Genomic DNA, 115343 nt, shown 5'->3' with positions numbered 1-115343 from the left:
TAGAAAAGTTTAAATCATTAATTATGATACCAGTTATTGGACCACCTAAAATAAATTTATTTTTTTTAGCATCAATATTAAACTGTTTAAGTATATGATCAATAGGAGTTCCTATTCTAGTTAAAATATTCTTTTGAAATGACAGATTTACGTCAGAAATAGTAACTATTCTTTCAGTTAAAGGCTCCCCATTCAATACTGCCCTTTTTATTGCAAAAATAGTAGCAACATTAAATATAATTATCCCTAAATCAATTGCATGTTTTCCTAAAGGCACTTCCTTATCAAATAATATCTTAATTAATTGTTTACTGCTACCAGATGGGTACCGAGTCGTTATTTTCCGTATTTCAAAATCAGAAAAATATTCTATAATATTTTTCATTTTTTCATATGATATAATTTTATCACTTTCTATAGCAATTAGAACATTTTTTATTTTTAAAATCCATTTAATAATTTGACATCCTTTTATAATGTCATCAGAAAAATTTTTTATTAAACAATCATCTGAGGTAATATACGGTTCACTTTCAGCTGCATTAACTACTAAAGTATGTACCATTTTACACTTTAATGCATATTTTAATTTTTTAGAAGATAAAAATCCTGATCCACCTAATCCAACAATACCAGAATCATAAATTAACTGAATCAATGTATTATAACTGAGTTCTTTATAATTACATGTTGAAACACGATGAATCCACTTGTCACTTCCATCTGATTTTATATTTATTATTCCGAAATATTTATTTGAAATAAAATTAAATTTTTTCTTCGAAATACTAGCAATAATTCCCGATGTAGGAGAATGAATAGGAGCTATATCGTTTGATCCTACTGCTAACATTTGACCTCGTAAGACCATTTCTCCTGGACTAACTATAATTTTTTTTTGCAATAAAATTTGTCCATCTACTAATACACAAAATTTTTTTGGAATAATTAAATGATTTAGTTGAGAAGAAGATTTATTGGTTTTCATAGAAATAAAATCTATTCCTCCATAAAAATCATTTATCTTATTTAATAAAAACATTTTTTTTATACGTATAAAAAATATCTTAAAAAAACAAATAAAATTATTAACATATTTGTAAAGAAGTTTATTAAAAAAATTAAAAATAATTATCATATGATATCTTCTTTTCTTTAATACAGTTAGTGGGACATAAAGATATACATAAATCACATCCAGTACACATCATAGGTAAAACCGTGTGCATAAAATTATATGATCCAACCACGGCATCTACAGGACACACTAACCTGCATTTAGAACAACCCACACAATTATCTTCATCAATTACTACGATATGAGGTAATTTATTTTCAAAAAAATTTAATTTTTTATATTCTGAGTCATCATAATTCAATAAGTTCGCTATATTTAATACCACTTCACTCCCACCAGGAATACATTTATCTATATTTTCATTATCATTTTCAATTGCACTAGCATAGGCATAACATCCAGGATATTCACATTGCGCACATTGTGTTTGAGGTAACAATTCATCAATTTTTTCTACAATAGAATCAGAATTTGATTTATATTTCTTTAGTACATAACTCATTAAAAATCCTAAAAAAATACTTAAAATACTAAAAAACGATATAGCATGTATTAAAAAAAATATCATATTTTTACAAATCCACTAAAACCCATAAAAGAGATAGATAATAAACTAGCAGTAATTAATGCAATCGGATTACCTTGAAAAGGAAGAGGAACATCTGCTGAAGACAAACGTTCTCTTATATTAGAAAATATTGTTAAAACTAAAAAAAATCCTATAGAAGAACTAAGTCCATATAAAAAAGATTCTAAAAAATTAAAATTCATTTTTATACTTAACAAAGGAACTGCTAAGACTGAACAATTACTAGTAATAAGAGGCAAATATATTCCTAATAACTTATATAAAATAGGACTACTTTTTTTAATTACTATTTCAGAAATTTGTACACTAAAAGAAATAATAAACATATAAGTCATGATTCTTAAACACGTTAAATCTAATGGAATCAAAATATAAAAGTTTATTATCCATGATAACACGGAAGAAAAAGTTATGACGAAAATAGTTGCATATCCTAAACCATATGCAGAATTACATTTTTTAGAAGTTCCAATAAAAGGGCATAATCCTAAAAATTGAATTAAAACCAAATTATTAACTAACAAATTACTTAAAAAAAATAAAAAATAATTCACAATCAATACCTATATTTTACATTCTATTATAATTTTTTATTAACATTTTCACTTTCAAAAATATAAAATAAAATAATATATTATTATAAATCTTTCAACATTATCTTTTCTATACTGTCCACAATAAGTTTAGTAAAATAATCTATTTCTAGATTAACTGTATCACCAACTTTTTTAGTTCCAATAGTAGTATTAGATATTGTTTCTGGTATTAAAAAAACACAAAACATGTTTTTTTTAATATTTCCAATTGTCAAACTAATACCATCAATGCATATAAATCCTTTATAAAAAATATATTTCATAAAATTATAATCATAAAACTGAATCCATAGTTCTCTATTATAGTCAGAAACTACAATTTGAAATATTTTAGCAATGGTTAATATATGTCCAGAAACTAAATGTCCTCCAATTTCTTCACCTAATCTGACAGATCTTTCAACATTTATACGTTGTCCTTCATTTAAACATCCTAAATTTGTAATTCTTAAAGTTTCTTGTACAATGTCTAAACTAATTTCGCTATTTTGTATAGTTTTGATAGTTAAACAACAACCATTGCACGCTAAAGAAGAACCCAAAGTCAATGTTTGTACATCAATACTATGTAGTTTTATAATCCAATGAAGAAAATTTTTATATCTTTTTATTAAAATTATCGTTGCAGTATCTTGAATAATTCCAGTAAACATAAAAATCCTAATATAAAATATTAAAAAAATTATTATAGAATAAAATATATTACCTCTTATCTAAAAATACTTTCATAAATTACTTAAAATAAATAATTTGTAATTAAACTTAATATTTTATTTTTTAATATCAATTAAATTTAAAAATTAAGAATAAAAATATGTTGTTTAAAAATATTTTTAGTATTACATTATACAATTTTTCAAAAATTATAAATTTTATGCTCAGAATCTATAAAAAATATGATTTTACACTATAAAAGGTTATAGATGAAAAAATATTTAAAAGAAATAAAAATATTATTAAAAGTTACTATTCCAATTATGTTAGCTCAAATGTCACAAATGAGTATGGGATTCATAAATAGTATTATGATAAAATCTCTAAACCACTCTGATATAGCTGCTATATCTATTGGAACATCAATTTGGTATCCAATAATTTTATTTGGACACGGACTATTACTATCGATTATTCCAATTATTTCATATATGAATGGATCAGGAAAAATAAAAGAAATTTCAGAGCAAATTAAAAATGCATATTGGTTAGCTACGTTTATTTCTATAATAATTATGACTATTTTGTGGAATGTTCATTACATCATAAACTTAATAAGTAATATTAACCCCATCATAGAAAAAAAAATCACTAATTACATTAAAGTGTTACTATGGAGTACTCCAGGATATTTATATTTCCAAGTAATACAAAATAAATTTGAAGGATTTATAAAACCTAAACCTGCCATGATTGTAGGAATACTAGGCCTGTTACTAAATATAATAATTAGTTATTTATTAATTTATAAGAAACTTTCTTTATTCAAATCCCATAATATCGGATGTGCTTTATCAATAATTATTGTATATTGGTTTATGTTTATCATGATGAAAATAATTACTAAAAATAATATATTAAAACAAAAAAATTTTGCTTTTAAAAATACACAATATCTTCCAAATATAGAAATTATAAAAAATCTGTTTAAAATAGGATATCCTATTGCTTTATCATTATTTTTTGAAGTTGCACTATTCACATTAATAACGTTACTGATTGCATCTTTAGATATTACACAAATCATTGCGCACCAAATTGTTTTGAATATTAGTTCATTTATTTTTATTATTCCTCTTTCAATAGGAACTGCAACTAGTATTCGGATAGGATTTTATTTAGGACGAAAAAATTTTAAAAAAATTTCTACTATTATAATATCAGCACAAATTTTAGGGTTTGTCCTATCTACAATAATATCAATTTCCATTATATTTTTTTGCAAAAATATAATAAATTTATACACTATAGAAAATAATATTATTAACTATACAAAAGAAATAATATTAATTTCTGCAGCATATCAAATCTTTGATTTCTTCCAAATAATAGGCAATGGTATTTTAAGGAGTTATAAAGATACACGTATGATTTTTATCATCACTTTCATATCCTATTGGATATTGGGTTTTCCTATAGGCTATATTTTAGCATTAACCAATATTATCACTCCAAAAATGGGAGCAATTGGATTTTGGATAGGTATATTTTTTGCATTAATATCATCATCTTTAATGACTTTATTTAGAATAATATCATTACATAAAAATCTAAAAAAGATATAAAATTAATTTTTCAAACATATATTTTTATTGCAAAATAAAATTTCTAATTATAATATATATGTCAAAGTATATTATTTTTCATTGTGTCCGTAACTCAGTCGGAAAGAGTACTACTATGACAAGGTAGAAGCCAGTGGTTCAATTCCACTCGGACACATAAATATTTCAAACTATAACTGAATTTTCAATATAATATTATAAAATGTAACTTTATTTTATTTATGATTACAAAAAATATAAAAAGAATGAAAAATTTTAATTTTTTATTGGCGTATAGTGGCGGAATAGATTCTACTTTTCTCTTTCATAAACTTTTAAAAATAAAAAAAAATAAACCTACATTTAATTTTCGTGCAATTCATATCAATCACCAACTTAATGAAAATTCAAATATATGGAGTAAACATTGTAAACAAACATGTAAAACATATAATATTCCTATAATAATTAAAAAAATTACGCTAAATACAAAAAAAACAGGACTAGAAGAAGCTGCTAGAATACAACGTTATAAAGCAATATACGATGAAGTATTACCTGAAGAAATTATTTTAACAGCACATAATCTCAATGATCAATGCGAAACATTTTTCTTATCTTTAAAACGAGGTAGCGGAATTTCTGGGTTAAGTGGAATATCCTATAAAAGTAAATTATTTAATAAAAATACTATTATGAGACCACTTTTAAATACTACTCGATTTGATATAGAATATTGGATGATAAAAAATAATATACCTTGGATAGAAGACACAAGCAATTATGATACATCTTATGATAGAAATTTCTTACGTCACACCATACTACCATTACTAACTAAAAGGTGGACAAACTTCACAAAAAAATGTGCAAAAAGTATACTCATACTAAAAAAAGAAAAAAAATTTTTAGATACAACTATAAATAAAATACTTAAACAAAACCTGATATCTAATTCTATTTTAAACATTAAAATATTTAAAATTATTCCATCAGAATTAAGACACATCTTGCTAAGAACATGGATTAAAAATAATAATTTTGTTATTCCTTCACATAAAGCTATAACAAATATCTATTATGAAATAATTTTATCAAAAAAAGATTCTAAAGCAAAAATAAAAATAAAAAATTATGAAATAAAAAGATATAAACACAATTTATATATATCAAATTCTATTCCTTGTATAAAACAACTAATTTTAATGTGGTACTATCCTTTTGAAAATTTAAAATTACCTAATAATTTAGGGTATATCATTCAAAATCAATATGGAACAATGCTTCCTTATCCAAAAAAAAGTGAATTAGTAAATATACGTTTTCAAATCTCAGGAAAATTCGTTACTAAAAAAAATAAAAAAAGAACATCAATTAAAAAAATATGGAAAGAAAATAATATTGCTCCATGGCATAGAAATAATATTCCTTTATTATTTTATAATAATACATTTATTAGTGCATTAGGAATATTCACTATTCATGATAAAAATTATATTCCTTCTAATAATATATGGTATCTGTCGTGGACTAGTAAAATAAGAAAAAATTAATATATAATATTAATAATTTTTAAAAACATTGAAAGAAATAATTTAAAATTAAGAATTTTCCATTTTTTTTGACAAAAATTTTGTTTGAACTTTTTTTATTCTTGTACAAAAAGTACTAAATACAGAAATTTTACGATTTAAAAGAGGATTACAAATATCATTCCAAATTAACTCAATTTTTAAAAAAGATTCAGCTTTTTTTGCTAAATTAGGAATTATTGGTTTAAGCCATGTCATTATTATTTTAAATAAATTTATTCCCGTAGTACATACATTGTGCAGATCTTTAAATTTTTTAATGTCTTTAATCATTACCCATGGTTTTTTTTTATCTATATAACTATTAGCCATATCTGAAAATTGCATAATTAAAGAAATAGCTAAACTAAAATCATTTCTTTCTAAAAAATATTCTATTCGTTCTGTTCCGCTTACAAATGTATTATATAAAATTATATTATCAATATCATTCGATAAGTAACAATTAAAATGATTAGATAAAAAACTTGCAATTCTTGATGCTAAATTAACTATGTTATTAACAATATCAGAATTAAACTTATTTAAAAAACTATCGCTATTTATTTCAATATCTTTGATTGTTTTTGAAATTTTAGTAGCATAATAATATCTTAAACTATCTGAATCTAAATTTTTTAACCAACGATTTGCAGTAATTACTAATCCTTTAGACTTAGAAATTTTCAATCCATTTATAGTTACATGCCCATGAACAAAAATCTTAGTAGGTTTACGAAAATTACTGCCTTCTAATATTGCTGGCCAAAACAAACTATGAAAATATATAATATCTTTACCTATAAAATGATATAACTCAGTATCTGAATTTTCTTTCCAAAATTCATTAAAAACTAAATCAATATTTTTTTTACACAAATTTTTAAACGTACTAATATATCCAATAGAAGCATCTAACCAAACATAAAAATATTTATTCAGAAATCCAGGAATATTGAATCCAAAATAAGGACCATCTCTTGAAATATCCCATTCTTTTAACCCAGTATTAAACCATTCCATTATTTTGTTAACTACAGATTTTTCCAAAATTCCAGAATGAATCCACGATTTTAAAAAAGAACTAAAATAAGGTAAATCAAAAAAAAAGTGCAATGAATCTTTTAATATAGGTTTCGTTCCAGATAAAACAGATATAGGATTAATTAAATCCAAAGAAGAATATGTACTTCCACATTTTTCACAATGATCACCATATTGTTCTATAGCTAAACAAAAAGGACAAGAACCTTTTACGAAACGATCTGGTAAAAATATATTTTTTGAAAAATCAAAAAGCTGGGATATAACCCTTTTTTTTATTAATCCTTTATTTCTTAAGCGATAATATATTTTTTTTAAAAAAAACAAATTTTCTTGACTATGTGTGGAGTAGTAATTATCATATTTTATATTAAATTTTGAAAAATCTTTAATATGTTCAGTTTTAACAGATGATATTAAATGTTCAGGTGTGATACCAAGTTGATTTGATTTTAACATAATTGGAGTGCCATGTGCATCATCTGCACAAATAAACCATACTTCATTGCCTTTCATTCGTTTAAAACGAACCCAAATATCCGCTTGAATATGTTCTAACATATGTCCAATATGAATTGGACCATTAGCATACGGAAATGCACAAGTTACTAAAATTTTTTTTTTATCATAATAATGATTATCTTAAGTTAATGTTTTATTAAATACATTTTAATTATATAACAAAATATGTTTAATATAAAAATATAAAAATTATTAAATTTTTACTAAAATATTATTTAGAAATTAAAAAATATTCATTAAAATATGTTTTTTAAACATATATTCATAAAATACATAAAACATATTAAAAAATTCAGAAAAAATCTTAAATTCTTATTTAATCTTTATATATTTTACTTAATGTTACTCCATTTTGATCAAAATATTTCGCATCTTTTCTGACATTATATGGTCTTAGTGATGGACTAGATAATATTTCAAAACTAATCGCTGCTATTAACATACCTGGACACAATGACAATATCATATTTCCAGAGTTAAAACATTCTAATACAATATTCCCACGCCAACCTGGATCTATACGATGTGAAGTAGCATGAACCATTAATCCAAGACGTGCTAAAGAAGAACGGCCATCAATCCATCCTACTAAATTATTTGGAATAATAACTTTCTCAAAAGTAACTGCTAATGCTAACGAACGAGGATATAAAAAAAACTTTTCATTTTTAGATACAATTTTCTTTTTATTCATAATTTTTTTCAAAATAAAAGAAATTTCACTCTTTGATTTACTGAAATCAACATATTTCTTTTTTTTTTACAAAAAGTATAAAATTGATTTCCTAAACGAATATCAACTGTCACTCCATTAATAAATTTTTTACATGGAGTAGGTATAATAATTAATTTTTTTTTCTTTATAAAATATTCAATGTCTCTATCACTTAATCTCATTTAACTCAACCTATAGAAATTTTAATTATACAATTTTAATAAAATGTTAAAAATAATAAATATTAAAATATACAAATAAATTATTTTAATACATTCAAATATATGTTTAATAATAATATAAATTTATACTGTTTATATTTAATATATAATATCAAAAAATTAATTTAAATTATTCAAAAATATTTAAAATACTTTATAAAAATATATAAAAAATAATTTAAAAAAACTACAACTCACTATCATCTTTTATCCAATTAGTATGAAAAAATTCAGAACTATCAATACGCTTATAAGTATGTGCTCCAAAATAATCTCGTTGAGCTTGAATTAAATTTGCAGGTAAAATAGATGATCTATAACAATCAAAATATGTAACTGCAGAAGATAATGCAGGTATTGGAATTCCACATTTAATTGCAATAGAAACAATATATCTAAGCGAATTTTGATAATCATTAGCAATATTTTTAAAATAAGAATTTAATAGTAAATTAACAATAAATTTGTCTTCTAAATATGCTCGATTAATATATTTTAAAAATTTTGCACGAATAATACATCCGGACTGAAATATTCTAGCTATTTCTGAACATTCTAAATTCCAATTATATCTCTTGGAAGCGCTATTTAATTGCGAAAATCCCTGAGAATAAGATATAATCTTTCCTAAATAGAGAGCTCTTCTAATATGTTCAATCAAATCAGATTTGTTATATTTTTTAAAATTACAAATCTTAGGTCCTAATAAAACTTTAGAAGCTAACAAACGTTGAGATTTTAACGATGAAAGATAACGGAAAAACACTGATTCAGTAATTAAAGTTAAAGGTTCATTCAAAGTTAATGCACTTTGAATCGACCACATTCCTGTCCCTTTATTGCAGGCCTCATCTAATATATAATCTAATATATAATTATTATTACTATCTTTTTTAATTAAAATATCTTTTGTAATTGATATCAAATAACTATTTAATTCACCTTGATTCCACTTTGAAAATATATTTGATAATTCTTCATTACTTATATTCAATAAATTTTTAATTAAAAAATAAGATTCTGCTATTAATTGCATATCGCCATATTCAATTCCATTGTGAACCATTTTAACGTAATGACCCGATCCGTCCAAACCAATGTAACTAACGCATGGTTTTCCTTCAAACTTAGCTGAAATTTTTTCTAATAAAGGAGAAATATAGTTATAAACTTGTTTATTTCCTCCTGGCATAATTGCTGGACCATGCAATGCACCATATTCGCCACCTGAAATACCTGCTCCTATTAAATGAAATCCATATTGTAATAATTCATAATTTCTACGAATAGTATCCTTATAAAAAGTATTTCCTCCATCAAAAATAATATCGCCTTTACTTAAATATTTTTTTAATGCAGCAATTATCGAATCAGTTGCAATGCCTGATTTAATCATTAAAAAAATGCATCGAGGCTTCTCAAGAGAAAGAACTAATTCCTTAATCGAAAAACAAGGAAATATATTTTTTTCGAAATTATTTAAAACAAAATCTTTAGTAACTTCAGAAGATCTATTAAATACCGAAACAGTATATCCATTTCTTGCAATATTCAAAGCTAAATTACGACCCATAATTGCCATTCCAAAAACACCTACCTGTTTTTTTTTCACCATTTTAAATCCCACACTGAATATATTAACATATATAAAGAAATGACAAATTATCGTATATAAAAAAATATATTTACATATTGACAAATTATATATTTTCCTTTACGTCACATCGATAATTTCTTCTTTTTTTTAAATTAATAATAATTGAACGAAAATCTAAATTACAATGATGTAACAATACTAATAAATGATAAATTAAATCAGTGGCTTCATTAACTAAATCTATCTTATTTTTTGTAATAGCTGCAATTACTGTTTCTGCTGCTTCCTCAGCTACTTTTTGAGATATTCTATTAATCCCCATATTGTGTAAACGAGAAGTATAAGAATCATTCGAAAAATTTAATCGTTTATTTTTTAATACGTTTTCTAAAGTATAAAAAAAAGTTAAATCTGGAATCGGAGACTTAAAACAACTCGTATTATTTAAATGACATGTATTTCCTTTAGGATATGCTAAAATTAACAACGCGTCTTGATCACAATCAAGAATTATATGTTTTACTTGCAAATAATTTCCAGACTTTTCTCCTTTTGTCCAAAGTCTCTGTTTTGTACGCGAATAAAAAGTAACATAAAAATTTTTTTTTGTTGTCAAAAAAGCCTCTTGATTCATAATTCCATGCATTAATACTTCACCAGAAATATTATGTTGTACTATAACAGGAACCATCCCATGAACTTTTTTCCAATTAATATCATAAAGATCTATATTTTTTAACATAATCTAATTTCTATACCTTTGCGAATTAAATAATCTTTCAATACTCTTATATTAATTTTATTTTCATGAAATACAGAAGCAGCTAATGCACCATCAACTTTAGATTTAGAAAATACATCATAAAAATGTTCTAATTTTCCTGCACCACCAGAAGCAATTAATGGAACAGAACATATATTTCTTATTATTTTAAGTTGTTGTAAATCATATCCGTTACACATTCCATCTTCATTCATAACGTTTAAAACAATTTCTCCTGCTCCTAATTCTTGAACTTCTTGAATCCAATCATAAGTACTCCATTTCGTTTGGACCGTTTTTTCTTGATCGCCAGTATATTGACACACTCTATAACAATTATTTCTTTCATTGAATAAAGAATCTACTCCAACAACTACGCACTGCTTCCCAAAATTTTTTGAAATCTGATATATTAAGTTAGGATCAGATAATGCTGGAGAATTAATAGAAATTTTATCTGCACCATAAGATAAAATATTTTCAACATCATAAATGTTTTTAATTCCTCCTGCTACACAAAAGGGGATATCTATAATTTCTGCTATTTTCATGATCCACTTTTTATCTACTGTCTTATTTTTTGGAGAAGCTTCGATATCATAAAATACTAATTCATCAGCTCCTTGCTCGGTATAATGTTTTGCTAATTTAATTATATCTCCTACAATTCTATGACTTTTAAATCGTACACCTTTTACTACGAATCCCGACATAACATCCAAACATGGAATTATCCGTTTTGCCAACATTTAATTGCCTCTGCTAAATCAATTTTTTTTTCTAACAAAGCACGACCTATAATGACGCTTTTTACTCCAGATTTTCTAAGTAATATAATATCATTTAAAGACCCAATTCCACCAGAAGCTTGAAAATAAATATCTTTAAAAGATTTCGAAAGATCTGCATATAAATCAATATTAGGACCTAAAAGTGTTCCATCACGCGATGTATCTGTACATAACACATGTTTTAAACCTGAACAAAAAAACTTATCTATCAATTCTTCTATACTTATCCCTGAAGTTTTTTTCCATGCATTAATTATTATTTCTCTAGTATTATCGATAATTCTTACATCTAAAGCTAATACAATACGCTCTCCACCATATTTTTTCAGCCAAAAGCGCACTTTCTCAGGAGCGTATACTGCTGAAGATCCAATTACTACTCTCTTTACACCTAAAGAAAATAAAATTTTTAAATCCTCGCTATTTCTGATTCCTCCTCCTACTTGTAAATTAACCTTAGAATAAGATAAAATATCTTTAATAACATTAATTTGTTTTTTTTTAGGATCTGAAGCGCCATCAAGATCTACTAGATGTATAAAATTCGCTCCTTTCAAATGATGATTTGAAAAAATATCATATATTTTATCTTTATAAGTAGTTTTACGATGGTATTTTCCTTGATACAATCTCACAATAGTTCCATTAATTATATCTATAGATGGTATAATCAACTTTTAATCTCCAAAAAATTTTTTAATAATTGTAAGCCTATTTTCCCAGATTTTTCAGGATGAAATTGTACACCAAAAAAATTATTTTTTTGTATAGAAGCACTAAAATAAGTATTATATAATGTTTGCGTTGTAGTATATTTATTTAAAAAAAATGCATAACTATGCAAAAAATAAAATTTAGAATTATTCGGAATATCTTCAAACAATATATTTTTTTTACATATTTCTACATTATTCCAACCATTATGAGGAATTGGAAAACAATCAGAACTTAAAAGACGTACAGAAGAGTTAAAGATACCTAACATATTTATACCGTTTGATTCTTCACTAAAATTAGCTAATAATTGCATTCCTAAACAAATTCCTAATAATGGTTTTTGAAATGTTTTAATACAATCTAATAAATCTAATTTTTTTAATGTTTTCATTACCGAAAAAGCTGTTCCTACACCAGGTAATACTAATTTATCAGAACGTAATATTGCTTGTTTTGAAGTACTAATCACTGGGTTATATCCTAATCTTCTAATAGCATATCTTATAGAAGATAAATTAGAACATCCAGTATTAACTATAACAATATACATTATAATAATCCTTTAGAACTAGGAAGTTCCTTTCCGTTAATATGAATAGCTTGTCTTAATGTTCTTCCGAATGCTTTAAATAAACTCTCAGCACGATGATGATCATTATCTCCCGTACTTTTTAAATGTAAAGTAACTTTCATAGAAAAAACTAAAGATCTAAAAAAATGTTCTATCATTTCTGTACTAATATCTCCTACATATTGAAATTTAAAACAAGATTCAAATTTTAAAAAAGGACGACCAGAAATATCTAATAAACAATATCCAATACTTTCATCCATCGGTAAAACAAATCCAAATCTATTAAGTCCTTTTTTTTGACCTAATGCTTGATTTAATGCTTTTCCTAAAACAATTCCTACATCTTCAATAGTATGATGATCATCTACATTAATATCACCTTCAGATACTATTCTGACTGTAATATTGCTATGAATAGCAATCTGTTCTAACATATGATTAAAAAAACTCAACTTAGTATCAATTAAATTACTTCCTTTTTGATCTAACCATACTTCTATTTCAATTTTTGTTTCTTTTGTTTTCCGTATAATGTGTGCATATCTATTTTTTTTCATCAATTGAATTTTTATTGTATCCCACGTACATCCATTTTTCCCATAATGTAATCCTGTAAGCCCTATATTTTTTGCAAATACCATATCCGAATCACGATCACCAATAACATAGCTTTTACTTTTATTTAACTTATTACTATGTAACCAATTTTTTACTAATCCTGTTTTAGGTTTTCGACAATGACAATTATGCTTTTCTTCATGCGGACAAATTAAAATATCTTCAAATACTATGCCTTGAGAAAAAAAAACATTTATCATAAAATTATGAGGAACAAAAAAATTAGAAAAAGGAAATTTTTTAGAACCCAATCCATCTTGATTAGTAATCATAATAAAAATATAACCAAACTTTTTAAGTTCAAATAAAGATGAAATAACATGTTTTTCAAAAACTAACTTATTCATATTATCTACTTGAAAATTAATCACAGGTTCGGAAATTAAAGTTCCATCACGATCAATAAACAAAACTTTTTTATTTTTCATATTATTTCTTTACCTAACATTCAAATCATTAAATTTTTTAATAACACGAATAACTTCTAGACATTCTTTTTGAGTTCCTATAGATATTCTTAAACAATTTTTTAAATTGAATTTATCATTTTGGTCTCTAACAACAATTCCTGAATTTAATAATATTTCAAATATATTTTTAGAATTATAAAAACGAATTAAAACATAATTAGTAACACTATTAAATACATGATCTATACAATTTTTCATAGAACTTAATTTATTTATAAACCAAGACCGATTTGAATTTAAACAGATAACTTTTTTTTTCATTTCATTAACATGCTTTTCATTCAAAAAATGGATAGCTATATTTGTTGCAGGAATAGAAATAGGATAAGGATTTATAACTTTTAATAAAAAATGTATAATACCAGAATTAGCTATCGTAAAACCACATCTTAATCCAGCTAAAGAAAATGATTTCGACAAAGTCCTAAGTATTACTAAATTAGGATATATTTTAATTAAACTTATTAAACTATCTACTAAAGAAAATTCAATATATGCTTCATCAACTACTACTAGCGCCTTTCCTATAGTTTTTCTTAACAAAACAATAATATCTTCAACATTAATCAAATTTCCAGTAGGATTATTAGGGCGGCATATATAAATTAACTTAAAATTTCCAATACATGTTATTAAATTATCCATATCTAATTGCCAAGAAAAATTTAATAATGGAATTGGATAACTTTCAACACCAACTATTTTTGCACTAATATTATACATATCATAGGTAGGAGGACAAAAAATAATTTTATCAAATCTGGGCTCACAAAATGTCTTTATTAATAATTCAATAGATTCATCTGCACCACGCGTTATCAATACATTTTTTTTACTCACTCCTGCATACGAAGAATAGTATGATAACAACTTTTTTGGTTGGCACTCTGGATAACGATTTAAAGATATATTACCTAATTGAAAATCACTAGACATTGGAAACTCATTTGCATTAAGCCATATATTACCTTTTCCTCCAATTCTTCTAGCAGATTGATAAGGTATTAATTCTAATATATTTTTACGAACTAAATTTTCAATATTCATAATTATAATTTATCCAAAGATAACCTAATCTTAACTGAATTTCTATGAGCATCTAATTTTTCTACTGTAGACAAAGATATAACAGTGGAAGAAATATCTTGTAATCCTTGCTTATTTAACTTCTGTATGGAGATTCTCTTTTGAAAATCTATTAAACTAAGACCAGAACAAACATTAGAACTACCATAAGTAGGTAAAACGTGATTCGTTCCAGTTGCATAATCTCCTACAGCTACAGGAGACCAACTACCTAAAAATATAGAACCAGCATTTATAATATATTTTAAAAAATTTTGTGAATTTTTACATTGAATCATTAAATGTTCAGGAGCATATAAATTAGATACTTCAAAGCACTGATGTAAATCTTTTGTTATAATAATTTTACTATTTTTTAATGCTTTCACAATAATTTCATATCTTGATAAAGATTTGATTTGTTTTCTAATTGCATTCAATACTTTTTGAGCTAATTCTTCATTATAAGTGACTAATAAGACTTGGGAAAAATTATCATGTTCTGCTTGAGATAATAAATCAGACGCAATAAAATCACAATTAGCTTGATCATCTGCAATAATTAATACTTCAGATGGACCAGCTAACATGTCAATACTTACATTATAAAACATTTTACTAATTTGATTTTTAGCTTCTGTAACATATGCATTACCTGGACCAAATATTTTATCAACCTTTGATATAGTTTCAGTGCCACAACCTAAAGCTGCAATTGCCTGAGCTCCACCAATTTGAAATATTTCTTGAATACCGCAAAGTTTACTCACATATAATATTTCATTTGTAATAAAAGGAGGAGAACAAAGTACTATTCTTTTACATCCAGAAATACTAGCTGGTATTGCTAACATTAATACTGTAGAAACAAGAGGAGCAGAACCACCCGGAACATATAATCCTACTGACTCAATCGGACGTATTATATGTTGGCAAATAATATTTTTATTAATTTTTAAATTAATATTTTTTATATTTTGTAAAATATGAAACTTCTTAATATTTTTAAAAGCTACTTTTATAGCCTTTTTTACTTTTTTTGAAATATATAATTCAGAATTAATTATATTTTTTTTGCTAACTTTAATTTTATTTAAATTTATCTTGTCAAAAATATTTGTATAATTATACAGTGCTTGATCTCCTAAATTCTGTACATCAAAAATAATCTTTTGGACCTGGTCTTTTATGAAATTATGATTATTTAATACAGGTCGAGATAATATTTTTTTTTTATCTTCAACATCATAATTATTCCAATTAAAAATTTCTAAATCATTCCACATTCAATTACTCCATCATTTTTTCAATTGGAAGTACTAAAATAGAACTAGCTCCCAATAGTTTTAATTTTTCCATAGTTTCCCAAAATAAGGTTTCACTACTAACCATATGCATAGCTACTCGAGTATCATCTCCAGCCAATTTTAGTATAGTAGGACGTTCAGCACCATGTAATAAATTAACAACCTCTTTTAACTTTCCTATAGGCGCATGTAACATAATATATTTTGATTCTCGAGCTTTAATAACACCTTGAATACGAGTCATTAAAGTATTAATTACTTTTTGTTTTTCCAAAGAAATATTTCCTGTTTTACAAATTAAACAAGCTTTAGAACGAAATATAACCTGTACTTCGCGTAATCCATTTGCTTCCAATGTAGCTCCAGTAGATACTAAATCACAAATAGCATCAGATAATCCTGCACGAGGAGCAACTTCTACTGATCCATTTAACATACATGATCTAAATGTAAGATTATTTTCGTCAAAATATTTTTTTAATAAATGTGGATAAGACGTTGCTATTCTTGAATTATTTAAACAAGAAATATCTATATATTTTCTATTAATAGGTATAGCTAAAGATAATCTACAAGTTCCAAAATCTAAACGTCTTAATTTTATATAATCGATACTATCTAATCTTAATTTTCGACTTAATACCTCTTCTTCTAAAACATTTTCTCCAACAATTCCTATATCTACAACACCATCCATAACTAACCCAGGAATATCATCATCACGTACACACATAACATCTATTGGCATATTTTCAGAAAAAGCAATTAATTTTTGTTTATATAGATTTATCTTAATACCACAACGAGCTAGCAAATCTTTAGAATCATTACTTAATCTTCCAGTTTTTTGCATTACTATACGCAATCGATGATTATGAATCATATTTAATCCTTGCATGAATTTATAATATAATTTTATATTTTAAATATATAAATTTATTCCTATAATTCATTTTAAAATTTTCTAAAAATTATTTTAAATATAATTTATATATATTCCAAAAAAAAATAAAAAACCTTCTTAAAACAACTGATTTTAAATATTTATCGTTTAAAAATTTAAAATATAAAAACACTGATTACTTTGAAATTTTAATTCTAAAAATATTTTTTATAAAATATAAAATTATTAAGATTATATATTTTTAAATATGTGATAAATATAAAACATTGTACATTACTCAATATTACAATAATAATATTTACAAAATAAATTCAAAAAGATAACTATAATATATAGTCTCAAAACTAATTTTTAAACACAACATTTTTAAGATATATAATTAAAAAACAAACTATTAATTTTATAACATTAAAAGTATAATCTTATTTCTACAATTGTTGAATTCTGAACATAATGCACACATATTTCAAACATATCTATATTGAATAAAATTAAATACAAGAAAAACATACACATTCTTGAGATATGTTTTATAATTTTGTTAAATTATATTAAACAGTTGTATTATTTTATATTTAAATAATAATTTTAAAATTATATCTAAGTAAAATACAGTATTTTTTTGCAATATTAATTTATATTAATATCAATTAAAATAAGAATGGCTGCACTATTACCGAACGTTTTGGGTGCTTTGTGAAAAGCAATTATACTAGGATGTTTAGATAACCATAACGGAATTTGCTTCTTTAAAATGTTTTTTCCATGTCCATGAATTACATTAGCACAAAAAAATTTTTCTTTATAACAAATATAAATCAGTTCTCCTAGTTTTCTTTTAGCTTGATTTTGCGTTAAACCATGTAAATCTAAAACAATTTCTGGAACATATACTCCCAACCTAAGTTTATTTAGCTCATCAAAATAACTATTACTTCTTATGTAATAAATAGGATCTGTATTCAATAAAATTGTTGATTTGTTACAAGAAAAATAATGACAATGAGCGTCTTGCTCACAAATATTTTTTTTTAAAATTACATTTTTCTTTATCTTATAACGTCGTGAATGAAATAGAGTATCTTGTCTAATTTTTTTCACTCCATGTATACTTTTATAAAATAAAGATAAATCTTTAGGACATAATAAATTATCTTTACTCATTTTTATTAGTTACCATTACATATTAATATTTTAATATTAATTTTGATCATTTTACAAAAAAATTAGTAAATAAAATTAAAAAATTACTTTCGCAAAATTTTTAACAATTAAAACCATCTTTGAAAGATATGACATTATTTCAAACTCTTAAAAATATTACATTATTTCAAATATAATTTATACTATTTATTAAATATAAAAATACAATTTTAAACATAAAATATTTATAACTATACTTAATTATATTAAAAATAAAATCTCTCTTAAAATTGATATATTTCCTATAAACGTTTAAACTAAAATTGAAAAATTATAATAATTCAAAATTCATTTAAATAAAAACTATTAAATTATATCTCAAAAGACAAAGAGGAAACGCGAAATGGCTGGAAATACCATAGGAAAACTTTTCCGAGTAACAACATTTGGAGAATCTCATGGAATATCAATAGGATGCATAATTGATGGAATGCCTCCGGGAATGACAATTTCAGAACTTGATATCCAAAAAGAACTAAATAGAAGACGTCCAGGACAATCAAAATATACAACGCAAAGATCTGAACCAGATCGTATTATAATATTATCTGGAGTTTTTAAAGGCATGACAACAGGAACGAGTATTGGTTTGATAATACACAATGTTGATCAAAGACCACATGATTACAAAGACATACAACATTTATTCCGTCCTGGTCATGCTGATTATACGTATCAAAAAAAATATGGAATTAGAGATCCTCGGGGGGGAGGCAGATCATCTGCTCGTGAAACAGCTATGCGAGTTGCTGCTGGTGCTATAGCAAAAAAATATCTATTTACATATTACGGAATTCAAATTAGAGGATACTTAGAACAAATAGGAAATATTATTTGTGATTTAAAATCATGGGATGAAGTCGAAAAAAATCCATTTTTTTGTCCAGATACTACAAAAATTGAAAAAATAGATCAACTAATAAGAAATCTCAAAAAAGAAGGAGATTCTATTGGAGCAAAAGTTACAATCATATCTGAAAAAGTTCCATTAGGATTAGGAGAACCTGTTTTTGATCGATTAGATGCTGAATTAGCTCACGGATTAATGAGCATTAATGCTGTAAAAGGTGTTGAAATTGGAGAAGGATTTTCAGTTATTAATAAGAAAGGAAGCCAACATCGCGACGAAATGAATAAAAATGGATTTTTAAGCAATAATTCTGGAGGTATATTAGGGGGGATTAGCAATGGGCAAAATATTATAACAAAAATAGCTTTAAAACCAACATCGAGCATAAAAAAAATAGGACAAACTATCGATGAAAATAGAAAAGAAAATAAAATTACTATAAAAGGACGTCACGACCCTTGCGTAGGATTAAGATCCATTCCAATAGCAGAATCAATGGTAGCTATAACAATTATGGATCATATATTACGATATCGCGCACAATGCAAAACAATATGAAAATATAAATGTGATTTTATTTAAAAATTTTTACAAAAATTTTTAAAAAATATCTGTAAATTCATATAAAAATAACTATTTAATATATTTTAATTTAAGTTAACTTTATAAAAAATTATTGTATAATTTGAAAAATTAATTATAACTGAAACATAAAAATTTTTAAATATATATAAAATATATTATTGTTACTATGAAAACAAAAAAATTTTTCTTCTTAAATCATAAAATTCATATATATATTCAAAATTATGCTTTTATATTTGAAAAAATTTTTTCATAAAACATTAAGATAAAAAATAACTATTTTATAAAAATTATTAATGAAATACTAATGAATAAACCTTATAAAATAAAAACAATCATCTATCACAAAAGATAGAAAATACATGATACGATGTTTCTAAATTTAATTTTATAATAACAAGAATAGCTACTTTAAAATAACTAAATTATTTCATTTTAAAATACTAAATTTGTATAAAAATAATAAAAAAAGAATTTACAAGAGAAATTAAAAATGTTTAAAGGAAGTATTGTTGCACTTATAACACCAATGGACAAAAAAGGCAATATTTGTCAAGAAAGTTTACAAAAATTAATAAATTATCACATTGAAAGTGGAACAAGAGCAATTGTATCTGTTGGAACAACCGGAGAATCAGCAACTTTAAGTCAAGAAGAACATATTGAAGTCATCATACTGACATTAAAAATATCTAAAAATCGAATTCCAATCATAGCTGGAACGGGTTCAAATTCAACATCAGAAGCTATTTCATTAACCAAAAAATTTGAGTCATCTGGAATATCTGCTTGTTTAACTGTTACTCCTTATTATAATCGTCCTACACAAATCGGATTATATGAACACTTTAAAGCGATTTCAAATAACACAAATTTGCCTCAAATTTTATATAATGTTCCTAAACGAACCGGCTGCGACTTAATTCCAAAAACAGTAGCTAAATTATCAGAATTACATAATATAATAGGCATTAAAGAAGCTACTGGGGACTTGTCAAGAGTACAAAAAATAAAAAATTTAGTAAGTAATGATTTTTTACTAATTAGTGGTGACGACTCTACAGCGTTAGATTTCATGCAATTAGGAGGACAGGGAGTTATATCAGTTACTGCTAACATAGCAGCAAAAGAAATGGCTAAACTTTGTAACTTTGCTCTCAAAAATGATTTTGCATCAGCTCGATTGTTAAACAATCGTTTAATGTCATTACATCTTGATTTATTTAAAGATCCTAATCCTATTCCTATAAAATGGTTAGCAAAAAAAATTGGATTGATTAAAACAAGTACACTACGCTTACCACTAACTTCTATTTCTAAAAAAACACGTTTAATTCTTGAAAAATCTTTAAACTATTTAACTACTTTTAAAACAAAATAATCTCATTTACTTGAACAATATTAATAAATTAAAACAAATGTAAAAATATTTAATAATAGAGTATACAAAAAATTCAAAAATATAAATTTAAACATTATAATAAAATGGATAAGCAATAAAAACGTTTTAAAAATTTCTAACATATCAATAAAAATACACATTAAATTTTGCACTAATTTTAATTTAAAAACAGGGTGTTAAAATATTTGATACTCTGTTGCTTTAAATTTAACCAAAATATTTAACATTTGATTACATACATTTATACATTAAAATTACAAAAGTAATTTTTCAATTATTTTTTCATATATCATACTTAATAATTGTAAATCTAAAATTTTAACATTTTCATTTAATTGATGTATAGTTTTATTAATTAAACCTAGTTCTAATATTTGGGGACTAATCTTGCTAATAAAACGCCCATCAGATGTGCCCCCAGTAGTCAATAGTTTTGGAACAATTCCGCATGCATTTTTAATAATATTTTCTACCGTATTAATTAAAAATCCAGATTTAGTAAGAAAAGGTTCTGCGTTCAATTTCCATTGTATACTATGTTTCAAATCAAAGTGTTTTAGCAATTTTTGTACTTCTTGTTTAATATCATTAATAGTAATGATGTTTCCAAAACGCAAATTAAATTTAACTAATAATTTGTTGGGTATCATATTATCGCTATGAGAACCAGATTGAATTTCATAAATTTGTAAACTTGTTGGAGGAAAAAATTCGTTTCCACAATCCCAATTAATAGATAAAAGATTTGACAAAAACTGCAAAACACTATGAATTGGATTATTTGCTAATTCAGGATATGCAATATGTCCTTGAATTCCATAAATATATAAAAACGCTGTTAAAGATCCACGTCGCCCATGCTTAATAACATCTCCTAAATGTTTCACACTAGATGGCTCTCCTATTAAGCAATAATCAATTTTTTCTTTTTTCAAAATCAAATTTTCAATTATTTTTTTAGTTCCACATGTAGCTTTAGATTCTTCATCAGAAGTTATCAAAAAAGCTAATCGACCAGAATGATTAGGATGTTTCTGAACAAACTTTTCAGCAGCAACAATCATTGCTGCTAATGCTCCTTTCATATCAGCTACACCTCGACCAAACAAAAATCCTTTATATATAGTGGGAACAAAAGGAGGAAATTTCCAATTTTTTCTATCTCCAACAGGTACAACATCAGTATGTCCAGAAAAAGCTAAAGTAATACCTTTTCCTCTATATGCCCAAATATTACATGTATCATTGAAATCCATATTTTCTACAGAAAATCCTATATTAATGAGTCGTTTTGATATTATCTTTTGACATCCCAAATCTAATGGACTTATTGAGGGAATAGAAACAAGCTTTTTTGTTAAATTTGTGATACAACAAATCACATAAACTCCTTATAAAAATAATTATTATACCTACTATTTTGACGATTTTATACAATATAAATTACATTATTTTATAAAAAAATTTTTTAATGAACTAAAGAATTAAAACATTAAAAAAAAGAAATTATTTATACCTTCTTCAAAAATTATAAATACTTTTAAAAAAATTACAATTTTATCCATTCAGCCAATTTATTATTCTTTTTACAATAACGTTAACACCAAATCCAAAATCTTCCAGTAATTCGCTATATGGAGCTGATTTTCCAAAAGAATCAATTCCAATTGCCAATCCATTTAATCCTATATACTTATACCAATAATCAGTTATTCCAGCTTCTATAGAAATACGTTTAGTAACAAATGCAGGTAATACCGATTCTTTATAATTTTTATCCTGTAAATCAAATATATTAGTTGATGGCATAGAAACTATTCTAATACGATATCCTTTTTGTATTAATATAGAATATACTGAGGTAGCAATATTAATTTCAGATCCAGTAGCAATAATTATTGCATCAACATTATCACTACAATTATAATTTTCTAAAATATATCCACCTCGAAAAATATTATTAACTTCAGTTTTTTTTCTAGACACTTGCAATAAATTTTGACGAGATAAAATTAATGCTGTAGGACCAGACTTATTTTCTAATGCTGATTTCCAAGCCATTGCAGTTTCTACTTGATCACATGGTCTCCATACAATTACATTAGGAATTAAACGTAAAGTAGATATTTGCTCTATAGGTTGATGTGTAGGACCGTCCTCTCCTAATCCTATAGAATCATGAGTATAAATAAAAATATGTTGAGTCTTCATCAACGCAGCCATGCGTATAGCATTTTTTGCATAATCAGAAAAGACTAAAAATGTAGAAGTATAAGGAATAAATCCCCCGTGATGGAACAATCCATTTGCGATAGCAGTCATCCCAAATTCACGTACTCCATAATGAATATAATTACCAAAAGAATATTTTTTTATAGATTGTGAACCAGACCACATACTAAGATTACTCGGTGATAAATCAGCAGAACCACCTATCATTTCAGGTAATAACTTGCAAAAAAATTCTAAAGAACCTTGAGAAGCTACTCTAGTAGCTATATTTTTAATATTACAACATAATTTATCAATAAATTTTTTACAATTTTTATTCCACATATCTGGTAAAACACGTCGAATACGCCGAGTGTATTCACATGCTAATTCAGGATATTTTTCTTTATATCTTATGAACATATCGTTCCAATTATCTTCTAATATTTTCCCTTGAGAAATAAAATTCCAATTTTCATAAATATGTTTAGGTATAAAAAACGAAGGAAAATTCCACTTCAAATTTTTCCTCGTCAAATTGACTTCTGATTCTCCTAAAGGAGCTCCATGTAACTCTGATGTTCCTGATTTATTAGGTGAACCAAAACCTATAATGGTTTTACAAATAATTAAAGAAGGTCGATCTTTAACTAAAATAGACTCTTTTATTGCATCAGAAATAGCTTGAGAATTATGTCCATCTATTTCGGAAACAACATGCCAATTATAAGATTTAAAACGTTTTTCTGTATCATCCGAAAACCAATCAACAACTTTTCCATCAATTGAAATGCGATTATTATCATAAAATACAATTAATTTTCCTAATTTTAAAGTTCCAGCTAAAGAACATACTTCATGCGAAATTCCTTCCATTAAGCATCCATCTCCAATAAATACCCAAGTATAATGATCTATTATATTGAAACTTGGTTTATTAAAAATTGAACTTAAAGTACGTTCAGCTATTGCTATTCCTACTGCATTTGCTAGACCTTGTCCTAAAGGTCCAGTAGTGACTTCTATTCCTGGTGTATGTCCAAGTTCGGGATGTCCAGGAGTTTTGGAATTTAATTGTCTAAAATTTTTTAATTCTTCAATCGATACATTATATCCAGTAAGATGCAATAAACTATATAACAACATAGATCCATGGCCATTAGATAAAATAAAACGATCCCTATTATCCCATAATGGATTACATGGATTATGTTTTAAAAAATCTCTCCATAAAACTTCAGCAATATCTGCCATACCCATAGGCATTCCTGGATGTCCAGATTGTGCTTTCTGCACTGCATCAATACTTAAAAATCTAATAGCATTAGATAACTCTCTTCTTGAATACATAATTATTCCTTAATTTACTATTAAAATTAATGAACATCTAAATATGTTACATAGCATTTTTATAAAATAAAAAACTTATAAGATTTTATTTACATTTTATCATGTATCATTTTTTCTAATTTACGTTGATCTTTTCCAAACTGACGTATTCCTTCAGACAATTTTTCTACTGCCATAGGTTCTTCGTTATGCAACCAATAAAAATCACTTTTAGATAATGGTTCAACAGGATCTTTTATAATATCAGAATTATATAATTTTCTAGAAACATATCCTTTATTAATTTTTAATTCTTTTAGTAAAACCGGAGAAATAGTTAAATAATCGCAACCAGAAAGTTCTAAAATTTGCTGAATATTTCTGAAACTAGCCCCCATAATAATGGTTTTATATCCATGTGTCTTGTAATAACGATATATTTTTTTAACTGAAATTACTCCAGGATCTAAGTTAGCTACATATTTTTGTATTAATGATTTAGATTTATACCAATCATAAATTCTACCAACAAAAGGAGAAATTAAAAAAACTTTTGCTTCAGCACAAGCTCTTGCCTGGGCAAAAGAAAATAACAAAGTTAAATTACAATTAATATCAAACGTTTTCAATTCTTTTGCAGCTTGAATACATTCCCACGTAGAAGCTAGCTTAATTAATATTCTGGATCTACTAATTCCTTCTTCTTCATACATAGAAATAATTTTTTTAGATCTTTCAATACATAGATCAGTATTAAATGACAAATGAGCATCAACTTCAGTAGAAACTCTTCCAGAAATAATTTTTAAAATTTTTGTACCTAATATAACAGAAACTTTGTCTACTGCATTAAGCAATTGACATGCATATGTCCCTCCTATTTTTTTTGCATAAGTAATAGCATCATCAATAATATTTTCATACAAAGGAGAGATAATTGCTTTCAAAATAAGCGAAGGATTTGTAGTAGTATCTTCAGGAAAATAGTCTTTTATTGATTCTATATCTCCACTATCTACCACAATCTTACTATACTTTTTTAACGATTCTAACTGATTCAAATTTTCATATTCCTATAACGATTTTTCATAATTATTTTATGTATATGAATACCACATAATCTAAGATATTTATTAAATACAACATTTAATATACATCTAAATATACATAAATAAAATTTAACGAAAAATAAAATTAAAATTAATATATTCCACATATTTCAATTATAATCAACATCCAAACATTAATAATTAATACTGCTATTCAAATATTATTTAATTAATATGAAATGTAAAAATTATTTCCTAAAATTAAGATACATTCGTACTAAAAGTTCAAACTCCTCTTTTTTAAGAATAAAACTAGTTCATTTATTTAAAATAAAAATATTTAAAAATCTATAACAAATATAATATATATATAATGTATATTTTATACCGTATAATTGTATAAAATTATAAACAAATATAAAAATTTTTTAAGAATTATTGCTCTGATATTATGTGTTAATAATATTTTCTTATAATTAAAGATACATTTGTACCACCAAATCCAAAACTATTTGACATAATAACAGAAATGTCTTTCTTTATAATATTAGTTAAGATATTACAATTTTTAGCTTGAGGATCTAATTTTAAAATATTAATACTAGGTACTAAAAATTTATTTTCTAGCATTAAAATACTATAAATTATCTCTTGCACTCCTGATGCACCTAACGAATGTCCAGTAATGGATTTAGTAGATGAAATAATTGGAATACGAGACTTATGAAAAACATCCTTAATAGCATTCAATTCAATTATATCACCTAATTTAGTAGATGTACCATGCGCATTTAAATAGTCAATAGATTCTTTATCTATACCTTTCATAGCTAAATTCATACACCGCACTGCTCCATTTCCTGATGGTACAACAATGTTAAAACCATCAGAAGAAGTTCCATATCCAATAATTTCTGCATATATATAAGCAGAACGAGATAATGCAAAATTTAGTTCTTCTACAACGATTATACCTGCACCACCTGAAATGACAAAACCATCGCGATATATATCAAAAACTCTAGATGCAATAATCGGATTATAATTATACTTAGTAGATAATACTCCCATAGCATCAAATGTACATGCTAACTCTATACTAATTTCTTCTCCTCCACCAGCAAATATTACATCTTGTTTTCCTAATTGTATTAATTCTATTGCATTTCCTATACAATGAGCTGAACTAGAACATGCTGAACTAATAGAATAATTTATTCCATATATTTTAAAAGCAGTAGCTAAGCAAGCAGATATATTAGAAGCCATAGATTTTACTACCACATATGGACTAATAGACTTTAATTTTTTATTTTTTTCATAATTCATGCCATTTAATTGACATTTCGGGGAACCTGAACTAGATCCAGCAATAACACCTACTCTAGGATTTTTTTTATATATTTTAGGAGATAACTTAGAATCTCTAATAGCTTCTTCCATGGACAAATACGAATATATAGACGCATCACTCATAAATCGTGCAATCTTACGATTTACGCATTGTGAAATATCTAATTTTATATTTCCATATACATTGCTACGCATACCATGTTTTTGCATTTCTTCTGAAAAAGAAATGCCTGATACAGTATGTAATAAGGAATTTAATACTTCCAACTTATTATTTCCAATACTAGAAATTATACCTAATCCAGTAATAACAACTCGCTTCATTATACTCTTTATTATTCCTTATATTGAAATAAAATTATTTTCTTCTACCTTGTAACAATTATAAAATTCAACATATAAAAATTGCATGATATAATTTTAAAAAAATTACATTTCTATGAAATTCATATATATCAAAATACATTAATTTAAATCATAAAATAAAAAACTAAAATTATAAATAAAAATAATATGTAAAAATTTTAAAATATATACAAAAAAACTACTATAAATTTAAAAAAATAAAAGTTATGTGAATTATCAAAAAATTTATTGTATAATTATATTGTTAAAAAAGTCTAAAAAGTTATAAAAAATATTTTTATATAAGTTAACTGGATAGTCGCTGCTATAATTTCATGAATAATAGAAGAGGAAAGTCCGGGCTCCATAGGGCATATAGGTGCCAGATAACGTCTGGGAAGCGCAAGCTTACGACTAGTGCAACAGAAAAAATACCACCTTTTTATGTTTGAATCAATAAAAAGGAAAGGGTGAAATGGTGAAGTAAGAGCTCACCGCATACTCAGAAATTAGTATGGCTAGGCAAACTCCACCTGGAGCAAGGCCAAATAGGAGTATTTTTTGCCCTAATATACAAATACTCGGGTAGGCTGCTCGAAATGATAAGTGATTATCATTCTAGATAAATGACTATCAAATACAGAACCCGGCTTATAGGTATACTTTATAATTAAAATATTTTCTAACACTATTAGACTTTTAACTTTTTAAAAATTATCAAAAATTTTATAATTATTACATGTTAACAATTTCTAAAGACCTGATATTTGAATAGAAGGCAATAAAATTGATCCTGAGAGTATTTTATGTCTTTTATCAATATCATTTCCTATAGATACAATATTCCTAAAAATATCCTTTAAATTACCAGAAATTGTAATCTCACTTACAGGATATTGAATAGTTCCTCGTTCTATCCAAAATCCAACTGCACCACATGAATAATCTCCAGTAATTAAATTTAATCCATTTCCTAATAGTTCTGTTATTAAAACTCCTTTATACATAGACATTAATAATTCGTTTAAGTTCATATCTGAAATTCCTAACATTAACCAATTATGAACCCCTCCTGCATTAGAAGTACTCACTAAATTCATTTTTTTAGCTGAATAATTATTTAAAATCCATGTTTTCAAAATACCATTCTTGACTATTGTTTTTTGAAATGTACGCACGCCTTCTGAATCAAAACACCTTGAACCTAATCCTTTTTTTATATGAGGATGTTCTTCTATACTCAACCAGCTAGGAAAAACCTGTTTTTCTAAACTATTCAATAAAAATGTGGACTTATTGTAAACATTAAAACCATTAATAGCTTTTGAAAAATATGAAAAAAATTCTGAAGCTAGTTCTGAAGAAAAAATAATAGGACTATTCATAGACGACAATTTTTGAGAATGTAATCGAGATAAAGCTCTATTAGAGCTTTCTATTCCTACAATATTGGGCACTACTAAATCATTAATATCTCTTGAAATTGTATAAAACATATCCCTTTGCATATCTTTATTTTCTTTTGCAATCATACAATTAGAAAAATAATACGAAGTAGTCTTGTAACTTTCTAACATTCCAGAACTGTTTCCAAAACATATCATATTCATGCAACTTTTAAAATTAAATCCTTCTGTATTAATAATCCTTTTATCTATCTTAAAAGCTTCTTGTTCAGCCACTAACATTAAATCAACAATATAATTAATATCCCATTTCCAATGATAATATAAATTAAGATCTTTTAAATTTCCTATTGCTAGTAATTCAAGATTAGGAAGACCAACACATAAATCTACAGATGCATAATTAATAGCATCTATAGAAAAATTAATAATTTTGTTAATTGCTTGTATACTAAAGTTTTTAGAAGATACAGTGCTTTTTCTATTTTTTTTATAAATTGTAATTGTTATCAGATTATCTTTGTTAAATTCAACATGATCAATGATTTTATTTCTTATTCCGAGATTAATTCCTGAATTATGATATGCCAACACTTCAGCTTCAGCTGAATGACTTTTAACAATATTCAGTATATATTCAATGATACTTTTAATTTTTTTTTCCTGCAAAAAAAAATTATGTTGTATTTTCATATTTTTCTAATTAATGTATGTAATTATTTACTATAATACACTTAAAAAAATTAAAATAAAACTTTTCTAAATATTCTAAATTAAAATAAAATTTTTAATAAAATATAATAGGAATAACAGTGAACATAAAAAAAGTATCTTCCGGAAAAAACGTTCCATATGATATCAATGTAATTATCGAAATTTCATCACATTCTAATCCAGTAAAATATGAAATAAATAAAGATTTAGGAGTTTTATTTGTAGATAGGTTTATTCCAACTCCTATGTTTTATCCTTGTAACTATGGATTTATTAATGATACTTTATCCTCTGATAAAGATCCTATAGACGTATTAGTGCATTCTCCTTTTCCTATAATTCCTAATGCAGTAATACCATGTAGACCAATAGGAATTTTAAAAATGCTAGACGAATGTGGAACAGATAATAAAATTATTGCCATTCCTAATGTAAATATTTGCCCAGAATATTCTTATATAAAAAACATAAACGAATTTCCTGATATATTAAAAAAACAAATTGTACATTTTTTTAAACATTACAAAGATCTAGAAAAAAATAAATGGGTAAAAATCATTAATTGGGGAGATAAAAATGAAGCATATAAGGAAATTTTATCTGCTTTAAAAAAAAAATAAAAAATATTTCTCTGCAAATAAAATAGAATATAAATATTTCACATTATAAAATTCATTTCTATTATTATTATATTTCTTAAAATCTTTAAAAAAATTAAAAAATATATATTATCAAATTTTTATATATCTTAATAATATAGGATATCTTTTTGAAAATAGATATCCTTATTAATTCTATAATAAAATATATACCAAATCAGTATTATAAATTGTATACAGAAAATTTTAAAAACCAAAAATTTTTCTATTTTAAAGAAAAAACATTAAGATATAAAAATTTTAACTTAAACATCAATTTTAAAAAACTTTCCATTTTAACAATACTGCTAAATATAAAATTATTATGATTAACGGTTAATTTCAAACTATTAAAATATATTTTTTTCACATAAAATAAATTTTTTATATAAATATTGGAAATTGATAAATTTCCATGTAATTGAAAATTTTCCATAATTCCTTTAAATACTAGATTTCCATTTAAAACTCCAAAAAAATTTTGCATATCTGTGCTGTAAAAATTTAATAATTTTATTGAAAAACTTTTTAAAATAATATTTCCATTAATAAAAAACTTTCGTTCAACTTTATTAAAATTCATAACCCCTTTAAATATTTGATTAGTTTTAAAACACATATTTTCTTGAAAATTCCATTTTAATGTTAATGTTTTGCAATTAAATACATAATTTAACTGGAACGTAGCTGCACATGAAAATAATTTATTCGAAAAAAATAAATTTTTCCAATTCTTAAATATATTTTTAAAGTTTTTATTATTATTATTTAAAATATTATCAACTATACTTTGAATAAAATATGTTATAGATCTCTTAGATTTATAATTTGTACTAAAAAATAGTTCTTTTATGTAATTTATTGTTTTTTTACTTTTAAAAATTACAAATATATTATTAAAATGAAAATAATATAACGGAGTCAAAAAATTAACTTTATTTATTACTTTAATCTGATTTGTTATAAAAATGTTCGATTTTCCAGAAAGATTTATATCAAGACAATAATTATTTTTTAGGACATCTAAAATTAAATTATATCCATGTTTATTATTACTTAATTTTAATAGAAATGAAGAAATGTTAATATTAAAGACAAAAAGATTTTGTATAAATAACTGAGTTTCAAAAAAATCATAAATTCCATGTTTCAAAATTACTAATAATTTAAAATTAGACATTTTGAAACCATTCCAAATTAAATCTTTCCCTATAAAATGCATTGAAAATTCATATTTTTTTTTAAAATATAAAATATCAACATTTCCATAAATACGTTCAAAAAAACTAAATAATGAATTATTTAATAATCTCAATTTAACAACGATATTAATAGGCGTTTCTTCTCTAATACAATTATTTATAATTTTAGAGTTTTTTTTAAAAGAAAAATAATTAAAAAAAGAAATGGTCCATTTTTTTAATATTTGAAATAAAGAAAAATGTAACTTAGAATTAATTACCTTTATAGGGTTATGTTTAAAAAATACTATTATATCTAATATCAAGTGATTATTTTTTTTTAATTTTAAAAATTCTTCCATTATTTTTTTTATTACAAATTGTATATAAAAAATATTAGAATTTTTATACGAAACCATTGGAAAAGAAAACTTTTTTCTGTGCAATAAATTCAATAAATTTTTAAATATTATTTCTTCTTCAAACAAATTACATCGTATATTTTTTATATATAATGTTGAATTATTTCTTACTCCTGAAAAATATAATTGTATAGGAAAAAAATAATTTATATTAACCATTCCATGGATAAAAAAATTAAAATTAGATAAATTTCCTACTATCTTAGATTTTATTTCTTTAAATAAAATATATTTTTTTTTGTTTATAACTAAGTCTAAACACGGAATAACAAGTTCCGTATGTAAAAAAGAATTAAATTTTTCTAATTCTAATTTTATATAAATTTTTGTATTTAAATAACCAAAAAAATTAAAATTCATCTTTAATTGGTTTAATAAAAATCCATTAATAGAAATTATCAAACTTTCTCTATTACAATTTTTTTCTAAGTTAGAACAATAAATTAAAAAACGAGTTAAAAAATTTTTATTAAAATTTAAAGTTCCGAATATAATAAATTTTATTCTATAAATTGAAAAATATAATTCTTTTACAACTACTTCATTATCAGAAATTTTAAAATTAACAAAAAAATTAGATAAATAAAAATTATGTTTTCCAAAAAAATAAATATTTTTACTATGCAGATATTGCAAATCAATATTTATAGGAATATTGACTCTCCATATTTCTAAATGCTTTAAAATATCTTCAAAATATATATTTGGAATTATATCTTTTTTTAAATTCAATGCTTCTACTTTGTTTTTATAAACTTTTATAATTTCTTTTTGTTTGATAAAAATATTATTAACTTGGCTATATAAACATTTTAATTCTTTTCCCGTCCATATATATACTCCTGAAAAATGATCTATAAAAAATAGCATTTTTTTCGTAGAAAAAGAAAAATTATCAAATTTTATATCTTTTAAAATAATAGGAAATTTCAAAAAATATATCAATCGTACATTTAAGTATAAAAGCTTATCTTTCAATATTGTAAAAAAAGTATTTTTAATATATAAATCACATCCTGTAAATAAAATTTTGTCTATAAAAATACCACGATTTCTTAATAAATTAAAACTTGCTTTTACATGTATCTCTTTAATAAAAAAACTCTTATCATGCGAAAAATATTTAATATCTTGAAATATACAATTATTAAATTCTCCTATTATTTTTCTTATTTTTAATTCTGGTATATAATAATGAATGAAATGATACATTACGTTTAATCCAAAATTACTATTCATTAAAAAAAATATACTCAAGCAAGAAAATGTAAATAATATAATTGTAATTATAAAAAATTTTTTTAAAAACTTCACAAAAATAAATCCTGTTAATAAAATTTTATTTAAAATTTTAAAAAATTTAACTTACAAATATAAAATTAAATTGAAATTTAATTTATACACAGTAACATCCTGTATTATATCATTTTAAAAAGTTTAAGATTTTATTATTTAAAAAAATAGGTAATTTAAATTATGTCAAAAATTTGCAAAATAACTAGAAAAAAACCAATGATTGGAAATCGTCGATCTCATGCTATGAACGCTACTAAAAGACGTTTCTTCCCAAATTTACAGCGACACAGATTTTGGGATATACAAAATAACAGATTTATATCATTAAAAATATCTGCTAAAGGAATACGATATATAGATAAACTAGGAAGTGATATAATTTTTAAAAAAAAATTATTACCTAAAAACAAGAGTACTTAAAAATGGCTAAAACAACTCGAAATAAAATAAAATTAACGTCTTCATCAGGAAGCAAACATTACTATACTACAACAAAAAATAAAAAGAATACAACTAAAAAATTAAAACTCAAAAAATACGACCCTATCGTTCGAAAACATACATGGTATCATGAAGAAAAATTAAAATAACTTTTAATTGAATATAATATACCTGAAATTATTTTAAAATAAAAAATGCTAAACTATATTAAAAATTTATTCTAAAATATAGATTAGTATTTTACATTATTAAAAAATATATAGTATTATCAAACTAAAAAACTAAATTATAGATTAACTAAAAAATAAATATATTTATATTTCTCTAAATTATAATATATAATTACATATATAAAATAAAAAGAAATAATATTTTATATATGTAATATATATTACACAAAAATTCAAACCTACTACACAAAAATTTATAAAAATTCCCGCGAAAAAGAAGATATTGAAAAAACTAAACGATTAAATATATTATGATAAATAGATGGAAAAATAGGAATAAACAAATAAAAAATATACATTCCTACCAATAAAGTTAAAGAAAATCCAACTGAAAAAATAGAAATTTGAGAAGCAATTCTATTTAAAATACCCATAGAAATATTTAACATAAGTTGAATCATAATAATCGGTAATACTAACATCAACCCATCAATAAAAATGAATTTTGAAGCTATCAAAATTTTAAAAAATGAAGTTGAATCTAATTCAATAATGTTAATAGGAATTTTTAAAAAAAAGTCAAATAATATAGATATCATCCAAAGATGACCGTTAAATTCTAAAAATAGTAGAAAAAAAAACACATGCAGAAAACGAGATAAAACAGATATGTTAGAACGAGTATTCCAATCTAAAACAGATGAAAAAGATAAACCCATTTGAAAACTTATAAGTTCTCCAGATACTTTTACAGTAGAAAACATTAACTGCATAATAAATCCCAGAGAAATTCCTATTAATATTTGCTCAATCAAAACTATGAATCCATCTATAGATAATAAATTGATACTTACCTCAGGAATAAGAAACATAAAAAACCAACTAATAACAAATGCAAAAAATAATTTTACTTTTTTTGGGATAGAACTATCACTAAATAATGGAGCAACAATAAAAAAAGAGAGAACTCTCATACCTAAAAATAAAAAATTATAAAAAGAAAATATTACATCGTTAACATTAAAAATTTTCATTAATTAATTTGTTATAAAAGATAAATTATTAAACAAAGATCGAGTATAATCTATAATTAAATTAAGCATCCATGGACCAAAAATTATAATAGATAATAAGACTGTAATAATCTTAGGTATAAATGATAATGTTTGCTCATTTATTTGAGTAGCAGCTTGCAAAATACTTATAATTAAACCACTACACAATGCAGAAAGCAATAAAGGTGAAGCTAACATTAAAGCTACTTTCATGGCTTCGTGGAAAAGAGTCATTACAGATTCAACTGTCATAAATTTCCTTAATAAAAATAAATCTTAAAATAATACAATATAAATAATTAATTTTTTATGATTATGAGAATATTAAATTTATTTAATGAAAAAAACTTTGAGTTAAAGAAGTAATTAATAATTGCCACCCATCAACTAATACAAATAACATTAATTTAAAAGGAAGAGATATTGTTGAAGGAGGTACCATCATCATTCCTAAAGCCATTAATACACTCGCAACTACTAAATCAATTATTAAAAACGGTATAAAAATAGTAAATCCAATCTGAAAAGCTGTTTTTAACTCACTAATAACAAAGGATGGTAATAAAATACGAATTGGCACTTCTTCTTTTCTAGAAAAACTAGAAATGTTAGCTAATTTAGAAAAAAAATCTAAATCACTTTCACGTGTTTGTTTAATCATAAACTCATGAAGAGGTTTTATTCCTTTTGAAATCGCTGCATTAATATCCATTTTGTCTTCACTAAATGGTAAATATGCATCTTTGTAAATTTTATCAAATACTGGAGCCATAATAAAAAAAGTTAAAAAAAGAGACAAACCTAATAAAATTTGATTAGGAGGAGAATATGGAGTGCCTAAAGCATTACGCAATAAACTAAATACAATTATAATTCTAGAAAAACTAGTCATCATTAATAAAACTGGGGTAATAAATGTTAATGATGTTAGAAAAATTAACATTTGTAATGAAAGAGACCAATGTCCTTGAACATCTTGCAACGAATGCATTGAAAAATTAGTAATATTTGCATTCACTATAGGAGAAAACAATAATAAAAATAAAAATATTATTCGAAAAATCATTTTTTATCCTAAAACGTGTAACGAATTTTTATTGTACTATTAATATTAAAAATTTTTATTAACATTTCATATTTTTTTTGAAGGAAAAATATATAAAAGAGAAATATTATTTGATGTAACACCTATTACCAATCTAATATCATCTAATTTCACAATAATAACACTTTCATGTGATCCAATCCTAATCTTTTCTAAAATTTTTACAGAAGAATTATTAATAATTTTTTTTTCAACACTAATTTTTTTCAATAACCAAAAAAAAACCAATAAAACTAAAATTACTTTCAAAAAAGGCATTCCAAGTTTTGAAAATGCCGTTTCTATAAAAGTAGATTGAAATACATTTTCCATAGATAACTTCTCATAATTTTTTTAATATGTTATTTAAAAATATCTAAATATTTCGAACCATCAACAATACTAACTATTCTGATTCCATATTTTTCATCTACAATAACAAGTTCCCCTTTTGCAATTATACATTTATTTACCAATATATTTAAGGGTTCTCCCGAATATTTATCTAAAGTTAATATAGAACCTGTATTCAAATCAAGAAGATCCTTAATTTTCAGTTCTATCTTACCCAATTCAATTGTTATATCTATTGGAATATCAATAACAAAATTTAAATTTTTTGACTTTTGTACAGATGGATCCAAATTGGAATTATCATCATTATTTTCAAAATTTTTTTTTACTTGAATTTTTTTTTCGACATTAGTATTATTATTTTCATAATTTTCAAGTGTATTATTTTTATCATTCATCAATATATTCCTAAAAATGTCGCAAATTAAAAAATTTTTCTAAAAAAAAACATAATTTTTATTATGCATTTTATATTTTCCAATTAATATAGGTATATCATGAGAATATGCAAAAGCATTTTCTGGAGTTTTTATAGATATAATATCACCAACTTTTAATGAAAAAATATCAGACAATAAAACAGAGACACTAACTAACCTAATATCTAAACTTATTTTTATATTATATATCATTTTTAATGACATCTTAACTATATTTTTTTTTTCTATAAAAGTATTCTTATCACTATGATTTATCAATTTATTTTTGAATGTTTTAATCCAAGAAAATGGAAAAATTATATTTAAAAAACCTAGTGTATTACCACATTGTATCTGAAAAACAGTAAATAAAAAAATATTTCCTGCAGAAATAATACTTTTAAGACTATTTCTTTTTTTTAAACGAACGTTAAAAAATTCTACGTCCACATTAAACTCATTTTTCCAAGATAAACTATATGCCTTTTTAATTATATTTAAAATTTTTTTTATAATGTTTTTTTCACATTTTGTTAATTTATAAACATTTTTATTCTTGAAATATTGAGATGAAGATTTCCCCCCAAATAAAACATTTATAATTGATGATATTACCTTATCAGAAAATCCAACTATTCCTACTTCTAATGATGAAACAATATTATAAACACCTACTAACTTTGAATCTGTGAAATAATCCGTACAATTGTCATATTTTTCTAATCGAATACTATGTAAATTAATGTCAAATTCAATATTCATAACATCTAAAAGATCTATACAAACTTTATTTGAAAAAAAATTAAAAATCTTTCTCAAAGATTCATTTATTTGATACAACGTATAGTAATCTAATTCAAAATCATAAGAACAAATTTTTGGATGTTTATTGACATTATATTCTAAATTATTTTTCTTAATTTGAAAAAAATTTTTATTTTTCATTAAAATACCTTAAAAATTAATACAAATATAAAAATATCAAAATAATAAAAAATCTAATCCATTGAATTAAACACTAATAAAAAAAACTTTTATATCAAGATCATACAAAACTCATTACATAAATAACTTTAAAACATATTTTATTTATTAAATATAAATATCAACGATTTCTTTTTTTTTTACAGAAAAATATAATCCTGATAAAAATGATGTATGAAAATTTTTCTCGTCTTTGTTATAAATAATAAAATTTTTATCATTTATAACTTTATTATAAAAATTATAACTATTTTTTAAGAAAGAAGTTTTTTTAAATTTTAAAGTCCGAATAGCAACATTTTCAAATCTAAGTCCATTTTTCAAAATAGTATTTTTAAAATTAGAAATATCAGATTTAAATATTTTCCTCAAAACTTTATCGTTAGAAATTAAATCTAATTTAATTAATTTATTACTTCTTATTTTTAATCGTATAAGTAATGATCCAAAATATTGTGGATTGAAAAACAATTCTATAATATTTTTACTCTTTAAAAAATATACTAATAACTGTTTATGAATAACTTTCATCCAATTGTCTTGAACTATATTTATATCTTGATTATAAATCGCAGAATAATTCATATTTTTTTTAAAATTTTTATATTTGGTACATAAAAAAAAATATATTTTTTGTATACTATTTAAAAAAAAATTGAAGTTTTCATTATAACATATTTTTTTTTTAAAAAAATTACCAAAAATTTTTAAAGATTTTAAATCTAGTGTAAATTGAAATAAATCGTTTTTAAAATTCAAAAAATTAGAAATAATATTCTTAAAATTGATTATTTTTATAGTTCTATTTATAACTGATTTACATAATTCTTTAGAAATAAAACTAAAACTATAACATTTTTTAAATATATTTAAAATTATCTTTTGATTTTTTTTAACATATCTATAAAAAAAATAACACATAAATTTATTTAAACAACTAAAAACATCTACATCAGAAAAAAAATTTTCTTTTTGAATAAATGATAGAATTTTTAAGGAAAAAGAAGAATCATTCCTGATGATATTAGAATTATATAAAAAATAACTATCATACTTAAAATTATTTATTTTTTTCGAAATTTTATAAGTATATAAAATAGGATCTAAAAATTTATTAATTTTGTTTGTATTTTTATATATATTCTTCGAAATACTAACTTTATTAAAAAAAATATTTTTTTTAAAAAATTTTTTAAAAATATTATTTTTTTTTTGAATCTAATTTAAAAAGAGAGTTTTTATTCTCACATAATAAATTAGTATTTGATATATTTATAATGTTCGACATGATATTAATGAATTACCTTTTTTAAAAAAAGATCTTTGAACATATTCATCTAGCTGTATTTGTTCCTCTAATTGAGTTATTTGAAAATTATAATTAGATAATTTTGCAGATATTATACTCCACATTTTTAACCTACACTGATGCCTTTTCCATAAATTAAAATATATATCATATTGTTTATCATATTCTCGTATAGTTTTTTTTTGTTTTTCAATATCATTTGTTAATGAGTGAATAAAATAATCATAATTTCTTAATTCAAATCCAAAAATACCACAATGCATTTCAGAATGTAATTTAAAAAGATATTCTTTTTTATATTTTGATAACAAATTTATTTGCTCTTGAATTTTATTTTTATTCAAAATAATATTTGCTAAAATAAGTAAAAATTGTTGATTTTTTTTTTATCAATATTTTCTAGTAAATTAATAGATTTTTTATTTTTGAACATGTACTCAATACCTTTATTTAATTTAAAATTGAATATAAATCTCTTATAGACTCAAAAAAAGTGCTCTTTTCATGCATACCTTGTTGTAAAAATTTTTCTATTTTTGGTAATAAAGAAATTGCTATATCTAACTCAGGATTAGTACCTGTAACATATGCACCTAAATTTATTAAATCACGATTACGTTGGTAACATGAAAGTATTTTTTTTAAATAACGAGCTTTGGAATCATGTACCGAATCAACTATAGTAGACATAACTCGACTGATTGACATCTCAATATTAATAGCAGGATAGTGACCAGATTCAGCATATTCTCTTGACAATACAATATGTCCATCTAATATAGATCGCGCTGAATCTGCAACAGGATCATATTTCTCTTCTTCTTCTGTTAAAACTGTATAAAAAGCTGTAATAGAACCATTTTTATTTTTCCCATTTCCTGCTCTTTCTATTAAAGAAAATATTTTTGAGAATACAGAAGGAGGATAACCTTTAGAAGCAGGCAATTCCCCTATAGATAATGCTATTTCTCGATGAGCCATTGCATAACGTGTTAAAGAATCCATTATTAACAATACATGATAGCCTTCATCTCGAAAATATTCAGAAATACGAACTGCATAACTCGCTCCCTTAACTTGCAATAGAGGAGAAAACTCAGCAGAAGAAGCAATTATTACTGACTTTTCACGTGCTTCTTTAGTAAGAATCGTTTCAATAAATTCTTTTACTTCTCTACCACGTTCTCCTATTAAACCTAATACGACGATATCAGCTTTAGTATATTTCGTCATCATACCTAATAATACACTTTTTCCTACTCCTGAACCAGAAAAAAGTCCAATTCTTTGTCCTCTACCAATAGTTAATAATGCATTAATAGCACGAATTCCAGTATCTAAAACATCTACAATAGGAGTTCTCTGTAAAGGATTAATGAAAGAATATGATAACGTTTGTTTATATTTTTTATTAATTTTTTTTAATCCATCTAATGGCCTTCCTAAGCTATCTAAAACCCTTCCTAAAAGCCCTGTACATATTGGCAATTCATTAACTATATAATTTATACCATCTACTAATTTTGGCCTAACCTTAGAACCTAAAATTACATTATCTATACTTTTTAATGGCATTAAAAATATTATATTATTTTTAAATCCAATTACTTCAGCTTCTATTTCATTAATATCATTTTTATTTGTATTAATTTCTATAAAACAAATAGATCCTATAGATAATTGCAAACCACTAACTTCTAAAATAGATCCGTTAAATCCCACTAAACAACCATACTTAATTATACTAGGAAGATATTCTATTTTTTTTTCATAACTTAATACTTTTTTTAGCCATTTATTTACTTGTAAATTCATTATTCTTCCTCTTTTAATACTAATCTACATAGTTCAGTCCAACGTCCTTCGATGGTTGAATCTAATATAGTATCTTCTGAACGCACTATACAACCCCCTCTAGATATTTTTTTATCATAAAAAATCGTCCATCCATACTTAGAAAAAATTTTTTTAAAATGTTTTTCAATTATTTCGGTATTATCAGGATGGATAAATAATGTAGGTTTATTAAAGATAATTTTATCATCTTTAAGTATTTCTTTTATTTTTTTTAATAAATTTTGATCATCGTTATACGCAGTATTTTCTGTTATTTTTTTTGCAATATTCATCACTAAAAATACTAAACGAGAAGAAATAATTTTATCTAATTCTTCTAATTCATGTTTAAAACTTGATAAAAAATCATTCATTTTCATTAATAAAAAATTATTTTTCTTATTGAATTCTAATAATGCCTTTTCAAAGCCTGCTGCAAAACCCTCCATTTCTCCTTTTTTAAAACCATAATCATAACTACGTATATTATTTTTAAAATTATTTTCTTCATTGCGAGTAGAAATACAATCATTTTTTTCATTTTTTTTTTAACATTATTTTTTTTATGTATTTCTTCAGGATACCATCTAGTCCAGATAGGTTTGATTGTACGTTGATACATAAACATTCCTTATATATTTATTTCAAAAAATCTTTTATTATATTTAATAAATTATTTTGCGCTTTTTTTATATCATCAATAGATATAGAATTTTCTTTAGTGAAAAAATTTTTTAAACATTCAGAATCTGTTTGAGACATATTCTTAAAAAATTTTTTTCTTAACAACTCACTCGAAGAATGCATAGCTATTGATAATTCATGAAGAGTAGTTTTTTTAATTAAATATTTAATGCAGTCGTCATCAAAATTAGAAATATTCTCAAATAAATAAAGTTTCGATTTAATAATATCCGCTAATTTTTTATTAGATTTTTCAATTCCGTTTATAATATGTTGTTCTTTATCATAAGTCATCAATTTTAATAAATTTATCACTACAGAAACACCATCGTGGTGGTATGTAGATTTTTGATAATTTTTTAATATATAATTAATAACTTCAATTAATTCTTGTTCCCCTGATTTTGTTAAACCAGAAAATTGAGATATTCTAAAAATAATATCTAAACTTAACAATTCCTCTAAATAAGATAATATAGCTGCCGATTGATTTTTATTTAAATATATTAATATTGCTGAAATAATTTGAGGATGTTCATGCTTTAATAATGTAGCAATATTTTTAGGATCAATCATATTTAATTTTTGAATTCCACGAGAAATATTTTCTTTATTTTCAATTTCATTGAATAAATTTATTGAATTTTTTTCTCCTAGTACTTTTTTTGATAAAGAAATTACATAGTTTTTATTTACTATAGTAGTAGAATTTTCTAAAGAAAAATTTTTCTTAAATTCTAATAATACTTGATCAACAATAACACGAGGAATTTTCCCCAAATTAAACATACATTTAATAAGAGATTGCACTTCTGATATGGATAATTCATTTAATATTTTTGTGGCTTCATTTATACCAAGAGTAATTAACAAAATAGCACTTTTTTCTATTCCATTTAAGATTATCATTTTTTATCTCCACTCATCCATTTTCGAATTATCATTGCTATAGTGTGTGGATCTTTTATAGAAAAATTACTAAATCCTGCATCAGTTGGTACTTTTTCAGAATTTTCTGTCTTAGAACTAAACTCTTTATTTTTATTATCACGAGGTATATTTTTAATATGGATATTATCTAAATTATTATTTTTTAATTTTTTTCTAAAAAAAACTACTTTACAAATTAAAAAACATATTATTACTAAAACAAATATGAATCCATATTGAAATAGTTTATTAAATAATAAAGGACTGTCCCAAAAAGAAGAACTCTCGCTAAAATACATAGGGGGTTTTATAAATAAAGAATTTACTATAGAAATTGAATCTCCACGTTCCAAAGAAAAACCAATAACTGCTCGAATTAAATTCTCAATCTTGCTAATTTGATAAGGATTTAAAGATATTAATTCCCCATCTTTATCTCGAATATAGTTTATTACTACAGCAGCAGATAGCCTTTCTATATTTCCCATTTGCAAATTCTTATGTACAAAAGTACGGTCTAATTCATAGTTAATAATATAATCTTGATTAACACTTGATTTTGGTAATATTGACGAATGATTGACATCTTTATCAGATACATCTGTAGAATTCACATGATTAGAATCAGATAATAATTTGTCAGACAAAACTTTTAATTTTTTTGGAAATGAACTAGAAGAAATAGAATTTTCTGTATATTTTTCATTCAATTCCGTATTATTAGTACCTTGATGAGATCGAATAGACTTACTGTCATTAGTATAATTTGGTTTATATTTCTCTTCTGTACTTTCTTGTTTATCAAAATTAATTTTAGCTGTCACTTGCGCATGCACATTATTTAATCCAACTAATGGAATTAAAATATTTTCAATTCTTTGTTTATAACGTTCTTCAATTAAATCACAATATTTTAATTGTAAATTATCAATATTATTATTTAATGAATTTTGACTATTTAATAAGTTTCCTGTCTGATCAATAATTGTGACATTTTCAATGGATAATCCAGATACACTACTAGATACCATATGTAAAATAGCATTTATTTGGTTAAAATTAATATCTGAATCTTTTTTAACGCCTAAAATTATAGAAGCTGACGGAAATTTTTTATCTTGAACAAATAGCGATGGTTTAGGAAAAGCTATATGTACTCTAGCTGTTTTAATATTATTTAGTTGTTGAATGCTTCTTGCTAATTCTCCTTCTAATGCTCTTTGATAATTTATCTGTTCGTTAAATTGACTAATTCCAAATTTTTCTTGATCCAATAGTTCAAAACCAATATTGCTGCTTTTAGGTAAACCTTGCTCAGATAAATTTACTTGAACTTTTTCTAATTGCCTCTCTGGAACCATTAAAGAACTATGATTATCATCAAATTTAAAAGGAATATGCATATGTGTTAATTGAGATAAAATTAATCTCTCATCTTCCTTAGATAAATTATTATAAAGAACACGATAATGAGAGGATCTAAAAAAAAATACATAAAGCAATATTAACAATGATATTAAAAATATTGTAATAAAAATACGCAAGTTAAATGGAAAATAAGATAAAAAATAACCCCTTTTATTTTTATCTTGTGCATTCAAATTATGTTTAGAACCAACGTTCATGAACTATTCCTTTGAAAAATCTATTAATAATTTTTAAATATATATCTAGAGATCATACTTATGATATAAAAATAATTATCAATAATATTATTTTACAATAAATTTAAAAAAAATATTTTAAAATATTTTATCCTATTAAAACTTATGTTAATATTTATTACATTCATATTACATTTATTAGAAAAAAATATGCTTATTGACACTATGGAAGACAGTATTAAATTAATGACCACCCTTGGTTCTTTAATGAATATAAGTAACTCTGAAGATAAAAATCTACCTGAGAGTTTTTTAGATTATGTAAAAAATACATTCAATATTTTAAGTTCGGATCAAAAAAAAATAGAAAACGAATCTAAAAATCTTGAAAAAAACGAAAACAAACCGTTAGATTTACATGACCTTTTAATTAAACTTCAAAAAAACTTAATTTCTACAGAAACAATCCTTCAAGTTCGAAACAAATTAATGTCAGGTTATCAAGAAATGATGAATTTGCAAATTTAATCTATCATTTATATTAATAACGATATTATATATATTAAATGTTTAAGTTTGAACATTTAATATATTAGATTTTTTGCAATTTTGTTTTTAAAAAAAATAATATATTATCATTATTTAGTAAAAAGACTAAAAATTAACATCTAAAATATACTTTAAACACTGAATATTTAAAAAACTTTGCAATCTGCATAAATTTTATTTTATTAATTATAAAAATTTGATCTTAAAATAATTAACTATTAAATGGTTTAACAATAATTAAAATGTTTAAAAATTTTAAGTTATATTAACAACAATATAAAAATATTACTTCTCTGTTAAAAAAAAAAATTAAAAATAACTGCAATAACAATCTCTTTTTTATGGAGTTAAGCGGAATCGAACCGCTAACCGTTTGCATGCCATGCAAAAGCTCTCCCAATTGAGCTATAACCCCTTTTATTTTAAACTACAATACAATATCAAGATAAAATAAAATTTTATAAGTGAAATATAAACATTTGTACGATGCAATTCTCCTAATAAAATTTAAAAACCATCAATATTTATAAATTACATTTTTTAATGTCAACTTTTTTGATATATAATAATGCATCTTTAATTCTCAATAAAGACCTTTTTTTACCCACCCCATATATAACAATATGAATACTAGGAGAAACAATATCTCCTGTAATAGCTACACGAACAGGCATTGACAATTCTTTGAAACTTATATTCAACTCATTTATTAACATTCGAATCATAATTAATACATTTTTTAAACTCCATATTTGAATATTCATGATTTCATTATATACACGTTCCAAAATAGTAGAAGTAGATTTAATTAAATATTTTTCAAAAGCTTCCATATTACAAGTAATATCATTACTATAAAAATAACGAGAAAAATAAACCATATCCCTTAAAGTATTATATCGAGAACCTACTAAATCTATAAGTTCATCTAAGTTAGGTCCTTCCAAATAATCAATTCCTTGTTTTTTAAACTGATATTTAAGATGCTGTTTAATAAGACATTTAGGTAAATTTCTTATATAAAATCGATTTAACCACAATAATTTACTGATATCAAAACGACTTGGAGATGGATTAACTTTATTTAATATAAATAATTTTTTCATATCATTAATACTAAAAATTTCTTGATTTCCATGTGCCCATCCTAATCGCACTATATAATTAAGTAATGCATCTGGTAAATAACCTTGAAATTTATATTCTGATACGCTGACTACATTCTCTCTTTTAGACAATTTTTTCCCTTTTGTATCTAATATCATTGAAACATGTGCATACGACGGAATTTTAGATTGCAATGCATTAAACAAATTAATCTGACGAGGTGTATTGTTAATATGATCTTCTCCTCTAATTACATGCGTAATCTTCATATCACGATCATCTATTACTGCACAGAAATTATACGTAGGAATACCACTAGTTCTCTGAATAATTACATCGTCTAATTCATTATTGTTAAACGATATTTTCCCTCTAATTTCATCACAAAAAGATACTATTCCATTTAATGGATTACAAAATCGTACTACATATTCTGCATTATTTTTATGTTCATGTATAAAATTTCTACATTTTCTATCATATTTTGGTTTTTCACCATTTAATAACTGATTTTTTCTTAAAATATTTAATCTATCGTTTGTACAATAACATTTATATGCTAGTCCTGATTCAATCATAGAAATAATAATACTTTTATAATACTCAATTTTTTCGCTTTGAAAATAAGGGCCTGCATCCCAATCTAATCCTAACCATTTTAAATTTTTTACTATTTCTGATATTGCAACTTTTGTAGAACGTTTAAAGTCTGTATCTTCAATACGTAAAATAAATTTTCCATTTTTACTTCTAGCAAATAACCATGAATATAAAGCTGTACGTAAACTTCCAATATGCAAATATCCAGTAGGACTAGGAGCAAATCTTGTTATAACTAACATACTTTACCTTTAAAAATATTTAAACATTTCATTTAACATTAAATTATAAAAAATAAATAGTCAATTTTACTAAAAAAAGATTGACTCTAAATTTCTATTCTTTACAATATAATATATAAGGGTGATTAGCTCAGTTGGTAGAGCTCCTCCTTTACACGGAGGTTGTCGGCGGTTCGATTCCGTCATCACCCAAAAAAACTCTATAAAAAGGGGTCGTTAGCTCAGTTGGTAGAGCAGTTGACTTTTAATCAATTGGTCGCAGGTTCAAATCCTGCACGACCCATTTTACAGAAATTGTTTAATTATTTCTTTAAAATCTTGTTCTAAAATAACCTTTATATTTAACTCATTAGATCTAATAAATTTCACTCCTGGATTATTCCCAATTATAATATAATCAGTCTTCTTAGAAACATGTGACATAACATATCCGCCTAACTTTTTTATTATATTTTGAGCTGCAATACGAGCAAACGTCTTCAAAGCACCACTAAAAACAACCTTCTTGTGAAAAAATGGATTTGTATTAATTATTAAAGAATTAGAACTTTTATGATTTGAAAATATATTTAAATTTTTTGATAAATTTAACATCATATTTCTACTATTACTATCATTAATAAACTGAAATATATTTTTTGCTGCTATAAAACCAATTCCTTTTAACGAAATAATATCATTAAATGTTGCCTTAATTAAATCAGTAACTGATAAAAAATGATTAGAAAGAATTTTTGATTTTGTCAAACCAATCTCATTAATTCCAAGAGCGCACAAAAATCTCGAAAAACTAATATTTTTAGAACTATTAATAGAATTAATAATGTTATATGAATTTTTCTTTCCAATATCGCATAAAATCATTGATAATTTAGATTCAAGATTAAAAAAATCAGAAAAATTTTTTACATAGTTTTTGTCAACTAATTTGCTAATTGTTTTCAAACCCAATCCAGAAATGTTTAATCCTTCTTTAGAACAGAAATAATATAGAGTTTTTTTAAGTTGTTCTTTACATGCTAAACCTTTTATACAATATACTTTAACAAGTTTCTCGTCTATTTTTAACTTAGATTTACAAGATGGACACAAACGTGGTAAAAATATTTCTTTTTTTTGTCCAAATCGATACTCTTTAACAACGCATGTTATTTTAGGAATTACATCTCCAGAACGCTTAATTTTTACAAAATCTTCTAAACAAATATCTAACTTTTTAATTTCACTAAAATTATATAAAGAAACTCTCCTTATAATTACATTAGATATACAAACAGGATTTACTATAGCTACAGGAGTAATTACTCCTGTTCTACCAATTTGATATTCTATTTTTAATATTTTAGATATTTTTTCTTTATCCAAAAATTTAAGCGCAACTGCCCAATGTGGAACTCTATGTGTATAACCTAATTTATTTTGTAAATAGATAGAATTTACTTTTATAACTATTCCATCAATGTCAAAATTTAAAAATTTTCGTATATTTTCAATGTGATGATAAAATTTTAAAATATCATGACTAGAGTTCAATAAAATATTATATCCACTAATTGGCAATCCCCAATTGTGCACCTGTTTCAATCTATCATAATGATTTAAAATTCTTGTATATTTAGGATAATAACCAAATCCATAACAACAAAACATCAAATTTTTCATAAAAAAATTTTTAATATTTTTTTGACGTAATAATCCAGAAGAAGCATTTCTAATATTAGAAAACTGTTTCATGCACTTTCTAATCGCTTCATTGTTCATCTTTGCAAAATCACTTTTTAACATAAAAATTTCACCTCGAATTTCTATTTTTTTTGGTATTTTTTCCCCCACTAATTTTTTAGGAATAGAACGAATTATACGAACATTACTAGTCACATCTTCTCCTATATTTCCATTTCCTCTAGTTATTGCTTTGATTAATATGCCTCGTCTATATATTAAATTTAACGCTAATCCATCAATTTTTAACTCACAGCAAAAAAGAATAGTTTTTTTTTTAAATTATTTTTCAGTTTTTTTTCAAAACTTAAATAATCGCGAATTGAAAATACATGATTTAACGAAAACATAGGAGTAATATGTTTATGTTTTTTTAAATTAGATAAATACAATGAACCTATAGTAGAAGTAGGAGAATTTTTGATAACTAAAATATGTTTATATTTATTTTCTAAATAACGTAATTTTTTTATTAAAAAATCGTATCTATGATCAGAAATTTTTTGTGAATTAAAAGAATAATATAAATACTCATAATAACGAATTTTTTCCTGTAATTTTAATATATAATTTTTTATAAATTCCATAAAAACCTATTAAAATAATAAACATTTAAAAAAATTTAAAATATTTTTTTAACTTCAACATTTATATTTTTAAATTATCATTAAAAAATTAATAATGTTTGTAAAAATACAATTGTTTTTAAAAAATTTTAAACATACGTATAGAACAATGTTATTGTCAATAAAAAATTTTACTTTCTAAAGATAACAGTGTACTACTACATAAATAAAAATTAATGAAATATTTAAAATACTTAAAAATTTCTAAAAATACTAAATAAATTAGCTAAGATTAAAAAAAAAAAAAAAAAAAAAAAAAAAAAAAAAAAAAAAAAAAAAAAAAAAAAAAAAAAAAAAAAAAAAAAAAAAAAAAAAGAATACAAAAAGCCAACATCTATTATTTTGTTTGAACCACAACCTAAAGAATTTTTTTATCCTCATAATCCTCCTGTTCGGCTTACGAAATTTCGAGAAAAAATAAAATATTTATCTCGATGGAATATTGATACAATCAAAAGCTCCTATTTAAATATTAAATGCAATATTACATAATTATATATAAATATATTTAAGTTATATATAAATATATTTAAGTTATATATAAATATATTTAAGTTATATATAAATATATTTAAGTTATATATAAATATATTTAAGTTATATATAAATATATTTAAGTTATATATAAATATATTTAAGTTATATATAAATATATTTAAGTTAAATAAAAATTAATGAAATATTTAAAATACTTAAAAATTTCTAAAAATACTAAATAAATTAAATAAAATTAAAAAAAAAAAAAAAAAAAAAAAAAAAAAAAAAAAAAAAAAAAAAGATAAAAACATAATAAATACATTTACAATTAAATTAAAAAAATAAAAATATTTACGTGATAAAAAAATCAATTCTCATACTCAATTTAAAATAAAAAATAATTAAAAATTTTTAAAATATTTAATAAAAATTTATTTTTTAAAAATCAATTTTAAAAAATATTTTTCCTGAAATTTTTAAAATTTATAATTTTTTCAAAATTATATAAAAATTATTATTATCTAAAATATATGTAATCTAATACAGCTTTAATATAACAATTTTTACACAAAAATTTATACAATAAACAGCTTTAAACTAATATAATTAATACTTAATGACAAATTAAAATAAAAAAATTATCATAAACTAAATAATATATTACACTAATATATTTAATATAACTAAAAAAACAAAAATATTTAAAATATCATATACTAATTTTATGTAAGAAATAAAATTAGGGGGAAAGAATGTTCCAAAAAGAAATTGTAATCACTAATCCTCATGGACTACATACACGTCCAGCTGCACTTTTAGTCAAAGAAGCAAAAAAATTTATTTCAGAAATCCAGATTATTTCCAATGGAAAATCTGTAAATGCAAAGAGTTTATTTAAATTACAAACATTAGGTTTGACAAAAAATAGTGTAATTATAATTTCAGCAAATGGTATAGATGAAAAAATAGCGGTCGAAAATTTAGAAAAATTTATAAAAACACTCAAGTAAAAAATTTGCGTCTTAAAAATATTAAATATTATTCAAAGTATAATGTTGCCGGAAGTGTAATGATAACTTCCGGATAATATATACTAATTAATATAATATTACCTGAGACCAATAAATAACTATTATAAAAATATAACATATTGTTATATTAAGGGTAATATTATGATTTCAGGAATTTTAGCATCCCAGGGAATTGCTTTTGGGAACGCATTGCTACTAATAGAAGAGAAAATTTTTATTAATAAAAATACAATAAAATATAATCAAATAAACAAAGAAATTAAAAAGTTCATACAAGGTAAATACAAAACAATAAATCAACTACAAATTATAAAAGAACAAGTTGAAAAAACCTTCAAAAACGATAAAAAAGACATTTTTGAAGGACATATCATGCTCATTGAAGATGAAGATCTTAACGAAAACATATTATCATTAATAAAAAATAAAAAACTGTCAGCAGAATATGCGACTCAAATTATAATAAAAAAACAAATTAAAACAATAGAACAATTAGATGATGAATATTTAAGAAATAGAGCAATAGATATAAAAGATATCGGGAATAGATTAATAAAAAATATACTTAATTTAAACATCATCGATTTAAATCATATTCAAAACCCTGTCATTTTAATTGCTAAAGATTTAACACCTTCTGAAACTGCCCAAATAAAACTAAAAAAAATATTAGGATTTATTACAGATTTAGGAGGAAAAAACTCGCATACATCCATAATAGCTCGATCTTTAGAAATACCAGCAATTGTTGGAACTGGAAACATTACAAAAAAAGTAAAAAACAATGATTTTTTAATATTAGATGGAATTAATAATGCTATATTTATTAATCCAAAATTATCTAAAATACAAGAGATAAAAAAAATACAAAAAAAATATGAATCAAAAAAAAATAGCTTAAAAAAACTAAAATATCTACATGCAATTACTATTGACGGACATAGGATAGAAATCGGGGCAAATATAGGAACAATTAATGATATTTCTAGTGCAAAAAAAAATGGAGCAGAGTGCATTGGACTATATCGAACAGAATTTCTGTTTATGAATAGAAATTCTTTTCCTACTGAAGAAGAACAATTTAATGCATATAAAATAGTTGCAAAAAAAATGCATAAAAAATCCGTCATTATAAGAACTATGGATATAGGCGGAGATAAAAATTTATCATATATGAATGTTCCCAAAGAAGACAATCCATTTTTAGGATGGCGAGCTATACGTATATCAATGGACAAAAAAGAAATTTTACATGCTCAACTAACTGCAATATTAAGAGCGTCTGTTTTTGGGAAATTAAAAATTATGTTTCCTATGATTATTTCTGTAGAAGAAGTACAAGATTTGAAAGAAGAACTCAAAAAACTAAAATTTGTCCTTAAAAATAAAAAAATACCATTCGATTCTAATATAGAAATAGGAGTCATGATAGAAACACCAGCATCTGCAGTAATCTCGCAACATTTGGCAAAAGAAGTTGATTTTTTTAGCATAGGAAGTAATGATTTAACACAATACACATTAGCTGTTGATAGAGGAAATGACTTAATTTCGAACTTATATAATCCTATGAGTCCACCAGTATTAAATTTAATTCAACAAGTAATCCATTCTTCACATGACACTGGAAAATGGACAAGTATGTGTGGAGAATTAGCTGGAGACGAAAAAGCTACCGCATTATTGCTTGGAATGGGATTAGATAAATTTAGCATGAGTGCTCCAATAATTCCAAAAATAAAAAACATAATTCGAAAAACGAATTTCGTAGACGCTGAAAATTTAGCAAAACATGTTTTGTCTCAATCAACATCAAAAGAAATAACAAATATTATCAACGAACATTTTATAGATAGTTAATAAAAAATTATTCACAGGAAGAAATATGAATTTATTTTCTAATCTCTTTGGCAATAAACATACTATTCATAAAAAAAAAATAAATATTTTTGCTCCATTATCTGGAAACATAGTAAATCTTAAAGAAGTTCCTGATGTCGTATTTTCAAAAAAAATAGTAGGAGATGGAATTGCTATTTTTCCAACAAGCAATATTATACTATCTCCTATTAATGGAATAATCGGAAAAATATTTAAAACATTACATGCGTTTTCAATAAAATCAGATGAAAATAATGCAGAACTTTTTGTACATTTTGGAATAGATACAGTAAAATTAAAAGGTATTGGATTTAAAAAATTAGCTGAAGAAAATCAAATTGTAAAAATAGGAGATCCTATTATTAGCGTAAATTTGTCTCTTTTAAAAAAAACAGCTAAATCTATATTAACACCTGTAGTTATATCAAACATAGAATTGTTTAAAAAAATGGACAAAAAGTCAGGTCAAATTATTGCAGGTGAAACTATAATTTTTTCTATAGAAAAATAAAATTCATAGGTAAGACGGTATATATTTTCCGTTTTACCTATTTTTAATTAAACTTATAAATCTTAATAAAAATTTTATAAATAAAATAATATGAACGAATATATACCTATTACTTATCACATATTTATTACAATTATTTTAGGAGTTATTGGAGGAATAACTGAATTTTTTCCTATCTCATCAACTTGTCATATAATTATTCTTTCTAAATTTTTTAAATTTGAAATCAATGAGATAAAAATTTTAAATTCATTTATACAATTTGGAACATCTCTATCAATATTGTTATATTTTAAAAATACATTTTCTAAATTGTTTTATTCATGTTTTATAAAAAAACGTAAATTTACTTACAAAAACAACTTGTCCTATAGTCATATACTAATTAGCACTATTCCTATAATATTCATGGAAATATTTGTAAGTAAATACATAAAATTTCCATTTAATTCAAAAAACATAACGTTTCCTATTATATTAGGTTCTATATTACTAACATTATCTGAAATATTTAAAAAAAAAACAAAATATAAAAGTAAAAATATAAGTCTATTACAATCGTTTATTATAGGATGTTTTCAATGTTTAGCTTTATGGCCAGGATTTTCTAGATCTTGTTCTACAATTTCGATAGGAATTTTAATAGGAATAAATCAAGGTAAATCTACATATTTTTCTTACATCATATCTGTTCCAATTTTTTTTGGAGCGATGATTTTAGACATATGTAAAAATATTGAAATTATATCATTACATACTATCCCTCTTCTTTTTATAAGTTTTCTCTCTTCTTTTATCACATCAAGTATTTTTATGCAAAAATACTTTAAAATAATCAGCGTTTGCTCATTTATACCATTTATCATTTATCGATTATTACTCTCCTTTATTATTTATCTTTGCATTTATTAATTTTAAATGATTCAATTTTTTTTTCCATTTGTTAATTGCAATTATTCTTAAACGCACTAATTCATTTCGTATTTCAATTCCTGTAAATCCTAAGTATAAAATTGATTTAATAGAAACTTGATTAGCAATATTAAAAGCACTTTGTAAAAAATTACCTTGATACGAATTTTTAATGTTTATATTCTGAGAACTAGATATATATAAATCAATTAAAATAGATAACTTTTGAACTCTAACTGGTTTTCTCCATGCATCTATTTTATTAAAAAATGTAATAATATCTTTTGCAGATCTAAAATGAATGAAATTTAAAAATTTAAAAAAACTAGAAAAAATAACAGATAGGTCTTTTATATAAGAAGGAATACATAAACGTTTGCATAATATCTTTACAAATTTATTTGAAATTTCATCATATATTTCAAATAAAAAACAACGAACATTTTTCGATTGAAATTGACAAATCATATTACATAAATAAGCAAATTTAATATCTATATCTTTATTTAAATTAGAAATTTTTGCAATTTCAAAAAAAAAATTAAATTTAATAAAAAAATTTTTATGATACCTATGAATTTTATAAAATTCATACTGACACACTATATTTATTTCGGGATACACTAAGGATAAAGCATTACAATAATATAACACTTGAAAATATACATGAGGATTACACGTGTTTAGTGCTTTTTTTGTTTCTTTCCAAATTCTATCATGAGTTAAACATAATAATTCTTTATTTTTTACCATATTGATCATTAATTTCATTGTTTCTTGAGCAATCTGAAAACCGAAATGATTAAATTCTGAAGAAAAACGTGCTATTCTAAAAATTCTCAGAGGATCTTCACAAAATGCAAGAGAAATATGTCGGAAAATTCTATTTTGTAAATCTTTTAATCCACAAAAAAAATCAATATAATTTCCATCCTTATCTTGAGCTATAGCATTTATTGTCAAATCTCTTCTTATTAAATCTTCTTGTAAAGTAGTCTTTCTGCAATAAAAAGTAGTAAATCCTGTATAACCTGTTCCCATTTTTCTATCAATCCTAGCTAATGAATACTCTTCTTTACTATATGGATGCAAAAATACGGGAAAATCTTTTCCCACTTGTTTAAAATTCATATTTAATAACATTTTCGGAGTAGCTCCAGTAATAACCCAATCTCTATCTTTAATTGGAATATGTAATAATTTATCTCGAACAGCACCTCCTACTAAATATATTTTCATACATAATCTCTCTCTATAAATTGATAAAAACTTTTTTAAAAAACTACTAATAAAAATATTTAAAAATTTTATTTTCAATAAAAATAATAATATATTAAAATATAAGATTAAATAAAGTTTAATTATATTTTTATCTAAAATATTGAATTCACAATAAATATCATTTCTATAAAAAGGTTAAAATGAAAAAACATAATTCTTTATTTTCCACTATTCCAAAAATCCGTGTTAAAACAGCAATAAATTCACTAAAATTAGGAAATGGAGCAATAGTTTTAGATGGAATAAATCGAGAAAATGAAGGAGATATAATTTTTCCAGCAGAAATAATAACTGTTAGACAAATGGCATTGACAATTCGATACGGAAGTGGAATTGTATGCCTTTGCATCACTGAGTCTAAACGTAAACAATTAGAATTACCGTTCATGGTAAAAAATAATACAAGTAAATTTGGAACTAATTTTACTATAACGATAGAAGCTGCTCAAGGAGTATCCACTGGAGTATCTGCTAAAGATCGAATAACAACTATTCGAACAGCTATAAAAGACAATGCAAAACCACAAGATTTAAATAGACCTGGACATATATTTCCGCTACAAGCGCACAAAAATGGAATTTTTGGACGATCTGGTCATACAGAAGCAACCATAGAACTAGTCACATTAGCTGGATTTAAACCGGTTGGAACATTATGCGAATTAACAAATAAAGACGGATCCATGTCAAAATTATCTGAAATCATAAAATTTTCTAAAATACATAAAATTCCAATTTTAACTATTCAAGATTTAAAAGAATATATCAAATTTTATAAATAAAAAATATATAAACACATATCTTTTAATTTAAAATAAAGATTAATTATTTAATGTGTTTTAATATATACCTATAATTTTGTATTAATGTCTAAAATTAAATCGATTTTAAATCACTAATAGACCATTTGGGATATACAAAAATTTCTAAATTAAAATTGCTAAATTTTTTAAATCGCAACATACCTACATATGCAATCATTGCTCCATTATCGGTACATAATTCTGCTCTAGGATAAAATACTTCTCCTCTAATATCATTAATCATATTATTCATTTGTTTTCTCAATTCTGTATTGACACTAACACCTCCAGAAACTACTAAAGTAGAATAATTCAATTCTTTTAAAGCTTTTTTACTTTTTGTAACTAAAACGTCTATAACTGAATTTTCAAATTCTTTAGCAATATTTGCACGAGTTTGCAAACTATTTCCTTCCGATTTTATAACATTAGAAACAAAAGTTTTTAAACCAGAAAAACTAAAATTTAAATTGTTTTGATTTATCATTGGACGTGGAAAATTAAAATAACCAGATATTCCCGATTTTGCTAAATTAGATAAATTAGGCCCTCCTGGATAATCTAGTCCTAATAATTTAGCTACTTTGTCAAATGCTTCGCCTACAGCATCATCTAGTGTTTCTCCTAATAATTCATATTTTCCAATATTCCATGCATTAATTAATTGTGTATGTCCTCCAGATACCAATAATCCTAAAAATGGAAATTTTGGTTTTTTTATTTCCAACATAGGAGTTAATAAGTGACCTTCCATATGATTCACTTGAATGGTAGGAATATTTAAAGAAAAAGCTAATGCAGTAGATAAAGATGCTCCTACTAATAAAGAACCAACTAATCCAGGTCCAGCTGTATAAGCAATACCATCTATAGAATGTTTATCAATATAGCAATTTTGTAAAATATCTTTAATTAAAAGTGATAACATTTCAAGATGTTTTCTAGAAGCTAATTCAGGGACTATACCTCCATAAAAATTATGAAGATAAGATTGATTATATAATTTATTTATAATAATACCTTGAACATCATCATATACTGCAATTCCAGTATCATCACAAGAAGTTTCAATTCCCAATATTCGCATATATTTAAAAACTCGTATTTTTATTAATTAACAGTTTAACTATTTCATATCATTTAATTAAAAATTACTATTATTTTTTTAAAAAAAATACGAATATTAACTAACAAATTATCCTAATTATTTTAAATAAAAAATAACTTCTCATTTTTATATACATAAAATGTTCAATATAATGTTAATATCTTGTAATAAATTTCAATTTATACATAATTTTTAAAATTTTAAATCAAAAAAGGAAAATATATAATTATGCCTATAATTAAAATACGAGAAAATGAACCTTTCGACGTAGCTTTAAGAAGATTTAAAAGGTCCTGTGAAAAAGCCGGAATTCTATCGGAAATCAGAAGAAGAGAATTTTATGAAAAACCAACTACCGAAAGAAAAAGAGCAAAAGCATCTGCAATAAAACGTTTAGCAAAAAAATTATCTCGAGAAAATTTAAAAAAAATTCGAATGTATTAATATTAAAATTTAAAAAATATACATTAATTAATTGATCGTACCTTATTAAAGTACGGTCAAAACCGACATTAAAAAACACATGAAAGGAATAATTCCTAAACATTTTATTAATGAATTATTACATCAAACTAACATTATCGATGTAATAAAAGAAAGAATATCACTTAAAAGAAGTGGAAAAAATTATAATGCGCTTTGTCCATTTCATAAAGAAAATACACCATCTTTCACTATAAATCGCGAAAAACAATTTTATTATTGCTTTGGATGTCACGTACACGGAAATACAATCGATTTCTTAATGAATTATGATAAATTAACTTTTATAGAAAGTATTGAAGAATTAGCAAATATTAATGGATTAAAAATCCCATATACAAAAGAATATCCTACTCAAATATTTAATTATGAACAACGTAACAACTTATACCTTATAATAGAAAAAATATCGTATATTTATCACAATAATATATTTCAAGAAAAATATGCATATGAATACTTAGTAAATCGTGGTATTCACATATCAATGATTCAATATTTTAGAATTGGATTTTCTACTAAAAACTTAAAAAATATAGAAAAAACAATAAAAATTAATAATTTTAAATTAAAAGAACTAATAGAAACTGGAATATTACTAATTAATAAAAACGGATATAAATACGACCGATTACAAGAAAGAATAATTTTTCCTATTAGAAATAAAAATGGAAAAGTAATCGGTTTCGGAGGAAGATCAATAAAAAAAAATAATCCAAAATATATTAATTCTCCTGAAACACAAATATTTCAAAAAAGTCGAAATATATACGGATTATTTGAAGTACTTAAACAAAATCCAAAACCAAAAAAACTACTAGTTGTTGAAGGATATTTAGACGTTATAACATTATTTCAATTCAAGATCAATTATTCTATTGCTTTACTAGGAACATTTATTACAAGTTATCAAATACAGCTATTATTTCGAGTTACAAACACTATTATATATTGTTATGATGGAGATATTGCTGGAAAAAAAGCGGCTTGGAGAACTCTGAAAATAACCTTACCTTATATAAATGACGGTAAAAATATTAAATTCATTTTTTTACCTCATGGAGAAGATCCAGATACAATTATTAGAAAAGAAGGAAAAGAAAAATTTAAAAAACGTATAAAAAATGCTACAAATCTATCAAAATTTCTATTTAAAAAATTATTTAAAAATATAGACCTAAGTTCAGTAAATGAACGATTTTATTTATGTTCTAAAACAGTTCCTTTTATTAATCAAATTCCAGGAAAAATTACTCGCATACATTTACTTTATAAATTAGGAACTCAAATAGGAATTCCAGATATAAACGTTTTAAAAAAACTAAATACCGAAAAAATATACAATGAAAATTGTATGAAAAAAAATGAATATACGAGCACAGAAAAAATAACTATACGTATTTTAATTGGACTGTTACTTCAAAATCCACAACTAGTAAATATCATACCATCTACGAAATTTTTAAGAAACTTTCAATCAATAGGATTGTTTATATTTTTAGATTTAATAAAAAAATGTATTGCATTTCCTAATTCTAATACTGGTCAAATTTTAGAAACATATAGAAATACAAAAATTTTTGATAAATTAAATCAATTAGCTACATGGAATCATATGATCGCAGAAAATCAAATACCTAAAGTTTTTTCAGATTCACTAAAAAACCTCTATAATAGAACATTAGAAAATAAAAAAAACAAATTAATTATAAAAGAAAGACAAATGGGATTAAAAAAAGATGAAAAAAACGAACTATGGTTAATTAGTAAAAAATTAACAAAACGCAGTTTACCAAAAATAAATAGCTTAAAATAACTAAATTATAATTAAAAATACACAATATATTTTCAAATAATTTGAAAATATTTATCTCCCAAACTGTTTTCGATATAATTAAAATGTATTAATTATATCCAAAAATATGGACATTATTTTATGGAGCATAATCCTAAATCACAACTTAAACTACTAGTTACTCATGGAAAAGAACAAGGATACTTAACTTATACCGAAGTGCATGATCATTTACCAAATGATATTATTAATTCAGATCAAATAGAAGATATCATTCAAATGATTAATGACATGGGTATTCAAGTAGTAGAAGAAGCACCAAATTCCGATGATCTTATACTACAGGAAATAAGACATACAGATGCAGATGAAGATGCAGTCGAAGCTGCTGCGCAAGTATTATCGAACGTAAATTCTGAATTAGGTCGAACTACTGATCCAGTAAGAATGTACATGCGCGAAATGGGGACAGTTGATTTATTAACAAGAGAAGGTGAAATTGATATAGCTAAAAGAATAGAAGAAGGAATTAATCAAGTCCAATCTTCCGTAGCAGAATATCCTAAATCAATAACTTACCTATTAAAACAATACCATAAAGTAGAATTAGGAGAGCTTAAACTAACAGATCTGATCAATGGATTTATAGATCCTAATCTAGAAGAATTTTTTTCGCCTATTTCCCATAATATTGGATCAGAATTTATGGAAGAAGGAGTTATTCATAATAATGATGATGATAATTTAGATGAAACTAATGAAAATGATCATCAAATTGATCCAGAATTAGCTCGAGAAAAATTTATTGCATTAAAAAACCAGTATATCACTACCAATAATACGATAAAAAATAAAAATAGAAATCATAAAGATTCGTTAGTTGAAATTCACAATTTATCGGAAATATTTAAACAGTTTAGATTAGTTCCGAAACAATTTAACTGTCTCGTAAAAAATATGCAACATATGATGAAACGTATTCGAATACAAGAAAAAAATGCAACTGCATTACGTTTAAAATATTGTCTAATTCCTAAAAAAATTTTTAAAATTTTTTTCATAAAAAAAATAACCAAAAAAAAATGGAAAAAACTTTCAAAATATGAAGAAAAACCATGGTTTGGAGAATTAAATAAAGTTAAAGAAAAACTTGGCACTATTACAAAAGAACTAGTTAATATTGAAAAAAGTACAGGATTAACTATAAAACAAATAAAAGATATTAATAAAAAAATGTCAATAGGGGAAAAAAAAGCTCAAAAAGCAAAAAAAGAAATGGTTGAAGCAAATTTAAGATTAGTTATTTCAATCGCAAAAAAATATACAAACAGAGGATTACAATTCTTGGACTTAATTCAAGAAGGAAATATAGGACTAATGAAAGCTGTAGATAAATTTGAATATAGAAGAGGATATAAATTTTCAACATATGCAACCTGGTGGATAAGACAAGCTATTACTCGTTCTATTGCAGATCAAGCAAGAACTATTAGAATACCAGTACATATGATAGAAACTATTAACAAACTAAACAGAATTTCAAGACAAATACTACAAAAAATAGGTCGAGAACCAACACCTGAAGAATTATCAGAACGCATGTTAATTCCAGAAGAAAAAATACGAAAAATATTAAAGATAGCGAAAGAACCAATATCTATGGAAACTCCTATCGGAGAAGATGATGACTCTCATTTAGGAGATTTCATAGAAGACACTACATTAGAATTACCTTTAGACTCGGCTACTTCAGAAAATTTACGATCTGCTACACATAATGTTTTAGCAGGGCTAACTGCTCGAGAAGCTAAAGTTCTTCGGATGAGATTTGGAATAGATATGAATACAGATCATACATTAGAAGAAGTTGGAAAACAATTTGATGTTACTCGAGAAAGAATACGTCAAATAGAAGCTAAAGCTTTGCGAAAATTACGGCATCCTAGTCGATCAGAAATACTACGTAGTTTCTTAGATGATTAAATATTAAAATTATTCTAAAACGTCAAATTAAAGCTTCCTATAAAAAAGGAAGCTTTAATTTATTTAATACAAAATTTTTGAAATTAGTATCATGAAGGCATTAATATTTATAAATAAATTCAGAAAATCTATATAAATAAATTAATTTTTAAACACAAAAATATTTTTTAATAAAAAAATAAATTTGAAATTTATTAAACATAATTGCTTAAAAACATTATAAAATCAACTAAAATTTTAAAATTTATACCATATATTATTTAGAAATATCATCAATATAAACAGATTTTAATATTATAGAACCTGGACTAATACTGACATTCGATCCTATTTCAATATTTCCTAATATTATTGCTCCTGTTCCTATTGTAACGCCTTTATTAATTTTTGGACAAAAAATATTCTTTGTTTGTTTCGTATATGTAAATGTAAATGATTTCTTTTTAGAACAATCGTTTTTTATGAAAGTTGTTCTTCCAATAACAATTCCACAAGCATGATCTAAATTAATTCCATATCCAATCTCAGAAGCAGGATGAATGTCTATAGAAAATTCATATGATATGCAATTTTGAAAATATATAGCTAATTCTATTCTGTTCTTCTTCCACAGAAAATTACTAATACGATATAATTGTAATGCATGAAATTCTTTCGAATATAAAAATAGAATTACGTAGCATTCTATCGATACATCACTGTTATACATTTTTTGCATATCTTTTATTGCAAAAAAAACAATTTCAAAATTAGAACTGTATATTCTATGTATAATATCTCTTAGAGACATAGAAGAAATAATTGTGTTTCCTACCTTACTTGATAAAACATAACTTAATGCTTCACTAAAATTTTTATGATTCAATACATGAGAATGATAAAATCCTGATAATAAAGTATCTCTTTCAGAAAGAATTTGAACTTCAGATAAAATCTGATTCCATATTAACTCTACTTCTTCAAACAAAAAATTTCTCCGAATTAAAAAATAAATATTATTTAAAATATTTTATGTATAATTAGTTATTCAAAAATTTTATAATATTATAAAACTAATCATCTTATAAAATAAAAAACAATTAATATGTAAATTACATCAGATTATATATAATCTTTTAATAATCTTAAAATATGTTCTTTATTATCAAAGAAATTCTATAAAAATTAAATTTTAAACACAAAAGTATCCATTTATTTGAATAATTTATAAAATTATTTAATTACTAAAAAAAATATATTGTTTTTATATTTTATCTTACATGTAAATAAAAAACTTTTTTTAGTACAAATAATTTTTAAATTCTTAAATAATACATGATTTTTATATAAACATAAAAGTATATAAATTTAAATTCGCTATACAATTTTCAAAAAATCGTTATCATAAATTATGATATAAATATAAATAATATTTCAAAAAACTTAAAAATTTTTGCAAATAGTTATTAAAAATTTCTCATTATAAATATTAATTAAAAATTCGATTCGTATTATAAAAATTTATATTTTAATTTCTAAAAAAATATTAAGATTTTATATTTAATTCTTTTTTTATCTCTTTAAGAAATTTTCCAGTTTGTTCAGGAGAAACTCCTCCTTTTACATTTCTTTTTTTTAAAATTTCTTCTAATTTTAAGTTTTTATATATGTCGTTTTCAATACATTTGCAATGTTTTTTTAATGTATCTAAAGTTAATTTTTCTAATGGAACATTTCTTTTCATTGCTTCTAATACTATTTTTCCAACTATATAATGTGCATCTCGAAATGGTATGCCTTTTTTAACTAAATAATCAGCTAATTCAGTAGAATTAGAATAATTTTGACTAGCTGCTTTTAAACAAATAGAATAATTAACTGTTAAATTTTCTAAAATCAAAATAGACATTAAAATACAATTACTCCAAGTTTCTAATGAATCAAATAATCCTTCTTTGTCTTCTTGCATATCTTTGTTATATGCTAAAGGTAAACCTTTTAAAATTACTAGAATATTTACTAAAAATCCTATTACCCTTCCAGATTTAGATCTAATAATTTCTAATGCATCAGGATTCTTTTTTTGAGGCATAAGAGATGAACCTGATGTAATTGTATCAGATAGTATTATGAATCTAGATTCAGAAGAATTAAAAAATATCATATCTTCAGAAAATCTAGATAAGTGAATCATACCTATAGATGCAACTGAAGCTAATTCTATAACATAATCTCGATCTGATACACTATCTAAGCTATTTTTAGTAGCTGATATAAAACCCATATCTCTAGCTAATTTATCTCGATCAATATTCCATGCAGTACCAGAAAGAGCACCACAACCTAATGGACTAAAATTTAATCGCTTTAATAAATCTCGTAAACGATCTTCATCTCTATTTAACATTTCTACATAAGCTAGACACCAAAAAGAAAATGTAATAGGTTGAGCTCTTTGTAAATGCGTATATCCAGGCATAATAACATTATTGTTTTCTTCAGACACTTTAATAAGAGCTATCTTAAATTTTTTAATTTGACTTAACAAAATTTTAACTTTGTGTATGCACCATAATTTTAAATCGGTAGTTACTTGATCATTTCTACTGCGCCCGGTATGTAATTTTTTTCCAATAACTCCTACCCGTTTGATCAATTCTTTTTCTACCCAACTATGCACATCTTCTGAATTACTTTTTAGTAAAGAAGTGGGATTTTTTTTAACTACATTCCATAAAGCGTTTAAAGCACATTCAATTTTTTTCTGTTCTTCTATTGTTAATACATTAACACTTAGCAACGCCTTTGACCAAGATATAGAAGAAAAAATATCTTGCTCTACTAGTTTATAATCAATATTTAAAGACGAATTAAATTTTTTAAAAAAAGAATCACCTTCATGTAAAAATCGTCCCCCCCACAACATTTTATATTTTCCCCATTAATTGATTACATTATCATGTTACTTCAAACATAAAATTTTATCTAAACACTTGTTTAAATTAATTAGAATTTTTATTAATTGCTCTAATTCTCGAAGGTAAAGAAAAAAGTTTTATAAAACCATATGCATCGGATTGACAATATACATCATCTAAACCAAACGTAGCATAATCTTTAGTGTATAAAGAATTAGGTGAACATTTTTGAAGAGAAGTCACTTGTCCTTTATACAATTCTAAAATTACTTCTCCATTTAATTCTGAAGATAACACATCAGCAGACGCTTGAATAGATTTACGAATAGGACTAAACCAGTTTCCATTATAAATTACATATGACATTTCTAATCCAAGTATTTGCCTCCATTTAAAACTATCTCTATCTAATACTAACTGTTCAATCGCACGTAATGCATTAAATATAATTGTTCCTCCTGGAGTTTCATAACAACCTCGAGATTTCATACCTACTAAACGATTTTCAATTATATCCACACGGCCAATTCCATGTCTCGAGCCTATAATATTTAATTTTTGCAAACATTGAAAAGGTGTTAAAAAATTTTCATTAACTTTTATTACACAACCATTTTTTATGGTTAAAGACACTACTTCAGGTTTATTCGGAGCCTTTTTAGGATCGATAGTCCATACCCAACAATTTTTTATACATCGATTCCATGGATCTTCAAGGATTCCACCTTCAGTTGAAATATGCCATGCATTTTCATCTCTACTATAAATTTTTTCAACAGTGGCTGTTGTTTTTACATTTTTTTTACTTAAATATAATAATAACTCTTCACGTGAACGTAAATTCCATTCTCTCCAAGGAACAATAACTTTCAATTGAGGTGCTAATGCAGCATATGTCGTTTCAAAACGGACTTGATCATTTCCTTTTCCAGTAGCACCATGACATAAACCATCTGCTCCTAATTGTAATGCAATTTCTACCTGTTTTTTAGCTATAATAGGACGAGCTAACGCTGTTCCTAACAAATAATTTCCTTCATATAATGCACCTGTTTTTAATGTAGGATAAACATAATTTTTTACAAACTCTTCTTTCAAATCAACAACAATACACTGAGATGCTCCAGATTGTAACGCTTTTTTTTCAATTTCATATAAATCATTTTTTGATTGTCCAACATCAGCAACATATGCAATTATCTCCGATCCATAATTATCTTTAATCCATGGAATAATGGCCGATGTATCCAAGCCACCTGAATAAGCTAATACAACTTTTTTTATGTTTTTTCTATTACTCATGAAAGTCCTTAAAATTTATATATTACAATTTAAAATTATTATACAAGTTTATAAAAATTTATTTTTATATTTCTGTAAATGTTAAATTACATTTTCTCAAATATTTTATATAATTCGTTTCATTAAAATACAAATTATTTTCTATTTTTACGTTTTCTAGTGTTTTAAAAAAAACAAAAATATTTTAAATGAATGAATTTAAAATAAAATTATTTCCTAAAAATGCAATCAAATAAATATCATTTCTTCATTAATGGAAAATTAAAATGAAAATTTCAAATTATACAATTCATTAATATTAATTTTAAAAAACTACTTACCAATATTAAACTTATTTTTGTTTAATTCCTAAAACATGACAAATAGAAATTACCATATCTGATCTATTTAAAGTATAAAAATGAAAATCTCGAATTCCTTCTTTATAAAGTACCTTTACAATATCTATAGCTATACTCGTTCCAATAATTTCGCTTTTTTTAAAATTACCTTCTAATCCATCAAACATATGATGAATCCAAATTGGAATTTTTACATTACTCATTTTAGAAAATCGACATAATTGTTCAAAATTAAAAATAGGAAAAATACCAGGAATAATATTTATTGTAATACCATTACGCATACATAAATCTCTAAATTTTAAAAAATGAGTCACACTAAAAAAAAACTGAGTAATAGCACGATTAGCACCAGCATCAATTTTTTTTTTCAAATTAATTATATCCATTTGCATATTAGAAGATTCAGGATGTATCTCTGGATAAGCAGCAACTGAAATATCAAAATTAGCAATACGTTTTAATAATTTTATTAAATCCACAGCATACATTGTAGATTTTTCTTGAAAGTTTTTAATATCTCCTCGTAAAGCTAAAATATGACGAAAACCATTGTTCCAATATTTGTTAGCAATTTCTATTAATTTTTCTTTAGTTATATTAGAGCAAGTAAGATGTGGAACAACTTCAACATCAATTTGATTTTTTAATTCATTTGAAATATCATATGTATTATTTCTTGTCCCAAAAAAAGCACCACATGTTACCGAAAAAAAAGAGGGATTTAAACACTTTAACTTTTGAACTGTTTTTAAAAGATTTTTTCGTGATATTTGATCTTTAGGAGGAAATAATTCAAATGAAATATTAATTTTTTCGCGAACATTGACTAAATATTCATTTAATATTTCATGATAATGAATATCAAAAACATGCATATTATAATTCCTATAAAAAATAAAAAATAAAAATTAGAAATCCATATAATTCGAATTAACAAATTATAAAATAATTATTATTTGTTAGTAAATTACTAATCTCTTAATACAAAAACCTTTAAAACATATTTTATATCATATAAAACTGATAATATTTTATACAATATCACATAATAAAGCACAAAAAAAATGATACATGCAAACCAATCATTAAAAAAATTTCATACATTTAAAATTAATACATATGCTAAAAAAATAATCATAATTAAAAACATACATACTTTAATTAAAACTTGGAATATGTGTCAAAAAAAACACTCTTTTATATTTTTAGGTGAAGGAAGTAATACATTATTTTCTAAATATTATAATGGAATCGTTGCAATTAATAAAATTTCAGGAATTACAATTTCAGAAAATGATAAAAATTGGCTGATAAATGCAAAAGGAGGAGTAAAATGGCATGATTTAGTTGTACATACATTAAAATTAGGAATTTATGGATTAGAAAATTTAGCTTTTATTCCCGGAACAGTAGGTGCAGCTCCCATTCAAAATATAGGAGCATATGGAGTAGAATTTAAAGATGTATGCGAATATGTAGAAATTTTTTCTTTAATAAACTTTAATAAGATTAAAATACAGGCTAAACATTGTATGTTTAAATATAGAAATAGTATTTTTAAAAAAATATATTGTTATAACCATATAATTTTATCTGTTGGAATTAAACTGAAAAAAATTTGGATTCCGAATACAAATCATTTATTATTTCAAAAATCACGTAATAAACATATAACTGCTTTAAAAATTTTTAATTACATAAAAAAAATTAGGAGAGAAAAACTACCTAATTTAAAAAAAATAGGAAATGCTGGAAGTTTCTTCAAAAATCCTATAATTAAAAAAAAATATATTGAAAAATTATTTTATAAATACAAAAATATACCTTATTATCCTGAAAAAAATAATTTTGTAAAACTATCAGCGGGATGGCTAATTGAAAAATGTAAATTGAAAGGATATTCAGTAGGAGGAGCGCAAGTATATAAAAAACAAGCTCTAATATTGATTAACAGACATAATTCCACAGCGCGAGATATATTAACTTTAGCGGAAATAATACAAAAAAAAGTGAAAGAAAAATTCAATATTTTTCTTGAAAAAGAAATTAATATCATCGGAAAAAACAATGTTTTATAATAAAAACAAGGAAAACTTATATAAAATGAATTAAAAAAATAATAAATATATAATTCATAATACTAAAATACTACTTAAATTTTATAAATTTAACATAATTTATTTCATGTTCAAAATTTTTGTTTATAATGAGATTAGCATATTGTTTTGTAAAAAAAATGTTTTCCTTTAAATTTTTATAATTAATCTTATACCATACTCTAATAGCATAATTTATTGCATCATTTAAAGACATTTTAAAATAAAAATTAAAAAAAGAACGTGGATAAAACTTAGAAATTTTTCTTAAACGTAAAAACCGATTTAGATACCATTCTATCAAAAATTCATCCTTTGCATCCATGTAAATTGAAAAGTTAAAAAAATCTGAAAAATAAAAAGAACCATCTTTTTGTGTTATGTAAAAATAAGGATTTAAAATATGTAAACCTTCTATAATGAAAATATCAGATTTTTGTACAATTTTATTACAACTTGGAACAATATTCTGAAAAAAATGAGAATAAACAGGAATATTTATGTTTTGGATACCAAATGTAATATCTAAAAAAAATTTTTTTAATCTATAAATATCATATGTTTTAGGAAATCCTTTTTGTTCCATCAATCCTAAATTGTTTAAAATTTCATTAGAATATAAAAAACTATCTGTTGTAATTATAGAAATATTTTTATTAGTAAAATATTTTTTTAATCCTTTTTGTAATATACGAGACATAGTACTTTTTCCAACAGATACACTTCCGGTTATTCCTAAAATATAAGGTTTTGTATTCTTATTCTCACTTGAGTATGAATTAACTAAATCATTATACAAAATATCTTTAACTAAATATTTTAAAATATTTTCAATGTTTTTATCTAACTCTACAGTCTTCATAAAAAATAACATTTCATTTGAAATACTTTTAAAATACTAGTTTAAAACTATAAAAACAATAATTTTTATAAAAATCATTTAAAAAATCATTTTTATAAACATATAAAAATTTTGAAAATTTTTCTTAAAAAAATAATAGTGGATTAGTATAAAATTTTTATTGCATAAAATTAAATCTATACGTAATATATTAGTGATAAATGCCGGCTTAGCTCAATAGGTAGAGCAACTGACTTGTAATCAGTAGGTAACCAGTTCGATTCCGGTAGCCGGCAAAAAATAAATATTGAAATATAAAAATTTGGTGGGATTCCCGAGTGGTTAAAGGGAGCAGACTGTAAATCTGCCGTCATAGACTTCGAAGGTTCGAATCCTTCTCCCACCAAAAATTCGTTTTTCAATTTTAATTTAAAAATTATTTCTTAATATGCGAACATCGTATAATGGATATTACCTCAGCCTTCCAAGCTGATGATGCGGGTTCGATTCCCGCTGCTCGCTAAAAAAATCGCTGATATAGCTCAGTATGATAGAGCACACCCTTGGTAAGGGTGAGGCCCCCAGTTTGAATCTGGGTATCAGCAAATAAATAACTATTAATTTTTAAAATTTTTTAAAAAATAATAAATCCTTAACATTTAAAACTCACATTAAATTATCTTTTTCATAAAAAATTAAAAAGCTTAAATACCACTTCGATTAATAAATTTAAATTATTTTAAACATTCATATATTTTATATACATGATTTCATTAGAAAATATTAATTCTATATAATTTATGTAAATTAATAATATTTAAATAATTTTGTTAAATCATAACTTTTATCACATACCACATATACTAAATTACATTGAAATACATTAATTTATACTAAAATAAAAAATTTTCATCTAATAATTTTATATTTTTATTCAATAAAAAAACTATGTTTTATAATAAAATTATACAATATACCTTTATAATCAATTTACATCATAGGATAATAAATGATAAAAAAAACAAAAATTTACAATAAAATCAAAATTTTAAATATAATAAAATGGATCAGTATAGGAATACTAATAACATTGATATTTTTAAATAATTACTATGATTTCAATTTATCTTTTACTTTGCATACCATCATAACAATATTTTTAATTAGTTCAATTAGTGTACTAATGTTTTCAATAAAAAAATGGAAAAAAATAACTTTATTAATACAAGAAACTAAAAAAGAAACTAAAAAAATAACTTGGCCTAGTTTTAAAGAAACACTTCACATAACTATTATTGTAATAATTGCAACTTTTTTAATTTCTTTAATTTTATGGGGATTAGATAATTTTTTAATCCGACTAGTATCATTTTTAATTAGTTTAAGGATATAATATGTATAAAAATCCTAAGAAACGGTGGTACGTATTGCAAGCATTTTCTGGCTTTGAAAGTCGTGTTATGCAATCAATACAAGAACATATAAAGCTAAATAACATGGAAAAATTGTTTGGAGACGTCATGGTTCCAACTGAAGAAGTTGTAGAAATTAAAGCAGGACAACAAAAAAAAAGTGAGTATAAATTTTTTCCAGGATACGTATTAATTCAAATGATAATGAATGACTCAAGTTGGCATTTAATTCGAAGCATACCACGTGTATTAGGATTTATAGGAGGTACTTCTGATAAACCTTCTCCAATAAGTGACAAAGAGGTAAACATTATAATTAATCGACTTAAACAAATTGGAAATAAACCTCGACCTAAAACATTATTTGAACCGGGAGAAATGGTTAGAGTAAATGATGGACCTTTTTTAGATTTTAATGGAATAGTAGAACAAGTAGATTATGAAAAAAATCGATTAAAAGTATCAGTTTCTATATTTGGAAGATCAACTCCCGTAGAATTAGATTTTGGACAAGTTAAAAAAAATTAAATAGTACTTTTTAATAATTTTAAAATACAACATAAAAATATACATACTTTGAAAACAAGGGAAAATATGGCAAAAAAAATACAATCTTATATAAAATTACAAGTTTCCGCAGGAATGGCTAATCCTAGTCCTCCGGTAGGGCCAGCTTTAGGACAAAAAGGTGTAAATATTATGGAATTTTGTAAATTATTTAATGTGAAAACTAATAATTTAGAAAAAGGATTACCTATTCCTACTATAATAACTGTATATTCAGATAAAACATTTTCTTTTATTACTAAAACACCTCCTGCTTCTATTTTACTAAAAAAAATGGTAGGAATTAAATCTGGCTCTTCTAAACCTAATACTGAAAAAGTCGGAGAAATAACTTATCAACAAATAAAAGAAATTGCAAAAATAAAAGAAACTGATATGACTGGATCCAATATTGAAAATATGACTAAATCTATTATAGGAACTGCTCATTCTATAGGTTTAACCATAAAAGGAAAATAAATGAAAAAAATTACTAAAAAAATGCAATTTATGCATACTTTAGTTAAAAATAAAAAAAATTTTGACATTGAAGAAGGCATTGAATTACTAAAAAAAATGGCTATTTCTAAATTTAATGAAAGTATAGATGTATCTATTAATTTAAGTATTAATCCTAAAAAATCTGATCAAAATATCCGGGGAAGTACTGTATTACCTCATGGTATAGGAAAAATTATAAAAGTAGCAGTTTTTACTCAAGAAAAAAACTTTGAAATCGCCAAAAAATGTGGCGCAGAATACGTAGGTCTTCATGATTTAATCGAAAAAATACAAAAAAACAATATTGATTTTAATATTGCAATTGCCTCTGTTGATGTCATGCATTTTGTAAATAAATTAGGTCCAGTACTAGGACCTCGTGGTTTAATGCCTAATACAAAATTAGGAACAGTAACTAATGATATTAAAACTGCAATTAAAAATGCAAAAATCGGTCAAATAAATTATAAAAATGATAAAAATGGAATCATACATACATCAATAGGAAAAATTAACTTTTTAAATAAAAACATACAAGAAAATTTACACGTTTTATTAAAATCTTTAAAAAGATTGAAACCGAAAACTTTAAAAGGATCATATATTAAAAAAATTACTCTTTCAACAACAATGAGTTTAGGTATAAATATTAATTTCAATAACTTAAACTATGTAGTGATTTAATTTTACTTTACTCTATAAAAAAAATTCTTTATACTGAAAGATTCATTTCATAAATTAACATCTAAATTTAACACTTTCAGTGTAAATAATATTTAAATAATGCTTGCTTGCTATCTAAACTTTAAAATATATAATTTTAATTATTCTATTATCATTTAAATAAAAAGAATTAAAATATGTAAAAATTATACGAATGAAATTATTAGTTTTTATTTTTAATAAAATCATGTCTATAGTTTTTATTAAATTTAGGAGCACTTAAATTAATGGTATTGAACTTTCAGAAAAAAAAAGAAATTGTTAAAAAAATTAACAACATAACTAAACAAGCATTATCCATAGTTATTGCTGATTCAAGAAATGTGAAAGTCAATACAATAACTGAATTACGAAAATTAGCTCGAAAAATAGGTATAAAATTAGGGGTTTTTAAAAACAATTTAATAAAATTAGGTATTAAAGATACTAAATTCGAAAACTTAAAAAAACTATTAGTTGGACCAGTACTAATAGGCTACTCTATAGACCATCCAAGAAGTGCAGCAAAATTATTTAAAGAATTTTCCATTAAAAATAATGATTTTAAAATTATTGGAGCTGTATTTGAAGATAAAATATTGTCTGCATCTAATATTAATATATTATCAGATATACCAACATATGACGAAACAATATATCGATTAATGATACTTCTTAAAGAAGCAGCTGTAGGGAAATTAATGCGTGCACTTTTATCTATAAAAAAAATAAAAAGCGAAATATAATTTGTATCTTGTAAATAATACTTAAAATTATTTTTTTAGATATTATAAAGGACAAATATTATGTCTATAACAAAAGAACAAATTTTAGAAGCTATATCAGAAATGTCAGTTATAAATGTTGTTGAGTTGATTTCTGATATGGAAAAAAAATTTGGAATATCAGCGGAAACGTCTATAAATTCTGTATCTCAATCTATTGTAGAACCAATTGAAGAAAAGACAGAATTTGATGTAATATTAAAATCTATCGGTACCAACAAAGTATCAGTTATAAAGGCAGTAAGAAGTGCTACTGGATTAGGACTAAAAGAAGCAAAAGATCTAGTTGAATCAGCTCCTACTGTAATCAAAGAACATATTACTAAAACAGAAGCTGAATCTCTGAAAAAAATATTAGACGAAACCGGTGCCGAAGTAGAAATTAAGTAAAAATTTATACTATTAATTGAAATTATATATTTTAGCAGCTGGTGATTATAAGTCACCAGCCTTTTCTATGTAATTATTTTAAATTATCATCTTTAATATTTATAATAAATAAATTTTTAGTCATACAATTATTTTATTATTCTTTATTTTATAAAAAAATATGTAATTCTCAATGTCACAAAAATAAAAAATTACTAAAATTATTTTTAATAATACGATAAATAATACTCAAATTGACTGACTAATCGAGGAACCCTATGGTTTACTCTTATACTGAAAGAAAACGAATTCGAAAAAATTTTGGAAAACGCAAAAAAGTGCTTGATGTACCATACCTTCTTTCCATCCAACTTGACTCATTTCAAAAATTTATAAAAAAAGACTTAAATACTTTATATGGATTAGAAGCGGCATTTAAATCAATATTTCCTATTTTAAGTTATAACAAAAATGCCGAATTACAATATATCGAATATTTTTTAGGAAATTCCACTTTTGATGTAAAAGAATGCCAAATTAGAGGATCTACTTATTCTGCTCCATTACGTGTAAAACTACGGCTTATAATTTATGAACGTGAAACATTAGAAAGAACTATAAAAACAATAAAAGAACAAGAAGTATATATGGGAGAAATTCCATTAATGACAAAAAATGGAACATTTATCATAAATGGAACTGAAAGAGTAGTAGTATCTCAATTACATCGTAGTCCAGGAGTATTTTTTGATAGTGATAAAGGGAAAACTCATTCGTCTGGAAAAGTACTATATAATGCTCGCATTATTCCATATCGAGGATCATGGCTAGATTTTGAATTTGATCCAAAAGATAATTTATTTATTCGTATTGATAGACGACGTAAATTACCTGTAAGTATTATTTTAAAAGCATTAAATTTAAATATAGAAGAAATTTTAGACATATTTTTTAAAAAAAATACATTTAAAATATTTCAAAAAAAAATAATAATGGAACTAATTCCAGAAAGATTACGTGGAGAAACAGCAACATTTGATATTGTTTGTAATAAAGAAATATATGTAAAAAAAGGGCAACGTATTACTGCTCGACACATTAATGTATTAAAAAAAAATAAAATTAGTTCTATAGAAGTACCAATAGAATATTTAATAGGAAAAGTATCAGCAAAAAATTATTATAATAAAAAAACCAAAGAAATTATTTTATTAGCTAATACTGAATTAAATATAGAAGTAATTAAAAAACTGAAATTAAACGGTTATTCTGAAATTCAAACAATATTTACAAATGATTTAGATCATGGTCCATATATTTCAGAAACGTTAAAAATTGACTCTACTTTTGATCGTTCCAGTGCCTTAATTGAAATTTATCGAATGATGCGTCCTGGAGAACCTCCAACACGAGATGCGACGGAAAATTTGTTTGAAAATTTATTCTTTTCGGAAGAAAAATATGATCTCTCTTCGGTCGGTCGCATGAAATTTAATCGTTCTTTATCAAGAACATATATACAAGGGAAAAATACACTAAGTAAAATAGATATAATTGATGTAATAAAAAAATTAATTGATATCAGAAATGGCAAAGGAAATATTGATGACATCGATCATTTAGGAAATAGAAGAATAAGATCGGTAGGAGAAATGGCAGAAAATCAATTTAGAATAGGATTAATACGAGTTGAAAGAGCTGTAAAAGAAAGATTATCTCTAAGTGACTTAGATACACTTGTTCCTCAAGATATGATTAATGCTAAGCCAATTTCTGCAGCAATAAAAGAATTTTTTGGATCTAGTCAATTATCTCAATTTATGGATCAAAATAATCCGTTATCAGAAATAACGCATAAGCGGCGTATTTCTGCATTAGGTTTAGGAGGATTAACTAGAGAACGAGCTGGATTTGAAGTGAGAGATGTTCATCCAACACATTATGGACGAGTTTGTCCAATTGAAACACCAGAAGGTCCTAATATTGGTTTAATTAATTCTTTATCTGTATATGCTAGAACTAATATATATGGTTTTTTAGAAACACCTTATCAAAAAGTTAAAGACGGTAAAATCACTCATGAAATAGAATATCTTTCGGCTATAGAAGAAGGAAATTTCATCATTGCACAAGCTAATACAAATTTAGATAAAAATAGAAATTTTATCGACGAATTAGTAACTTGTAGATATAAGGGAGAATCTAGTTTATTTCATCCTAGCCAGGTTAATTATATGGACGTTTCTACACAACAAATCGTTTCTGTAGGTGCTTCATTAATTCCATTTTTAGAACATGACGATGCTAATAGAGCTTTGATGGGTGCTAATATGCAACGACAGGCTGTTCCAACATTAATATCAGAAAAACCATTAGTTGGAACTGGGATGGAACGAACTGTAGCTGTAGATTCTGGCGTAACTGAAATAGCTAAAAGAAGTGGAACTGTTCAATACATAGATGCATCAAGAATTATTATTAAAATAAACAAAGAAGAAATGATTCCTGGAGAAGCAGGAATCGATATTTACAACTTAACAAAATATACTAGATCTAATCAAAATACGTGCATTAATCAAATACCTTGTGTATCTCTAGGAGAAAAAATTGAAAAAGGAAATGTGATAGCAGATGGACCATCTACTGATTTAGGTGAATTAGCATTAGGACAAAATATGCGTGTAGCATTCATGCCTTGGAATGGATATAATTTTGAAGACTCTATTTTAATATCAGAAAAAGTAGTTCGAGAAGATAGATTTACTACAATTCATATTCAAGAATTAGCTTGTATTTCACGAGATACAAAACTAGGGCCTGAAGAAATTACATCAGATATACCTAATGTAGGAGAATATGCATTATCTAAATTAGACGAATCAGGAATCGTTTATATTGGTGCTGAAGTAAAAGGAGGAGATATTTTAGTAGGGAAAGTAACTCCAAAAGGTGAAACGCAATTAACTCCAGAAGAAAAATTATTAAGAGCTATATTTGGAGAAAAAGCTTCAGATGTAAAGGATTCATCGTTAAGAGTACCTAATGGAGTATCTGGAACAGTAATTGATATACAAGTATTCACAAGAGATGGAGTTAAAAAAGATAAACGAGCACTAAAAATAGAAGATACACAATTACAACAAGCAAAAAAAGATCTTACAGAAGAATTTAAAATATTCGAATATAGTTTATTTAATCAAATTCAATCTATTTTATTATGTTCTGATATTAAATTAGAAAATTTAAATAAATTACCTAAAAAAGAATGGTTAAATATTCCTGTAAATGATAAAAAAAACAAAAAAAAATTAATACAATTGTCTCGTCAATATAACGATCTTAAAAAAGAATTCGAAAAAAAATTGGAAATTAAACATAAAAAAATTACTCAAGGCGATGACTTAACACCTGGTATTTTAAAAATTGTAAAAGTTTATTTAGCAGTAAAAAGACATATACAACCTGGAGATAAAATGGCTGGTCGTCATGGAAATAAAGGAGTAATTTCAAAAATTAATCCTATAGAAGATATGCCTTATGATCAAAATGGTGTTCCTATAGATATTGTTTTGAATCCTTTAGGTGTTCCATCTAGAATGAACATAGGACAAATTTTAGAAACTCATTTAGGACTAGCATCAAAAGGAATTGGGGATAAAATTAATAAAATGCTGAAATATAAAAAATCTATTAAATCTATTCGGAATTTTATTCAAGCAGCTTTTAACTTAGGAGAAAAAGTTACACAAAAAGTAGATTTAAATACATTTTCGGATGATGAAATTTTATGTTTAGCAAAAAATTTTAAAGATGGCATGCCAATTGCAACACCTGTTTTTGATGGAGCTCAAGAAAAAGAAATAAAAGAACTATTAAAATTAGCAAATCTTCCTACTTCTGGACAAATAACATTATTTGATGGAAGAACTGGAGAAAAATTTGAAAGACCTGTTACTGTTGGATATATGTATATGTTAAAACTTAATCATCTTGTAGATGATAAAATGCATGCGAGATCTACTGGATCTTATAGTTTAGTTACTCAACAGCCATTAGGTGGAAAAGCTCAATTTGGAGGACAAAGATTCGGAGAAATGGAGGTTTGGGCTCTAGAAGCTTATGGAGCTGCTTACACTTTACAAGAAATGCTAACAGTAAAATCAGATGATGTTAACGGAAGAACGAAAATGTATAAAAATATAGTAGATGGAAATTATAAAATGGAACCAGGAATGCCTGAATCTTTTAATGTATTATTAAAAGAAATTAGATCATTAGGTATTAATATTGAATTAGAAAATAATTAGAAAGATTAATACTTATTTTCAAAACTTCTTATTAACTAAATTTGATTATTTCAAACGTTCACTTCTACAGGAACTGATTCGTGAAAGATTTACTAAAAATTTTAAAATCACAAATTAAAACTGATGAATTTGATGCAATAAAAATTGCTCTTGCTTCTCCAGATATGATTCGATCTTGGTCATTTGGAGAAGTTAAAAAACCCGAAACTATAAATTATCGAACATTTAAACCAGAAAGAAATGGATTATTTTGTGCTCGTATTTTTGGACCAGTAAAAGATTATGAATGTTTATGCGGAAAATATAAAAGATTAAAACATCGTGGAGTAATTTGTGAAAAATGTGGAGTAGAAGTAACACAAAGTAAAGTTCGTCGAGAACGTATGGGACATATTGAATTAGCCTCACCTATAGCACATATTTGGTTTTTGAAATCACTTCCATCAAGAATTGGATTATTGTTAGATATGCCATTACGAGATATTGAACGAGTTTTATATTTTGAATCTTACGTTGTTGTTGAAAAAGGAATAACTAATCTTGAAAAACGTCAAATTTTAACTGAAGAACAGTATTTAAATGCATTAGAAGAATTTGGAGATGAATTCAATGCACAAATGGGGGCAGAAGCAATACAATCATTATTAAATAATATGAATTTAAATCAAGAATGTAATATTCTAAAAAAAGAACTACATAATAGTAATTCTGAAACAAAACGAAAAAAATTAACAAAACGTATTAAATTATTAGAATCATTCTTACAATCACATAATAAACCTGAATGGATGATTTTAACTGTATTACCGATTTTACCTCCAGATCTTAGACCCCTTGTACCTTTAGATGGTGGACGATTCGCTACATCAGATTTAAACGATCTGTACCGTCGAGTTATCAATAGAAATAATCGTTTAAAGCGATTATTAGAATTATCAGCACCTGATATTATAGTAAGAAATGAAAAACGAATGTTACAAGAAGCTGTAGATGCATTATTAGATAATGGAAGAAGAGGACGAGCTATAACGGGCTCTAATAAACGTCCACTTAAATCGCTATCTGATATGATTAAAGGAAAGCAAGGACGATTTAGACAAAATTTATTAGGAAAAAGAGTAGATTACTCGGGAAGATCAGTAATTACTGTCGGACCATATTTACATTTGCATCAATGTGGATTACCTAAAAAAATGGCTTTAGAATTATTTAAACCATTTATTTATGGAAAACTAGAAATAAAGGGATTAGCAAGTACTATTAAAGCAGCAAAAAAAATGGTAGAACGAGAAGAACCTGTTGTATGGGATATTTTAGATGAAGTAATTCGTGAACATCCAGTATTATTAAATAGAGCGCCTACTTTACATCGATTAGGAATTCAAGCTTTTGAACCGGTTTTAGTTGAAGGAAAAGCAATACAATTACATCCATTAGTATGTGCTGCATATAATGCAGATTTTGATGGAGATCAAATGGCTGTACATGTTCCTTTGACTTTAGAAGCACAATTAGAAGCACGTTCATTAATGATGTCTACAAATAATATTTTATCACCTGCTAATGGTGAACCAATTATTGTACCCTCTCAAGATGTTGTCTTAGGACTGTATTACATGACTCGAAAACGAATTAATGTAAAAGGAGAGGGAATGATACTTAATAATTCTAAAGAAGCTGAAAAAGTTTATCGATTAGGATTAGCGAAACTACATGCGAAAGTAAAAGTAAAAATTGTAGAATACAAATTAATGAATGATGGAAAATTTTTAAGAAAAAAAAAGATAATATCTACTACTATTGGTAGAGCTATACTATGGATGATTGTACCAAAAGGATTACCTTTTTCTATAGTTAATCAAACATTGGGGAAAAAGTCTATTTCTACAATGCTTAATATGTGCTACAGAATATTAGGAATAAAACAAACAGTACGTTTTGCTGATCAAATTATGTATACAGGATTTACTTATGCCGCACGATCTGGAGCATCTGTAGGAATTGATGATATGGTTATTCCAAAAAAGAAAGAAAACATCATTACAGAAGCAGAGATCGAAGTAGCAGAAATACAAGATCAATTTCAATCAGGATTTGTTACTGCAGGAGAAAGATATAACAAAGTTATTGATATTTGGGCTGAAGCTAATGAAAGAGTTGCGAAAGCTATGATGAATAATTTATCAACAGAATATGTTTCTGATAACACTGGAAAATTGATAAAACAAACTTCATTTAATAATATTTTTATGATGGCAGATTCAGGTGCAAGAGGATCTGCTGCTCAAATCCGACAATTAGCGGGAATGCGAGGATTAATGGCAAAACCTGATGGATCTATTATTGAAACTCCAATTACAGCCAATTTTAGAGAAGGACTAAATGTATTGCAATATTTTATTTCTACTCATGGTGCGCGAAAAGGATTAGCTGACACTGCGTTAAAAACTGCTAATTCTGGATATTTAACTCGTCGATTAGTTGATGTTGCTCAAGATTTAGTAGTTACAGAAGACAATTGTAATACAAAAGAAGGGATTATTATGACTGCAGTTATAGAAGGGGGTGAAATTAAAGAACCATTAAGAGAAAAAGTTTTGGGTCGTGTAACAGTAGAAAATATTTTCAAACCTTTGTCTTCTAATATATTAATATTTAAAAATACTCTTTTGAATGAAAAGTGGTGTGATCTTTTAGAAAAAAATTCTATAGATAGTATCAAAGTAAGATCAGTAGTAAATTGTGAAACTAACTTTGGCGTATGTGCATATTGTTACGGAAGGGATTTAGCTAGAGGAAATATAGTGAAAAAAGGAGAAGCTATTGGAGTTATTGCTGCTCAATCTATCGGAGAACCAGGAACACAACTTACAATGAGAACTTTTCATATTGGAGGGGCAGCTTCTCGAGCGGCAACTGAATCAAATATACAAATAAAAACTTTTGGAACTATAAAACTCGAAAATGCAAAATCTATAATTAATTCTGAAGGAAAAATTATAATTACTTCACGTAATGTTGAATTAAAGGTTATAGATGACGTAAACGTGACAAAAGAAAGTTATAAAGTTCCTTATGGAGCTATAATAGCGAAAAAAAACGGAGAACAAGTACAATCAGGTGAAATAATAGCAAAATGGGATCCTCATACAATTCCGATAATTTCCGAAGTTCATGGATATGTAAAATTTGTTGACATGATAGATGGTCAAAGTATTACAAGGCAAACTGATGAACTTACTGGTTTAACATCTATAGTTATACTTGATACATCAGAAAGAACAATTGTTGGAAAAGATTTACGACCATCATTGAAAATAGTTGATTCTACTAATAACCACGTTTTAATACCTGGAACTGAAATGCCTGCACAATATTTTTTACCTAGTAAAACTATAGTGCAAATTGATAATAATGTACAAATAAAATCAGGAGATACTTTAGCTAGAATTCCTCAAGAATCTGGAGGAACCAAGGATATTACAGGAGGATTACCTAGAGTAGCTGATTTATTTGAAGCGCGTCGACCAAAAGAACTAGCTATTTTAGCTGAAATAAGTGGATTTATTTCTTTTGGAAAAGATACTAAAGGAAAAAGAAGATTAATTATTACACCATATGATGGAGGAAATCCTTATGAAGAAATGATTCCAAAATGGAGACAATTGAATGTATTTGAAGGAGAAAGAATTGAAAAAGGAGATATTATATCCGATGGGCCAGAATCTCCTCACGATATTTTGAGATTAAGAGGCATTCAAGCGGTAACTAAATATATTGTTAATGAAGTTCAAGAAGTATATCGTCTTCAAGGAGTTAAAATTAATGATAAACATATCGAAGTTATAATAAGACAAATGTTACGCAAAGCAACTATTATTCAATCTGGACATTCAGAATTTCTAAATGGAGAGCAAGTAGAATACTCACGAGTAAAAGTAGCTAATAAAATGCTTAGTGGTGAAAATAAAAAGTTAGCAACATTTTCTAGAGATTTATTAGGTATTACTAAAGCATCCCTTGCAACAGAATCGTTTATATCTGCTGCTTCTTTTCAGGAAACAACAAGAGTATTAACTGAATCTTCAGTAGCTGGAAAAAGAGATGAACTAAGAGGTTTAAAAGAAAATGTGATCGTAGGACGTTTAATTCCAGCAGGAACAGGATATTCTTATCATAAAAAACGGATAAATCGACGTCAAAAAGAAAATACAAATTTTAATTTATCATCTTCTATTAGCGCAGAAGAAGCATCAGCCAATTTATCAGAATTGTTAAATTCTACTCTATAAATGAAATAAAAAATAAACATTTACTTTTATGTAGATGTTTGTTTTTTATGTATTTTTAAAAAGAATTATATAAAATATTAAGTTTTATTCGATATCGCTTAGTTTAAATACTATAAAATAATTAATAATATTTTAAAAAAATATAAATTATTTTCTATATAATACAATATATTTGAATTTTTTACAAAAATTATTTTTAATATTTTATTTTACAACTTTATAAATAATAACAAATAATTAAATAATTTTTTAGAAATATAATTTATACATTTAAATATATTTTATATATGAAGTATTATATTTACAGTACTATTTTAGTGCATTTCCCAAAAATTGAGATTTCATGTGTAACAATTACTTTTAAAATAAAATTATGAAAAAAAATATAATTATAAAAAATGCGTTGATTAGTGTTTCTGATAAAACCAAAATTATAGAATTTTCCAAAAAACTTGTAAAAAAAAATATTAATTTATTTACTACTTCGGGAACTCAAAAGATATTAAAAAATGCAGGAATTAAATCTACAAATATTTCTGAATATACTAACTGTCCTGAAATGATGTCCGGAAGAATTAAAACATTGCATCATAAAATATATGCTGGAGTTTTAGCTCGATTTCCTAGTGATCAAGATATTATGAATTACTACAAAATAATTAAAATGGATTTAGTTATAGTAAATTTTTATCCGTTTTTAGAAGTATTAAGAAATAAAAATTCAAAATTTGAAGATATAATTGAATCTATTGATATTGGAGGTCCAGCTATTGTACGTGCTGCCGCAAAAAATTATCTTTATACTGCAGTAATTACACAAATTAATGATTATGATCATATTATTAAGGAAATGAACATTAAAAATGAAATTTCATATGAAACACGATTAAAATTAGCGAATATTGCATTCAAAAATATTTTTTTATATGATTATGATATATCTAAATTTTTTTCTAATTCAAAAAACAAAGAAAAAAATCATATTTCAAGTTCTTTTCCAAAATATTTAAACCTGACACTTAAAAAAAAACAAAATTTGTCTTATGGAGAAAATATGCATCAAAAAGCAGGATTATATGTCGATTTATCAGATAAAAATTATAATATTAATCAAATTCAAGGAAAATGTTTATCTTATAATAATTTATCTGATTTTGATATTGCTGTATCATGTGTTCAAGAATTTGAACAACCTGCTTGTGTGATAGTTAAACATGGCAATCCTTGTGGTGTAGCTATTTCAAGAAATTGCTATTATGCTTATTTATCTGCTTATAAAGCGGATTCTATTTCAGCTTTTGGGGGTGTAATTGCTTTTAATAAAATTATTACAAAAAAAATAGCAGAAATTATAATAAATCAACAATTTTCAGAATTAATTACAGCTCCAAAAATTACGAATTCATCTTTAAAAATATTTTCTAAAAAGAATAATATACGAATACTCAAATATCCTGAAAATTATATTACTAAAAATAAATTAAATATAAAATCAATTAATAATTATTTTTTGATCCAAACAAATTGTATAAATGATATAAATCAACAAGAATGGAAAATAGTAAGCAAAAAGTTACCTACTATAAGAGAAATACAAGATGCTTTATTTGCATTAAAAATTGTAAAATATTTAAAATCTAACGCTATAATATACGTTAAAAATTTAAAAGTAATTAGTATTGGCGCAGGACAACCCAATCGGATAGATGCTATAAAAATTGCAATAACAAAAGCTCATGAAAATAAAATATGTTTAAAAAAATCTGTTTTGGCATCAGATGCATTTTTTCCATTTAAGGATAGTATCGAAATTATCTCGAAACAGAATACTTCTTGTATTATTCAACCTGGGGGATCTATTCGAGATACAGAAATAATTGAAGAAGCGAACAAACATAATATTTCTATGATTTTTACAAAAACAAGATATTTCAAACATTAAAAGTTTAATTTTTAATACAATATAGATTATATCATTCAACACTTAATTTGATAATATTATCTTTTAATGAGTAAATTGATGATTTATAGAAATAAAAATGTTTTCCCAAAAAATTTAAAACATTATTTGAATATATAAAAATGTATATAAAATAGTACTTAAATAAATTTCAATATTTATTTATTGTTATAAAAAATTAAATATTCTTTAAAACTGTTTTTTTAAAATGAAAATATATAACATTATTTTCATTAATATTGTTTGATATATACACATATAACTTATTTATTGTAATATATATATATATAAATATATTTTAAAAAAATTAGAAAAATATTACTTAAAATTGTTAATAAATAATATATAATTCTTTATATTAAAAAAATAAAAAATATTAATCATTAAACGTTTATATTATAATAAATTTTTTATTTTTATTGTATATAAATTTAAAAATATAATTAGAATTACATTAAATTTTAATTTTATTTTTATTTATGGTAAAAGCAGCAAAAATTATCAGAAAGCAATACAAGTAATGAATAATATGATTAAAAAGCGATGTTAAAACATCGCTTTTTAATCATATTATTCATTACTTGTATTGCTTTCTGATAATTTTTGCTGCTTTTACCATATTTTTTAAAGAAACTTTTGTAACTTCCCAATCTCTAGTTTTTAAACCACAATCTGGATTAACCCATAATCTTTTAATAGGAATATAGTTAATAGCTTTTTTTAACAATTTAATCATCCATTCAACACTAGGCGCAGAAGGTGAATGAACATCGTATATACCAGGTCCAATTTCATTAGGATATTTAAAGTTTTTAAAAAATTCTAACAATTCCATATCAGACCGAGATGTTTCGATAGTAATAACATCTACATCCAATAAAACAATCGCATCCATAATATCATTAAATTCACAATAACACATATGAGTATGAATTTGTGTTTCATCTTTAACACCTGAGTACGTTAATCGAAACATTTCAATAGCCCACGATAAATACTGGTTCCATAAACTATGACGTAACGGAAGTCCTTCTCTCAAAGCTGGTTCATCAATTTGAATAATATTTATTCCTTCATTTTCTAATTCCAAAACTTCATCACGTAAAGCTAAAGCAATTTGTTTAGCTATATTTTCTTTAGACAAATCTTCTCTTAAAAAAGACCAACATAAAATAGTTATAGGTCCAGTTAACATACCTTTCACAGGTTTTTTCGTTAAAGATTGTGCGTATTTAATCCATTCTATAGTAATAGACCTGGAACGTTTAACATCACCTAGAATAATAGGTGGTTTTACACATCTTGACCCATAACTTTGAACCCATCCATTTTTTGTAAATACAAAACCACTTAAATGTTCACCAAAATACTCCACCATATCATTTCTTTCAAATTCACCATGTACTAAAACATCGATTCCCAAATCTTCCTGAAGAGAAATTGCTGAATTTATATGGTTATAAATTTCATTTTTGTATTCTTCATAACTTAAATTACCTTTTTTAAAATTAAAACGAAGTTCTCTAAGTTCTTTCGTTTGTGGAAAAGAACCTATCGTAGTTATAGGTAAAACAGGTAAATTTAATTTTATTTTTTGTTTCTTAGCCCTAATAGGATACGAACTTTTTCTCGTATTTTCATTTAACAATTTTGCATCAAGTTTTTGTTGAATATTAAAAGTATTTTCTAAATTTAAATTAAATCGAGAACGAATAGGATCACTCCAAAGATTTATTGCAGATTGTTCACCCAAATTTAAAGCATTTTTTAATAAATTTAATTCTTTACACTTTTGTATAGCAAAAGAAAATAAATCTTTTACCTTTTCATCTAAAAAATATTCATTCTTGATACTGAGAGGGGAATGTAATAAAGAACAAGAAGAAGCGATCCAAACTTTATTTCTGAACTTTAAAAGTTCTAATAATTTTGAAAACCAATGGGATAAATTTGTACGCCAAACATTTCTTCCATTAATAATTCCTAAGGAAATTAACCAGTCTTCAGGAATTTGTGAATTTAATAGAGATAAATTACATTTTCCAGAAACTAAATCTAAATGTAAACCTTGCACGGGCAACTTGCAAATTATATCTAAATTATGATTTATACTTCCAAAATAAGTAGTCAATAATATTTTTCTATATCCTGTTAAACTTTCATAAACAAAATGAAAAGACCTTTTCCATGCTTCTGGCAACTCTAATACTAAAATAGGTTCATCTATTTGTACCCATGTAATATTTTTCTTTTTTAATTCGATTAAAAGATTTTGATAAACTGGAATTATTTTCTTTAATAAATTCAATTTATCAAAATATAACCCTTTAATTTTTCCCAACCATAAATAAGTTAATGGACCTAAAATAACAGGTTTAACTTTATTACTCATTAACAATGCTTCTTCAATTTCTTCTAATAACTGCAACCAAGACAAATTAAAATTTGAATCACATGTAAATTCAGGCACAATATAATGATAATTAGTATCAAACCACTTTGTCATATCCGAAGCAGGTATTAATTTATTTTCAAAAGAACGTCCTCGTGCAATATAAAATAAAGTATCTAACGTAATATTTTCATTTTTATAATTATGTCTTTTTGGTATATTTCCTAATAACATTGTCGTATCTAAAACATGATCATACCAAGAAAAATCACCTACAGTAATAAAATCAATATCTTCTTTTATTTGCTCTTTCCAATTTTTTTTTCTTAGATCTTTTCCAACTGATAGCAACTGATCTTGAGAAATTTCTCCAGACCAATAACTTTCTTGTGCAAATTTCAATTCGCGATTTATACCAATTCTAGGAAAACCTAATATATGACTAAGAACTTTCATACACTCAACTCCATATAAAAAATCAATAAACTATCTCTACATAAAACATCTAAAAAATTTAAAATATATTTCTAGAAGTTATAAAAAATACATAAAAAATAAAATATTTTTTAATTAATTTTGAAAATTTTAGTTAAGTATTTCGCTACTCCATCTTCTAAATTACTACCAATAACTTCCATGTTAAAAAGAGATCGCTTAAGAAAAAAATCACCATTTTTCATGATACATCCTTTTCCTGATAATTCTAACATATCTTGATCATTCATTGAATCACCAAAAGATAAACAATTATCAAGAGATAATCCTAAAATATTCAATAAGATCTTTAAAGCATTCCCCTTAGAAACTTTATTAGACATTACTTCAATACAGTATAAACTCGAAAAATTAACATTTACTATTTTTTTAAATTTATTTAAAATGTAATCTTTTAAAGAAAAAAGAAATTTAGTATTTTTACAAATAAATAATAACTTACTAATATTTTTGCATATTACATTTTTAATATGGAATAATGTATATTGTAATCCTAGAGATGAATAATAATTTAAATCTTTATAAAAAATATTGTTAACATACCAATGTGTATGTGAATGTAATTGAATAAATACATTACTTTTACATAAATATAAATTTACTAATCGTAATACTATACTTTCATCTAAATCACAACTATATATTAATTTACCATATGGATCATGAATTCTAGCTCCATTAGAAGTAATTAAAAACGCTGGAATTTTTAAAACGTTTTTAATATTATTAGCTTCAATATAATGTCTTCCTGTAGCTATTACAAAGTAAATACCTTTTTTAGATAACATTCTAATAACATTTTTTGTATATTTACTAAGGCTATTATTCGGAAACAAAAGAGTTCCATCAAGATCAATTGAAATAATATCATAATACATAGAAACCTTCATGTATACTAATCTAATATAAATAATACTTCAAAATATAAAAATGCATTCAATTTACGTCGTTAAAACAATTAAAAAACTACAATTATTTTTATTTATTCAAACAAAAAATGCTTAAATATATCCTAGAATTAAATAAAAATAAGATAAAGTTAAGGATAAAGATATATGTTAGAAAAAAATATACATGTTATTATTCTCGCTGCTGGAAAAGGTACAAGGATGCATTCTAATTATCCAAAAGTTCTTCATATACTAGGGGACAAACCTATCTTACAACATGTTGTAGATTTAGCAAAATCTATTCATTCCAAGAACATTTATTTAATTTATGGTTCTCAGTATAAACTATTTAAATCTATTATTATCGATCCCAATTTAATATGGATACAACAAAAAAAAATACTTGGAACTGGAAATGCTATACACCAACTTACCAGCATTATGCAAGATGATGAGAATTACCTTGTTTTATATGGAGATATGCCTTTAATATCAAAAAAATCTATAAATAAATTAATATTATCTAAAAAGAAATCATCAATTAGTTTATTAACAACTCAATTAGAAAATTCTAACGATTTTGGAAAAATAATTAGAAAAAATGGAAAAATTACACAAATAATAGAATTTCATGATGCAACTAAAGAGCAATTAAAAATAAGTGAAATTAATTCTGGAATTTTTATTACTACTGGAAAAAATTTAAAAAATTGGACAAAAAAGATAAAAAATAAAAATAAAAAAAGAGAATATTATATTACTGATATTATTCAAATTGCTTATAAAAATAAAAATATAATAAATTCTGTTAGTGCTATTCACAAAGACGAAATAAAAGGAATAAATAATAAACTTCAATTATCAATAGCTGAAAAAATATATCAACAAAAAAAAATCAAAAATTTATTATTATCAGGAGTTACACTTCATAATCCAGAAAATTTTAATATTCGTGGTACTTTAAAAGCAGGAAAAAATATAGAAATTGATACTGGAGTAATCTTAGAAGGTAAAGTTATATTAGGAAAATTTGTTAAAATTGGACCTGGATGCATTATAAAAAATAGCACAATTGGAAATAATTGCTATATTAAAGCATACACAATTATTGAAGAAACAATTATAAAAAATAATTGTGTTATTGGCCCTTTTTCTCATTTAAGAAATGGGACAATATTAAACAGTTATACTCAAATAGGAAATTTTGTCGAAATAAAGGAAACTTTAATTGATTGTAAATCAAAAGCAAAACATCTAAGTTATTTAGGAAATTCTAAAATTGGAAAACAAGTAAATATAGGAGCAGGAACTATTTTTTGTAACTATGATGGGAAAAAGAAATCTAAAACTATTATTGAAGACAACGTATTTATTGGTTCACATTGCCAATTAATTGCTCCTATTAAAATTTCAAAAAATACTATTATTGCAGCCGGTACTACAGTTATAAAAAATGTTGATGAACCGAGTTTAGTTTATAACAAAAAAAAAGAAATACATAAAAAATACAACTCTTAAAAAAATATAAATTTTTACTATAGGATATAAAATGTGTGGAATTATTGCTGCTATTGCAAAAAGAAACATTGTTCAAATATTGAAAGAAGGTTTAATTCAACTAGAATATCGAGGATACGACTCTTCAGGATTAGCAATAATTGATAAAAATAATAAAATTCTACGTTTTCGTGCTCAAGGAAAAGTAAAAAACTTAATAAAAATCATTGAAAAAATAAACTTAAATGGGAATATAGGTATGGCGCATACTAGATGGGCTACACATGGAAAAGCAGTAGTATCTAATGCACATCCTCACATATCTAAAAATATATCTATTGTACATAATGGAATAATTGAAAATTATAAAGAAATTAAAAAATATTTAGAAAAAAAAGGATATTGTTTTTCTTCTAATACTGATACAGAAGTTATTGCTCATTTAATTCATTTAACACAAATTGAAAATAAGAAAGAAAAATCTTTAAAAACTATTCAACGTGTTGTTAAACAACTAAAAGGAAATTATAGCATAGTAATAATGGATACAAAAAATCCACACAAACTAATAGCTGTACGATCAGGTAATCCATTATTAATCGGAATAGGAAATAAAGAAAATTATATTGCTTCTGATCAATTAGCATTATCAAAAGTTACAAATCGTTTCATATACTTACGCGAAGGAGACATTGCAATATTAAAAAATTATAATGTTACTATTTTCAATGCGGAAGGAAAAATTAAAACCCAAAAAATTACACATTTAAAATCTAAAAATAATACTATCAGCAAAGGAATATTTAAACATTATATGGAAAAAGAAATATATGAACAACCTATATCTATACAAAATACTCTTTTAAATAGATTAACGAAAAATAAAAAAATTTATTTTTCAGAACTCAATTCTAAAGCTGAAAAAATATTATTTAAAACAGAACATATTCATATTATAGCATGTGGAACATCCTATTATGCAGGATTAGTTTCAAAATATTGGTTTGAATCGTTATCTATGATATCATGCGATGTAGAAATTGCTTCGGAATTTTGTTACAGAAAATTTGTAGTACGAAAAAATAGTTTATTATTAATATTATCACAATCTGGAGAAACTGCAGATAACTTAACTGCCTTAAGAATTTCAAAAAACTTCAAATATTTAGGATCATTAGCAATATGTAATTCAAATAGTTCATCGTTAGTATATGAATCTGATTTTTCGTTACTTACTCATGCTGGAATCGAAATAGGTGTAGCATCTACCAAATCATTTACTTCTCAACTAACTGTATTATTGATGTTAGCTACTAAATTTATTAGCTTAAAAAGAAATGATGTTGAATTAGAACAAAAAATAGTAAATATTCTTAATATACTTCCAAAAAAAATAGAAGAAGTACTAAAACATAAACATATAATCCGAACTCTAGCTAAAAAAATATTTACTAAAAAAAATATTATTTTTCTAGGAAAAGGTGAATTATATCCTATTGCAATGGAAGGAGCGTTAAAAATGAAAGAAATTTCTTATATTCATGCAGAAGGATATCCTATAGGAGAATTAAAGCATGGTCCTCTAGCTTTGATAGACTCTAATCTTCCAATTATAATAATTGCTCCAAACAGTCATCTTTTAGAAAAAATAAAATTAAATATAGAAGAAATTCATGTTAGAAAAGGTTTAACTTATATTTTTTCTGATCCATATACTAAATTTAATACAGATAAAAATATCATTCGATTTCCTTATATAGAAAATTTAGTTGCACCTATTTTTTATTCAATCCCTCTACAACTTTTAGCATATTATACTGCTTTAATAAAAGGAAAAAATATAGATCAACCAAGAAATTTAGCAAAATCAGTCACAGTAGAATAAAAAATAAATTCTGGAAAATTAACTTTATATATATTTAATATATATTTTATAAAAATTACAAAAATATCATTTTTCTATAGCAATGCGTAATTTTTTCATAGCTCTTTTTTCTAATTGCCGAACTCGTTCCGCAGATATTCCATAATTATTTGCAATTTCTTGCAAAGTAATTTTATTTCTATCATTTAACCATCGTACAGTAATAATATAACGACTTCTTTCGTCTAATCTCAAAAGAGCATTATTTAGTTTATTTGAAGTATATACATCCCAATTTTTTTCTTCCACTTCATGAGCAAAATTTGAAAAATTATCCTTTAAATAAGGTGTAATATTGACAAATTTTTCTCCTTTTAAAGTATTGTCTAAAGAAGAATGTAAAGCTATATCTTGTGCTGACATACGTGATTCCATTTCTCTAACATCTTTACGTTTAACTCCTAATTCATGTGCTATATTTTTTAATTCATCGTTATTGAACCAACCTAATTTTTTTTTTGTTTTTCTTAAATTAAAAAATAATTTTCTTTGTGATTTAGTAGTAGCTACTTTCACAATACGCCAATTTCTTAATACATATTCATGGATTTCAGATTTAATCCAATGTACAGCAAAAGACACTAATCGTACTCCTACTTCTGGATTAAAACGACGAACTGCTTTCATTAAACCAATATTTCCTTCTTGTATCAAATCAGATTGCAATAATCCATATCCTGAATAATTTCGTGAAATATGAATTACGAATCTTAAATGAGATAAAATTAACATTTTAGCCGCTTTTAAATCGCCGTGATAATACAATTTTTTTGAAAATAATTGTTCTTCTTTCAAAGATAACATTGGCCAGGAATTAGCAACTTTAATATATGATTCTAAATTTCCTAATGAAACTACTGCCAGCATTTTTACATTTTTAGTCATTTACAATCCAGATACTAAAAAATATAATTTTTTGCATAATATGTATAAATTATATTTATATAATTTGTTAAAAATTGAGTAAAAATAATATTTCAAATATACCAGTTTTTGCAACATCTTGTAAATGTTCTTTTTTATATCTAAAAGTTAAATATTTTTAGAAAAAATAGCATTTATAAATTTATCACTGTTAAAATAATCTATTTCTGATATTTTTTCTCCAAAACTAATATATCTAATTGGAATAGACAATTTTTTTGCTATTGAAAAAATAACTCCTCCTTTTGAAGTTCCATCTAGTTTTGTAACTACTAGTCCAGTAACACCAAGTTCTTTTTTAAAAATTATAGCTTGATTTATTGAATTTTGACCTATACATGCGTCTAATACTAATATAACTTCATCAGGTGCTATAGGATCCAGTTTTTTCATAACTCTTTTAATCTTTTTTAATTCTTCTATTAAATTGATTTTATTTTGTAATCTACCGGAAGTATCGGCTATCAAAATATCAATATTTTTTGATTGTGCAGCTTGAAATGCATCAAACACTACTGAAGCAGGATCTGCTCCACTTTTTTGTGATATAACCGGAATAGAACTATTGTTTCCTAAAATTTTTAACTGATCAACTGCTGCTGCTCTAAATGTATCACCTGCTGCTAAAATTACTGACTTTCCTGATTTTTTGAATTTATGTGCTAATTTCCCAATAATAGATGTTTTCCCTACTCCATTAACACCTATTACTAATATTGAAAATGGTTTTTTATTTTTAATTTTTAATGGCTTTTCTACTTTTTTTAACATATCTATCATAACTTGTTTAAAAATAGATAAAATTATTTTTGTATCTTTTAAATTTTTATAATCTACTATATTTTTTAAAGTATTAATCAATTCATTCGTAGTTTCTACACCAACATCTGACATAATAAGTTGGTCAGAAACGTCGTCAAAAAAAGAATCTTTTATTATCTTTTTAAAAAATAAATTTTGAATTTTTAATCCTAAGTTTTCTTGAGTTTTTGATAGTTTTTTTATTAATGTTGAAAATACCCCTTGCTTTTTAGGGATTGTAGAAATATTTATATCTTTTAAATTACAAAGATTTGATTCATTACATTTTGACGAATTATTTTCTATTTTTTTTAAAAAAACATTTTTTTTTTCACATGTAGTAGAAAGTTCTGAAACATTTTCTATATAATTTGAATTTTTTTTTATAGAAACATAATTTTTATTATTTTCTTTATGATTTTTTTTTTTAAAACTAAACCAAGATAAAAATTTTTTAAATTTTTTTTTGTCACCTATGGGCATTGTATTTTTCTTCTTTTTTTTGTTAATATCTATAATTATACTTAAATAATAATTATTTACAAAATTAAATAAGACATATGTAAATTTTAACAAATTAAAAATAGATTTTTATTTCAACAATACCATTAAAAATTTTTAAAATAAATTACTATGAAAGAAAAAAAAAAAAAATAAAATTCGAATCATAAGTGGCATTTTTCGAGGATATAAAATATCTATCAAAAAAAATTCCGGAATACGACCTACTAGTGATCGTATGCGTGAAACATTATTTAATTGGATCAAAGAAAGAATTATTAATTCTACTTGTTTAGATTGTTTTTCTGGAAGTGGAATATTAGGAATAGAAGCAATATCTCGTTATGCAGCATATGTTACATGTATAGAAAAAAAAAAAATATAGTATATGAAATTCAAAAAACGTGCCTAAAACTAAATAGAAAAAACATACAAATCATACATGATAATGCTATAACATGGTTAAAAAAAATACGAAATCCTTATGATATAATTTTTTTGGATCCTCCTTTTAATACCGAACTATTACAAAATTCTATTATTCAATTAGAAAAATACAAGTATGTTAAAAACAACTCATTAATATATATAGAAAGAGAAAATACGTCAAAAAAAATATTTATACCTAACAATTGGATATTATATAAAGAAAAAAAAACAAAAAAAGTAAATTACCAACTTTATATCTGTAATAAAAATAACTAAAAATTATTATCTAATAATAAAAAGCATTAATTTATACTTTAAAAAAATTTAAATAATAATTAATTGTATCTAAAAAATCTTTTTCCTTCATATAACTACAAATTTTAAAATATTAATTATTTTAAAAATTTAAAATAATTTCGAGATAAAAATGAAAAGTAATAAAAAATTTCTAAAACGTTTGAAATATTTAATACCTAAACATATTAAACCTAAATTTGAAAATGACGAAGATTTATTAGCATGGAATCAAGAACAAGGAAGACTATCATCTGAAACTATTTTAAAAAAAAACAAAAAAATAAAAATAAAAAACATTTTAGGAAAATCAGGAATTAGAGAATTATATTTACATTGTTCTTTTAAAAATTATCGTATAGAACATGCAGGACATAAAAAAGCAGTTCAAGCTGCAAAAAAATATGCTGAAGAATTTAATAAAAATATATCAAGTTTTATTTTTTCTGGAAGACCAGGCACTGGAAAAAATCATTTAGCTTCTGCAATAGGAAACTATCTAATTTTAAATGGAAAAAGTGTATTAATTATAACTGTGGCAGATCTTATGTCAAATATCAAAAATACTTTCAACGGAAATAGTAATATAACAGAAGAAATTTTATTAAATAATTTAAGCAATGTAGATTTACTTATGATAGATGAAATTGGAGTACAAATTGAATCAAAATATGAAAAAATAGTGATTAATCAAATTGTAGATAGGAGATCATCATCTAAACGTTCAACAGGAATGTTATCAAATTTAGATTATAGAGGATTAAAAATATTACTAGGCGAACGTATAATTGATCGTATGCGTCTAGGAAATAGTTTATGGTTAACTTTTGAATGGGAAAGTTACAGAAAACGTATACAAGGAAACGAATGTTAATTTTTAAAAATTACTAAAATAGATAAAAATTAATTCAAAAATTATATGTTTGCTGTAACTTTAACAAAATTTCTTCAAATATTTATTTATACATATATTTATTGTTTTTATAATAGCACTATATTTCAAAAATATTTATAAAATGTATATTTTATAAAATTTTAATTTTATTTTTATTTAATTCAATATATTTATATTATTTTTTAAAATCATAAAACCATTCTTACTTATCAATATTTACACAAACATTCTATTGAATTAAACATTAAAATCTAAAAATTATCCTCTTAAATTATAAAAAAATAAAAAGTAATTTTAAAAAAATAAAAAATAAAAAATTTATATCACATAATTTTTAATAAAAATCCTAAAAATAATATTTCTCTCCTAATATTTTAAGTTTAAAGGAGAGAAATATTAAAATAGTAAAAAATATATTTAAAAGCTTTTATTAAAAAATTACATCATTCCACCCATTCCACCCATTCCAGGAGCAGAAGGAGAACTATTTAAATCAGATTTTTCTTCTTTCGGTAAATCTGTAACCATACATTCTGTTGTTATCATTAATCCAGCAACAGAAGAAGCATATTGTAATGCTGAACGAGTTACTTTAGTAGGATCTAAAATACCAAAATGTATCATGTCTCCATATTCATCCGTAGCTGCATTATATCCATAATTTCCTTTTCCATCTTTAACATTATTAGTTACAACAGACGGTTCTTCTCCTGAATTAGATACAATTTGACGTAACGGAGCTTCCATAGCACGTAAAGCTACTCGTATACCTACATTTTGATCTTCATTTTGTCCACGAAGATTAGAAATTTTAGCAGCAACTCTAACTAAAGCTACTCCACCACCTGGAACTACACCTTCTTCTACAGCAGCACGAGTTGCATGTAATGCATCTTCTACACGTGCTTTCTTCTCTTTCATTTCTACTTCTGTAGCAGCACCAACTTTTAGTACAGCCACACCACCTGATAGTTTAGCTAAACGTTCATTGAGTTTTTCTTTATCATAATCAGAAGTAGCTTCTTGAATTTGTTGGCGAATTTGACTAATTCTATTATGAATATTAAATTTTTTACCTATTCCACCAATGATAGTAGTTGTATCTTTATTTATTACTACACGTTTTGCTTGACCTAAATCTTCTAAAGTAGATTTTTCTAATTCCATAGCTAATTCTTCAGAAATTACAGATCCATCAGTAAGTATAGAAATATCTTGTAACATTGCTTTTCGACGATCACCAAATCCAGGTGCTTTAACTGCTGCTACTTTAACAATTCCTCTAATAGAGTTCACTACTAAAGTTGCTAATGCTTCACCTTCTAAATCTTCTGATATAATTAATAAAGGTTTTCCTGATTTAGCTACCGCTTCTAATATTGGAAGTAATTCCCGAACATTAGATATTTTTTTATCAGCCATTAAAATATAAGGATTGTCTAATTCTACAATTCCTGTTTCTGATTTATTGATAAAATATGGAGATAAATAACCTCTATCAAATTGCATACCTTTAACAACTTCTAATTCATCTTGTAATCCTGTACCTTCTTCAACAGTAATTACTCCATCTTTTCCTACTTTTTCCATAGCATCAGCAATCAATGTTCCAACTTTTTCATCAGCATTAGCTGATATTGTACCTACTTGAGTAATAGCTTTTGAATCAGAGCATGGAACAGATAAATTTTTCAATTCTTCGACTGCAGCAATTACTGCCTTATCAATACCTCTTTTTAAATCCATAGGATTCATACCAGCAGCTACAGCTTTTAAGCCTTCATTTACAATTGCTTGTGCTAAAAGTGTTGCTGTAGTAGTTCCATCACCTGCTGCATCATTAGCTTTAGAAGCTACTTCCTTTACCATTTGAGCACCCATATTCTCAAATTTATCTTCTAATTCTATTTCTCTAGCAACAGATACACCATCTTTCGTTATACTAGGTGCTCCAAAAGATTTATCTAAAACAACATTTCTTCCTTTTGGTCCTAAAGTTACTTTCACTGCATCAGCTAATACATTAACACCTCGAAGCATTTTAACACGCGCTTCATTTCCAAATTTTACGTCTTTAGCGGCCATAGAATTTTTTCCTTAAACTTAAAATATGGTTTATTTAGCAAATACTAAAAATTAATCTTCAACAATTGCTAATATATCACTTTCAGTTAAAATTAATAATTCTTCATTATCAATCTTTTCGATTTTCGCACCATAACCTTCATTAAAAATAACTACATCACCAACTTTTACATCGAGTGATTTTAAATTCCCATTGTCTAAAATACGACCTTTACCTACAGAAATAACTGTACCTCGAGTAGATTTTGCTGCAGCTGATCCTGTTAAAACGATACCACCTGCTGATTTAGACTCTGTTTCTTGACGTTTTACAATAACACGATCATGTAATGGACGGATTTTCATTTAATGCTATCTCCTTTTCAACAAGTCGAACCCTAAAAATTTATCTAATTTTAACGTTTTCTGCTATAGATATATGGATTTTAATTTATACTTTCAAGTACTAATAATAAAATTTTATAATTTAAAATACATTAAAATGTTATTTGAACTATATATTAAAAATTAAATCTGTAAATAAAATATATACAAATTATATATAAAATATAATATCATACATCTATATATATTTCATAGAAGTATTAATTTTATCTAAAAAGTTATTGACATTATTAAATTATTAATGTTTAAATAAAGACGTTTATTTGCCTGGATAGCTCAGTCGGTAGAGCAGAGGACTGAAAATCCTCGTGTCGGTGGTTCAATTCCGCCTCCAGGCATTGTAAACACCAAAGTGATATCCATTAATTTATGATTTATACAAAATACTTATTAGTTATGGAAAAAGTAAATTTCTTTTTAAAATAAAAAGCTCTTGGAGAAGTAAATGACAATTCACCTTTTTCATTTATATATTTAGTTAAACTATTTTTATTTTTCGACTTTTTCTTAATTTGCAATACATCTCCATGATTTGATTTTATATTTTTAATTTTTCCTAAAATGATTAAGTCCATAAATTTTTCCCAATCATTTTTTAAAAGATTTTTTTCAAATTTATTAGGGGTCCATATAAAAGATCTTCCAATAATGCGATCTGAAATTGATATTTTAGAACAACAATAAATAGGAACCCATAATATTTTTTTTATTTTTTTATAAATATATGAATCCTCCCATAAAAGACATGTATTCTTTATTAAAGGTACATGACAAATAAAAGTATTTTCTATAGGTTTTCTACTTTTTATACAAATTGGAATTGTTTTTAATTCAATATTTAATTTTGGAAAATCTACGTTTACTTTATTTTTAATAGAAGATCCTAAAATATATTCTATAAGTTTTCCAATATATCCTTTATCATATTTTAGACATATAGGAACAAATTTTAATACAGAACTAGCTAGTTCTTGGATATTATAGCCAAATAATCCTCGGGCATTTATTAACAGAATTTCTTCTTGAGAAAAAATGTTACAATTTTCCATATACAATATTTTATAAAATTTTAGTGTTTAAACTTACTATTTTCCTATACAAAACTTAGAAAAAATATCAGATAATAATTGATCAGTAGAAAAAGAACCCACGATACCACTTAATTCTTCTTGGCAAACACGCATATCGTCAGCTAATAACTCAATATTATTAAATTTATTCCAATTTATTTTACTTTCTTTAACATAATTTAAAACTTTTGACAAAATGTTAATATGGCGTTGTCGAGCTAAAAAAACATCTTCATCATTTTTCGAAAATTTATCAATTTTAAAAACATTACACAAATGTTTACATAAATTTTTAATGCCTTTTTGAGTTAAAGTAGATATAGAAATATAATTTTTATTTTTAAAATATTTCAAATTAATTTTAAAATTATTAAGATCCGATTTATTAAAAACAATAGTAACGTCTACATTCTTAGATATTAATTTTATAAAATTAACATAATTTTTTACTTGATCGGAATCATTAGAAGTCCCATCAATTACAAAAAATATATGATCAGCTGAATTAATCTCTTTCCAAGCAAATTGTATACCTATACGTTCAATAAAATCTTCAGTTAAACGTAAACCTGCCGTATCTACTATTTTAAACAACGTCCCATCAATGTTTATATTTTCATAAATTACATCACGTGTAGTTCCAGGTATATCAGTGACTATTGCCCTATTAGTTTTGGATAAAGTATTTAACAAACTTGACTTTCCAGAATTAGGAGCACCGCATATGACTATCTTAATACCTTCACGCAAAATAGAATTTCGAATAGATATTTTTAAAATATTATTAAGTAAATAGATAAATTTATTAACTTTTTTGTTGATATTATATTTAAAATCAAAGTGTACTTCATGTTCAGAAAAATTAATAAAAGTTTCTATCATAACTCGAAATTTTTTAAATTTTTCAATTAAATGATTAACACGATGAGAAAATACACCTTGCAAAGAATGTAATGCAGCACGTGCAGCTTGTTCAGAATTCGCATTAATTAAATCAACTATAGATTCAGCTTGTACTAAATCAATTTTTCCATTTAAAAATGCTCGTTCAGAAAATTCTCCTGGTCGAGATAATCGAATATTTGGAATAGATAATATATTAGAAATTAATAAATTTATTACAATGGGATTTCCATGCCCTTGTAATTCTAAACTATCTTCTCCAGTAAAAGAATGAGGGCTAGGAAACCACAATGCAATTCCATGATCTAAAATTTTTCCTTTTATATCAAAAAACGGTAAATAACTGGCATACCTCGCTAAAGGAATTTTCCCTAAAATTTTAATAGACACTTCAGATGCTAGTTTTCCAGAAACTCTGATTATTCCAATATTACATTGAATAGCAGGTGTTACTCGAGATACAATCGTATCATGTTTACAGTTCATATGTTAAAGTCAACTTCTTACAAAAATATATTTTTTATAAATACTATAACAAAAATAACTGATTAAATTAAAAAATTATATTTATATTTTAATCTTACTGAAACGATTTAGAATAAATTTTTGTTGAATAATAGTTACTAAATTACTAACAATATAATACAATACCAATCCAGAGGGGAACCACAAAAAAAACAATGTAAATATCACTGGAACTATATACGCAATATTTTTTTGAATGGAATCTATCGAATTGTTATTAGGTGTTATATGTTGAATAAGAAACATTGTAAAACCCATTAAAATAGGCAAAACATAATATGGATCTTGACTAGATAAATCCTTAATCCATAAAATAAAAGGCGCATGTCGTAATTCTACTGAACTAACTAACATATAATACAATGCTAAAAAAATAGGCATTTGTATTAACATTGGAACACAGCCTCCCATAGGATTAACTTTTTCTTTTTTATATAATAAAAGCATTTTTTCACTAGCTTTTCTCTTATCATCACTATAATCTTTTTTAATTTTATCTATTTTTGGTTGTAATTCTTTCATTTTATTCATAGTTTGATACTGAAATTTAGTTAAAGGATACATTATTCCTCTCATAATAAGAGTAATTAAAATAATTGAAGTACCCCAATTTCTAACAATATTATTTAAAAACTTCAACAATTTAAATAATGGTTGAGAAAGAAACCATAAAAATCCATAATCTATAGTTAAATCAAGATTCGGTACTAAAACAGCCATTTTTTCTTGTATTTTAGGTCCTATCCATAATTTCGAAATACATATTTTCTGACTATGTGGTTCTACATGAATTACATTAGAATAAAAACCAATTTCAGCTATATCGTCATGAAATTTAGTAGTATAAAATGTATTAGTTTGAGTATTATCTGGAATCCATGCTGCTGCAAAATATTGTTGTAACATTGCTACCCATCCATTATGAGTAGTAACATTTAAATTATTTTTTTTTAAAATAGAATCGAATGAATATTTTTCATATTTCAAATTATCTGTAGAATATGCTGCACCTCGAAAAGTTTGTAAAGAAATATTTTCAGAATTTTTGTTGTTAAGCATTGATATAGTTTGTCGTAATCCTCCAAACATAACCACGTCTATATTTCTATTAGTATTATTGTAAATTTTATATTCTAACTTTATATCATATGAATTGGGTTTGAAAATAAATGTTTTAACAAACTTTATGCCATTATTTGAAATCCATATTAAGGGTATTCGCAATTCAGTTTTGTTTTTATCTAATTTAAAAAATTTTCCTTCAACCATATAAGTAGGCTTTTTTTTAAAACTATTTTTTTGAAAATTATTTGTTTCTGTTATTCCACTTATTGTATGATACAAAAAATTATCTTTAATATCTAATAAAACAAATGGGTCAGGAGAATTTAATGTGTTTTTAAAATTTAAGAGCTGAACTTTTTCTATATCTCCACCATTTAAATTAATTTTTATGTGAAAGACATCTGTTGTAATAAAAATATTATTTTCAGAATGGTAATTTTTTAAATTAATTTCATAATTTTTATGAGTTAATTGATTAACATGAACGTTCAAACTAGATTTCCATATTTCCCAAATTAAAAACAAAATAAAAAACATTCCAAAAACAAAAAAACTACGTTGTAAGTCCATATTTAATACACTCTTTTGTTTTAGTTCTTTGGTATATCATCATAACCACCAATATGAAAAGGATGACACTTCAATATTCTTTTGATTATAAGAAAACATCCTCTCATTAAATCAAAACGATACAAAGCAGACAAAGCATAATTTGAACATGTTGGTTGAAATCTACATCGAGGAATAAATAAAATACTAATAAATCGCTGATAAAATACAATCATTTTAATAAATAATAGAGAAACTAACGATAATATCGAACCCATAAATTTTCTAATTTTCTCCTAAAAATTATATTATTTGAATGTTTAAAATAAAGATTTACAATTACTACAAAATCTGAATAAGTTAATTCATATTGTATTAATCTAAATACTTCTCGTATTATTCGTTTAATTTTATTTCTTTTATGTGCATGTTGAATATTTTTTCGAGATATACTAATTCCTAAACGAGGAAAGCTTAATTTATTATTACGCTTTAAAATAATTAATTCTTGACATTTTATTTTATTTGATTTGTTAAAAACATGTTTAAAATGTAAATTCGTTAATAATTTCATTTTTTTTTTAAAAAAAAATTTCATTTTTTATAATTATTTCGTAGAAGAAACAGTTAAATTACTTCGACACTTAGATCGGCGATTCGATAATATATGACGACCATTTTTAGTACTCATTCTTTTTCTAAATCCATGAGATTTATTTCGTTTCAATAAAGAAGGTTGAAAAGTGCGTTTCATTTTTTTAATATCCTTGTTTTTTAATCGTTTAAAATAATATGTATAATTAAACAATATTGAATGAAAACAATTTTTATATTATGAAAAATAGTATTAATTAATTTAACAAAATTTTTAATACAACTATTTTAAAATTATAAAAAATAAAAATTAATTACTTCTCAACATAAACATCTTAAATTTAAAAAATTCAAAAATATTTGACTTTAAATATAATTTTTTAATATATATAAATATTTTTATATATATTTTAATATATAAATTAATTTTTAAACATAAATTTAAAAAATTATTAATTTTTATTTTGTTACAGATCTATATTTTTTTAAAAGATAAAAATATCAATAAATAACTTATATTGCAATAAATATAAAAATACTAATTATTTAATTATTATATTAATAAAATATATAAATTTTCAGTGTATTTATATAGCATTTTTTCAGTTCTTAATTTTAAGAGAATCTAACAATTTGAGAATGTCATTAAATTAAATATAAAAATTTAAAAATTGAATTTTTATACATTAATTTATAATTTGTTTATATCATATTTTTATTTTATCTTGAAAAATTTTTAATAAACTTTTATAAAAATAAACTTTTTATATAACACTCAAATAATATGAAAAATATTATGTGATTATTTTTAATATTATTCATAGATGATATTTGTGGTGCTTAATGTTTTATTTAATTTAAAAGTAATTTTTTATAAAAAAATAATAATAAAAATTATATTTTCAAAATGTGATATTTTAAATAATCAATATACATTTACACTAAAAATTAATTTTAAAATAATCATATTACAAAAACATTAAATTAACTTAAAATTCTTTGTACAAACACTTATGAAATTTGAAATAGAAAAAAAAATTCTTTTATATTTTTTACAAAAAGTTAGTAATTTAATTACAAAAAATACTTTAAGTCCTATACTAGAAAATATATTAATCGAAGTAAAAAAAAATACTTTATTTTTAACTGCTACAAATTTAGAATCAGAAATACAAGTCAATACATGTAATATTATTCCATATATACAAGGAAGTGTAACTGTATCAGGGAAAAAATTATTAGCTGTATGTCGAAAACTATCTTTAGATTCTAATATAATAATATCATTAAAAAAAGATAAATTAGAAATTCTTTCAAAACTTAGTTTTTATTCATTAACTACAATTCCTTCAGACAATTATCCTAGTTTTAAACAAATAAAACATAAGATTAGTTTCTTTATATCACAAAATTCATTTAAAAATATTATTTTTACGACTCAATTTTCAATAGCTATTCAAGACTTACGTAATTTTTTCAGTGGATTACTATTAGAAATACGTAATCAACATTTATATGCTATAGCTACTGACGGTTATCGCATGGCTATGTGTAAAACACCTTTAAAACACTTATGTAAATTTTATTCTGTAATATTACCAAGAAAATGTGCAATCGAATTGTTGCGGTTTTTAAACAATTCTTCAAATTTAGCATTTGTAAAAATAAGCAATAATTATTTTCAAATTCATGTAGATAATACAATTTTTACTAGTAAAATAATTACAGCAAATTTTCCAAAATATTCATCTGTTATATTAAAAAATCCTGAAAAAAAAATTATTATTAATACATTTTTATTTAAGGAAGCACTGTCAAGAATCATAATTTTATCTAACGAAAAATTTCGAGGTATATGTATAACAAACGATAAAAATCAACTAAAAATTACTACTAGTAATCAATATGACGAAAAAGCCTACGAAATATTAGAAATAATTTATTCTAATGTTAATATTAAAGTTTCTATTAATGCACATTATTTGTTAGATGTCTTAAATGTCATTGAAAGTCAAGAAATATGTTTGTTTATAAATAATTCTAATTCTAGAATACAAATTCAACAAAATGATTACGAAAACTATTATAATTATAAATCAATATATATTTTAATGCCTTTAAAAATCTAAAACTACATAAAGAATATAATAATATTTATTATTCTCATTTATATAAAAATTAAAAACAACATACAAACGCTAAAAAACTATTCATAGTATAATAAAATACTCAATGTATTTTTAAAAATATTATACATTTATTTTAAAAAATTATTAGGAATAATAATGTTAAATTCTTATAATTCACTAAATATTAAAATTTTAAAAGGCTTAGATGCTGTTCGAAAACGTCCTGGAATGTATATAGGAAATACTGATGATGGAACAGGATTACATCATATGGTTTTCGAAGTAGTAGATAATTCTATCGACGAAGTATTATCTGGATTTTGTAAAGAAATTATAGTTAAAATATATACAGACGGCTCTGTATCAATTCAGGATGATGGAAGAGGAATTCCTGTTGATATTCATAGTGACGAAGGTATTTCTGCAGCAGAAGTCATTATGACAGTTTTACATGCAGGAGGAAAATTCGATAATCATTCTTATAAAATTTCCGGAGGATTACACGGAGTAGGAATATCAGTAGTTAATGCATTATCAGAAAAATTAGAATTAAATATTTACAGAAATATGAAAGTATTTCATCAAATATATCATAATGGAAATCCTAAAAGTCCATTATCTGTCATTGGAAAAACTAAGTTACAGGGTACAAAAATACGGTTTTGGCCAAATTTATCTATTTTTACTAATATTATAAAATTTAATTTTGAAATTTTATCTAAAAGATTAAGAGAATTATCATTTTTAAATCCTAAAGTTTCAATACATTTACATGATCTTGAAAAAAATATTAGCGAAAATTACTGTCATCAAGGTGGATTAAGAGAATTTATTAAATTTTTAGACAAACAAAGAAAATCTATTCATTCTAAAATAATTTATTTTTCTTCAGAAAAAGATCAAGTTGGAGTAGAAATTGCTATGCAATGGAATGATGGATTTAAAGAAAACATATATTGTTTCACTAATAACATTCCTCAATTAGATGGAGGAACACATTTAATTGGATTTAGATCAGCTTTAACACGAACAATAAATAACTATATTGACAAAGAAGGATTTGCTAAAAAAAATAAAATTAACGTTACAGGAGAAGATTCAAGAGAAGGATTAACTGCTATTATATCAATTAAAATTAGTGATCCAAAATTTTCTTCTCAAACAAAAAATAAATTGGTATCTTCAGAAGTACGATCAGCCATTGAATCTTTAGTAAATGAATATTTAATAGAATTTTTTTTAGAGAATCCCCATGATTCTAAAAACATTATCATGAAAATTTTAGAATCTTCAAGAGTAAGAAATGCAGCACGAAGAGCAAGGGAAATCACTAGAAAAAAAGGAAATTTAGATTTTTCAATGCTTCCTGGAAAATTAGCTGATTGCCAAGAAAAAGATCCTTCATTATCAGAAATTTATTTAGTAGAAGGCGATTCTGCAGGTGGATCTGCAAAACAAGCGAGAAATAGAAAAAATCAAGCTATTCTCCCTCTTAAAGGGAAGATTCTTAATGTGGAAAAAGCAAAATTTGAAAGAATGTTATCTTCACAAGAAGTTACAACTCTTATAACAGTACTAGGATGCGGAATAGGAGAAAATGAATATAATCCAGAAAAATTACGATATCATCGTATTATCATTATGACAGATGCTGATATTGATGGATCACATATTAGAACTTTATTATTAACATTTTTTTATAAGTATATGCCCGAAATTATTAAACGTGGACATTTATATATTGCTCAACCTCCATTATTTAAAATAACACAAGGGAAAAAAGAAAAATATATTAAAGATAACACAACAATGGAAAAATATAAAATTAAATTAACATTAGAAAATATAATATTAAAAGATATCAAAAATTTTAAAATTATTCTTAATTCTTCTCAAAAAATAAAAAAAATAATATTACAATATAAAACCATTCAAGATATATTTAATAAAATAAAATATAATTTTTCATTAACAATTCTTAATGAACTCCTTTATCATCCTAAATTAAATCAATTAGAAAACGAACATTATTTGAAAAATTGGGCTAAAAATTTTGTTAATAGTTTGAATTCCAAGACAAAAAATAATTCTAATTATTCATTTAATATTGTATTAGATTCAACTAAAAAAAATTGTGAATTATCAATTGTAAAGTACGAAAATGGAGAAAAACACACTTATAACTTTAAATTAGATTTTTTAAAAAGTTATGAGTATCACAAAATTTGCTCTTTTGGAGAAAAATTACAAAATTTAATAAACCATAATATATTTATTGAACGAGACAAAAAATATTATTCATTTAATGATTTTGAAAATACTTTGCAATTTTTAGTCAATGATTCTCTAAAAAATATATTTGTTCAAAGATATAAAGGTTTAGGAGAAATGAATCCAGAACAATTATGGAAGACCACTATGAATCCCGAAACGAGACGTATGCTAAATATTACTATTGATGATATTCATTGTACAAATAAATTGTTTAATACACTTATGGGAGATGCTGTTGAACCACGTAAATCATTTATAGAACTTCATGCATTAAAAGTAAAAAACATTGACATATAGAAATTAGTATTTATTAATAAAATATATTTTTACATTTTTATCATTTGCGACAGGAATAATTTTATTATTTTATTCTCTGCCGCTAGAAATTATATAATTTTCTTCACTTGTATGTAATTAAAAAATTTTAAATATTTTAATAATTTATTTTTTAAAATTTTACTTAAACATATTTGATTTTATTTAATTCACAAGAAAGATTTTTAAGTATTTTCTTTTTATTTGTAAGATAACTATTCTCTATGCGATTTCTTAGTATTTTTTCTGTTGTCTCTATTGATTTTTTATCTAAACTGGAAATTTTAGAGGAAATATTCGTTAAAATATTTGTTACTGTAGGTTGTATTTCTAAAATTCCTCCTGATAAATAAATATAGTGTGCTTTTTCATTTCTATCTAAAAAATACATAATTCCTGATTGAATAAAAGATAGTAATTGTACATGACCTGGATATATACCTAATTCTCCTTTACTGCCTAAAATTCGGATTCTTTTTACTATTCCAAAATAAGTACATTCTTCAGGATTAACTACATTTAAAATATAATTCATAACTTAAATCCATTTTTATATTTTTTCTGATTTTTTTATAACTTCATCGATAGAACCTACCATATAAAACGCTTGTTCTGGATAATCATCTAATTTTCCAGTAAGAATGTCTTTAAATCCACTAATTGTATCTTGAAGAGATACATATTTTCCAGGAAAATTAGTAAAAATTTCTGCTACGAAAAATGGTTGAGACAAAAACTTTTGAATTTTTCTAGCTCGGGATACTAAAATTTTATCATCTTCAGACAATTCATCCATTCCTAAAATAGAAATAATATCCTTAAGTTCTTGATATTTTTGCAAAATAGATTGAATACTTGTAGCAACATCATAATGTTCTTGACCTACAATTTGTGGATCTAACTGACGACTAGTAGAACTTAGTGGATCAACAGAAGGATAGATACCTAATGATGCTATTTGACGACTTAACGTTATAGTAGAATCTAAATGAACGAAAGTAGTAGCTGGAGAAGGATCAGTTAAATCATCAGCAGGAACATACACTGCTTGTACAGAAGTAATCGATCCAGATTTCGTTGATGTTATTCTTTCTTGCAATAAACCCATTTCTTCGGACAATGTAGGTTGATATCCAACAGCGGAGGGAATACGACCAAGTAATGCAGAAACTTCTGTGCCTGCTAAAGTATATCGATATATATTATCAATGAATAATAATACATCTTTTCCTTCATCTCTAAATTTTTCTGCTATAGTTAATCCTGTAAAAGCGGCACGTAATCTATTACCTGGCGGTTCATTCATTTGACCATAAACTAAAGAAACTTTATCTAATACATTAGAATCTTGCATTTCATGATAAAAATCACTACCTTCTCTTATTCTTTCTCCTACACCTGTGAAAACTGAATATCCTTCATGTTTGATGGCAATATTTCTAATCAATTCCATCATATTTACTGTTTTTCCTACTCCAGCCCCTCCAAATAATCCGATTTTTCCTCCTTTTGAAAAAGGGCAAATCAAATCAATTACTTTAATTCCTGTTTCTAAAATTGTATAGGAATTAAGTTGTTCTTCGTATCCAGGAGCTGTTTGATGAATTTCTCTATATTCTACATTATTTTCTTTTTCTATTGGTCCTTTCATATCTAAAGGTTTTCCTAAAACGTCTATTATTCTTCCTAATGTAGGTATACCTACAGGAACTTTAATACCATGTTCTAAGTCTAAAACTGGCAAACCTCGTTTTAATCCATCAGACGATCCCATAGCAATTGTCCTAACTACTCCTGATCCCAATTGTTGTTGTACCTCTAAAATTAAATCTTTATCTTTGTTTTTAACAGATAACGCATTGTATATTTTTGGTACTGCATTGTAAGGAAATTCAACATCAATAACAGCACCAATAATTTGGACTATATTTCCATTAGCCATTTTAAAAGATACTCCTATTTAATTAATTTTATGAAATTGCAGAAGCACCTGAAACTATTTCGGTTAGCTCTTGTGTAATGTTATCTTGACGTGCTTTATTATAAGAAATTTGTAGATCTTGAATCAATTTTTTACTGTTGTCTGTAGCTTGCTTCATTGCTATCATGCGAGCAACTTGTTCACATGCATAATTTTCCAAAATAGCTTGGTATATTTGAGATTGTATATAGTTTTTAAACAATTTATCTAATAAACGTTTTGAATTAGATTCATATATATAATCCCAATAATTATTTTTTTTTTTGATATCTATTTTTTTCGAAAGAGGTAATAATTGAATTATTAATGGTGTTTGAATAAAAGTATTTTTAAATTTATTAAAAGCAACAAATAAATTGTCGATTTTTTTCTCATTATAATATTTTATAAAAATGTTTATAAAATTTAAATAATTTGAAAATTCATAATTTTTCTTTAAATTAGTTTCGCTATATATTATGTTTTTAGACAAAAATTGAAAAAATGATATTCCTTTCAATCCTAAAATAGATAAATTACATGTAATGTTTTTACTATTCTGTGTTTCAATAAATATCTTAACTTTTTTAAAAAGTGTTGTATTTAAACAACTACATAAACCTCTATCTGTAGAAATAATAATAATTCCAATTCGTTTTCTCTCCCTTTTTTCAAAAAATACATGTTTGTATTTAGTATTATTACTCAAGATATTGTTTACTATTGCTTGAGTAACATTTAAATATGGACGGCCAGAATTCATTTTAAGTTCTGATTTTTTCATTTTTGAGATAGAAATCATCTCCATTGCTCGCGTAATTTTTTGTGTATTTTTAATACAATAAATTTTATTGCGAATTTCTTTTATTTCAGACATAAGTCTGTTCTCTCAAATTTACTATTATTTATTTCTTTTAAATCATAAGTATTGAGTTGATTTAAAAGTGTTAATTATATTAGACAATTGACTTTCTATATTTTTGTTAAATTCACCATGTATGTTAATATCATTCATAAATTCATCAAATTTTTCATGAGAAAAAGAAATTAATGCTTCTTCAAACTCTCGTATTTTATTGATATCAACATCATTTATAAAACCTTGATTTGCTGAAAATAAAATAAGTGCTTGTTCAGAAATAGACATAGGTTGATATTGTTTCTGTTTTAAAATCTCAATTAATTTCTTACCATAAATTAATTGATTTCTAGTAATTTCATCTAAATCAGAAGAAAATTGTGAGAACGAAGCTAATTCTTGATATTGAGCTAAAATTGTGCGAATTCCAGAAGAAACATGTCGAATAATTTTGCATTGAGCAGCACTTCCTATACGTGATACTGAAATACCAGGATTAATAGCTGGACGAATTCCAGAATTAAATAAATTAGATTCTAAAAATATTTGTCCATCTGTAATAGAAATTACATTAGTAGGAATAAATGATGATACATCACCTCCTTGCGTTTCAATAATTGGAAGAGCTGTTAACGAACCTGTTTCATCTTTTTTATGCTTTTTTGTAAATTTATTTAAGTAATGATAATTGACTTTACAAGATCTCTCTAACAATCTAGAATGAAGATAAAAAATATCACCAGGAAAAGCTTCTCTTCCTGGAGGACGTCTCAATAATAAAGAAATTTGTCGATATGCTATAGCATGTTTAGATAAATCATCATACACAATAAGTGCATTTTCTCCATTATCTCTAAAATATTCACCCATAGCACATCCAGAATATGGCACTAAATATTGTAAAGAAGCAACTTCAGAAGCTGAGGCTACAATAACAATTGTATGATTTAATGAATCATTATCTTCCAATTTCTTTACCACATGAGAAACTGTAGAAAATTTCTGTCCTATAGCAACATAAATGCACTTTATTTTAGATAGCTTTTGATTGATAATAGTATCAATTGCTAAAGCTGTTTTTCCAGTTTGACGATCTCCGATTATTAATTCACGTTGCCCACATCCTATAGGAACCATTGCATCAATTGATTTATATCCAGTTTGTAATGGTTTATTAATTTTTTCTCTATCGATTACTCCTGGAGCAGGAGATTCTATAGGAAGACGTTTTTCTTCTTTTATTGGTCCTTTTCCATCAATTGGAATTCCTAAAGCATTGACCACACGTCCTAAAAAATTAGGACCAACCGGGACGTCAAATATTTGACCAGTGCATTGAACTTTATCTCCCTCAGAAATATATCTATAATCACCCATTACTATAGCACCTACAGAGTCCCGTTCTAAATTTAATGCTATAGCATATCTATTTTTAGGTAATGACAACATTTCCCCTTGCATAACATTAGATAAACCATAAATATGTATAATGCCGTCACTTACAGTAGTAATTGTTCCTTCATTGTATGTATTACTAATAATATCAAATTCAGAAATTCTTTTTTCTATTATTTCGCTGATTTCATTAGAAGTTAGATGCATATTTTTCTCTTAACGTTGTAAAAAATACAGTAATCTTTTTAATTGATACTGAATAGACAAATTAATTACCATATCATTATATTTAATAACAAAACCGTCAATTAAATCTTTTTTTATTTTGCATTTTATATTTATTTTTTTAGATAATTTTTTTTCAAAGATCTTATTGATATTATCTAATTGGTTTTGAGTTAATATATAAGCTGAAAAAACTGTAATATGTGTAATATTTTCATAAATATCACACAAAGAAATAAATTCTGTATATATACTTTCTAATAAAATTAAACGTTTATTTTGTGCTAAAATTTTTATAAAATTTTGTGCATATTTATCAATTTTTTCCCCACAAATAGAAATAAAAATTTTTTCTATTTGCCTTAGAAAAAATTTACTTAAAATAATTTTTTTAATTTTTTCATGATTAGATATATTAACCATATATTTTAACATTGTTTTCCAAGAATCAATTGAATTATGAAAAACAGAAAATTTGTAAATTGCATAAGCATACGGTCTTGCTATACTTTTTAATGTTGCCATTAATATTATGTCCTTGTTAATTTTTGAATTAAATCATCAACAATATTTTTCATTTTTTTTTCATTAATTTTATTTTCTATTATTTTTTTTGAAATTTTAATAGCTATTTCGCTCACTTCTTGATTTAATTGATATTTTAATTTTTTATATGCTATTTTTATTTCAGATTGAGTTTGTTCTAAAACTTTTTCCTTTTCTTTTTGAGCTTGAATTTTAGCATTTTCTAAAATAATATTTCTTTTTTTATTTGTTTGATCAATAATTTCTTTAGTAACTTTTTTGACATTTTTCATTTCATTTTTTATTTGTATTCGATAAGAATCTAGTTTTTTTCTTTTATTCTGAATATTTAATAAAGAATTTGATATTTTCTTTTGTCTATTATTTATTGCACACATAATAGGAGGCCATATATATTTCATACAAAAAAAAACAAATAAAAAAAATGAAATTGCTTGACCTAATATAGTCGCATTGAAATTCATATTATCTTTCCTTTTTTTATTAAAAAACATATATCTTTACGTTATATAGAAGATAACGTAAAGAAAAAAATATATAAATATAAAATATTTTAATACAAATATAAAAAAATATTATACAATTGTGAATAACATATATAATCCTAATCCTACTGCAATCATAGGAATAGCATCAACTAAACCCATAATTACAAAAAATTGAGTGCGTAATAAAGGTATTAAATCAGGTTGTCTAGCTGCGCCTTCTAAAAATTTACTTCCTAATATTCCAATTCCAATTGCTGCACCTATTGCAGCTAACCCTATCATTATAGAAACTGATATATAAAGCATATCTGTATTTATACTTTGCATATTACTTTCCTTTATAATTTTTTAAAGTATTTATATTAATGATTTTTCATAGCTAAAGATAAATATACTATTGTTAATGTCATAAATATAAATGATTGAAGTAAAATAATTAAAATGTGAAAAATAGCCCAAGGAAGACTTAAAATCCATTGTATCCACCATGGTAACAATCCTGAAATTAAAATAAATATCATTTCTCCAGAATACATATTTCCAAATAAACGTAATCCTAACGAAATAGGTTTAGATAATAATCCAATAATTTCTAAAAAAATATTAAAAACGAAAAAAATAGGGTGTTGAAATGGTTGTATAATAAAATCTTTTAAAAAATTTTTTATTCCTTTTACTTTAATACCATAATAAATAATTAGAAAAAAAATAACTAATGCCATGGAAATAGTAATATTTATGTCAGTTGTAGGAACAATTTTGAAATTAGAAAATCCAAAGAAAAATTGAAAAATAAAAGGTATAAAATCAATAGGTAACAAATCCATCAAATTCATTAAAAAAATCCAAGAAAAAATAGTTAATGATAAAGGAGCAATTAATTGATGAGAACTTTTAAAAACATCATTAACACTTTTATTGATAAAATTAACAGCTAATTCCACAGCTATTTGAAACTTATTTGGAATACCATCACTGATACAATTCCTTGAAATTTTAAAAAAAACAAATAAAAATATTACTCCTAAAAAAATCGAAAAAAACATAGAATCAAGGTTGATAGTCCAAAAATTGGTAAAATTTTCATTTGTATTCGATATTTTAAAAGTATTTAAATTTAATTGTAAATGATGCAAATGATGATTAATATATTGTGGAAAATCAAATTTTTTTTCTAAAACCATTTTAAATATTACCTTTTTGAAATTACTTAAATATTAAAAACTTTAATATAATTTTATCTGGAATTTAAAAAACAAAATATAAATATATTAATTTTTAAAGAAATATTTATTTATAATAAAAATTATTATTATTATTTTAAGAAATTATAAGGTTTTTTTTATTATAATTTTTCTTTAAATAAATTAATAAAGTTGAAATAGCAGCTGGTGTAATCCCGGAAATTCGAGACGCTTGACCAATAGAATAAGGTTTATAAAAATTTAATTTTGAAATTACTTCGTTAGATAAACCTTTTACTTCATGATAATTTTTTATTTTAAATAATGTTATATTTTCTTTATTTAAATATTTTTTAATTTCTTTATTTTGCCTAGAAATATACCCTGAATATTTTTCTTGGATTTCTATTTGTTGAATAGCTTCTATATCATTTATTCCTGATCCAAATTCATCTAATAACATTAAATTTTTATAGGTAATTTCTGGTTGTTTTAATAGTTCTTTTGCATTCATTTTTTTATTTAATTTAAATTTGAAAAATTTATTTAATTGATGAGTATTATTTAGAGAAGGATTAATGATTAAATTTTTTAAACGAGATGATTCATTTTCAATATTTTTCAATTTTTGATTATAACGTTTCCATCTTGCATCACATATTAAACCTAGTTTTTTTCCAATTTCTGTTAAGCGTAAATCTGCATTATCTTCTCGAAGAATTAAACGATACTCAGCTCGAGCTGTAAACATGCGATAAGGTTCTTTTGTTCCTTTAGTACATAAATCATCTATTAAAACACCCAAATAAGCTTCATTACGTTTAGGAAACCATGCTTCTTTATTTGATGCATGTAAAGATGCATTTATTCCAGCTAATAAACCTTGTGCTGCAGCTTCTTCATATCCAGTAGTACCATTTATTTGACCAGATAAAAATAAACCTGAAATAAATTTACTCTCTAAAGTTAATTTAAGATTTCTAGGATCAAAATAATCATATTCAATAGCATAGCCAGGACATATAATTTTAGCTTGTTCTAATCCTTTTATAGATCTCACCATCTCTATTTGAATTTTTTCAGGTAAACTAGTTGAAATTCCATTAGGATATATTTCAGTTCCTGATAATCCTCCAGGTTCTAAAAAGATCTGATGTTTTAACTTATTTGAAAAGTTCACTACTTTATCTTCAATAGAAGGACAATATTGAGGACCTATTCCTTTTATCATACCTGAATATATTGCACTATAATTAAGGTTATTTTTTACAATTGAATGAGTTTTCTCGTTAGTATATGTAATATAGCAAGGAATTTGTTTTGGATGTTCTAATATATTTCCAATAAATGAAAATACTGGTAAAGGATAATCGCTATATTGAGGTTGTAAAACACTAAAATTAATTGTTTTTTTATCTAATCTAGGAGGTGTACCAGTCTTTAATCGTGATACTTTCATAAAAAGTTCACGAAGTTTAATTGCTAAATTAATAGAAGCATTATTTCCCATTCTTCCGCCACTAAAACTATTTTGACCAATGCAAATTTTTCCTTTTAGAAAAGTCCCAGTAGTTAAAATTACCGATTGCGAAAAAAATCGAGTTTCATCGTTTGTTATAATTCCTTGAATGCAATAATTATATATAATGAGATCTTTAACTTCTTCTTCTAATATAACTAATTTATCTTGTGATTTTAAAAAATTTTTAATATTTTTTCTATAAATTTTTCTATCTGCTTGAGCTCTAGTTGAACGTACAGCAGGACCTTTTTTAGAATTTAGAAATCTAAATTGAATTCCTGATTTATCAATACTTCTTGCCATAATTCCACCTAAAGCATCAATTTCTTTTACTAATTGACTTTTTCCAATACCACCAATAGCAGGATTACAGGATAATGCACCAATAGTTCTTATTTTTTGAGTAACTAATAAAGTAAAGCTTCCCATTCTGGAAGCTGCCGCTGCAGCTTCAATTCCTGCATGGCCTCCTCCTATTACTATAACATCAAAATTTTTTTTAAATAGCAT

Annotated in this window: 97 protein-coding genes, 9 tRNA genes, 1 other RNA gene and 2 pseudogenes (1 of these 109 running past the window's edge); 43 read left to right on the top strand and 66 right to left on the bottom strand. The window is 24.2% G+C overall.

Features of this window, described 5'->3' with window-relative positions; translation table 11 throughout:
* The 4 genes from rsxC to U0T64_00530 form a co-directional block, all read right to left on the bottom strand.
* Nucleotides 1-1042, bottom strand: partial view of an electron transport complex subunit RsxC gene (gene rsxC / locus U0T64_00545; protein XBC41359.1) — the 5' portion only. 524 nt of this gene lie to the left of the window's left edge; only the first 1042 of its 1566 coding nucleotides appear in the window; the start codon lies at nt 1040-1042; the stop codon falls past the left edge of the window.
* A 79-nt stretch (nt 1043-1121) separates the two neighbouring features.
* Entirely contained in the window at nt 1122-1580 is a 459-nt protein-coding gene (locus U0T64_00540; protein XBC41358.1) for an RnfABCDGE type electron transport complex subunit B, read from the bottom strand.
* Between the two features lie 62 nt (nt 1581-1642).
* Nucleotides 1643-2224, bottom strand: coding sequence for an electron transport complex subunit RsxA (gene rsxA, locus U0T64_00535; protein XBC41509.1), 582 nt, complete (start codon nt 2222-2224; stop codon nt 1643-1645).
* Nucleotides 2225-2304: 80 nt separating this feature from the next.
* Nucleotides 2305-2916 (bottom strand): riboflavin synthase subunit alpha, encoded by a 612-nt coding sequence (locus U0T64_00530; GenBank protein XBC41357.1) that lies wholly within the window; start codon nt 2914-2916, stop codon nt 2305-2307.
* 270 nt (nt 2917-3186) lie between these two features.
* On the opposite strand from U0T64_00530, the gene U0T64_00525 reads away from it, so the two are divergent.
* From U0T64_00525 to tilS, 3 genes are all read left to right on the top strand, one after another.
* On the top strand, nt 3187-4542 hold the full coding sequence (locus tag U0T64_00525; GenBank protein XBC41356.1) for an MATE family efflux transporter: 1356 nt from the start codon (nt 3187-3189) through the stop codon (nt 4540-4542).
* Between the two features lie 83 nt (nt 4543-4625).
* Nucleotides 4626-4699 (top strand) — tRNA-Val (locus tag U0T64_00520).
* A 64-nt stretch (nt 4700-4763) separates the two neighbouring features.
* Complete coding sequence (tilS, locus tag U0T64_00515) at nt 4764-6074, top strand: tRNA lysidine(34) synthetase TilS (GenBank protein ID XBC41355.1); 1311 nt, start codon at nt 4764-4766, stop codon at nt 6072-6074.
* A gap of 48 nt (nt 6075-6122) precedes the next feature.
* On the opposite strand, the gene metG is transcribed toward tilS, so the two are convergent.
* The 12 genes and pseudogenes from metG to smrB form a co-directional block, all read right to left on the bottom strand.
* On the bottom strand, nt 6123-7751 hold the full coding sequence (metG, locus tag U0T64_00510; protein XBC41508.1) for a methionine--tRNA ligase: 1629 nt from the start codon (nt 7749-7751) through the stop codon (nt 6123-6125).
* Nucleotides 7752-7974: 223 nt separating this feature from the next.
* Nucleotides 7975-8555, bottom strand: a pseudogene (gene dcd, locus U0T64_00505) (dCTP deaminase).
* A 226-nt stretch (nt 8556-8781) separates the two neighbouring features.
* Nucleotides 8782-10206: an NADP-dependent phosphogluconate dehydrogenase gene (gndA, locus tag U0T64_00500; protein ID XBC41507.1), complete on the bottom strand. Its 1425-nt coding sequence runs from the start codon at nt 10204-10206 to the stop codon at nt 8782-8784.
* Nucleotides 10207-10294: 88 nt separating this feature from the next.
* Nucleotides 10295-10933, bottom strand: a complete 639-nt coding sequence (gene hisIE, locus U0T64_00495) for a bifunctional phosphoribosyl-AMP cyclohydrolase/phosphoribosyl-ATP diphosphatase HisIE (GenBank protein ID XBC41354.1) — start codon at nt 10931-10933, stop codon at nt 10295-10297.
* A complete protein-coding gene (gene hisF / locus U0T64_00490; protein XBC41353.1) occupies nt 10927-11703 on the bottom strand; it encodes an imidazole glycerol phosphate synthase subunit HisF in 777 nt (258 codons plus the stop codon). Before hisF ends, hisIE begins: the two co-directional genes overlap by 7 nt.
* Nucleotides 11685-12419, bottom strand: coding sequence for a 1-(5-phosphoribosyl)-5-[(5-phosphoribosylamino)methylideneamino]imidazole-4-carboxamide isomerase (gene hisA / locus U0T64_00485; protein XBC41352.1), 735 nt, complete (start codon nt 12417-12419; stop codon nt 11685-11687). The genes hisF and hisA overlap by 19 nt, the downstream gene beginning before the upstream one ends.
* Entirely contained in the window at nt 12416-13012 is a 597-nt protein-coding gene (gene hisH, locus U0T64_00480) for an imidazole glycerol phosphate synthase subunit HisH (protein XBC41351.1), read from the bottom strand. Before hisH ends, hisA begins: the two co-directional genes overlap by 4 nt.
* Nucleotides 13012-14082 carry a bifunctional histidinol-phosphatase/imidazoleglycerol-phosphate dehydratase HisB gene (gene hisB, locus U0T64_00475; GenBank protein ID XBC41350.1) on the bottom strand — a complete coding sequence of 357 codons (1071 nt, stop codon included), beginning with the start codon at nt 14080-14082 and terminating at the stop codon, nt 13012-13014. Before hisB ends, hisH begins: the two co-directional genes overlap by 1 nt.
* 9 nt (nt 14083-14091) lie before the next feature.
* A complete protein-coding gene (hisC, locus tag U0T64_00470; protein XBC41506.1) occupies nt 14092-15177 on the bottom strand; it encodes a histidinol-phosphate transaminase in 1086 nt (361 codons plus the stop codon).
* Entirely contained in the window at nt 15174-16475 is a 1302-nt protein-coding gene (gene hisD / locus U0T64_00465) for a histidinol dehydrogenase (protein ID XBC41349.1), read from the bottom strand. The genes hisC and hisD overlap by 4 nt, the downstream gene beginning before the upstream one ends.
* A gap of 4 nt (nt 16476-16479) precedes the next feature.
* The gene (gene hisG / locus U0T64_00460) at nt 16480-17379 is read right to left on the bottom strand and encodes an ATP phosphoribosyltransferase (protein XBC41348.1); all 900 of its coding nucleotides are present in this window, start codon (nt 17377-17379) and stop codon (nt 16480-16482) included.
* Between the two features lie 651 nt (nt 17380-18030).
* Nucleotides 18031-18564 (bottom strand): endonuclease SmrB, encoded by a 534-nt coding sequence (gene smrB, locus U0T64_00455; protein XBC41347.1) that lies wholly within the window; start codon nt 18562-18564, stop codon nt 18031-18033.
* Nucleotides 18565-18946: 382 nt separating this feature from the next.
* Between smrB and aroC the strand changes: the two genes are divergently transcribed.
* Nucleotides 18947-20011, top strand: coding sequence for a chorismate synthase (gene aroC, locus U0T64_00450; protein XBC41346.1), 1065 nt, complete (start codon nt 18947-18949; stop codon nt 20009-20011).
* A gap of 520 nt (nt 20012-20531) precedes the next feature.
* On the top strand, nt 20532-21419 hold the full coding sequence (gene dapA / locus U0T64_00445; protein XBC41345.1) for a 4-hydroxy-tetrahydrodipicolinate synthase: 888 nt from the start codon (nt 20532-20534) through the stop codon (nt 21417-21419).
* A gap of 275 nt (nt 21420-21694) precedes the next feature.
* Here the strand turns inward: dapA and dapE are convergent, their stop codons facing one another.
* The 4 genes from dapE to U0T64_00425 all read right to left on the bottom strand — a co-directional run bounded on the left by dapE (nt 21695) and on the right by U0T64_00425 (nt 27706).
* Nucleotides 21695-22822 (bottom strand): succinyl-diaminopimelate desuccinylase, encoded by a 1128-nt coding sequence (gene dapE / locus U0T64_00440; protein XBC41344.1) that lies wholly within the window; start codon nt 22820-22822, stop codon nt 21695-21697.
* Between the two features lie 175 nt (nt 22823-22997).
* The gene (gene tkt / locus U0T64_00435; protein XBC41343.1) at nt 22998-25001 is read right to left on the bottom strand and encodes a transketolase; all 2004 of its coding nucleotides are present in this window, start codon (nt 24999-25001) and stop codon (nt 22998-23000) included.
* Nucleotides 25002-25090: 89 nt separating this feature from the next.
* Nucleotides 25091-26041 carry a transaldolase gene (gene tal / locus U0T64_00430; protein ID XBC41342.1) on the bottom strand — a complete coding sequence of 317 codons (951 nt, stop codon included), beginning with the start codon at nt 26039-26041 and terminating at the stop codon, nt 25091-25093.
* Nucleotides 26042-26485: 444 nt separating this feature from the next.
* Nucleotides 26486-27706 (bottom strand): beta-ketoacyl synthase N-terminal-like domain-containing protein, encoded by a 1221-nt coding sequence (locus tag U0T64_00425; protein XBC41341.1) that lies wholly within the window; start codon nt 27704-27706, stop codon nt 26486-26488.
* 324 nt (nt 27707-28030) lie between these two features.
* Here U0T64_00425 and rnpB point away from each other — a divergent pair.
* Nucleotides 28031-28397, top strand: an RNA gene (rnpB, locus tag U0T64_00420) — RNase P RNA component class A.
* A gap of 82 nt (nt 28398-28479) precedes the next feature.
* Here rnpB and pmbA read toward each other — a convergent pair.
* Nucleotides 28480-29826: a metalloprotease PmbA gene (gene pmbA, locus U0T64_00415; GenBank protein ID XBC41340.1), complete on the bottom strand. Its 1347-nt coding sequence runs from the start codon at nt 29824-29826 to the stop codon at nt 28480-28482.
* 119 nt (nt 29827-29945) lie between these two features.
* On the opposite strand from pmbA, the gene ppa reads away from it, so the two are divergent.
* Nucleotides 29946-30467, top strand: coding sequence for an inorganic diphosphatase (gene ppa / locus U0T64_00410; protein ID XBC41339.1), 522 nt, complete (start codon nt 29946-29948; stop codon nt 30465-30467).
* A gap of 244 nt (nt 30468-30711) precedes the next feature.
* On the opposite strand, the gene U0T64_00405 is transcribed toward ppa, so the two are convergent.
* The gene (locus U0T64_00405; GenBank protein XBC41338.1) at nt 30712-33300 is read right to left on the bottom strand and encodes a hypothetical protein; all 2589 of its coding nucleotides are present in this window, start codon (nt 33298-33300) and stop codon (nt 30712-30714) included.
* A gap of 264 nt (nt 33301-33564) precedes the next feature.
* On the opposite strand from U0T64_00405, the gene rpmB reads away from it, so the two are divergent.
* Together rpmB and rpmG are read left to right on the top strand one after the other, a co-directional pair.
* On the top strand, nt 33565-33804 hold the full coding sequence (gene rpmB / locus U0T64_00400) for a 50S ribosomal protein L28 (protein ID XBC41337.1): 240 nt from the start codon (nt 33565-33567) through the stop codon (nt 33802-33804).
* A 2-nt stretch (nt 33805-33806) separates the two neighbouring features.
* Nucleotides 33807-33974 carry a 50S ribosomal protein L33 gene (rpmG, locus tag U0T64_00395; protein XBC41336.1) on the top strand — a complete coding sequence of 56 codons (168 nt, stop codon included), beginning with the start codon at nt 33807-33809 and terminating at the stop codon, nt 33972-33974.
* A gap of 275 nt (nt 33975-34249) precedes the next feature.
* On the opposite strand, the gene fliR is transcribed toward rpmG, so the two are convergent.
* The 13 genes from fliR to fliF form a co-directional block, all read right to left on the bottom strand.
* Nucleotides 34250-35029, bottom strand: a complete 780-nt coding sequence (gene fliR, locus U0T64_00390; protein XBC41335.1) for a flagellar biosynthetic protein FliR — start codon at nt 35027-35029, stop codon at nt 34250-34252.
* 3 nt (nt 35030-35032) lie between these two features.
* A complete protein-coding gene (gene fliQ, locus U0T64_00385; protein XBC41334.1) occupies nt 35033-35302 on the bottom strand; it encodes a flagellar biosynthesis protein FliQ in 270 nt (89 codons plus the stop codon).
* A gap of 82 nt (nt 35303-35384) precedes the next feature.
* A complete protein-coding gene (gene fliP, locus U0T64_00380) occupies nt 35385-36116 on the bottom strand; it encodes a flagellar type III secretion system pore protein FliP (protein XBC41333.1) in 732 nt (243 codons plus the stop codon).
* 66 nt (nt 36117-36182) lie between these two features.
* Nucleotides 36183-36467 (bottom strand): flagellar biosynthetic protein FliO, encoded by a 285-nt coding sequence (locus tag U0T64_00375; GenBank protein XBC41332.1) that lies wholly within the window; start codon nt 36465-36467, stop codon nt 36183-36185.
* A gap of 29 nt (nt 36468-36496) precedes the next feature.
* Complete coding sequence (gene fliN / locus U0T64_00370; GenBank protein XBC41331.1) at nt 36497-36886, bottom strand: flagellar motor switch protein FliN; 390 nt, start codon at nt 36884-36886, stop codon at nt 36497-36499.
* Between the two features lie 39 nt (nt 36887-36925).
* Nucleotides 36926-37852: a FliM/FliN family flagellar motor switch protein gene (locus U0T64_00365; protein XBC41330.1), complete on the bottom strand. Its 927-nt coding sequence runs from the start codon at nt 37850-37852 to the stop codon at nt 36926-36928.
* 147 nt (nt 37853-37999) lie between these two features.
* Nucleotides 38000-38476 carry a hypothetical protein gene (locus U0T64_00360; GenBank protein ID XBC41329.1) on the bottom strand — a complete coding sequence of 159 codons (477 nt, stop codon included), beginning with the start codon at nt 38474-38476 and terminating at the stop codon, nt 38000-38002.
* Nucleotides 38477-39163: 687 nt separating this feature from the next.
* Nucleotides 39164-39544, bottom strand: coding sequence for a flagellar FliJ family protein (locus U0T64_00355; protein XBC41328.1), 381 nt, complete (start codon nt 39542-39544; stop codon nt 39164-39166).
* A gap of 106 nt (nt 39545-39650) precedes the next feature.
* Entirely contained in the window at nt 39651-41015 is a 1365-nt protein-coding gene (locus U0T64_00350; GenBank protein ID XBC41327.1) for a FliI/YscN family ATPase, read from the bottom strand.
* The gene (locus U0T64_00345; protein ID XBC41326.1) at nt 41015-41485 is read right to left on the bottom strand and encodes a flagellar assembly protein FliH; all 471 of its coding nucleotides are present in this window, start codon (nt 41483-41485) and stop codon (nt 41015-41017) included. The genes U0T64_00350 and U0T64_00345 overlap by 1 nt, the downstream gene beginning before the upstream one ends.
* Nucleotides 41446-41658 (bottom strand): hypothetical protein, encoded by a 213-nt coding sequence (locus tag U0T64_00340; GenBank protein XBC41325.1) that lies wholly within the window; start codon nt 41656-41658, stop codon nt 41446-41448. The genes U0T64_00345 and U0T64_00340 overlap by 40 nt, the downstream gene beginning before the upstream one ends.
* A gap of 17 nt (nt 41659-41675) precedes the next feature.
* Nucleotides 41676-42629, bottom strand: coding sequence for a FliG C-terminal domain-containing protein (locus U0T64_00335; protein ID XBC41324.1), 954 nt, complete (start codon nt 42627-42629; stop codon nt 41676-41678).
* The gene (gene fliF / locus U0T64_00330; protein ID XBC41323.1) at nt 42626-44275 is read right to left on the bottom strand and encodes a flagellar basal-body MS-ring/collar protein FliF; all 1650 of its coding nucleotides are present in this window, start codon (nt 44273-44275) and stop codon (nt 42626-42628) included. Before fliF ends, U0T64_00335 begins: the two co-directional genes overlap by 4 nt.
* 189 nt (nt 44276-44464) lie before the next feature.
* Between fliF and U0T64_00325 the strand changes: the two genes are divergently transcribed.
* Nucleotides 44465-44782: a flagellar hook-basal body complex protein FliE gene (locus U0T64_00325; protein ID XBC41322.1), complete on the top strand. Its 318-nt coding sequence runs from the start codon at nt 44465-44467 to the stop codon at nt 44780-44782.
* A 363-nt stretch (nt 44783-45145) separates the two neighbouring features.
* Here U0T64_00325 and U0T64_00320 read toward each other — a convergent pair.
* Nucleotides 45146-45218, bottom strand: a tRNA-Ala gene (locus tag U0T64_00320).
* A gap of 109 nt (nt 45219-45327) precedes the next feature.
* Complete coding sequence (gltX, locus tag U0T64_00315; protein ID XBC41321.1) at nt 45328-46752, bottom strand: glutamate--tRNA ligase; 1425 nt, start codon at nt 46750-46752, stop codon at nt 45328-45330.
* A 119-nt stretch (nt 46753-46871) separates the two neighbouring features.
* Here gltX and U0T64_00310 point away from each other — a divergent pair.
* Both U0T64_00310 and U0T64_00305 read left to right on the top strand, forming a co-directional pair.
* Nucleotides 46872-46944, top strand: a tRNA-Val gene (locus tag U0T64_00310).
* Between the two features lie 18 nt (nt 46945-46962).
* Nucleotides 46963-47035, top strand: a tRNA-Lys gene (locus U0T64_00305).
* A gap of 2 nt (nt 47036-47037) precedes the next feature.
* Here U0T64_00305 and ligA read toward each other — a convergent pair.
* Nucleotides 47038-49061, bottom strand: a pseudogene (gene ligA / locus U0T64_00300) (NAD-dependent DNA ligase LigA).
* A gap of 381 nt (nt 49062-49442) precedes the next feature.
* On the opposite strand from ligA, the gene U0T64_00295 reads away from it, so the two are divergent.
* The 5 genes from U0T64_00295 to U0T64_00275 all read left to right on the top strand — a co-directional run bounded on the left by U0T64_00295 (nt 49443) and on the right by U0T64_00275 (nt 53912).
* Nucleotides 49443-49592, top strand: a complete 150-nt coding sequence (locus U0T64_00295; protein ID XBC41320.1) for a hypothetical protein — start codon at nt 49443-49445, stop codon at nt 49590-49592.
* 737 nt (nt 49593-50329) lie between these two features.
* A complete protein-coding gene (locus U0T64_00290; protein ID XBC41319.1) occupies nt 50330-50587 on the top strand; it encodes an HPr family phosphocarrier protein in 258 nt (85 codons plus the stop codon).
* 162 nt (nt 50588-50749) lie between these two features.
* Nucleotides 50750-52468, top strand: a complete 1719-nt coding sequence (gene ptsI / locus U0T64_00285) for a phosphoenolpyruvate-protein phosphotransferase PtsI (protein XBC41318.1) — start codon at nt 50750-50752, stop codon at nt 52466-52468.
* Between the two features lie 25 nt (nt 52469-52493).
* The gene (gene crr / locus U0T64_00280) at nt 52494-53000 is read left to right on the top strand and encodes a PTS glucose transporter subunit IIA (protein XBC41317.1); all 507 of its coding nucleotides are present in this window, start codon (nt 52494-52496) and stop codon (nt 52998-53000) included.
* A gap of 90 nt (nt 53001-53090) precedes the next feature.
* Nucleotides 53091-53912, top strand: coding sequence for an undecaprenyl-diphosphate phosphatase (locus U0T64_00275; protein XBC41316.1), 822 nt, complete (start codon nt 53091-53093; stop codon nt 53910-53912).
* On the opposite strand, the gene U0T64_00270 is transcribed toward U0T64_00275, so the two are convergent.
* The gene (locus U0T64_00270) at nt 53877-55151 is read right to left on the bottom strand and encodes a tRNA CCA-pyrophosphorylase (protein ID XBC41315.1); all 1275 of its coding nucleotides are present in this window, start codon (nt 55149-55151) and stop codon (nt 53877-53879) included. The genes U0T64_00275 and U0T64_00270 overlap by 36 nt on opposite strands.
* A 182-nt stretch (nt 55152-55333) precedes the next feature.
* Between U0T64_00270 and ribB the strand changes: the two genes are divergently transcribed.
* Complete coding sequence (gene ribB, locus U0T64_00265) at nt 55334-55975, top strand: 3,4-dihydroxy-2-butanone-4-phosphate synthase (protein XBC41314.1); 642 nt, start codon at nt 55334-55336, stop codon at nt 55973-55975.
* A gap of 94 nt (nt 55976-56069) precedes the next feature.
* Here ribB and tsaD read toward each other — a convergent pair whose 3' ends face one another.
* Complete coding sequence (tsaD, locus tag U0T64_00260) at nt 56070-57083, bottom strand: tRNA (adenosine(37)-N6)-threonylcarbamoyltransferase complex transferase subunit TsaD (GenBank protein ID XBC41313.1); 1014 nt, start codon at nt 57081-57083, stop codon at nt 56070-56072.
* Nucleotides 57084-57332: 249 nt separating this feature from the next.
* Between tsaD and rpsU the strand changes: the two genes are divergently transcribed.
* From rpsU to rpoD, 3 genes are all read left to right on the top strand, one after another.
* On the top strand, nt 57333-57548 hold the full coding sequence (gene rpsU / locus U0T64_00255; protein ID XBC41312.1) for a 30S ribosomal protein S21: 216 nt from the start codon (nt 57333-57335) through the stop codon (nt 57546-57548).
* Between the two features lie 79 nt (nt 57549-57627).
* Entirely contained in the window at nt 57628-59403 is a 1776-nt protein-coding gene (gene dnaG, locus U0T64_00250; GenBank protein XBC41311.1) for a DNA primase, read from the top strand.
* A 120-nt stretch (nt 59404-59523) separates the two neighbouring features.
* Entirely contained in the window at nt 59524-61365 is a 1842-nt protein-coding gene (rpoD, locus tag U0T64_00245) for an RNA polymerase sigma factor RpoD (GenBank protein ID XBC41310.1), read from the top strand.
* Between the two features lie 256 nt (nt 61366-61621).
* On the opposite strand, the gene cysE is transcribed toward rpoD, so the two are convergent.
* The 4 genes from cysE to metF form a co-directional block, all read right to left on the bottom strand.
* On the bottom strand, nt 61622-62332 hold the full coding sequence (gene cysE, locus U0T64_00240) for a serine O-acetyltransferase (protein XBC41309.1): 711 nt from the start codon (nt 62330-62332) through the stop codon (nt 61622-61624).
* Nucleotides 62333-62890: 558 nt separating this feature from the next.
* A complete protein-coding gene (gene argH, locus U0T64_00235; protein XBC41308.1) occupies nt 62891-64270 on the bottom strand; it encodes an argininosuccinate lyase in 1380 nt (459 codons plus the stop codon).
* A 76-nt stretch (nt 64271-64346) separates the two neighbouring features.
* A complete protein-coding gene (locus U0T64_00230) occupies nt 64347-65564 on the bottom strand; it encodes an argininosuccinate synthase (GenBank protein ID XBC41307.1) in 1218 nt (405 codons plus the stop codon).
* Nucleotides 65565-65895: 331 nt separating this feature from the next.
* Nucleotides 65896-66783 (bottom strand): methylenetetrahydrofolate reductase, encoded by an 888-nt coding sequence (gene metF, locus U0T64_00225; protein ID XBC41306.1) that lies wholly within the window; start codon nt 66781-66783, stop codon nt 65896-65898.
* Between the two features lie 189 nt (nt 66784-66972).
* On the opposite strand from metF, the gene murB reads away from it, so the two are divergent.
* A complete protein-coding gene (gene murB / locus U0T64_00220; GenBank protein ID XBC41305.1) occupies nt 66973-67986 on the top strand; it encodes a UDP-N-acetylmuramate dehydrogenase in 1014 nt (337 codons plus the stop codon).
* Between the two features lie 70 nt (nt 67987-68056).
* Here murB and coaA read toward each other — a convergent pair whose 3' ends face one another.
* On the bottom strand, nt 68057-68866 hold the full coding sequence (coaA, locus tag U0T64_00215) for a type I pantothenate kinase (protein XBC41304.1): 810 nt from the start codon (nt 68864-68866) through the stop codon (nt 68057-68059).
* Nucleotides 68867-69068: 202 nt separating this feature from the next.
* On the opposite strand from coaA, the gene U0T64_00210 reads away from it, so the two are divergent.
* From U0T64_00210 to purH, 13 genes are all read left to right on the top strand, one after another.
* Nucleotides 69069-69141, top strand: a tRNA-Thr gene (locus U0T64_00210).
* Between the two features lie 28 nt (nt 69142-69169).
* Nucleotides 69170-69251 (top strand) — tRNA-Tyr (locus U0T64_00205).
* A 44-nt stretch (nt 69252-69295) separates the two neighbouring features.
* Nucleotides 69296-69367, top strand: a tRNA-Gly gene (locus U0T64_00200).
* 9 nt (nt 69368-69376) lie between these two features.
* Nucleotides 69377-69450 (top strand) — tRNA-Thr (locus U0T64_00195).
* Nucleotides 69451-69854: 404 nt separating this feature from the next.
* Nucleotides 69855-70238: a preprotein translocase subunit SecE gene (secE, locus tag U0T64_00190; protein XBC41303.1), complete on the top strand. Its 384-nt coding sequence runs from the start codon at nt 69855-69857 to the stop codon at nt 70236-70238.
* Between the two features lies 1 nt (nt 70239).
* Nucleotides 70240-70785 (top strand): transcription termination/antitermination protein NusG, encoded by a 546-nt coding sequence (nusG, locus tag U0T64_00185; GenBank protein XBC41302.1) that lies wholly within the window; start codon nt 70240-70242, stop codon nt 70783-70785.
* Nucleotides 70786-70851: 66 nt separating this feature from the next.
* Entirely contained in the window at nt 70852-71283 is a 432-nt protein-coding gene (rplK, locus tag U0T64_00180; protein XBC41301.1) for a 50S ribosomal protein L11, read from the top strand.
* Nucleotides 71284-71988, top strand: coding sequence for a 50S ribosomal protein L1 (gene rplA, locus U0T64_00175; protein XBC41300.1), 705 nt, complete (start codon nt 71284-71286; stop codon nt 71986-71988).
* 266 nt (nt 71989-72254) lie between these two features.
* Complete coding sequence (gene rplJ, locus U0T64_00170) at nt 72255-72752, top strand: 50S ribosomal protein L10 (protein ID XBC41299.1); 498 nt, start codon at nt 72255-72257, stop codon at nt 72750-72752.
* Between the two features lie 60 nt (nt 72753-72812).
* Complete coding sequence (gene rplL, locus U0T64_00165; GenBank protein ID XBC41298.1) at nt 72813-73181, top strand: 50S ribosomal protein L7/L12; 369 nt, start codon at nt 72813-72815, stop codon at nt 73179-73181.
* Nucleotides 73182-73438: 257 nt separating this feature from the next.
* Nucleotides 73439-77467: a DNA-directed RNA polymerase subunit beta gene (rpoB, locus tag U0T64_00160; protein XBC41297.1), complete on the top strand. Its 4029-nt coding sequence runs from the start codon at nt 73439-73441 to the stop codon at nt 77465-77467.
* Nucleotides 77468-77547: 80 nt separating this feature from the next.
* A complete protein-coding gene (rpoC, locus tag U0T64_00155) occupies nt 77548-81759 on the top strand; it encodes a DNA-directed RNA polymerase subunit beta' (protein ID XBC41296.1) in 4212 nt (1403 codons plus the stop codon).
* 373 nt (nt 81760-82132) lie between these two features.
* Nucleotides 82133-83701 (top strand): bifunctional phosphoribosylaminoimidazolecarboxamide formyltransferase/IMP cyclohydrolase, encoded by a 1569-nt coding sequence (gene purH / locus U0T64_00150; GenBank protein XBC41295.1) that lies wholly within the window; start codon nt 82133-82135, stop codon nt 83699-83701.
* Between the two features lie 595 nt (nt 83702-84296).
* Here the strand turns inward: purH and metE are convergent.
* Both metE and U0T64_00140 read right to left on the bottom strand, forming a co-directional pair.
* A complete protein-coding gene (gene metE / locus U0T64_00145) occupies nt 84297-86567 on the bottom strand; it encodes a 5-methyltetrahydropteroyltriglutamate--homocysteine S-methyltransferase (protein XBC41294.1) in 2271 nt (756 codons plus the stop codon).
* Nucleotides 86568-86677: 110 nt separating this feature from the next.
* On the bottom strand, nt 86678-87496 hold the full coding sequence (locus tag U0T64_00140) for a Cof-type HAD-IIB family hydrolase (protein ID XBC41293.1): 819 nt from the start codon (nt 87494-87496) through the stop codon (nt 86678-86680).
* A 165-nt stretch (nt 87497-87661) separates the two neighbouring features.
* Between U0T64_00140 and glmU the strand changes: the two genes are divergently transcribed.
* Together glmU and glmS are read left to right on the top strand one after the other, a co-directional pair.
* Nucleotides 87662-89014: a bifunctional UDP-N-acetylglucosamine diphosphorylase/glucosamine-1-phosphate N-acetyltransferase GlmU gene (glmU, locus tag U0T64_00135; protein XBC41292.1), complete on the top strand. Its 1353-nt coding sequence runs from the start codon at nt 87662-87664 to the stop codon at nt 89012-89014.
* A gap of 31 nt (nt 89015-89045) precedes the next feature.
* Nucleotides 89046-90878, top strand: a complete 1833-nt coding sequence (gene glmS, locus U0T64_00130; GenBank protein XBC41291.1) for a glutamine--fructose-6-phosphate transaminase (isomerizing) — start codon at nt 89046-89048, stop codon at nt 90876-90878.
* Between the two features lie 66 nt (nt 90879-90944).
* On the opposite strand, the gene rpoH is transcribed toward glmS, so the two are convergent.
* Both rpoH and ftsY read right to left on the bottom strand, forming a co-directional pair.
* Nucleotides 90945-91802 (bottom strand): RNA polymerase sigma factor RpoH, encoded by an 858-nt coding sequence (rpoH, locus tag U0T64_00125; GenBank protein ID XBC41290.1) that lies wholly within the window; start codon nt 91800-91802, stop codon nt 90945-90947.
* A 147-nt stretch (nt 91803-91949) separates the two neighbouring features.
* On the bottom strand, nt 91950-93125 hold the full coding sequence (ftsY, locus tag U0T64_00120; protein XBC41289.1) for a signal recognition particle-docking protein FtsY: 1176 nt from the start codon (nt 93123-93125) through the stop codon (nt 91950-91952).
* A gap of 175 nt (nt 93126-93300) precedes the next feature.
* On the opposite strand from ftsY, the gene U0T64_00115 reads away from it, so the two are divergent.
* The 3 genes from U0T64_00115 to dnaC all read left to right on the top strand — a co-directional run bounded on the left by U0T64_00115 (nt 93301) and on the right by dnaC (nt 94740).
* Nucleotides 93301-93528, top strand: a complete 228-nt coding sequence (locus U0T64_00115) for an RsmD family RNA methyltransferase (GenBank protein ID XBC41541.1) — start codon at nt 93301-93303, stop codon at nt 93526-93528.
* Complete coding sequence (locus tag U0T64_00110) at nt 93504-93848, top strand: RsmD family RNA methyltransferase (protein ID XBC41288.1); 345 nt, start codon at nt 93504-93506, stop codon at nt 93846-93848. The genes U0T64_00115 and U0T64_00110 overlap by 25 nt, the downstream gene beginning before the upstream one ends.
* 151 nt (nt 93849-93999) lie before the next feature.
* Nucleotides 94000-94740 carry a DNA replication protein DnaC gene (gene dnaC / locus U0T64_00105; GenBank protein ID XBC41287.1) on the top strand — a complete coding sequence of 247 codons (741 nt, stop codon included), beginning with the start codon at nt 94000-94002 and terminating at the stop codon, nt 94738-94740.
* Between the two features lie 459 nt (nt 94741-95199).
* Here the strand turns inward: dnaC and groL are convergent, their stop codons facing one another.
* Nucleotides 95200-96846, bottom strand: coding sequence for a chaperonin GroEL (gene groL, locus U0T64_00100; GenBank protein ID XBC41286.1), 1647 nt, complete (start codon nt 96844-96846; stop codon nt 95200-95202).
* A gap of 51 nt (nt 96847-96897) precedes the next feature.
* On the bottom strand, nt 96898-97191 hold the full coding sequence (locus U0T64_00095; protein ID XBC41285.1) for a co-chaperone GroES: 294 nt from the start codon (nt 97189-97191) through the stop codon (nt 96898-96900).
* Nucleotides 97192-97495: 304 nt separating this feature from the next.
* Here U0T64_00095 and U0T64_00090 point away from each other — a divergent pair.
* Nucleotides 97496-97568: transfer RNA gene (locus U0T64_00090), tRNA-Phe, on the top strand.
* Between the two features lie 36 nt (nt 97569-97604).
* On the opposite strand, the gene mutH is transcribed toward U0T64_00090, so the two are convergent.
* From mutH to rpmH, 6 genes are all read right to left on the bottom strand, one after another.
* Nucleotides 97605-98279, bottom strand: coding sequence for a DNA mismatch repair endonuclease MutH (gene mutH, locus U0T64_00085; protein ID XBC41284.1), 675 nt, complete (start codon nt 98277-98279; stop codon nt 97605-97607).
* A gap of 36 nt (nt 98280-98315) precedes the next feature.
* Nucleotides 98316-99689, bottom strand: coding sequence for a tRNA uridine-5-carboxymethylaminomethyl(34) synthesis GTPase MnmE (mnmE, locus tag U0T64_00080; GenBank protein ID XBC41283.1), 1374 nt, complete (start codon nt 99687-99689; stop codon nt 98316-98318).
* Nucleotides 99690-99770: 81 nt separating this feature from the next.
* Nucleotides 99771-101363 (bottom strand): membrane protein insertase YidC, encoded by a 1593-nt coding sequence (yidC, locus tag U0T64_00075; protein XBC41282.1) that lies wholly within the window; start codon nt 101361-101363, stop codon nt 99771-99773.
* Nucleotides 101364-101383: 20 nt separating this feature from the next.
* Complete coding sequence (gene yidD, locus U0T64_00070) at nt 101384-101620, bottom strand: membrane protein insertion efficiency factor YidD (protein ID XBC41281.1); 237 nt, start codon at nt 101618-101620, stop codon at nt 101384-101386.
* Nucleotides 101599-101916: a ribonuclease P protein component gene (gene rnpA, locus U0T64_00065; protein XBC41280.1), complete on the bottom strand. Its 318-nt coding sequence runs from the start codon at nt 101914-101916 to the stop codon at nt 101599-101601. Before rnpA ends, yidD begins: the two co-directional genes overlap by 22 nt.
* 33 nt (nt 101917-101949) lie before the next feature.
* A complete protein-coding gene (gene rpmH / locus U0T64_00060) occupies nt 101950-102096 on the bottom strand; it encodes a 50S ribosomal protein L34 (protein ID XBC41279.1) in 147 nt (48 codons plus the stop codon).
* 853 nt (nt 102097-102949) lie between these two features.
* Here rpmH and dnaN point away from each other — a divergent pair.
* Nucleotides 102950-104065 (top strand): DNA polymerase III subunit beta, encoded by a 1116-nt coding sequence (dnaN, locus tag U0T64_00055; GenBank protein ID XBC41278.1) that lies wholly within the window; start codon nt 102950-102952, stop codon nt 104063-104065.
* A 156-nt stretch (nt 104066-104221) separates the two neighbouring features.
* Nucleotides 104222-106636 carry a DNA topoisomerase (ATP-hydrolyzing) subunit B gene (gene gyrB / locus U0T64_00050; GenBank protein XBC41277.1) on the top strand — a complete coding sequence of 805 codons (2415 nt, stop codon included), beginning with the start codon at nt 104222-104224 and terminating at the stop codon, nt 106634-106636.
* Nucleotides 106637-106799: 163 nt separating this feature from the next.
* Here gyrB and atpC read toward each other — a convergent pair whose 3' ends face one another.
* The 9 genes from atpC to mnmG form a co-directional block, all read right to left on the bottom strand.
* Nucleotides 106800-107189, bottom strand: a complete 390-nt coding sequence (gene atpC / locus U0T64_00045) for an ATP synthase F1 subunit epsilon (GenBank protein XBC41276.1) — start codon at nt 107187-107189, stop codon at nt 106800-106802.
* A gap of 15 nt (nt 107190-107204) precedes the next feature.
* Complete coding sequence (gene atpD, locus U0T64_00040) at nt 107205-108596, bottom strand: F0F1 ATP synthase subunit beta (GenBank protein ID XBC41275.1); 1392 nt, start codon at nt 108594-108596, stop codon at nt 107205-107207.
* Between the two features lie 28 nt (nt 108597-108624).
* Nucleotides 108625-109491 carry an ATP synthase F1 subunit gamma gene (atpG, locus tag U0T64_00035; protein ID XBC41274.1) on the bottom strand — a complete coding sequence of 289 codons (867 nt, stop codon included), beginning with the start codon at nt 109489-109491 and terminating at the stop codon, nt 108625-108627.
* A gap of 42 nt (nt 109492-109533) precedes the next feature.
* Nucleotides 109534-111075 carry a F0F1 ATP synthase subunit alpha gene (gene atpA / locus U0T64_00030; GenBank protein ID XBC41273.1) on the bottom strand — a complete coding sequence of 514 codons (1542 nt, stop codon included), beginning with the start codon at nt 111073-111075 and terminating at the stop codon, nt 109534-109536.
* Between the two features lie 9 nt (nt 111076-111084).
* On the bottom strand, nt 111085-111618 hold the full coding sequence (locus U0T64_00025) for a F0F1 ATP synthase subunit delta (protein ID XBC41272.1): 534 nt from the start codon (nt 111616-111618) through the stop codon (nt 111085-111087).
* Nucleotides 111619-111623: 5 nt separating this feature from the next.
* Nucleotides 111624-112103, bottom strand: coding sequence for a F0F1 ATP synthase subunit B (locus U0T64_00020; GenBank protein ID XBC41271.1), 480 nt, complete (start codon nt 112101-112103; stop codon nt 111624-111626).
* A 111-nt stretch (nt 112104-112214) separates the two neighbouring features.
* Complete coding sequence (gene atpE / locus U0T64_00015; protein XBC41270.1) at nt 112215-112454, bottom strand: F0F1 ATP synthase subunit C; 240 nt, start codon at nt 112452-112454, stop codon at nt 112215-112217.
* 35 nt (nt 112455-112489) lie between these two features.
* On the bottom strand, nt 112490-113311 hold the full coding sequence (atpB, locus tag U0T64_00010; GenBank protein XBC41269.1) for a F0F1 ATP synthase subunit A: 822 nt from the start codon (nt 113309-113311) through the stop codon (nt 112490-112492).
* A 136-nt stretch (nt 113312-113447) separates the two neighbouring features.
* Nucleotides 113448-115343: a tRNA uridine-5-carboxymethylaminomethyl(34) synthesis enzyme MnmG gene (gene mnmG, locus U0T64_00005; protein ID XBC41268.1), complete on the bottom strand. Its 1896-nt coding sequence runs from the start codon at nt 115341-115343 to the stop codon at nt 113448-113450.

The sequence above is a fragment of the Buchnera aphidicola (Nurudea yanoniella) genome (assembly GCA_039829995.1).
Lineage (GTDB): Bacteria > Pseudomonadota > Gammaproteobacteria > Enterobacterales > Enterobacteriaceae > Buchnera_B > Buchnera_B aphidicola_AV.
Note: the sequence above shows the minus strand (reverse complement) of the source record. Positions and strands in the feature narration are given on the sequence as shown.

Coding starts and splice junctions, on each gene's coding strand:
- U0T64_00540 (XBC41358.1), bottom strand. CDS start 1,580: ATGAGTTATGTACTAAAGAAATATAAATCAAATTCTGATTCTATTGTA.
- U0T64_00530 (XBC41357.1), bottom strand. CDS start 2,916: ATGTTTACTGGAATTATTCAAGATACTGCAACGATAATTTTAATAAAA.
- U0T64_00525 (XBC41356.1), top strand. CDS start 3,187: ATGAAAAAATATTTAAAAGAAATAAAAATATTATTAAAAGTTACTATT.
- tilS (XBC41355.1), top strand. CDS start 4,764: ATGATTACAAAAAATATAAAAAGAATGAAAAATTTTAATTTTTTATTG.
- hisIE (XBC41354.1), bottom strand. CDS start 10,933: ATGTTAAAAAATATAGATCTTTATGATATTAATTGGAAAAAAGTTCAT.
- hisF (XBC41353.1), bottom strand. CDS start 11,703: ATGTTGGCAAAACGGATAATTCCATGTTTGGATGTTATGTCGGGATTC.
- hisH (XBC41351.1), bottom strand. CDS start 13,012: ATGTATATTGTTATAGTTAATACTGGATGTTCTAATTTATCTTCTATA.
- hisB (XBC41350.1), bottom strand. CDS start 14,082: ATGAAAAATAAAAAAGTTTTGTTTATTGATCGTGATGGAACTTTAATT.
- hisD (XBC41349.1), bottom strand. CDS start 16,475: ATGTGGAATGATTTAGAAATTTTTAATTGGAATAATTATGATGTTGAA.
- hisG (XBC41348.1), bottom strand. CDS start 17,379: ATGATTCATAATCATCGATTGCGTATAGTAATGCAAAAAACTGGAAGA.
- smrB (XBC41347.1), bottom strand. CDS start 18,564: ATGAGTAAAGATAATTTATTATGTCCTAAAGATTTATCTTTATTTTAT.
- aroC (XBC41346.1), top strand. CDS start 18,947: ATGGCTGGAAATACCATAGGAAAACTTTTCCGAGTAACAACATTTGGA.
- dapA (XBC41345.1), top strand. CDS start 20,532: ATGTTTAAAGGAAGTATTGTTGCACTTATAACACCAATGGACAAAAAA.
- tkt (XBC41343.1), bottom strand. CDS start 25,001: ATGTATTCAAGAAGAGAGTTATCTAATGCTATTAGATTTTTAAGTATT.
- U0T64_00425 (XBC41341.1), bottom strand. CDS start 27,706: ATGAAGCGAGTTGTTATTACTGGATTAGGTATAATTTCTAGTATTGGA.
- pmbA (XBC41340.1), bottom strand. CDS start 29,826: ATGAAAATACAACATAATTTTTTTTTGCAGGAAAAAAAAATTAAAAGT.
- U0T64_00405 (XBC41338.1), bottom strand. CDS start 33,300: ATGTATCATTTCATTCATTATTATATACCAGAATTAAAAATAAGAAAA.
- rpmB (XBC41337.1), top strand. CDS start 33,565: ATGTCAAAAATTTGCAAAATAACTAGAAAAAAACCAATGATTGGAAAT.
- rpmG (XBC41336.1), top strand. CDS start 33,807: ATGGCTAAAACAACTCGAAATAAAATAAAATTAACGTCTTCATCAGGA.
- fliR (XBC41335.1), bottom strand. CDS start 35,029: ATGAAAATTTTTAATGTTAACGATGTAATATTTTCTTTTTATAATTTT.
- fliQ (XBC41334.1), bottom strand. CDS start 35,302: ATGACAGTTGAATCTGTAATGACTCTTTTCCACGAAGCCATGAAAGTA.
- fliP (XBC41333.1), bottom strand. CDS start 36,116: ATGATTTTTCGAATAATATTTTTATTTTTATTATTGTTTTCTCCTATA.
- U0T64_00375 (XBC41332.1), bottom strand. CDS start 36,467: ATGGAAAATGTATTTCAATCTACTTTTATAGAAACGGCATTTTCAAAA.
- fliN (XBC41331.1), bottom strand. CDS start 36,886: ATGAATGATAAAAATAATACACTTGAAAATTATGAAAATAATAATACT.
- U0T64_00365 (XBC41330.1), bottom strand. CDS start 37,852: ATGAAAAATAAAAATTTTTTTCAAATTAAGAAAAATAATTTAGAATAT.
- U0T64_00360 (XBC41329.1), bottom strand. CDS start 38,476: ATGAATTATTCTGCGATTTATAATCAAGATATAAATATAGTTCAAGAC.
- U0T64_00350 (XBC41327.1), bottom strand. CDS start 41,015: ATGAATTTACAAGTAAATAAATGGCTAAAAAAAGTATTAAGTTATGAA.
- U0T64_00345 (XBC41326.1), bottom strand. CDS start 41,485: ATGGAGGGTTTTGCAGCAGGCTTTGAAAAGGCATTATTAGAATTCAAT.
- U0T64_00340 (XBC41325.1), bottom strand. CDS start 41,658: ATGTATCAACGTACAATCAAACCTATCTGGACTAGATGGTATCCTGAA.
- U0T64_00335 (XBC41324.1), bottom strand. CDS start 42,629: ATGATAATCTTAAATGGAATAGAAAAAAGTGCTATTTTGTTAATTACT.
- fliF (XBC41323.1), bottom strand. CDS start 44,275: ATGAACGTTGGTTCTAAACATAATTTGAATGCACAAGATAAAAATAAA.
- U0T64_00325 (XBC41322.1), top strand. CDS start 44,465: ATGCTTATTGACACTATGGAAGACAGTATTAAATTAATGACCACCCTT.
- gltX (XBC41321.1), bottom strand. CDS start 46,752: ATGTTAGTTATAACAAGATTTGCTCCTAGTCCTACTGGATATTTGCAT.
- U0T64_00290 (XBC41319.1), top strand. CDS start 50,330: ATGTTCCAAAAAGAAATTGTAATCACTAATCCTCATGGACTACATACA.
- ptsI (XBC41318.1), top strand. CDS start 50,750: ATGATTTCAGGAATTTTAGCATCCCAGGGAATTGCTTTTGGGAACGCA.
- crr (XBC41317.1), top strand. CDS start 52,494: ATGAATTTATTTTCTAATCTCTTTGGCAATAAACATACTATTCATAAA.
- U0T64_00275 (XBC41316.1), top strand. CDS start 53,091: ATGAACGAATATATACCTATTACTTATCACATATTTATTACAATTATT.
- U0T64_00270 (XBC41315.1), bottom strand. CDS start 55,151: ATGAAAATATATTTAGTAGGAGGTGCTGTTCGAGATAAATTATTACAT.
- ribB (XBC41314.1), top strand. CDS start 55,334: ATGAAAAAACATAATTCTTTATTTTCCACTATTCCAAAAATCCGTGTT.
- tsaD (XBC41313.1), bottom strand. CDS start 57,083: ATGCGAATATTGGGAATTGAAACTTCTTGTGATGATACTGGAATTGCA.
- rpsU (XBC41312.1), top strand. CDS start 57,333: ATGCCTATAATTAAAATACGAGAAAATGAACCTTTCGACGTAGCTTTA.
- dnaG (XBC41311.1), top strand. CDS start 57,628: ATGAAAGGAATAATTCCTAAACATTTTATTAATGAATTATTACATCAA.
- rpoD (XBC41310.1), top strand. CDS start 59,524: ATGGAGCATAATCCTAAATCACAACTTAAACTACTAGTTACTCATGGA.
- argH (XBC41308.1), bottom strand. CDS start 64,270: ATGTTGTGGGGGGGACGATTTTTACATGAAGGTGATTCTTTTTTTAAA.
- U0T64_00230 (XBC41307.1), bottom strand. CDS start 65,564: ATGAGTAATAGAAAAAACATAAAAAAAGTTGTATTAGCTTATTCAGGT.
- metF (XBC41306.1), bottom strand. CDS start 66,783: ATGCATGTTTTTGATATTCATTATCATGAAATATTAAATGAATATTTA.
- murB (XBC41305.1), top strand. CDS start 66,973: ATGATACATGCAAACCAATCATTAAAAAAATTTCATACATTTAAAATT.
- coaA (XBC41304.1), bottom strand. CDS start 68,866: ATGAAGACTGTAGAGTTAGATAAAAACATTGAAAATATTTTAAAATAT.
- secE (XBC41303.1), top strand. CDS start 69,855: ATGATAAAAAAAACAAAAATTTACAATAAAATCAAAATTTTAAATATA.
- nusG (XBC41302.1), top strand. CDS start 70,240: ATGTATAAAAATCCTAAGAAACGGTGGTACGTATTGCAAGCATTTTCT.
- rplK (XBC41301.1), top strand. CDS start 70,852: ATGGCAAAAAAAATACAATCTTATATAAAATTACAAGTTTCCGCAGGA.
- rplA (XBC41300.1), top strand. CDS start 71,284: ATGAAAAAAATTACTAAAAAAATGCAATTTATGCATACTTTAGTTAAA.
- rplJ (XBC41299.1), top strand. CDS start 72,255: ATGGTATTGAACTTTCAGAAAAAAAAAGAAATTGTTAAAAAAATTAAC.
- rplL (XBC41298.1), top strand. CDS start 72,813: ATGTCTATAACAAAAGAACAAATTTTAGAAGCTATATCAGAAATGTCA.
- rpoB (XBC41297.1), top strand. CDS start 73,439: ATGGTTTACTCTTATACTGAAAGAAAACGAATTCGAAAAAATTTTGGA.
- purH (XBC41295.1), top strand. CDS start 82,133: ATGAAAAAAAATATAATTATAAAAAATGCGTTGATTAGTGTTTCTGAT.
- metE (XBC41294.1), bottom strand. CDS start 86,567: ATGAAAGTTCTTAGTCATATATTAGGTTTTCCTAGAATTGGTATAAAT.
- U0T64_00140 (XBC41293.1), bottom strand. CDS start 87,496: ATGAAGGTTTCTATGTATTATGATATTATTTCAATTGATCTTGATGGA.
- glmU (XBC41292.1), top strand. CDS start 87,662: ATGTTAGAAAAAAATATACATGTTATTATTCTCGCTGCTGGAAAAGGT.
- glmS (XBC41291.1), top strand. CDS start 89,046: ATGTGTGGAATTATTGCTGCTATTGCAAAAAGAAACATTGTTCAAATA.
- rpoH (XBC41290.1), bottom strand. CDS start 91,802: ATGACTAAAAATGTAAAAATGCTGGCAGTAGTTTCATTAGGAAATTTA.
- ftsY (XBC41289.1), bottom strand. CDS start 93,125: ATGCCCATAGGTGACAAAAAAAAATTTAAAAAATTTTTATCTTGGTTT.
- U0T64_00110 (XBC41288.1), top strand. CDS start 93,504: ATGTATAGAAAAAAAAAAAATATAGTATATGAAATTCAAAAAACGTGC.
- dnaC (XBC41287.1), top strand. CDS start 94,000: ATGAAAAGTAATAAAAAATTTCTAAAACGTTTGAAATATTTAATACCT.
- groL (XBC41286.1), bottom strand. CDS start 96,846: ATGGCCGCTAAAGACGTAAAATTTGGAAATGAAGCGCGTGTTAAAATG.
- U0T64_00095 (XBC41285.1), bottom strand. CDS start 97,191: ATGAAAATCCGTCCATTACATGATCGTGTTATTGTAAAACGTCAAGAA.
- mutH (XBC41284.1), bottom strand. CDS start 98,279: ATGGAAAATTGTAACATTTTTTCTCAAGAAGAAATTCTGTTAATAAAT.
- mnmE (XBC41283.1), bottom strand. CDS start 99,689: ATGAACTGTAAACATGATACGATTGTATCTCGAGTAACACCTGCTATT.
- yidC (XBC41282.1), bottom strand. CDS start 101,363: ATGGACTTACAACGTAGTTTTTTTGTTTTTGGAATGTTTTTTATTTTG.
- yidD (XBC41281.1), bottom strand. CDS start 101,620: ATGGGTTCGATATTATCGTTAGTTTCTCTATTATTTATTAAAATGATT.
- rnpA (XBC41280.1), bottom strand. CDS start 101,916: ATGAAATTATTAACGAATTTACATTTTAAACATGTTTTTAACAAATCA.
- rpmH (XBC41279.1), bottom strand. CDS start 102,096: ATGAAACGCACTTTTCAACCTTCTTTATTGAAACGAAATAAATCTCAT.
- dnaN (XBC41278.1), top strand. CDS start 102,950: ATGAAATTTGAAATAGAAAAAAAAATTCTTTTATATTTTTTACAAAAA.
- gyrB (XBC41277.1), top strand. CDS start 104,222: ATGTTAAATTCTTATAATTCACTAAATATTAAAATTTTAAAAGGCTTA.
- atpC (XBC41276.1), bottom strand. CDS start 107,189: ATGAATTATATTTTAAATGTAGTTAATCCTGAAGAATGTACTTATTTT.
- atpD (XBC41275.1), bottom strand. CDS start 108,596: ATGGCTAATGGAAATATAGTCCAAATTATTGGTGCTGTTATTGATGTT.
- atpG (XBC41274.1), bottom strand. CDS start 109,491: ATGTCTGAAATAAAAGAAATTCGCAATAAAATTTATTGTATTAAAAAT.
- atpA (XBC41273.1), bottom strand. CDS start 111,075: ATGCATCTAACTTCTAATGAAATCAGCGAAATAATAGAAAAAAGAATT.
- U0T64_00025 (XBC41272.1), bottom strand. CDS start 111,618: ATGGCAACATTAAAAAGTATAGCAAGACCGTATGCTTATGCAATTTAC.
- U0T64_00020 (XBC41271.1), bottom strand. CDS start 112,103: ATGAATTTCAATGCGACTATATTAGGTCAAGCAATTTCATTTTTTTTA.
- atpE (XBC41270.1), bottom strand. CDS start 112,454: ATGCAAAGTATAAATACAGATATGCTTTATATATCAGTTTCTATAATG.
- atpB (XBC41269.1), bottom strand. CDS start 113,311: ATGGTTTTAGAAAAAAAATTTGATTTTCCACAATATATTAATCATCAT.
- mnmG (XBC41268.1), bottom strand. CDS start 115,343: ATGCTATTTAAAAAAAATTTTGATGTTATAGTAATAGGAGGAGGCCAT.